102 protein-coding genes, 1 tRNA gene and 4 pseudogenes (2 of these 107 running past the window's edge) are annotated in these 114,138 nt (G+C 60.8%); 55 read left to right on the top strand and 52 right to left on the bottom strand.

What is annotated here, in order from left to right; genetic code table 11:
• A protein-coding gene (locus tag ACUN0G_RS08915; RefSeq protein WP_445573155.1) for a M24 family metallopeptidase crosses the window boundary here: on the top strand, positions 1 to 1,549 show its 3' portion. The gene continues 122 nt to the left of window position 1, outside the view; the window shows 1,549 of its 1,671 coding nt (coding positions 123-1,671); its start codon lies off the left edge, out of view; the stop codon is at positions 1,547 to 1,549.
• 77 nt (positions 1,550 to 1,626) lie between these two features.
• On the opposite strand, the gene ACUN0G_RS08910 is transcribed toward ACUN0G_RS08915, so the two are convergent.
• A complete protein-coding gene (locus tag ACUN0G_RS08910) occupies positions 1,627 to 2,859 on the bottom strand; it encodes an MFS transporter (protein WP_445573154.1) in 1,233 nt (410 codons plus the stop codon).
• A 64-nt stretch (positions 2,860 to 2,923) separates the two neighbouring features.
• Here ACUN0G_RS08910 and ACUN0G_RS08905 point away from each other — a divergent pair, with 64 nt between their 5' ends.
• Positions 2,924 to 3,919 (top strand): cupin domain-containing protein, encoded by a 996-nt coding sequence (locus ACUN0G_RS08905; protein ID WP_445575534.1) that lies wholly within the window; start codon positions 2,924 to 2,926, stop codon positions 3,917 to 3,919.
• 1,632 nt (positions 3,920 to 5,551) lie between these two features.
• Positions 5,552 to 5,920 carry a hypothetical protein gene (locus ACUN0G_RS08900; RefSeq protein ID WP_445573153.1) on the top strand — a complete coding sequence of 123 codons (369 nt, stop codon included), beginning with the start codon at positions 5,552 to 5,554 and terminating at the stop codon, positions 5,918 to 5,920.
• Between the two features lie 9 nt (positions 5,921 to 5,929).
• Here the strand turns inward: ACUN0G_RS08900 and ACUN0G_RS08895 are convergent, their stop codons facing one another.
• Positions 5,930 to 6,802, bottom strand: coding sequence for a DNA/RNA non-specific endonuclease (locus ACUN0G_RS08895; RefSeq protein ID WP_445573152.1), 873 nt, complete (start codon positions 6,800 to 6,802; stop codon positions 5,930 to 5,932).
• Between the two features lie 154 nt (positions 6,803 to 6,956).
• Complete coding sequence (locus ACUN0G_RS08890) at positions 6,957 to 7,676, bottom strand: tRNA (adenine(22)-N(1))-methyltransferase (RefSeq protein ID WP_445573151.1); 720 nt, start codon at positions 7,674 to 7,676, stop codon at positions 6,957 to 6,959.
• Between the two features lie 94 nt (positions 7,677 to 7,770).
• Between ACUN0G_RS08890 and ACUN0G_RS08885 the strand changes: the two genes are divergently transcribed.
• From ACUN0G_RS08885 to ACUN0G_RS08860, 6 genes are all read left to right on the top strand, one after another.
• The gene (locus ACUN0G_RS08885; protein ID WP_258344618.1) at positions 7,771 to 8,277 is read left to right on the top strand and encodes a GNAT family N-acetyltransferase; all 507 of its coding nucleotides are present in this window, start codon (positions 7,771 to 7,773) and stop codon (positions 8,275 to 8,277) included.
• A gap of 86 nt (positions 8,278 to 8,363) precedes the next feature.
• Positions 8,364 to 9,254 carry a bestrophin family protein gene (locus ACUN0G_RS08880; protein WP_445573150.1) on the top strand — a complete coding sequence of 297 codons (891 nt, stop codon included), beginning with the start codon at positions 8,364 to 8,366 and terminating at the stop codon, positions 9,252 to 9,254.
• Between the two features lie 127 nt (positions 9,255 to 9,381).
• Positions 9,382 to 10,884 carry a glycine betaine/L-proline transporter ProP gene (proP, locus tag ACUN0G_RS08875; RefSeq protein ID WP_258344616.1) on the top strand — a complete coding sequence of 501 codons (1,503 nt, stop codon included), beginning with the start codon at positions 9,382 to 9,384 and terminating at the stop codon, positions 10,882 to 10,884.
• A 123-nt stretch (positions 10,885 to 11,007) separates the two neighbouring features.
• On the top strand, positions 11,008 to 11,436 hold the full coding sequence (locus tag ACUN0G_RS08870) for a DUF2231 domain-containing protein (RefSeq protein WP_421523348.1): 429 nt from the start codon (positions 11,008 to 11,010) through the stop codon (positions 11,434 to 11,436).
• Positions 11,433 to 12,725, top strand: a complete 1,293-nt coding sequence (locus ACUN0G_RS08865) for a PQQ-dependent sugar dehydrogenase (protein ID WP_258344614.1) — start codon at positions 11,433 to 11,435, stop codon at positions 12,723 to 12,725. The genes ACUN0G_RS08870 and ACUN0G_RS08865 overlap by 4 nt, the downstream gene beginning before the upstream one ends.
• An 82-nt stretch (positions 12,726 to 12,807) precedes the next feature.
• Positions 12,808 to 13,104: a DUF3144 domain-containing protein gene (locus ACUN0G_RS08860; protein ID WP_421523346.1), complete on the top strand. Its 297-nt coding sequence runs from the start codon at positions 12,808 to 12,810 to the stop codon at positions 13,102 to 13,104.
• 23 nt (positions 13,105 to 13,127) lie between these two features.
• On the opposite strand, the gene ACUN0G_RS08855 is transcribed toward ACUN0G_RS08860, so the two are convergent.
• On the bottom strand, positions 13,128 to 14,351 hold the full coding sequence (locus ACUN0G_RS08855) for an MFS transporter (RefSeq protein WP_445573149.1): 1,224 nt from the start codon (positions 14,349 to 14,351) through the stop codon (positions 13,128 to 13,130).
• A gap of 124 nt (positions 14,352 to 14,475) precedes the next feature.
• On the opposite strand from ACUN0G_RS08855, the gene ACUN0G_RS08850 reads away from it, so the two are divergent.
• On the top strand, positions 14,476 to 15,180 hold the full coding sequence (locus ACUN0G_RS08850) for a TetR/AcrR family transcriptional regulator (protein WP_445573148.1): 705 nt from the start codon (positions 14,476 to 14,478) through the stop codon (positions 15,178 to 15,180).
• Here ACUN0G_RS08850 and ACUN0G_RS08845 read toward each other — a convergent pair.
• Positions 15,083 to 16,006, bottom strand: a complete 924-nt coding sequence (locus ACUN0G_RS08845; protein WP_445573147.1) for a LysR family transcriptional regulator — start codon at positions 16,004 to 16,006, stop codon at positions 15,083 to 15,085. The genes ACUN0G_RS08850 and ACUN0G_RS08845 overlap by 98 nt on opposite strands.
• A gap of 143 nt (positions 16,007 to 16,149) precedes the next feature.
• Here ACUN0G_RS08845 and ACUN0G_RS08840 point away from each other — a divergent pair, with 143 nt between their 5' ends.
• On the top strand, positions 16,150 to 16,503 hold the full coding sequence (locus ACUN0G_RS08840; protein ID WP_375378892.1) for a hypothetical protein: 354 nt from the start codon (positions 16,150 to 16,152) through the stop codon (positions 16,501 to 16,503).
• A gap of 791 nt (positions 16,504 to 17,294) precedes the next feature.
• Here ACUN0G_RS08840 and ACUN0G_RS08835 read toward each other — a convergent pair.
• Entirely contained in the window at positions 17,295 to 18,419 is a 1,125-nt protein-coding gene (locus ACUN0G_RS08835) for an IS481 family transposase (RefSeq protein ID WP_445573146.1), read from the bottom strand.
• A gap of 153 nt (positions 18,420 to 18,572) precedes the next feature.
• A complete protein-coding gene (locus ACUN0G_RS08830) occupies positions 18,573 to 19,469 on the bottom strand; it encodes a LysR family transcriptional regulator (protein ID WP_445573145.1) in 897 nt (298 codons plus the stop codon).
• 117 nt (positions 19,470 to 19,586) lie between these two features.
• Here ACUN0G_RS08830 and ACUN0G_RS08825 point away from each other — a divergent pair, with 117 nt between their 5' ends.
• From ACUN0G_RS08825 to ACUN0G_RS08815, 3 genes are all read left to right on the top strand, one after another.
• Positions 19,587 to 20,252 (top strand): RraA family protein, encoded by a 666-nt coding sequence (locus tag ACUN0G_RS08825; protein WP_445573144.1) that lies wholly within the window; start codon positions 19,587 to 19,589, stop codon positions 20,250 to 20,252.
• Between the two features lie 11 nt (positions 20,253 to 20,263).
• On the top strand, positions 20,264 to 21,472 hold the full coding sequence (locus tag ACUN0G_RS08820; protein WP_445573143.1) for a pyridoxal phosphate-dependent aminotransferase: 1,209 nt from the start codon (positions 20,264 to 20,266) through the stop codon (positions 21,470 to 21,472).
• A 91-nt stretch (positions 21,473 to 21,563) separates the two neighbouring features.
• On the top strand, positions 21,564 to 22,892 hold the full coding sequence (locus tag ACUN0G_RS08815; RefSeq protein ID WP_445573142.1) for a cation:dicarboxylate symporter family transporter: 1,329 nt from the start codon (positions 21,564 to 21,566) through the stop codon (positions 22,890 to 22,892).
• Positions 22,893 to 22,963: 71 nt separating this feature from the next.
• On the opposite strand, the gene yghU is transcribed toward ACUN0G_RS08815, so the two are convergent.
• Positions 22,964 to 23,806 carry a glutathione-dependent disulfide-bond oxidoreductase gene (yghU, locus tag ACUN0G_RS08810; RefSeq protein WP_445573141.1) on the bottom strand — a complete coding sequence of 281 codons (843 nt, stop codon included), beginning with the start codon at positions 23,804 to 23,806 and terminating at the stop codon, positions 22,964 to 22,966.
• Between the two features lie 141 nt (positions 23,807 to 23,947).
• Positions 23,948 to 24,779: pseudogene (locus tag ACUN0G_RS08805) on the bottom strand (efflux transporter outer membrane subunit); the annotation flags it as partial.
• A 41-nt stretch (positions 24,780 to 24,820) separates the two neighbouring features.
• Here ACUN0G_RS08805 and ACUN0G_RS08800 point away from each other — a divergent pair.
• Entirely contained in the window at positions 24,821 to 25,045 is a 225-nt protein-coding gene (locus tag ACUN0G_RS08800) for a hypothetical protein (protein WP_421728407.1), read from the top strand.
• Between the two features lie 365 nt (positions 25,046 to 25,410).
• Here ACUN0G_RS08800 and ACUN0G_RS08795 read toward each other — a convergent pair whose 3' ends face one another.
• A complete protein-coding gene (locus ACUN0G_RS08795) occupies positions 25,411 to 25,791 on the bottom strand; it encodes a hypothetical protein (protein ID WP_421523337.1) in 381 nt (126 codons plus the stop codon).
• A 134-nt stretch (positions 25,792 to 25,925) separates the two neighbouring features.
• Here ACUN0G_RS08795 and mug point away from each other — a divergent pair, with 134 nt between their 5' ends.
• Entirely contained in the window at positions 25,926 to 26,438 is a 513-nt protein-coding gene (gene mug, locus ACUN0G_RS08790) for a G/U mismatch-specific DNA glycosylase (RefSeq protein ID WP_445573140.1), read from the top strand.
• On the opposite strand, the gene ACUN0G_RS08785 is transcribed toward mug, so the two are convergent.
• From ACUN0G_RS08785 to pdxR, 3 genes are all read right to left on the bottom strand, one after another.
• Entirely contained in the window at positions 26,425 to 28,470 is a 2,046-nt protein-coding gene (locus tag ACUN0G_RS08785) for a prolyl oligopeptidase family serine peptidase (protein WP_445573139.1), read from the bottom strand. The genes mug and ACUN0G_RS08785 overlap by 14 nt on opposite strands.
• Positions 28,471 to 28,755: 285 nt before the next feature.
• Positions 28,756 to 30,807, bottom strand: a complete 2,052-nt coding sequence (locus tag ACUN0G_RS08780) for a TonB-dependent siderophore receptor (protein ID WP_445573138.1) — start codon at positions 30,805 to 30,807, stop codon at positions 28,756 to 28,758.
• A 208-nt stretch (positions 30,808 to 31,015) separates the two neighbouring features.
• Entirely contained in the window at positions 31,016 to 32,512 is a 1,497-nt protein-coding gene (gene pdxR, locus ACUN0G_RS08775) for a MocR-like pyridoxine biosynthesis transcription factor PdxR (protein WP_445573137.1), read from the bottom strand.
• A 153-nt stretch (positions 32,513 to 32,665) separates the two neighbouring features.
• Between pdxR and ACUN0G_RS08770 the strand changes: the two genes are divergently transcribed.
• On the top strand, positions 32,666 to 33,916 hold the full coding sequence (locus ACUN0G_RS08770; protein WP_445573136.1) for a benzoate/H(+) symporter BenE family transporter: 1,251 nt from the start codon (positions 32,666 to 32,668) through the stop codon (positions 33,914 to 33,916).
• Positions 33,917 to 33,925: 9 nt separating this feature from the next.
• On the opposite strand, the gene salA is transcribed toward ACUN0G_RS08770, so the two are convergent.
• A complete protein-coding gene (salA, locus tag ACUN0G_RS08765; RefSeq protein WP_445573135.1) occupies positions 33,926 to 35,209 on the bottom strand; it encodes a salicylate 1-monooxygenase in 1,284 nt (427 codons plus the stop codon).
• 139 nt (positions 35,210 to 35,348) lie between these two features.
• Between salA and ACUN0G_RS08760 the strand changes: the two genes are divergently transcribed.
• Positions 35,349 to 36,248 (top strand): LysR family transcriptional regulator, encoded by a 900-nt coding sequence (locus tag ACUN0G_RS08760; RefSeq protein ID WP_258344592.1) that lies wholly within the window; start codon positions 35,349 to 35,351, stop codon positions 36,246 to 36,248.
• Between the two features lie 4 nt (positions 36,249 to 36,252).
• On the opposite strand, the gene ACUN0G_RS08755 is transcribed toward ACUN0G_RS08760, so the two are convergent.
• The gene (locus ACUN0G_RS08755) at positions 36,253 to 37,155 is read right to left on the bottom strand and encodes a LysR family transcriptional regulator (protein ID WP_445573134.1); all 903 of its coding nucleotides are present in this window, start codon (positions 37,153 to 37,155) and stop codon (positions 36,253 to 36,255) included.
• Positions 37,156 to 37,306: 151 nt separating this feature from the next.
• On the opposite strand from ACUN0G_RS08755, the gene ACUN0G_RS08750 reads away from it, so the two are divergent.
• The 7 genes and pseudogenes from ACUN0G_RS08750 to ACUN0G_RS08720 all read left to right on the top strand — a co-directional run bounded on the left by ACUN0G_RS08750 (position 37,307) and on the right by ACUN0G_RS08720 (position 40,543).
• Positions 37,307 to 37,504 carry a tautomerase family protein gene (locus tag ACUN0G_RS08750; RefSeq protein WP_058822715.1) on the top strand — a complete coding sequence of 66 codons (198 nt, stop codon included), beginning with the start codon at positions 37,307 to 37,309 and terminating at the stop codon, positions 37,502 to 37,504.
• 49 nt (positions 37,505 to 37,553) lie between these two features.
• Positions 37,554 to 37,907, top strand: coding sequence for a putative quinol monooxygenase (locus tag ACUN0G_RS08745; RefSeq protein WP_445573133.1), 354 nt, complete (start codon positions 37,554 to 37,556; stop codon positions 37,905 to 37,907).
• 41 nt (positions 37,908 to 37,948) lie between these two features.
• The gene (locus ACUN0G_RS08740) at positions 37,949 to 38,563 is read left to right on the top strand and encodes a nitroreductase family protein (RefSeq protein ID WP_445573132.1); all 615 of its coding nucleotides are present in this window, start codon (positions 37,949 to 37,951) and stop codon (positions 38,561 to 38,563) included.
• 59 nt (positions 38,564 to 38,622) lie between these two features.
• Positions 38,623 to 38,895, top strand: a pseudogene (locus ACUN0G_RS08735) (MFS transporter); the annotation flags it as partial.
• A gap of 173 nt (positions 38,896 to 39,068) precedes the next feature.
• Positions 39,069 to 39,461: pseudogene (locus ACUN0G_RS08730) on the top strand (DODA-type extradiol aromatic ring-opening family dioxygenase); the annotation flags it as partial.
• Positions 39,454 to 40,125 (top strand): alpha/beta hydrolase, encoded by a 672-nt coding sequence (locus ACUN0G_RS08725; protein WP_445573131.1) that lies wholly within the window; start codon positions 39,454 to 39,456, stop codon positions 40,123 to 40,125. The pseudogene ACUN0G_RS08730 and the gene ACUN0G_RS08725, both read left to right, overlap by 8 nt.
• 17 nt (positions 40,126 to 40,142) lie before the next feature.
• A pseudogene (locus tag ACUN0G_RS08720) lies at positions 40,143 to 40,543 on the top strand (DoxX family protein).
• Positions 40,544 to 40,688: 145 nt separating this feature from the next.
• Here ACUN0G_RS08720 and ACUN0G_RS08715 read toward each other — a convergent pair.
• From ACUN0G_RS08715 to ACUN0G_RS08705, 3 genes are all read right to left on the bottom strand, one after another.
• Positions 40,689 to 40,764, bottom strand: a tRNA-Asn gene (locus tag ACUN0G_RS08715).
• A 97-nt stretch (positions 40,765 to 40,861) separates the two neighbouring features.
• The gene (locus ACUN0G_RS08710) at positions 40,862 to 41,182 is read right to left on the bottom strand and encodes an aldo/keto reductase (protein WP_445573130.1); all 321 of its coding nucleotides are present in this window, start codon (positions 41,180 to 41,182) and stop codon (positions 40,862 to 40,864) included.
• A gap of 185 nt (positions 41,183 to 41,367) precedes the next feature.
• Entirely contained in the window at positions 41,368 to 42,108 is a 741-nt protein-coding gene (locus ACUN0G_RS08705; protein WP_330208299.1) for an SDR family oxidoreductase, read from the bottom strand.
• 113 nt (positions 42,109 to 42,221) lie between these two features.
• Between ACUN0G_RS08705 and ACUN0G_RS08700 the strand changes: the two genes are divergently transcribed.
• Positions 42,222 to 43,169, top strand: a complete 948-nt coding sequence (locus ACUN0G_RS08700) for a LysR substrate-binding domain-containing protein (RefSeq protein ID WP_445573129.1) — start codon at positions 42,222 to 42,224, stop codon at positions 43,167 to 43,169.
• On the opposite strand, the gene ACUN0G_RS08695 is transcribed toward ACUN0G_RS08700, so the two are convergent.
• Positions 43,099 to 44,019 carry an AraC family transcriptional regulator gene (locus tag ACUN0G_RS08695; protein ID WP_445573128.1) on the bottom strand — a complete coding sequence of 307 codons (921 nt, stop codon included), beginning with the start codon at positions 44,017 to 44,019 and terminating at the stop codon, positions 43,099 to 43,101. The two genes, ACUN0G_RS08700 and ACUN0G_RS08695, sit on opposite strands and share 71 nt — an antisense overlap.
• Before the next feature lie 167 nt (positions 44,020 to 44,186).
• Here ACUN0G_RS08695 and ACUN0G_RS08690 point away from each other — a divergent pair, with 167 nt between their 5' ends.
• A complete protein-coding gene (locus tag ACUN0G_RS08690; protein WP_445573127.1) occupies positions 44,187 to 45,218 on the top strand; it encodes an aldo/keto reductase in 1,032 nt (343 codons plus the stop codon).
• Positions 45,219 to 45,261: 43 nt separating this feature from the next.
• On the opposite strand, the gene ACUN0G_RS08685 is transcribed toward ACUN0G_RS08690, so the two are convergent.
• The 3 genes from ACUN0G_RS08685 to ACUN0G_RS08675 are packed head-to-tail and all read right to left on the bottom strand — an operon-like array spanning position 45,262 to position 48,838.
• Positions 45,262 to 46,494: a CaiB/BaiF CoA transferase family protein gene (locus tag ACUN0G_RS08685; RefSeq protein ID WP_445573126.1), complete on the bottom strand. Its 1,233-nt coding sequence runs from the start codon at positions 46,492 to 46,494 to the stop codon at positions 45,262 to 45,264.
• Positions 46,495 to 46,520: 26 nt separating this feature from the next.
• Positions 46,521 to 48,050 carry a 3-hydroxyacyl-CoA dehydrogenase gene (locus ACUN0G_RS08680; protein ID WP_445573125.1) on the bottom strand — a complete coding sequence of 510 codons (1,530 nt, stop codon included), beginning with the start codon at positions 48,048 to 48,050 and terminating at the stop codon, positions 46,521 to 46,523.
• 2 nt (positions 48,051 to 48,052) lie between these two features.
• Entirely contained in the window at positions 48,053 to 48,838 is a 786-nt protein-coding gene (locus tag ACUN0G_RS08675) for an enoyl-CoA hydratase (protein ID WP_445573124.1), read from the bottom strand.
• 263 nt (positions 48,839 to 49,101) lie between these two features.
• On the opposite strand from ACUN0G_RS08675, the gene ACUN0G_RS08670 reads away from it, so the two are divergent.
• From ACUN0G_RS08670 to ACUN0G_RS08655, 4 genes are all read left to right on the top strand, one after another.
• The gene (locus ACUN0G_RS08670; RefSeq protein WP_445573123.1) at positions 49,102 to 49,959 is read left to right on the top strand and encodes an IclR family transcriptional regulator; all 858 of its coding nucleotides are present in this window, start codon (positions 49,102 to 49,104) and stop codon (positions 49,957 to 49,959) included.
• A gap of 69 nt (positions 49,960 to 50,028) precedes the next feature.
• Positions 50,029 to 51,183, top strand: coding sequence for an acyl-CoA dehydrogenase family protein (locus ACUN0G_RS08665; RefSeq protein WP_421553379.1), 1,155 nt, complete (start codon positions 50,029 to 50,031; stop codon positions 51,181 to 51,183).
• 182 nt (positions 51,184 to 51,365) lie between these two features.
• On the top strand, positions 51,366 to 52,640 hold the full coding sequence (locus tag ACUN0G_RS08660; RefSeq protein WP_445573122.1) for an MFS transporter: 1,275 nt from the start codon (positions 51,366 to 51,368) through the stop codon (positions 52,638 to 52,640).
• Positions 52,641 to 52,809: 169 nt separating this feature from the next.
• On the top strand, positions 52,810 to 53,736 hold the full coding sequence (locus ACUN0G_RS08655) for a GGDEF domain-containing protein (RefSeq protein ID WP_445573121.1): 927 nt from the start codon (positions 52,810 to 52,812) through the stop codon (positions 53,734 to 53,736).
• 36 nt (positions 53,737 to 53,772) lie between these two features.
• On the opposite strand, the gene ACUN0G_RS08650 is transcribed toward ACUN0G_RS08655, so the two are convergent.
• The 7 genes from ACUN0G_RS08650 to ACUN0G_RS08620 all read right to left on the bottom strand — a co-directional run bounded on the left by ACUN0G_RS08650 (position 53,773) and on the right by ACUN0G_RS08620 (position 61,594).
• A complete protein-coding gene (locus tag ACUN0G_RS08650; protein WP_371916619.1) occupies positions 53,773 to 54,534 on the bottom strand; it encodes a TenA family transcriptional regulator in 762 nt (253 codons plus the stop codon).
• Between the two features lie 79 nt (positions 54,535 to 54,613).
• Entirely contained in the window at positions 54,614 to 57,076 is a 2,463-nt protein-coding gene (locus ACUN0G_RS08645; protein ID WP_445573120.1) for an EAL domain-containing protein, read from the bottom strand.
• A 75-nt stretch (positions 57,077 to 57,151) separates the two neighbouring features.
• Entirely contained in the window at positions 57,152 to 58,972 is a 1,821-nt protein-coding gene (locus ACUN0G_RS08640; protein ID WP_017476197.1) for an ABC transporter ATP-binding protein, read from the bottom strand.
• Positions 58,965 to 59,600, bottom strand: coding sequence for a DsbA family protein (locus ACUN0G_RS08635; protein ID WP_076014457.1), 636 nt, complete (start codon positions 59,598 to 59,600; stop codon positions 58,965 to 58,967). Before ACUN0G_RS08635 ends, ACUN0G_RS08640 begins: the two co-directional genes overlap by 8 nt.
• 3 nt (positions 59,601 to 59,603) lie before the next feature.
• A complete protein-coding gene (gene trhO / locus ACUN0G_RS08630) occupies positions 59,604 to 60,548 on the bottom strand; it encodes an oxygen-dependent tRNA uridine(34) hydroxylase TrhO (RefSeq protein WP_258344579.1) in 945 nt (314 codons plus the stop codon).
• A gap of 227 nt (positions 60,549 to 60,775) precedes the next feature.
• Positions 60,776 to 61,069, bottom strand: a complete 294-nt coding sequence (locus ACUN0G_RS08625; RefSeq protein WP_003216739.1) for a BolA family protein — start codon at positions 61,067 to 61,069, stop codon at positions 60,776 to 60,778.
• 6 nt (positions 61,070 to 61,075) lie between these two features.
• On the bottom strand, positions 61,076 to 61,594 hold the full coding sequence (locus ACUN0G_RS08620) for a DUF2059 domain-containing protein (RefSeq protein ID WP_017476194.1): 519 nt from the start codon (positions 61,592 to 61,594) through the stop codon (positions 61,076 to 61,078).
• 192 nt (positions 61,595 to 61,786) lie between these two features.
• On the opposite strand from ACUN0G_RS08620, the gene ACUN0G_RS08615 reads away from it, so the two are divergent.
• The gene (locus tag ACUN0G_RS08615; RefSeq protein ID WP_445573119.1) at positions 61,787 to 63,175 is read left to right on the top strand and encodes a class II fumarate hydratase; all 1,389 of its coding nucleotides are present in this window, start codon (positions 61,787 to 61,789) and stop codon (positions 63,173 to 63,175) included.
• Here ACUN0G_RS08615 and ACUN0G_RS08610 read toward each other — a convergent pair.
• The 3 genes from ACUN0G_RS08610 to pap form a co-directional block, all read right to left on the bottom strand.
• Positions 63,172 to 64,128, bottom strand: a complete 957-nt coding sequence (locus ACUN0G_RS08610) for a DMT family transporter (RefSeq protein ID WP_445573118.1) — start codon at positions 64,126 to 64,128, stop codon at positions 63,172 to 63,174. The genes ACUN0G_RS08615 and ACUN0G_RS08610 overlap by 4 nt on opposite strands.
• An 875-nt stretch (positions 64,129 to 65,003) precedes the next feature.
• Positions 65,004 to 66,188 carry a thiolase family protein gene (locus ACUN0G_RS08605; RefSeq protein ID WP_063031954.1) on the bottom strand — a complete coding sequence of 395 codons (1,185 nt, stop codon included), beginning with the start codon at positions 66,186 to 66,188 and terminating at the stop codon, positions 65,004 to 65,006.
• Between the two features lie 102 nt (positions 66,189 to 66,290).
• Positions 66,291 to 67,808 carry a polyphosphate:AMP phosphotransferase gene (pap, locus tag ACUN0G_RS08600; RefSeq protein ID WP_421525615.1) on the bottom strand — a complete coding sequence of 506 codons (1,518 nt, stop codon included), beginning with the start codon at positions 67,806 to 67,808 and terminating at the stop codon, positions 66,291 to 66,293.
• Positions 67,809 to 67,962: 154 nt separating this feature from the next.
• Between pap and mnmC the strand changes: the two genes are divergently transcribed.
• A complete protein-coding gene (gene mnmC, locus ACUN0G_RS08595) occupies positions 67,963 to 69,951 on the top strand; it encodes a bifunctional tRNA (5-methylaminomethyl-2-thiouridine)(34)-methyltransferase MnmD/FAD-dependent 5-carboxymethylaminomethyl-2-thiouridine(34) oxidoreductase MnmC (protein WP_445573117.1) in 1,989 nt (662 codons plus the stop codon).
• 153 nt (positions 69,952 to 70,104) lie between these two features.
• Here the strand turns inward: mnmC and ACUN0G_RS08590 are convergent, their stop codons facing one another.
• Positions 70,105 to 71,538, bottom strand: a complete 1,434-nt coding sequence (locus tag ACUN0G_RS08590) for a hypothetical protein (RefSeq protein ID WP_445573116.1) — start codon at positions 71,536 to 71,538, stop codon at positions 70,105 to 70,107.
• Between the two features lie 838 nt (positions 71,539 to 72,376).
• Between ACUN0G_RS08590 and ACUN0G_RS08585 the strand changes: the two genes are divergently transcribed.
• From ACUN0G_RS08585 to ACUN0G_RS08570, 4 genes are all read left to right on the top strand, one after another.
• A complete protein-coding gene (locus ACUN0G_RS08585; RefSeq protein ID WP_258344573.1) occupies positions 72,377 to 74,149 on the top strand; it encodes an N-acetylglutaminylglutamine amidotransferase in 1,773 nt (590 codons plus the stop codon).
• A 3-nt stretch (positions 74,150 to 74,152) separates the two neighbouring features.
• Complete coding sequence (gene ngg, locus ACUN0G_RS08580; RefSeq protein ID WP_421553815.1) at positions 74,153 to 75,898, top strand: N-acetylglutaminylglutamine synthetase; 1,746 nt, start codon at positions 74,153 to 74,155, stop codon at positions 75,896 to 75,898.
• Between the two features lie 133 nt (positions 75,899 to 76,031).
• A complete protein-coding gene (locus ACUN0G_RS08575) occupies positions 76,032 to 77,216 on the top strand; it encodes an osmoprotectant NAGGN system M42 family peptidase (protein ID WP_003216760.1) in 1,185 nt (394 codons plus the stop codon).
• Positions 77,217 to 77,275: 59 nt separating this feature from the next.
• A complete protein-coding gene (locus ACUN0G_RS08570) occupies positions 77,276 to 77,503 on the top strand; it encodes a YheU family protein (protein ID WP_064453367.1) in 228 nt (75 codons plus the stop codon).
• 3 nt (positions 77,504 to 77,506) lie between these two features.
• Here the strand turns inward: ACUN0G_RS08570 and csrA are convergent, their stop codons facing one another.
• Positions 77,507 to 77,716 carry a carbon storage regulator CsrA gene (gene csrA, locus ACUN0G_RS08565; RefSeq protein WP_258344571.1) on the bottom strand — a complete coding sequence of 70 codons (210 nt, stop codon included), beginning with the start codon at positions 77,714 to 77,716 and terminating at the stop codon, positions 77,507 to 77,509.
• 163 nt (positions 77,717 to 77,879) lie between these two features.
• Positions 77,880 to 78,695: an SDR family oxidoreductase gene (locus tag ACUN0G_RS08560; RefSeq protein WP_167662514.1), complete on the bottom strand. Its 816-nt coding sequence runs from the start codon at positions 78,693 to 78,695 to the stop codon at positions 77,880 to 77,882.
• A gap of 329 nt (positions 78,696 to 79,024) precedes the next feature.
• Between ACUN0G_RS08560 and ACUN0G_RS08555 the strand changes: the two genes are divergently transcribed.
• Both ACUN0G_RS08555 and ACUN0G_RS08550 read left to right on the top strand, forming a co-directional pair.
• Positions 79,025 to 79,177 carry a DUF3309 family protein gene (locus ACUN0G_RS08555; RefSeq protein WP_003216767.1) on the top strand — a complete coding sequence of 51 codons (153 nt, stop codon included), beginning with the start codon at positions 79,025 to 79,027 and terminating at the stop codon, positions 79,175 to 79,177.
• 123 nt (positions 79,178 to 79,300) lie between these two features.
• Entirely contained in the window at positions 79,301 to 80,632 is a 1,332-nt protein-coding gene (locus tag ACUN0G_RS08550; RefSeq protein ID WP_445575516.1) for an IS4 family transposase, read from the top strand.
• Positions 80,633 to 80,676: 44 nt separating this feature from the next.
• Here ACUN0G_RS08550 and ACUN0G_RS08545 read toward each other — a convergent pair whose 3' ends face one another.
• Positions 80,677 to 82,764 (bottom strand): LTA synthase family protein, encoded by a 2,088-nt coding sequence (locus ACUN0G_RS08545; protein ID WP_445573115.1) that lies wholly within the window; start codon positions 82,762 to 82,764, stop codon positions 80,677 to 80,679.
• Between the two features lie 322 nt (positions 82,765 to 83,086).
• On the opposite strand from ACUN0G_RS08545, the gene ACUN0G_RS08540 reads away from it, so the two are divergent.
• Positions 83,087 to 83,557 (top strand): methylated-DNA--[protein]-cysteine S-methyltransferase, encoded by a 471-nt coding sequence (locus ACUN0G_RS08540; protein WP_445575533.1) that lies wholly within the window; start codon positions 83,087 to 83,089, stop codon positions 83,555 to 83,557.
• Positions 83,558 to 83,692: 135 nt separating this feature from the next.
• On the opposite strand, the gene ACUN0G_RS08535 is transcribed toward ACUN0G_RS08540, so the two are convergent.
• The 4 genes from ACUN0G_RS08535 to ACUN0G_RS08520 all read right to left on the bottom strand — a co-directional run bounded on the left by ACUN0G_RS08535 (position 83,693) and on the right by ACUN0G_RS08520 (position 86,963).
• Positions 83,693 to 83,884 (bottom strand): PLDc N-terminal domain-containing protein, encoded by a 192-nt coding sequence (locus tag ACUN0G_RS08535; protein WP_003172956.1) that lies wholly within the window; start codon positions 83,882 to 83,884, stop codon positions 83,693 to 83,695.
• Between the two features lie 68 nt (positions 83,885 to 83,952).
• Complete coding sequence (locus tag ACUN0G_RS08530) at positions 83,953 to 84,483, bottom strand: hypothetical protein (protein WP_330565305.1); 531 nt, start codon at positions 84,481 to 84,483, stop codon at positions 83,953 to 83,955.
• A 41-nt stretch (positions 84,484 to 84,524) separates the two neighbouring features.
• A complete protein-coding gene (locus ACUN0G_RS08525; protein WP_010176046.1) occupies positions 84,525 to 85,040 on the bottom strand; it encodes an ankyrin repeat domain-containing protein in 516 nt (171 codons plus the stop codon).
• Positions 85,041 to 85,136: 96 nt separating this feature from the next.
• Positions 85,137 to 86,963, bottom strand: coding sequence for a long-chain-acyl-CoA synthetase (locus tag ACUN0G_RS08520; protein WP_445573114.1), 1,827 nt, complete (start codon positions 86,961 to 86,963; stop codon positions 85,137 to 85,139).
• A gap of 397 nt (positions 86,964 to 87,360) precedes the next feature.
• Here ACUN0G_RS08520 and ACUN0G_RS08515 point away from each other — a divergent pair, with 397 nt between their 5' ends.
• Complete coding sequence (locus tag ACUN0G_RS08515; RefSeq protein ID WP_003216777.1) at positions 87,361 to 87,639, top strand: DUF3509 domain-containing protein; 279 nt, start codon at positions 87,361 to 87,363, stop codon at positions 87,637 to 87,639.
• Positions 87,640 to 87,693: 54 nt separating this feature from the next.
• On the opposite strand, the gene ACUN0G_RS08510 is transcribed toward ACUN0G_RS08515, so the two are convergent.
• The 4 genes from ACUN0G_RS08510 to aroC form a co-directional block, all read right to left on the bottom strand.
• On the bottom strand, positions 87,694 to 87,978 hold the full coding sequence (locus tag ACUN0G_RS08510; protein ID WP_258344566.1) for a response regulator transcription factor: 285 nt from the start codon (positions 87,976 to 87,978) through the stop codon (positions 87,694 to 87,696).
• A gap of 235 nt (positions 87,979 to 88,213) precedes the next feature.
• Positions 88,214 to 88,759: a 1,2-dihydroxy-3-keto-5-methylthiopentene dioxygenase gene (locus tag ACUN0G_RS08505; RefSeq protein ID WP_258344565.1), complete on the bottom strand. Its 546-nt coding sequence runs from the start codon at positions 88,757 to 88,759 to the stop codon at positions 88,214 to 88,216.
• A 28-nt stretch (positions 88,760 to 88,787) separates the two neighbouring features.
• A complete protein-coding gene (locus tag ACUN0G_RS08500; RefSeq protein ID WP_404607752.1) occupies positions 88,788 to 89,939 on the bottom strand; it encodes an MFS transporter in 1,152 nt (383 codons plus the stop codon).
• Between the two features lie 148 nt (positions 89,940 to 90,087).
• The gene (gene aroC / locus ACUN0G_RS08495; protein ID WP_076017399.1) at positions 90,088 to 91,179 is read right to left on the bottom strand and encodes a chorismate synthase; all 1,092 of its coding nucleotides are present in this window, start codon (positions 91,177 to 91,179) and stop codon (positions 90,088 to 90,090) included.
• Between the two features lie 143 nt (positions 91,180 to 91,322).
• On the opposite strand from aroC, the gene ACUN0G_RS08490 reads away from it, so the two are divergent.
• Both ACUN0G_RS08490 and ACUN0G_RS08485 read left to right on the top strand, forming a co-directional pair.
• Positions 91,323 to 92,285, top strand: a complete 963-nt coding sequence (locus ACUN0G_RS08490) for an alpha/beta hydrolase (RefSeq protein ID WP_445573113.1) — start codon at positions 91,323 to 91,325, stop codon at positions 92,283 to 92,285.
• Between the two features lie 100 nt (positions 92,286 to 92,385).
• Complete coding sequence (locus ACUN0G_RS08485) at positions 92,386 to 93,189, top strand: hypothetical protein (RefSeq protein ID WP_258344563.1); 804 nt, start codon at positions 92,386 to 92,388, stop codon at positions 93,187 to 93,189.
• 85 nt (positions 93,190 to 93,274) lie between these two features.
• Here the strand turns inward: ACUN0G_RS08485 and prmB are convergent, their stop codons facing one another.
• Positions 93,275 to 94,183 (bottom strand): 50S ribosomal protein L3 N(5)-glutamine methyltransferase, encoded by a 909-nt coding sequence (prmB, locus tag ACUN0G_RS08480; RefSeq protein ID WP_258344562.1) that lies wholly within the window; start codon positions 94,181 to 94,183, stop codon positions 93,275 to 93,277.
• Positions 94,184 to 94,423: 240 nt separating this feature from the next.
• Between prmB and ACUN0G_RS08475 the strand changes: the two genes are divergently transcribed.
• From ACUN0G_RS08475 to ACUN0G_RS08455, 5 genes are all read left to right on the top strand, one after another.
• Positions 94,424 to 95,014 carry a cysteine hydrolase family protein gene (locus ACUN0G_RS08475; protein ID WP_445573112.1) on the top strand — a complete coding sequence of 197 codons (591 nt, stop codon included), beginning with the start codon at positions 94,424 to 94,426 and terminating at the stop codon, positions 95,012 to 95,014.
• A 130-nt stretch (positions 95,015 to 95,144) separates the two neighbouring features.
• The gene (locus tag ACUN0G_RS08470; RefSeq protein WP_003213133.1) at positions 95,145 to 95,465 is read left to right on the top strand and encodes a hypothetical protein; all 321 of its coding nucleotides are present in this window, start codon (positions 95,145 to 95,147) and stop codon (positions 95,463 to 95,465) included.
• Between the two features lie 75 nt (positions 95,466 to 95,540).
• A complete protein-coding gene (locus ACUN0G_RS08465; RefSeq protein ID WP_226477215.1) occupies positions 95,541 to 96,098 on the top strand; it encodes a Smr/MutS family protein in 558 nt (185 codons plus the stop codon).
• A gap of 79 nt (positions 96,099 to 96,177) precedes the next feature.
• Positions 96,178 to 96,723 carry a GTP cyclohydrolase I FolE gene (gene folE, locus ACUN0G_RS08460; protein ID WP_003204506.1) on the top strand — a complete coding sequence of 182 codons (546 nt, stop codon included), beginning with the start codon at positions 96,178 to 96,180 and terminating at the stop codon, positions 96,721 to 96,723.
• Between the two features lie 103 nt (positions 96,724 to 96,826).
• A complete protein-coding gene (locus ACUN0G_RS08455; RefSeq protein WP_063031984.1) occupies positions 96,827 to 97,198 on the top strand; it encodes a glutathione S-transferase N-terminal domain-containing protein in 372 nt (123 codons plus the stop codon).
• A 112-nt stretch (positions 97,199 to 97,310) separates the two neighbouring features.
• Here ACUN0G_RS08455 and ACUN0G_RS08450 read toward each other — a convergent pair whose 3' ends face one another.
• Genes ACUN0G_RS08450 through ACUN0G_RS08440 form a run of 3 tightly spaced genes read right to left on the bottom strand, consistent with a single transcriptional unit; the run spans position 97,311 to position 100,250 of the window.
• Positions 97,311 to 97,628: an AtuA-related protein gene (locus ACUN0G_RS08450; protein WP_445573111.1), complete on the bottom strand. Its 318-nt coding sequence runs from the start codon at positions 97,626 to 97,628 to the stop codon at positions 97,311 to 97,313.
• Positions 97,625 to 98,956: an acyclic terpene utilization AtuA family protein gene (locus tag ACUN0G_RS08445; RefSeq protein WP_445573110.1), complete on the bottom strand. Its 1,332-nt coding sequence runs from the start codon at positions 98,954 to 98,956 to the stop codon at positions 97,625 to 97,627. Before ACUN0G_RS08445 ends, ACUN0G_RS08450 begins: the two co-directional genes overlap by 4 nt.
• A 1-nt stretch (position 98,957) precedes the next feature.
• Complete coding sequence (locus tag ACUN0G_RS08440) at positions 98,958 to 100,250, bottom strand: CitMHS family transporter (RefSeq protein ID WP_445573109.1); 1,293 nt, start codon at positions 100,248 to 100,250, stop codon at positions 98,958 to 98,960.
• Positions 100,251 to 100,381: 131 nt separating this feature from the next.
• Between ACUN0G_RS08440 and ACUN0G_RS08435 the strand changes: the two genes are divergently transcribed.
• The gene (locus tag ACUN0G_RS08435) at positions 100,382 to 101,275 is read left to right on the top strand and encodes a LysR family transcriptional regulator (RefSeq protein WP_445573108.1); all 894 of its coding nucleotides are present in this window, start codon (positions 100,382 to 100,384) and stop codon (positions 101,273 to 101,275) included.
• A gap of 82 nt (positions 101,276 to 101,357) precedes the next feature.
• On the opposite strand, the gene ACUN0G_RS08430 is transcribed toward ACUN0G_RS08435, so the two are convergent.
• Both ACUN0G_RS08430 and ACUN0G_RS08425 read right to left on the bottom strand, forming a co-directional pair.
• Positions 101,358 to 101,960, bottom strand: a complete 603-nt coding sequence (locus tag ACUN0G_RS08430; protein ID WP_445573107.1) for a glutathione S-transferase family protein — start codon at positions 101,958 to 101,960, stop codon at positions 101,358 to 101,360.
• Positions 101,961 to 101,970: 10 nt separating this feature from the next.
• Entirely contained in the window at positions 101,971 to 103,137 is a 1,167-nt protein-coding gene (locus ACUN0G_RS08425; RefSeq protein WP_445573106.1) for an aminotransferase-like domain-containing protein, read from the bottom strand.
• Between the two features lie 82 nt (positions 103,138 to 103,219).
• On the opposite strand from ACUN0G_RS08425, the gene ACUN0G_RS08420 reads away from it, so the two are divergent.
• The 3 genes from ACUN0G_RS08420 to ACUN0G_RS08410 all read left to right on the top strand — a co-directional run bounded on the left by ACUN0G_RS08420 (position 103,220) and on the right by ACUN0G_RS08410 (position 105,893).
• Positions 103,220 to 103,654 (top strand): MarR family winged helix-turn-helix transcriptional regulator, encoded by a 435-nt coding sequence (locus ACUN0G_RS08420; RefSeq protein ID WP_258344556.1) that lies wholly within the window; start codon positions 103,220 to 103,222, stop codon positions 103,652 to 103,654.
• 217 nt (positions 103,655 to 103,871) lie between these two features.
• Positions 103,872 to 105,203 (top strand): NCS2 family permease, encoded by a 1,332-nt coding sequence (locus ACUN0G_RS08415; protein ID WP_421525938.1) that lies wholly within the window; start codon positions 103,872 to 103,874, stop codon positions 105,201 to 105,203.
• Positions 105,204 to 105,266: 63 nt separating this feature from the next.
• Entirely contained in the window at positions 105,267 to 105,893 is a 627-nt protein-coding gene (locus ACUN0G_RS08410; protein ID WP_445573105.1) for a LysE family translocator, read from the top strand.
• Positions 105,894 to 105,931: 38 nt separating this feature from the next.
• On the opposite strand, the gene ACUN0G_RS08405 is transcribed toward ACUN0G_RS08410, so the two are convergent.
• Positions 105,932 to 111,064, bottom strand: coding sequence for a dermonecrotic toxin domain-containing protein (locus ACUN0G_RS08405; protein ID WP_445573104.1), 5,133 nt, complete (start codon positions 111,062 to 111,064; stop codon positions 105,932 to 105,934).
• A 159-nt stretch (positions 111,065 to 111,223) separates the two neighbouring features.
• Positions 111,224 to 111,577, bottom strand: coding sequence for a hydroxyisourate hydrolase (uraH, locus tag ACUN0G_RS08400; protein ID WP_445573103.1), 354 nt, complete (start codon positions 111,575 to 111,577; stop codon positions 111,224 to 111,226).
• A gap of 459 nt (positions 111,578 to 112,036) precedes the next feature.
• Here uraH and puuE point away from each other — a divergent pair, with 459 nt between their 5' ends.
• From puuE to alc, 3 genes are all read left to right on the top strand, one after another.
• Entirely contained in the window at positions 112,037 to 112,963 is a 927-nt protein-coding gene (gene puuE / locus ACUN0G_RS08395; protein ID WP_445573102.1) for an allantoinase PuuE, read from the top strand.
• Positions 112,960 to 113,475, top strand: coding sequence for a 2-oxo-4-hydroxy-4-carboxy-5-ureidoimidazoline decarboxylase (gene uraD, locus ACUN0G_RS08390; protein ID WP_445573101.1), 516 nt, complete (start codon positions 112,960 to 112,962; stop codon positions 113,473 to 113,475). Before puuE ends, uraD begins: the two co-directional genes overlap by 4 nt.
• Positions 113,476 to 113,555: 80 nt before the next feature.
• Positions 113,556 to 114,138 carry the 5' portion of an allantoicase gene (gene alc / locus ACUN0G_RS08385; protein WP_063032007.1) on the top strand. 413 nt of this gene lie beyond the right edge of the window, so 583 of the gene's 996 nt are visible here — the first part of the coding sequence; its start codon is at positions 113,556 to 113,558; the stop codon falls past the right edge of the window.

Below are 114,138 nucleotides of genomic sequence, written 5' to 3'. Positions count from 1 at the left end.
CGCTTGCGGGTCGTGCAAGGTCAAGGTGGTGTCGGGCGAGTTCCGCGAAAAGGTGCTCACACCCGACACCCCTGCCGCCTCCTATCCACTCGCGGCTGACGAGATGTTGCTGTGCCAGAGCCATGCCTGCAGCGACATGCGCCTGGAAATTCCCGGCTGGTCGCTGGACACGCCAACGCTGGAAGTCAGCGCACAGGTGATCAGCAAGCGCGGGTTGAGCGCCGACATCGTCGAGCTGGTGTTGCTGACCGCCCAGCCACTCGACGTCCGGGCCGGCCAATACCTCAGGTTTCGCCTCGACGATGGCGACAGCCGCTGTTTCTCCGTGGCCAATCTGCCCGCACAGGATCAAGGCCGGTTGGTGTTTCATATTCGCCAGGTCAGCGGCGGCCTGTTTTCCGAACGCATCCTGCCGACCCTGCAAGTGGGCGATGCGATGAAGCTGGAAGGCCCCGTAGGCGCCTGCACCTGGCAACACGACGATGAGCGCCCTGTTGTGCTGTTCGCCACCGGGACCGGTTATGCCGGCATCAAGCCCTTATTGCTGACGGCCCTGGCCCGCCAGGCCGAAGTCACCCTGTATTGGGGGAACTCGTCGCCGGCGGACTTCTACGACGCTGAGTTTCTCGAGCGCGCCAGCGAGGCACATCCACGCTTTCACTGGCATCGAGTGCAGTCGGTAGACGCCCGCGTGCAACAGGTTGCGCTGACACAGCCCCACCACTGGGCGGAGAGCCAAATCTATGCCTGCGGCAACAGCAAGATGATCAGCCAAGTCCGCGAAACCTGCCTGGCAGCGGGCGCCCAGGCTCATCGTTTTGTCGCCGAAGCCTTCGTCCCCAGTGGTGCATTGACGCCAGCGGAGTCGCTCAACACGCGGCACCCAGTGCTGGAAAAAGTCGGCCCGCGCTACTCGCTGGACGGCATGCTCGCTGCCCGCGAGCAGACGGTAAGAGCCCTGGCCGCCATCGCCGACCAATTGAAAGTCGGCATGACCACCGCCCAAGCCCTCGACATGGCCAGTCAAACCTTGCAGGCCATGGGCGCGTCCCACACCTGGCACCCCACCTATATCCGCTTTGGCGACGACACCATCCGCACACCGCGCCAAGGCATCGACCCGCAACGCAAGCTGCGCGCCACCGACATCGCCGTGGTCGACCTTGGCCCGGTGTGGGATGGCTATGAAGGCGATTACGGCGACACCTTCGTCTTTGGCGAGCACCCGTTGCATGCTGCCTGTGTGAAGGCACTGCATGAAGTGTTCGACGAAACCCGCGACGCCTGGCACCGCGGGCTGACCGGACGCGAGCTGTATGACTTCGCCGAGCAAAGTGCCCACGCCAAAGGCTGGCGCCTTGAGCGCAACCTGGCCGGGCACCGCATCGCTGACTTCCCACATGCTTTGTTCGGGCAAGACAAGCTGGCTGAGGTCGAGATCGTACCCAGCGAGATGGTCTGGGTTTTGGAGATTCAGCTGTGCCATCCCACCCAACCAATCGGGGCGTTTTTCGAGGATATCCTGATTGGCGAGGCCAAGGGCGGCTAGTTGGCCCCCCCTACGCGCCGGGTGCCAGAGAAGCCACCGATGCGCTTCACACCAAACTTTGCCAGTACGACGCCTTTTCAAAGATGAAACGCTGGCCCCGCCTCTGCACCTTGTGGAGGCGCTTCAACCTTCACCTTCAACGCAATCAACAACGCCGCCAGCAACATCAAGACGCCCGCCGCCACAAATACACCGTCGATACCACTGAAGCTGAACATCGCACCGCCCGCCGCCGCCCCCGCTGCAATCGCAGACTGCACCGAAGCCACCACCATGCCGCCAGCGCTTTCCGCCTGATCGGGCACTGCCCGGGCTACCCAGTTTGACCAGGCCACCGGTACGCCGCCAAACGCCAGGCCCCAGAGCATCAACAACCACACCTGGCCCGTCACGGTCGCCGGCAACAGCGCCAGGGCGAGTGCTGCCACGCCGACCAGGGCCGGCATCAGCACCAGGGTGCCCCGTGGCAGACGCACCAGCAGCCAACCGGCCAGCAGCGTGCCGGCGAAGTTTGCAACGCCGAAGCCCAGCAACATCAGCGCCAGCCCTTCGGCACCGACGCCGGTGGTGCTTTCCAGGAATGGCCGGATGTAGGTGAACAACGCAAAGTGCCCGGTATGCACCAGCACACATCCCAACATGCCCACGGCAATGCCCGGACGCAGCAGTACTTCCAGCACGGTTCTCAAGCGTGCCGTCCTGCGGGGTGCAAGCGGCGGCAGGGTGAACAGCTGGAAAATCAGGGTTACGCCGCCCACCGCGGCGGCTGCGAGAAACGCGCTGCGCCAGCCGTACAGCCCACCCAAAAAGCTACCCAGCGGTACCGCCACGACAGTGCCCACTGCGATGCCGCTGAAGATGATCGACAAGGCACGCGGCAGCAACGCCGCCGGCACAAGCCGCATCGCCACCGCCGCCGCCATGCTCCAGAAGCCACCCAGGGCGATGCCCAACAGGATACGCATCAGCAGCAACACCGTGAGGCTCGACGAGACCGCCACCAGCAGGTTGGAGCAGATCATCAATGCGCTGAAACACAGCAACACCACACGGCGGTCGATCCCCCGGGTCAGGCCTGGCACCAGCAGCCCGGCGAACAAGGCGACTACCGCCGTGACCGTCACCGCCTGCCCTGCCAAGGCTTCCGAAACCCCCAGCTCGGCTGCCATCGGCGTCAGCAGGCTGGCCGGCAGGTACTCCGCCGTCAGCAATCCGAACACGCCCATCGCCAACGAAAACACCGCCATCCAGGCCGGCGTCGCGGGCGCTGCATCTGCACCGGTTACGGCGTCACACACACAACTGCTCATCACGGTCATCCTTCAAAAGTTATTGCGACCGGCAGTCTAGGTGTGACGATTGGGATGATCTATGATGCAAAATCTCGAATCCTTTACCGAAACCCCGGAAATGATGCCCATCGATCCGTTCGACCAGTCCTCTGACCTTATCAACGAGCTGCTGCGCGGCATGCGCCTGCGGGGTGTCGAGTACCGGCGTATCCAGACTGGGCCGGCGTTTGGCCTGGGCTTCCCGTCCAAGCCCGGGCACGCCTATTTCCACCTTATCGCTGCCGGCTGCGTCACCCTGCGCACCGAGGACGGCACCCTGTATGAACTGACGCCAGGCAATGCGGTGTTCATCTCCCATGGCGGTGCTCATCAGTTGCTCTCCAGCCCGGACGTGCCGGTGCAGGACATCGACCGCTTCAACACGGCAGCCCTCGGTGATGCGGTGTGTGCCGTGGATGCCCGGGCCGATGTGGGCGTGACGCAAAGCGCCCTGCTCTTCAGCGGCTGCATGGAGTTTGAACTGGGGAGTCTGCACGGCCTTGGCCGCCTGATGCCGGACCTGATGCTGATCGACGCCAAGGGCCAGCGTTATCCGGGGCTGATGCCGATCCTGGCGGCCATGGAGCGTGAAGTCAGCAGCGCCCGCATCGGCTTCGCCGGCATTCTGGCGCGCCTCGCAGAGGTGGTGGCGGCCATGGTGGTTCGGGGTTGGGTTGAATGTGCGTGCGGGAATGCGTCCGGCCTGGTGGCGGCGCTGCGTGACCCACGCCTGGCCAAGGCCCTGCTGGCGTTGCACCAGCAGCCCGGGCGCGATTGGACGGTGGAGGAGTTGGCAGCGCAATGTCATACCTCACGCTCGGTGTTCGCCCAGCACTTTCAAACCACCATCGGCACACCACCGCTGCGCTACGCCACCGAACTGCGGATGCGCCTGGCCAGCCAGTGGCTGACGCTGGAGCGGCTGCCGATCGAAACCGTGGCGCAGCGCCTTGGCTATAACTCCCAGGCGGCGTTCAGCCGGGCGTTCAAGCGCGTTACTGGGCAGCCGCCGGGTGCCAGCCGGCGACAGGCGATTTAAGGAAGCAGTGAAGTGGCTGGAGCGCCTCGCCGACTTTTGGCCCTCCCTACCCGTTCGAGGGCATAGCAGGGCCATCACCTCTCGATCGTTCCCACGCTCTGCGTGGGAATGCATCCTGTGACGCTCCGCGTCACCACTGCGCAGAACTTGAGCCTTGCATCGCCAGCTGGACGCAGAGCGTCCGAGGCGGCATTCCCACGCAGAGCGTGGGAACGATCATCTCGAGCCGACAAAATCCTGCGTAGGCGCTGTCGAGCTTTAGCGAGGCTGCGAAGAGGTCCTGTCAGGCAATAAATATGTCGCCTGCCAGTCCGCCATCGCAGCCTCGCTGAAGCTCGACAGCTCCCACAGTTGATCTTCCCAGGCTTGAATATTGTGTTCACTTGAAAGCTCAAGAGATCGCGATCTGACAAGCAACAACAAACCAATGTGGGAGCTGTCGAGCCTCAGCGAGGCTGCGAAGAGGTCCTGTCAGGCAATAAATATGTCGCCTGCCAGTCCGCCATCGCAGCCTCGCTAAAGCTCGACAGCTCCCACAGTTGATCTTCCCAGGCTTAAGTATTGTGCTCACTTGAAAGCTCAAGAGATCGCGATCTGACAGGCAACAACAAACCAATGTGGGAGCTGTCGAGCCTCAGCGAGGCTGCGAAGAGGCCCTTTCAGGCAATAAATATGTCGCCTGCCAGTCCGCCATCGCAGCCTCGCTAAAGCTCGACAGCTCCCACAGTTGATCTTCGCAACCTTGAATATTGTGTTCGCTTGAAAGCTCAAGAGATCGCGATCTGACAGGCAACAACAAACCAATGTGGGAGCTGTCGAGCCTCAGCGAGGCTGCGAAGAGGCCCTGTCAGGCGATAAAGATGCCACCTGCAAGCCCCCCATCGCAGCCTCGCTAAAGCTCGACAGCTCCCACAGTTGATCTTCGCAACCTTGAACATTGTGCTCGCTTGACGGCTCAAGAGATCGCGATCTGACAGGCAACAACAAACCAATGTGGGAGCTGTCGAGCTTTAGCGAGGCTGCGAAGAGGCACGGTCAGGCAATAAAGATCTCGCCTGCCAGTCCGCCATCGCAGCCTCGCTGAAGCTCGACAGCTCCCACAGTTGATCTTCCCAGGCTTGCACATCTGATCGTTCCCACGCTCTGCGTGGGAATGCATCCTGTGACGCTCCGCGTCACCACTGCGCAGAACTTGAACCTTGCATCGCCAGCTGGACGCAGAGCGTCCGAGGCGGCATTCCCACGCAGAGCGTGGGAACGATCATCTCGATCCGACAAAATCCTGCGTAGGAGCTGTCGAGCTTCAGCGAGGCTGCGAAGAGGCCCTTTCAGGCAATAAAGATGTCGCCTGCCAGTCCGCCATCGCAGCCTCGCTAATGCTCGACAGCTCCCACAGTTGATCTTCGCAGGCTTGCACATCTGATCGTTCCCACGCTCTGCGTGGGAACGATCATCTCGAGCCGACAAAATCCTGCGTAGGAGCTGTCGAGCTTCAGCGAGGCTGCGAAGAGGCCCCATCAGGCAATAAATATGTCGCCTGCCAGTCCGCCATCGCAGCCTCGCCAAAGCTCGACAGCTCCCACAGTTGATCTCTCGCGTATCATCACCCTCCTCGCTCATAAGGGACTCCCCATGTCTTCAACCAAACGCGACAGCGCCCGCATCGAACGTCGCCTCGTCGCGACCCTGACCGAAGCCTGTGAAATGGCCAAAGCCGAAATCACCGGCTTCGATTGGCTGACCCACGAAGTCGACTACCAGGCCTTCGCACAAAGCCTGGTGGTCATTTGGGTATTCGATACGCGGGCAAACAGGGAGCTGGCCCTTTCAAGCGGACAGGACCAACGCATGCGCGAGCTGACGGCCATGGCGCTGGAAGATGCCGGCGTGGATCGCCCCTCTTCGGACCGCTACGTGCGCTTCGATTCCGAGGAAGAATGTCACCTCCAGCATGGCGGCAATTGGCGTCTGCGCCTGGCCAAACTGGCCGCTGTGCAATAGCTCAAGCCATCAAGTACGGCCCACCGAACCGCTAACCGGTAAATTCCCCAACAGCTTGAGCCCGGTAGTCTTCACAAACGTTTCGTAGTCCATCGGCTTCTGGATACGGGTTTCAGCGTTGGGCAGTACATACGCCCAGGCACGCTTGGACGACACATCGTAGACCAGCTTGAACAAGCGGGTCGGCACCCAGACCTTGTTGGCGCCAATGGTGCTGTAGCCCGGGTCAAACAACGGACCGGTGAACACGTAAACATTGCCGTCGGCGCGCTTGGCAAACTTGCGCACGTCCGCCTCGACCTTGCTCCAGATCTTGCGGTTGTTGGTGGGGTCCTGGGGCACCATGTTCGACAGTGCGAAGGATTGCGCCATGGCGTTGCTGCTCGGCGCATCGGCGGCCGGGGATTGATGGCCGCGGTCCACTGCCGGGTGTTGGCCACGGTAGTCGCTCAACTCGGCACGCGCGCCCTTGGGAATGCGCGGGTCGGGGTAGAACTGGTTGGTGCGTTCTTCGCCTTTGGCGTCCTGCAACTGGCGGGCATTCAGGCGTTCGACCACTACCAGCGGGGTCTTGCTGGTTTGCGAGTACAGCACCGCAAAATTATCCGAGCACAGCGCCAGGGGTTTCAGGGTGGCCGGCACCGTGGCCGTGTTGATCGGTTGCGCAGACGGGAACAGATCGGCGCAGCCGTCGAAGGAAGCCCGTTGCTGTTTGTTTGAATAGAGATTTAGAGCGGCACTCTGGCTGATGGAACCCGAGCGGGAGGTGTGCTGCTGATGCTCGGCAGGCAGCTTGATGAGGTCCAGCAGACCACGAGCTTCTGCCCCGGTGGAGAGCAAAACAAGGGCCGACAGCCCAACTGCAATTTTGCGTAGGTGCATGGGTTAAATCTTCAAATGGTAGGAAGGAAAAACGTAAGGCGAGGCCCGATTTACGGGATCAGATGGAGGCAGTGGCGATCACTTTGCGGCGAGCATTCTGTCATTGTCCTTGATCAAAAATACTAACGCGGAGCCGGCCGGCTCCGTGCGGGGCTTATTGACCATCACTATTCACATTAGTGCTGAGCAGCTCGGTAATCCACCGCGCCTGCTGGGCCACCTCTTGCACCTTGTCCTCGGGCACCGCCTGCCGCGCCTGGGCAAAGTCGCTGAGGGTCTGCTGCTTGTGGCGCAGGATGCGCTGCCACTTGAGCAGGAATTCCGGGCGGCGCGCCTGCATTTGCAGCGGGCCGAAGTACAGCTCCTCGGCGGTATAGCTCACCGGCTCGGCGCGCTCGGCCACGATGATTTCGTAGAAGAAGCGATTCTCCCGGAGCAGCTCTTCGCACACGATGCGGTAGCCGTTTTCCACCAGCCATTGGCGCAGCGGTTGCTCGCCGCCGTTGGGTTGCAGCACCAGGCGCTCCTGGCCGTTGAGGCGTGCCTTGTCACTGTCGAGGATGTCGCGGATCGTCTCGCCGCCCATGCCGCAGATGCTGATGGCGGTGATCCCGTCTGCCGGCTCGATCGCCGCCAGGCCACTGGCCAGGCGCACGGTAATGTGTTGCTCCAGCTCGTTCTCGCGCACTGTACGCTCGGCTGCGCGGAACGGCGTCAAGGCCACCTCGCCCGCCACCGCCGCCGAGATGGCGCCGCGACGCATCAACGCCACCGGCAGGTAGCCGTGATCAGAGCCGATATCCGCCAGGCGCGCTCCGGCGGGTATATGGGCTGCCACGCGCTCCAGGCGCATGGACAATGTGTGTTCGTTCAACTGCCGTTCCTTTTTGCCACGAATGAGCTGGTCGGTGCAGGATAACTGATGGGGTATGCTTGCTCACCGCACAATTGCCAGGAAGAGGTGAGCAATGACGTCATTTCGCGTTCGCGAGCTGAGCAGTACGGACACTGAAGCATTGCTGGCTTTCGAAACTCGTAACCGTGAGTGGTTCGAGTCGCATATCGAGGCGCGCGACCCTTCGTTTTACTCAACGCAGGGCGTCGCCGAGCATATTGAAGGCTATTTATCTGGTCTCGCCACCGGTGCCTGGCACCCGTTCGTGATCGAAGACGCCAGCGGCGAAATCGTCGGTCGCGCCAATCTGAAAAGCATCGATTCACCGAAGGGCTCTGCCGAAGTCGGTTACCGCGTCGGCGAGCGTTCGTGCGGGCAAGGGCTGGCAACCCTGGCGTTGAAGCATCTGATCCACGAGGCGCAGGCGCGTTGGGCACTCAAGCAACTGGTGGCCTACGTGTACCCGGAGAATGTGGGTTCACAAAAAGTCCTGACCCGCTGCGGTTTCGTGCCTGAACAGTCCGCACCGGACGGCATGCCCCACAGCGAAAACCGCTTCGTTCTGTCGCTTCAAGCCTGAACACGCAGCACCCCGGCGAACCTTTACCCGGTAAACACCGTCCGAGCTAGGGCATTGATGTTTACCGCTCGCCGCGAGGTTTCCGTTTGAAAGCTGCCATCATCAAAAAATACCGCCTGATCATCAAGACCATGGGCTATGTGGGCTGGGCACTGTTCTGGCTGTTGCTCTGGGATATCGCCGTCACCGTGGACTTCATGCTGTTCCTCAACAGCAAGATCAACCTGCCGCTGATGCCACTGACGTTGCTCGGCTCGGCGCTGGTGGTATTGATCAGTTTCCGCAACAGCAGCGCCTATAACCGCTGGTGGGAAGCACGCACCTTGTGGGGCGCGATGGTCAACAATTCCCGCAGCTTTGCGCGGCAAGTACTGACGCTGCTGGATGACCCGAACAATGAGGTCAACCCGATAAAGTCGACCTTGCTGCGCCGTCACGTGGCGTATGTGAACTGCCTGGCGGCACACTTGCGAGGCCAGCCTTGCCCGGAGGAAATCCGCGCGTTTCTGCCGGCCGACGAATTCGCCCGCAGCACCAGCACCAATAACTTTTCCAACGACATCATCAACGGCTCCGCTGCCCTGCTGGCCCAGGAATACAAGGCCGGGCGCCTGGACAGTATTCGCCTGGCGCGGCTGGAATCGACCCTGGTGGACTTGTCCAACAGCCAGGGCGGCATGGAGCGCATCGCCAATACGCCGCTGCCCTACCCTTATGTGTATTTCCCACGGCTGTTCATCTCACTGTTCTGCCTGATCGTGCCGGTGGGCCTGGTGGAATCCCTGGGCTGGTTCACCCCGCTGGCCTCCACGGTGGTGGGCTTTATGCTGCTGGCCATCGAGCGCATCGGCACCGATCTGCAAAGCCCGTTTCGCGACAGCGAGCATCAGATCCAGATGGAAGCCCTCTGCGAAACCATCGAGAAAAACCTGCAGTCGATGCAGCGTGACTCACTGGGGGGTGAGCGGATCCGTTGAGCCTTGCCGGGCCGTTAACAAAAAAATCCAGCCAACGGTGAATTATTCAGTGTCCGCATGTATCTGACCAAAGAGCACGTGCCATTAAAACAATGGCAATGAAATGGACCAGGGCTGAGTAATTCCCATGAAATCACGCAAGAAAACCGTCAATCCCATTGGATTGGATGACATCACCATCGTCGACGACGCCAAGATGCGCAAGGCGATCACCGCCGCTGCGCTGGGCAACGCCATGGAATGGTTCGACTTCGGCGTATACGGCTTTGTCGCCTATGTACTCGGCAAGGTGTTCTTCCCCGAGGCATCCCCCAGCGTACAGATGATCGCCGCCCTGGCGACCTTCTCGGTGCCGTTCCTGATTCGCCCGCTGGGCGGCCTGTTCTTCGGCCGACTGGGGGACAAGTACGGCCGGCAAAAGGTCCTGGCAGCGACCATCGTGATCATGTCCCTGAGCACCTTCGCCATCGGGCTGATTCCCTCCTACGACTCGATCGGCATCTGGGCGCCGATCCTGTTGCTGCTGGCCAAGATGGCCCAGGGCTTCTCGGTAGGCGGTGAATACACCGGCGCGTCGATCTTCGTCGCCGAGTACGCACCCGACCGCAAGCGCGGCTTCCTCGGCAGCTGGCTGGACTTCGGCTCCATCGCCGGCTTCGTCCTCGGCGCCGGGGTGGTGGTGCTGATTTCGGCGGTAATCGGCGAAGAGGCGTTCCAGTCCTGGGGGTGGCGCCTGCCGTTCTTCCTCGCGCTGCCGCTGGGCATGATCGGGCTGTACTTGCGTCACGCCCTGGAAGAGACACCCGCCTTCCAACAGCATGTGGAACAACTCGAACAAGGCGATCGCGAAGGCCTGGCCGGTGGCCCGAAAGTGTCGTTCAAGGAAGTCGCCACCAAGCACTGGCGCAGCCTGATGACCTGCGTCGGCGTGGTGGTGGTGACCAACGTCACGTACTACATGCTGCTCACCTACATGCCGAGCTACCTGTCCCACAACCTGCACTACAGCGAAAACCACGGCGTGTTGATCATCATCGCAATCATGGTCGGCATGTTGTTCGTGCAACCGCTGATTGGTTTCGTCAGCGACAAGATCGGGCGCAAACCCTTCATTCTCGTCGGCAGCATTGCGCTGTTCTTCCTCGCCATTCCGGCGTTCATGCTGATCAACAGCGGCAAGCTCGGGCTGATTTTCTCGGGGCTGCTGATCATTGCGGTGGTGCTCAACTTCTTTATCGGCGTGATGGCGTCCACCCTGCCGGCGATGTTCCCTACCCACATCCGCTACAGCGCGTTGGCCAGTGCCTTTAACATCTCGATCCTGATTGCCGGCCTCACGCCGACCGCCATGGCCTGGCTGGTGGAGACCACCAACAACCTGTACATGCCGGCCTACTACCTCATGGTGTTCGCCGTACTGGGGCTTTTCACCGCCCTGACCATGAAGGAAACCGCCAACAAACCCCTGCGCGGCGCGGCACCGGCGGCGTCGGATATCGAGGAAGCCAAGGAGCTGCTGCAGGAGCACGAAGACAATATCGAGCAGAAGATCGAAGACATCGACGCGCAAATCGCCGAACTGGAAGCCAAGCGCGAAAACCTAGTGCAGCAGCATCCACGCATCAACTGACGCAACATATTTAGAAACGAATAGACGGTGAACTAACGCGCAAGCAGCACGCTCCTTCCTTAAGCGCAGTCAGCGCGGCCCTGATGAGCCTCATCAGGGCCGCTCAACGATAAGGAGCCGCCCGTGACCGTCACCACCGCCCTCACCTACCGCTGCACGCCTGGCCCGCTTCACGCGACCTTGCTTGCCGGTACCGTTCCGCTGTTTCTCGGCGCCCTGCTGAGTGACATTGCCTACTACCAGACCTACCAGACCCAATGGAGCAACTTCGCCGCCTGGCTGATCGCCGGCGGCCTGCTGTTCTGTGGGCTGGCGGGGTTGTTTGCACTGGTCAACCTGCTGCGTGCCGACCGCAAGGCCGGTCGCCCTACGGTGTACTTCCTGCTGTTGCTGGTAACCTGGGCACTGGGCCTGGTGAATGCCTTTGAACATGCGAAAGATGCCTGGGCCGTGATGCCTTCGGGCCTGGTGCTGTCGGCCATCGTGACTCTGCTGGCCTGCGTGACCACCTGGGTAGGGCTGACCAACCTGCGTTCCGGAGGTGCCCAATGAAGCCTTCCAGCACGCTGACCGTTTTAAGCATGGCGATGTTGTTGAGCGCCTGCGGTGGCGAAGCCGACAGCACTCAGGCTCGCGGCCCTGACCCCAAGCTGCCGGAACCCCAACGCGGCCTGTTGCCCAGCATGAAGATCGCCGAACCGGTGGCCTGGGGTGAGCAGAAACCCACCGTGCCCGAGGGTTTCAGCATCACGGCCATCGCCACCGACCTGCGGATCCCGCGCCAGACCCTGGTGCTGCCCAACGGCGACATCCTCGTTGCCGAAGGCCGGGGCGGCAGCGCAGCGAAACTCAAGCCCAAGGATGTGATCGCCAGCGTGATCAAGGCCGAAGGCAACACCAAGGTCAAGGGCGGCAATCGCCTGACCCTGCTGCGGGATGCCGACGGTGACGGCACCTACGAGTTGAAAACCGTGTTCGCCGAAAACCTCAACGCGCCCTACGGCCTGGCCTTTGCCGACGGCAAGCTGTACGTGGCGAACCAGGATGCGCTGGTGCGCTTCGACTACGAAGACGGCCAGACCAAGGCCGGTGGCCCGCCCACCACCGTCACCGAGCTGCCCGCCGCGATCAATCATCACTGGACCAAATCCCTGGCGATCAGCCCCGATGGCCGCTCGCTGTATGTGGGCATTGGGTCCAACAGCAACATCACCGAACGCGGCATGGAGGTCGAGATCGACCGGGCGATGGTCTGGCAGATCGACGCCGCCACCGGTGCCCACAAGCCTTATGCAACCGGCTTGCGCAACCCGACGGCATTGACCATTCAACCGGACTCCGGGCAGGTGTGGGCGGTGGTCAACGAACGGGATGAACTGGGCCCGGACCTGGTGCCGGATTACCTGACCTCGGTGCGCGAAGGCGAGTTCTACGGCTGGCCCTACAGCTATTGGGGCCAGAACGTCGACACCCGCGCCCAACCGCAGAACCCGGCCAAGGTCGCCGCCGCGATCAAGCCGGATTACAGCCTGGGTTCCCACGTCGCCGCGCTGGGCGTCGATTTTTCCATCCCGGCCATGGGCGAGAAATATGCCGACGGCGTCTTCGTCGGCGAGCACGGCAGTTGGAACCGGGATAATCCGGTGGGCTACAAGGTGATCTTTGTGCCGTTCAGCAATGGCCGGCCTGCCGGCGAACCGCTGGACTTCGCCACGGGTTTCCGCGGGGACGATGGCAAGACTCGCGGGCGGCCGGTGGGTGTCACGGTTGATCCGAAGGGTGCGCTGATCATTGCCGATGACCTGGCCAATACCGTGTGGCGGGTGACGCGCAATAAATAAGGCCTGAAGCGGCCAACGTGGTTGCCTTCCCGGGGAGCGCGGCGGTACCTTCGCCGCACTCACGAACAGGAAGGTAACCGCAATGCCAGACACCACCGACAACGGCTTCTACGATCGCGCGGACGCGCACATCGAGCTGTCCAACGAGCAGTTCAGGGCGTTCGCCGACCTGGGCAAAGTCAGCGCCTCGATGATGTTCGGCACCACACGCTTCAATGCCTGGGTCAGCGCACGCAGTTTTAAATCCGGCGAAGAAATGGCCCAGGCCCGTGAGGCGATGCTGAAGTATTTCTGTGATCAGTACCGGATGATGCTTGAAGATAATCTTGATGATCACATCAACAATTTCAGCAAGTACATGCTCGTTAAAGGCAACTGAACAGACCGGTTGCCGCTCCCCGTTCAGTGGACGGCAACCGCTGGCTTGCCGTGGGCCCGATGCCCCGGCTTGAAGCCATGGAGTCGCGCGCACCACACAATCGCAAAACCCACCGCCAGCAACACCAACATTGCCCAGGGGAAAGAAGCCACGCCCCAGGTATCCAGCAACACGCCACCCACCACGCCGCTTCCGGCAATCGCGCTGTTCCAGGCCACCACATTCAGCGACAGCGCCACGTCCGCACCATCCCCGGCTGCGTCCGCCAACGCGGTTTGCAACAGCGTTGCAGCGCCACCAAAACTCAAACCCCAGACCGCCACGCCGAGGTAAATAACGCCCGGCACCTGCGCCAGAAAACCAAACGCCAAACACGTCGCCGCAAAGCCCGCCAGGCTGACCAGCACCGTCTTGCGCAACGCCACATCCACCAACCGGGCGGTTACCCAAATCCCGAGCAGCGCCGCCACACCAAACACCAGCAGCACCAGATCCACCCGATTGACCAAGCCCGCCGGGGCCACAAACGGTGCGATGTACGTGTAGAGAATGTTGTGGGCGAGCATCCACGCAATCACCACCGCCAGCACCGGCCGCACACCCGGCGTGGTCAGCACTTTACGCAGCGGCATACGCTGATGGGCCGCCTGGCCGGGGTAGTCCGGCACTTTCACCAGCACCCAGACAATCAACACCAGGGTCAGCGCCGACATGATCCCGAACGTGGTGCGCCAGCCCACCAGCCCACCCAGCCAGGTGCCCAGCGGCACGCCGAGTGACAGGGCAATCGGCGTTCCTACCATGGCCAGCGCCAACGCCTTGCCCTGTTGATGCGGTTCAACCATGCGCCGCGCATAGCCGGCCAACAAACTCCAGGCCAGCCCAGCTGCCATCCCCGCAAGGAACCGCGCCAGCAGTGTCAGCCCGTAGTGGGACGACAGCGCGGTGATCGAATTGAACAGCAGAAAACCGACGATGGTCAGCAGCAGCACATTGCGTCGCCGCCAGCCGCGGGTGGCGATGGTCAGCGGGATCACCGCCAGCACCGAACCCAGCGCATAGGCGGTAACCATCTGCCCGGCCATGGACTGTGAAATAGCGAGGCCGTCACTGATCAGCGGCAACAGGCCTGCCGGCAGGGTTTCAGTGACGATGCAGATAAAACCGGTCATGGCCAGGGCGAGCAAGGCTCCGATGGGCAAGCGGTCGGGAACGGCGTCTGCCGATAAGGTGGTTGAGGGGGTCACAGGGAAACTCCTTGAACAAGAGGACTTAAATACCGATCGATATAAATGTTGAGCGCGCCACCCGGCGTTGTCAACGACTTATGTATCGACTAGTATTTATCTCATCACCCGAGAGGATTCCCCCATGGCGCAGATGGGCCGCCCCCGCACTTTCGACCGTGACCAGGCCGTGGAACAGGCCATGCACCTGTTCTGGGAGCATGGCTACGACGCGACATCCCTGAGCCAGTTGAAAAGCGGACTGGGTGGCGGCATCTCCGCGCCGAGTTTCTACGCGGCGTTCGGCTCCAAGGACGCGCTGTTCCAGGAGTGCGTGCAGCGTTATCTGGCGACGTTCGCCCAGGTCACCGAATGCCTGTGGGATGACGGCCTGCCACCGCGCCAGGCCATCGAGACCGCGCTGCGCCAATCCGCACGCATGCAGTGTGAAGAGGGGCACCCCAAAGGCTGCATGGTGGCCTTGGGCGTGATGAGCGCGCCCTCCCCCGAGAACGCGCACGTGCCCCATGCGCTGACTCAGTCGCGGGAGCGTACAAGGGCGGGCATCGTGCATTGCGTCGAGCGTGGCATTCGCGCAGGCCAGTTACCCGCCGAGACCAACGCCCGCGCGATGGCTACGGTCTACGACAGTTTCCTGCAAGGCGTGTCAATCCTGGCCCGGGATGGCGTCGACGCTGATGCCATCGACACGGCCATCGGCCAACTGATGCTGACCTGGGATTTATCCGCCGCTACAGCGCCGCCCATTCGGCGCGATGCTCCAGCAGAAAATCCACAAACGCCCGCACCCGATGGGGTACATAGCGGCCGTGGGGATACAGCAAGGTAAACGGCCGTGATCGCCCGCCGTAAGGCTGTAAAACCTCCACCAGGCTGCCGTTGGCCAACTCGTCCTCGACGATGAATTTGTAGGTCTGGAACAACCCCGCGCCATGCTTGGCCAGGGTTACGCCACCGAGCACATCGTCAGAGCAGCTGTAGCCCGCTTCACCGGCAAACTCTTGCTCCTTGCCGTCGACCTGGAACAGCCAGGAAATGCGCCGCCCGTTGCTCGGCAACTCGTACTGGATGCACTCGTGGTTCGGCAAGTCCTCCAGGGTTTGGGGCGTGCCGGCACGCTTCAGGTACGCCGGCGTCGCGACCACCACCAGCTTGGCGTCTTCCAGCAACCGCGCAATCAGCGTCGAGTCCGGCTGGGCGCGCACGCGGATGGCCAGGTCATAGCCTTCGGCGACGAAATCGATGTTGCGGTTGCTGATGTGAATATCCACGGTGACTTGCGGGTACAGCGCACGGAATTTCGGCAGCAGCGGCAGGATCCGGTGATGGCCGTAGGTGGTCGGGATGCTGATGCGCAACAGCCCGGACGGCACCGATTGCGCGCCCATCATTTCCTGCTGGGCTTCCACCAATTGCGTGAGGGCCTGGCGGCATTGCTCAAAAAACGTCCGGCCGCCATCGGTCAGGCGGATGCTGCGGGTGGTGCGTACAAACAACCGGGAACCCAGGCGCTCTTCCAGCCGCGAGATGCTGCGGCTCACCGCCGCCGGCGTCACGCCCGCCACCTGGGCGGCGGCAGTAAAGCTGCTGGCCTCGGCAGCCAGGCAGAACAGCTCGATGCTGCCCAGCTGCAAATCTTCGAAATGGCGCTTCATGATGGATTACACCGGGTATCTGCTTGGGGGCTCACCCGCTCTATTTATCAGCAAGGGCCGCATAAATATAGGGGTCCTACCTGGCCCGTGCTTGCTTTCACTCCACGCACACCGCCCACAACTTCCGTGGCAATGCTCCGTCGTTGCACCTTGCGAACTCCATCAACAACCAGCCGGTCGTGGTCAACCGATCACCGAATACCGACCGTGGTTCGCAGATCGACTCCCTGCAAAAAGGCGTGTATTTCCAGGACCAGATCAAGTTCGACGAGGCCACCACCTCGCGCGCAGGGTTGGTGTACAAGGCTGACAACGGCCTGGCACCGTACCTGAGCTACAGCGAATCGTTCTTCCCGGTAGCGGGTGTGAGCAAGGCCGGGCAAGTGTTTGTGCCCACCGAAGGCAAACAGTACGAGTTCGGTGACTCACCGCTGGTAGGCCAACAACGGCTCACTCAGCGGTTCGGGGCGTCAGGCATATGGCGTTGGGGGCGGTGATTGGGGGCATATCCGTTGGTTTTGTTACGGCTACTATTGGTTCCGCTCTTACAGCGGCTCACTTTTGAAAAGCGCAAAAGTAAGCAAAACGCTCTTGCCCCACCACTCGGCACCTCGCTTGGGCTCGGTGTGCCCTCAGCTCCGGCAGCACGAAGCGGGCCGCCGCGACGGGGCGTCCCTGCCCCGTCGCGGCTAAACCGGCGTCCTGCCGGTTTACCCGCTCCGTACTGCCTACGTTCGGCCAGCGTGGTTTAACGGGGCGCCTAAGATCAAGATCAAAAGCAGATCAAGGGCACAGCGGCCTACAGGCCGGCTTGAGTGTGGTGAAGCAAAGGGCAACAGCAAAATCAGAAGCTAAAGCGGGCACGGTCCAAATGTGGGAGCGGGCTTGCTCGCGAAGGTCGTTAACGATGACGCGGGCATTCTGGATGAACGCGGCGGTCTCAGGTTTTTCGCGAGCAAGCTCGCTCCTACAGAAAGGCAGCTTTGCTTTTGCTTTTCACACTCAAGCCGGCCGGGAGGCCGCTGTGCTTTTGCTTTTGATCTGACTGCCCCATTCAGCCCGAGGCCGAACGCAGGCAGTGCGGAGCGGGTAAACCGGCAGGACGCCGGTTTAGCCGCGCCGGGCCATGGATGGCCCGTCGCGGCGGCCCGCGGAGTGGTGCCGGAGTGAGGGAACACCGAGCCTAGGCGAGGTGCCGACAGGCGGGGCAGAGCGTTTTGGTTACTTTTGCGCTTTTTGTACGGACCGGACACATGGTGGACACATGTGCGGGGACATGGTTGACACATTATGGACCATAGTCTGGCTTGCTCACGTCGATTGTTCGTAGGAAGTGATGGCAAAAGTAGACGTCAAAAAGCCCATCACTTTCAGGATTAGGACGTATGGCGAGATGATGCCCAGCCAGACCCTTAGCGATGCTGAAATAGCGTTTCTGAAAGCGGAATCGGCTGTGATAAGCCTTGGCCAATACGTCGTCCGGTCCGTATTCAAACTCCGATAACTGCTGTGGGTAAGCCCATGGGCTAGCTCGATACCGCTCCATCGGCACCTTGTAGTCCAACGCTTGATGAGGCCGTTGCAAGTTATAAACCTCACGCCATTGATCAAACGCTGTTTGAGCTTCCTTGATCGTGGAAAACTGACGCCCATCAAGCACTTCGGCCTTGAGTGACCGATGGAAACGCTCAATCTTTCCATTGGTTTGGGGGTGGTAAGGGCGGCTGAAGCTGATCCGAATTCCTAAGCGAATCAACCAGATACTCAGCTCAGTGATTTCGCCAGGGTTGCGTGGCGAGCCCCAAGGCGGGCCGTTATCGACGTTGATGCGAGCCGGTAATCCGAAGCGCTGGAACACTTCGATCATTTTCTCTTTCACCGTGGTCCCACGCTCGTTATCACAGGCCTGAATCGCCAGGTTGAATCGCGAGTGGTCGTCCAGCAGGGTCAGGGGATGGCATCGGCCTTGTTGCGTCGGGAAATGCCCTTTGAAGTCCATCTGCCAAAGATCGTTAGGCGCATCGTGTTCAAATCTCAACTTTGCCGCTTGTTCCTTCTGAGCAGGCTGAATTAGCCCGTGTCGGTGCAGAACATTAGTAACGGTGCTGGGAGCGATTTGTTTTTTCAAAATGCTGCTGATCGTGCGCCCACCCCACGCTGGATGCTCTTGCCTGAGCGCTATGACCGCCGTCTCTAGAGTGGTGTTGGTCAGCTTGGGGCTGGTGACAGGTTTGCGGGACTTCTCTTGCAGCCCCGACCGGCCTTGCGTCTCGTAGCGATCGAGCCACTTGTACGCCGTTTGGGGGCTGATACCGAATCGTCGACACAATTCTCGTTTATTACTGCCGGGTTGCCGCGCCAAGGCGACAAACTCTTCTTTCAGGCTCATGGCATCTCTCGTGTCCCAGGGCATGATGGTTTTCCGGCGAAGTTAGCTCGCCGAAAAGTGTCCACCATGTCCCCGCACACCCGTCAACCATGTGTCCGGTCCGTACACGCTTTTCAAAAGTGACCCGCTGTAAGAGCGGAACCCTAAGTAGCCGTTACCTAAATAACGGATATACACTCAAAACAACAACCGCGAAAAATCACAACACTGCACCGCCAACTGCGCCACATTCTGGTTCAAGCCAAACTGCCGATCTCCACGATGCAACGCCACATACCCAACCTTGGGCAGCGCCGGTTCCGTCTCCAATGCGCGTAATTCTCCGCGCTCGATCAAATGCGACAAGCACGCCTTGGGCAAGTAACTCACCCCCACCCCCGACAGTGCGAGCCCGACCTGCACCAGCAAGTTATGGCTGGTCAGCTTACGCGGCATCTGCACAGCATGCGCCGCCAGCCAGCGCTCATAAAGCAGGCCCGTCCCGGAGTGGGAACCCTGGGTCAGCACCGTGTACCCCGCCAACGCCTCAAGCCCTACCGGATCAGGCTCACTGACCAACCACGGGGCGCACATCCAGGCGTTTTCCACACTGCCCAACGGCGTACTCAGAAACCGCGAATCACTGTAGGCATCGGGCACGATCACCAGGTCCAGTTCATCACTCTCCAGCTTGCGAAACAGCTCGCTGCTCAACTCCACCGACGGCTCGATCTGCACTTTGGGATACGCCTCACGCAACGCTTCCACCAGCGCCGGCAACCAGGTGAAGGCCGTCAATTCCGTCACCCCCAGGCGAAACCTGCGCACCAGCACTTCACGGGTACTGACCCGCTCCAGCATGTAGTCACGACGCTCCAGCAGGTCCTTGGCGTAGTCGAGCAACTCGGCGCCTTTTTCGGTCAGCCGGGCATTGCGCTTGCTGCGGTCGAAAATCTCGACATCGAAGGTTTCTTCCAACTCCTGGATGCGCTTGGAAATCGCCGACTGCGACATGTTCAGCTTGTTCGCCGCGGCCTCGAAACTGCCCAGCTCGGCAATCCAGTACAACGCGTCGATTTGCTTGAACGTGATCATCGGCCACCTCCCATGAGAAAAAGCGATCCTATCAGATAATAAAATATCGCTAAAACTGTATGTTCATCACTCCTAAGATCTAGCCACAGACCCATAAGATCAATCGGAGTTACAGCCATGTCCTTGCCCGGTTTCCGCATCCTCCCCAACCCACCGCTGGCTTCTGCCGAAGTGCTTGAAGCCTTCACTCACGTGGTCACCCCGCACATCAGCGACAACCTCGGCCGGCACATCGGCGCCCGCGGGCTGAACCGCTACAACCGAACCGGCAAGCTGGTGGGCACCGCGCTCACGGTGAAAACCCGCCCTGGCGACAACCTGCTGATCTACAAGGCCTTGAGCATGCTGGAGCCCGGCCACGTGCTGGTGGTGGACGCCCAGGGCGACACCAACAACGCGGTGATCGGCGAGTTGGTCAAGCTCTACGCCCAGCAACGCGGCTGCGTGGGGTTTGTGATCGACGGGGCGATCCGGGATGTCGCGAGCTTCGAGGACACGCCCTGCTACGCCCGCAGCGTGGTGCATTGCGGGCCTTACAAGACCGGCCCGGGCGAAGTGAATGTGCCGGTGTCCATCGGCGGCATGCTGATCAACCCGGGGGATGTGCTGGTGGGTGACGAAGACGGCCTGGTCGCCTTCTCCCAGGCCGACGCCGCCGAAGTACTGCGCAAGGCGGCGCAACACGCGGCCCACGAAGAGGAAGTCAAAGCCGAAATCTCCAGCGGTGCGGTGCGCCAGAGCTGGATCGACAAGGTGCTGCAGCAGGCCGGCCTGGCAGGTTGAAGGGGAACATCATGAGCACTGCATTTCTCTCCGATCGGGTGCTGGGCATTGCGCCCTCCCCGAGCATCGCCGCCAACGCACTGGTCAGCGAACTGCGCGCCCAGGGCCGGGACATCGTCAACTTCACCGTGGGCGAACCGGATTTCGATACGCCCGCGCATATCCTCGAAGCAGCCAGCGCCGCGATGCGCAGTGGCGACACCCACTACACCGCCACCAGCGGCACCCTCGCCCTGCGCCAGGCGATCTGCCTCAAGCTCAAGCGTGATAACCAGCTGGACTATGGGCTGGACGAAGTGATTGCCGGGTGCGGTGGCAAGCACATCATCTATCACGCCCTGGCGGCGACCCTGAATCGCGGCGACGAAGTCATCGTGCACACGCCGTATTGGGTGTCGTACCCGGACATCGCACGGCTGAATGACGCGACGCCGGTGATCATTCCCGGCGATGAGTCACTGGGGTTCAAGCTGTCGCCGCAAGCCCTGGAACAGGCGATCACCCCGCGCAGCAAATGGGTGATCCTCAACAGCCCGAACAACCCCAGCGGCGCGGTGTATAACGAAGACGAGCTGTTGGCCCTGGCCGAGGTGCTGCGGCGTCATCCCCATGTGCTGATCATGGCCGACGAGATCTACGAGCACTTTGTCTACGACGCTGCCCGCCACGTGTCTCTGACCCGACTCGCACCGGACCTGAAACCGCGCACGCTGATCGTCAACGGCGCCTCCAAGGGCTATGCCATGACCGGTTGGCGCCTGGGTTTCGGGGCAGGCCCGGCGTGGTTGATCGCGGCCATTGCCAAGCTGCTTTCGCAAACCACCACCTGCCCCAGCTCTCTCAGCCAGGCCGCGGCGGTTGCCGCCTTCGCCGGCGACCAGGCGCCCATCGCCGGCATGCGCGAGGTGTACCAGCAACGCCGCGAACGCATGCTGGGTCTGTTGAAAGACATTCCCGGCGTGAGCTTCACCCCGCCGGATGGCGCGTTCTACGTGTTCGCCAACGTCGCCGGATTGATCGGCAAGACCACCCCGCACGGCGAGCGGATCGACAGCGACACACAACTGGCCGAGTACCTGCTGCGGGAACACGGCCTGGCCACCGTGAGTGGTGCGGCGTACGGCATGTCGCCGTATATCCGGCTGTCGTTCGCCAGCTCGCTTGAAGTGATTGAAGAAGGTTGCCGTCGCCTGAATGAAGCGTGCCATCGATTGCGCTGACGGATACCCGCCTCACCCGGCGGCCAGGGATGGCCGCTCATTGACTGCCTAGAACAACACTCATAATCATTGATATAAATGAGGCATTCCCATGCACAAGCCCCGCATCGCGCTGGTCTGGCAAATCCTGATCGGCCTGCTCGCCGGCATCGCCATCGGTGCCCTGCTGCACCGTTTTCCCGAATCCCGGCCGTGGCTGGTGGACAACCTGCTGCAACCGGCCGGCGATATCTTTATCAAGCTGATGAAGATGATCGTCGTGCCCATCGTGTTTGCCTGCATGGTGGTGGGCATTGCCGGGCACGGTGACGGTAAATCCCTGGGACGCATCGGGGCCAAGTCCCTGGGCTATTTCTTCTGCATCACCACGTTGGCGATCATCGTCGGGCTGGTGATGGGCAACCTGCTCCAGCCGGGTGCCGGCACCGAACTGGCCAGCCTGAAAGCCAGCGCCGTGACCTTGCCCACCAGCAGCACCGGTGGCGGCCACAGCCTGGGGCAGATCATTGTCGGGATCATTCCGGACAACGTGATCAACGCCATGGCCCAGGGCAGCCTGCTGTCGGTGCTGTTCTTCGCGGTGATGTTTGGCCTCGGGGTTTCGCGCTTGCCCGCCGAGCGCAAAGACCCGGTGATTGCCCTGCTGCGCGGGGTGTCGGAAGCGATGTTCAAGGTGACGTCGATGATCATGGCCTACTCGCCTATCGGCGTGTTCGGGATGATCGCGGTCACCGTGGCCAACTTCGGGTTCAGTTCGCTGCTGCCGTTGGCCAAGTTGATCATGGTCAGCTACGTGTCGATTGCGTTCTTCGTGCTGGTGGTGCTCAACCTGGTGGCGCGGCTGTGCGGGATCAACCTGTTTGCGTTGATGCGGCATATCAAGGACGAACTGATCCTGGCGTTCTCCACCGCCAGCTCGGCGGCGGTAATGCCGCAACTGATGAAGAAGCTCGAAACCTACGGCGTGCCGCCTTCGCTGGTGAGCTTTGTGGTGCCGGTGGGGTATTCGTTCAACCTGGACGGTGCGTCGCTGTTCCTTGGGATCGGCACGCTGTTCGTCGCGCAGTTGTATGGCATCGACCTGAGCCTGGGCGACCAGGCCCTGCTGGTGGTGACCATGGTGCTGACGTCCAAGGGCGCCGCCGGGGTGCCGGGCTTCATGTTCGTGATTCTGTCGGCGACCCTGGCGAGTGCGGGCTTGCCGTTGGAGGGCATCGCCTTCATCGCCGGGGTGTATCGCCTGATGGAAATGCCGACCACCGCATTGAATGTGCTGGGCAATGCCCTGGCACCGCTGGTGATCGCCAAGTGGGAACGCCGTGAAGGCACCGCAGAAACCTGTGGCGAGGGGGCTTGTCCCCCGTTGGGCTGCGCAGCAGCCCCAATAAGCTCACCGAATTTTCCTGAAAAAACGCGGTGAATTTTCAGGGCTGCTACGCAGCCCAACGGGGGACAAGCCCCCTCGCCACAAGGTGTGGGTTGCCAGCTCTATCAACGGTGCAGGTCGAGGTCCGACGCCTCATGCCGCTCGCGCAGTTGCTCTGACGGCTCGCCCGACACGCGGTTGACCCGGCGCCCACGCTGCACCGCCGGCCGCGCTTCGATGGCATCGGCCCAGCGCAGCACGTGCGTGTAATCCTGCACCGAGAGAAACTCCCCCGCCTCATACAAGCGGCCTTTCACCAGGCCGCCATACCACGGCCAGATCGCCATGTCGGCGATGGTGTATTCGTCGCCGGCGATGTATTGGTGCTCGGCCAGTTGCTTGTCCAGCACGTCCAGTTGGCGTTTGGTTTCCATGGCGAAACGGTCGATGGCGTATTCGATCTTGGTCGGCGCGTAGGCATAGAAATGCCCGAAACCACCGCCCAGGTACGGCGCGCTGCCCATCTGCCAGAACAACCACGACAGGCACTCGGCGCGGGCCGCCGGTTCGGTGGGCAGGAACGCGCCGAACTTCTCGGCCAGGTACTGCAGGATCGCTCCGGACTCGAACACCCGAATCGGCTTGGGCCCGCTGCGGTCCAGCAGCGCGGGAATCTTCGAGTTCGGATTGACCCCGACGAAGCCGCTGCCGAACTGGTCGCCGTCACCGATCTTGATCAACCACGCATCGTATTCAGCCCCCTGGTGACCCAGGGCCAGCAGCTCTTCCAGCAGGATCGTGACCTTCTGGCCATTGGGCGTTGCCAGGGAATACAGCTGCAACGGATGACGGCCTACCGGCAATTCCTTGTCGTGGGTCGCGCCGGCAATGGGCCGGTTGATACTGGCGAAGGTGCCGCCGTTTTGGGTTTTCCAGGTCCAGACTTTTGGCGGTACGTAATCAGTCATGCCACTACTCCTTGGATTCAATGTTCACAACAACTAACTAACTGACTGTAGGAGCGAGCTTGCTCGCGAAAAACTCGAGAGCGCCGCGTTTAACCTATAAATACGCATAATCGTTAACGACCTTCGCGAGCAAGCTCGCTCCTACAGGTTCTTTTGGGCCAGTTGGGCCATATTCCAGCCGCCACCCAAGGCCTTGATCAGCCCTACGTTGGCGCTTAACTGTTGAGTCTGTAGATCCAGTACAGTTCGCTGTGCCTGCAACGACGCTACCTGCGCCGTCACCACATCCAGGTACGCCGCGCCGCCCTGGCGATAGCGCGCCAGGGACAAGTCCTCGGCGTACTGCGCGGCAGCGGCGGCATCGCGCTGGTCAACCAGGGCGGTGTCGAGCCCGGAGATGATCGCCAGGTTGTTCTCCACCTGCTCGAACGCGGTCAACACTACACCACGATACTTGGCCGCGGCTTCATCCGTTGCCGCCTTGGCACTGTCGACGCCGGCCTGGCGCGCGCCGCCATCAAAAATCGTCCCCACCAGCGACGGGCCAATGGCCCAGAAGATGTTGGGCGCACTCAACAAATGCGCGAACTCATCACTCTGGAAACCGCCTTGGGCACTCAGCGTGAGGGCCGGGAACCAGGCCGCTTTCGCCACACCTATGCGTGCGTTGGCCGAGGCAATTCGGCGCTCGGCAGCGGCAATGTCCGGCCGGCGCTGCAACAGCGTAGACGGTACACCGGTGGGCACGCCGGGCAAGGCGATGTCCGCAACGCTGGGGGCAATCGCGTAGGTCGATGCGGATTCACCCAGCATCGCCGCTATCGAGTGTTCAAGCACTGCACGCTGCACCCGGTTCTGGCTCAATTGCGACTTGACCGTTGACAGTTGTACGCGCCCGCGCCACGTCCAGGCCGGAGACGATACCACCGCCGTGCAAGCCTTCGGTCAGGCTCAGGGCCTTGGCGTAGACGTTCGGCGGTGTGGTCGCCCGCAGTGGCCTCCCGACCGGCTTGAGTGTTAAAAGCAAAATCAAAAGCTAAAGCGGACACGGTCAACTGTGGGAGCTGGCTTGCCTGCGATGGCATCTCCTCGGTGTGTCTGAAAAACCGAGTTGTCTGCATCGCAGGCAAGCCAGCTCCCACAGAAAAGCAGATCTTTTCCGCTCTGGATTTTGCCTTTGCTTTTAACACTCAAGCCGGCCGGGAGGCCGCTGTGCTCTTGCTTTTGATTTTGATCTGACTGCCCCATTCAGCCCGAAGTCGAACGCAGGTATTGCAGAGCGGCGGCCCGCTTCGTACACAGGAATCCCCCCTGCGAAGCCAAGCAATCCCCCCAATCCCAGCTAAGTTCACCCCCAACAAAAACAACACCGAGCGCCCTTCAACAAAGCAAAAAACCTGCCCCTGGAAAGAGGCACCCACAACTTCCTGGGCCTGGAACAATTCAAAGGCAACTACATACTGATCGACTACCCCGCCCAGCGCATTTGCGTGGTGCCACCCGGCCGGTGGACAAGCCGATGATTTACACCCCCACCTCGACACCCCATCCGCTCTTCGATCCATCGCAATTTGACGCGAATGAACGATCTCATCAGCACCGCCTCACTGCGCTGCTTTCTTGAGCCCATACCACTCTTCAAATCTCTTGATCTCGCTTTCCGACAGGGGCACCGCAGGCTTGGTTTCTGCCTTCAAAAACGGGTCGATCAATACCGTCTTCCTGACATGTTTCGGGCGGTCGCGGCGGCTGGTGGGATACAAGCCTTCATCCAGGCATTTATCCCGCATCGCCTGGCTGGACAAGCCCTGGCAACCGCTGCCATTGGACAGGGCCCGGGCTTCGCAAATGGCCTTGCCGTCCGGGTTTTGCAAGTCGACGCAGCCGAGGGAGCCAAAGGCGTGTCCCAGTACCGATGCGGGATCATCGGCGTGAGCGGTGGCTGACAGGAGGATGAGCGTAAAGGTGAACGCCGTGCTTTTCATAGTGAGCCTCAACCGTCCTTGGAAGAAGCCAGCGTATCAGCCATATGTGACAACTTTCGCGACTTAATCTATAGGCCAGACCGCTCCCCTGTGTTATTCCGAAGGTTGTCGGAGACACTTGCCTGAGACTCAGCATGAACGAAACACTCGAAGACATTCTGACCAAAGACCTGGCCGTGATTTTCTGCGGCATAAACCCTGGCCTGAAGGCCGCCGCCACCGGGCATCACTTCATGGGCAGGAGCAACCGGTTCTGGCGCACGCTGCACCTGGCCGGGTTTACGCCCCATGAAGTGCAGGCGGAAAACGACCGCACGATTCTGCAGTACCAATGCGGGCTGACCACGGTGGTGGAGCGGCCTACGGCCCGGGCGGATCAGTTGTCAGCGGATGAATTCAGGGCAGCAGCGGTGAGTTTTGAACGCAAGATCGCACGTTATGCGCCACGGTATGTGGCGTTTCTGGGAAAGGCAGCCTATAGCGCGTTGAGCGGGCAGAAGCAGATTGCCTGGGGGCTTCAACCGCATACCCTGGGGCATGCGGCTGTGTGGGTTCGCAATCCCAGCGGCAGAAACCTTGGGTTTACGCTCGACCAGTTGGTGCAGGCGTACCAACAATTAAGGCGGGCAACACTCAGTCCCGATTAGGACTCAGCTTCTCCCACAAAAAGCTGTAGACCAGCGCACTCATATGCGCAGCCTGCGCATTGTCCGCCGCCCCGCCGTGCCCACCCTCGATATTTTCGTAGTACGTCACGTCCTTGCCGGCGTCGATCATCTTCGCCGCCAGCTTGCGAGCGTGGGCCGGATGCACCCGGTCATCGCGGGTTGAGGTCAGGAAAAACACCGGTGGGTAGGCCTTCGCCGGATCGAACAGGTGGTACGGCGAAAACGTCTGGATATACGCCCACTCTTCAGGCTCGTCCGGATTGCCGTATTCCCCCATCCACGACGCTCCGGCCAACAAGAGGTGGTAGCGCTGCATGTCGAGCAGGGGCACCTGGGAGACGATTGCACCGAACAGTTCCGGGTATTGGGTCAGCATATTGCCGACCAACAGACCACCGTTACTGCCACCCTCCGCGCCCAAGTACTGGGGCGAAGTAATCCCACGGTCGATCAGGTCACGGGCCACTGCGGCAAAATCTTCATAGGCACGCGGACGGTTTTGCTTGAGTGCTGCCTGGTGCCAGCGCGGGCCGTATTCACCGCCACCGCGAATGTTGGCAACCACATACACCCCGCCCTTCGAGAGCCAGGCGCGGCCTGCCTTACCGGAGTAATACGGGGTCAGGGAGTATTCAAAGCCGCCGTAGCCATAGAGCAAGGTAGGCGCCGTACCGTTGCGCGGCAGGTCTTTGCCGAGCACCAGGAAATACGGCACACGAGTGCCATCCCTGGAGACCGCGAAGTGCTGCTCGATCACGTGCTGGCTGGAATCGAAAAAGGCCGGCAGGGTTTTCAGCACCTCGGGCGGATGACCGATCTCGGCCAGCGATAAGGTGGTCGGCGTCAGGTAGTCAGTGGTCACCAGCCAGACGGCATCACTGTCGTCGCTGTCCACTGCGCTGGCATCCACCGTCCCCATGCTCGGCGCCCCGGTGAACGGGCGGTGCTGCCAGCCGCTCGCGCCGGGGGTGAGGACGCTGAGGCGGTTCTTGACGTGATCAAGGATGTTCAGCACCAGGTGATTCAGCGTCCAGAAAAAACCCGCCAGCGAGGTGCTGTCCGTAGGAGTGAACAGCACGTCGAAATCCCGCTGGCCTGCCATGAAGCGATCAAACCGGATCGCCAGCAACGAGCCGGCCACAAACACCTCATCAAGCGCCCAGTCCTCCCGCAGTTCCAGCAGCAGCCAGTCTTTGTACACCGACTTTTCCGCCGAGTTCGGCGCATCGATTTTGCTTAACTGGTTGTCGCTGCCCCGCAGGTACAGCTCGTTGTTGTAGAACGCCAGTGTGCGGCTGACGAAGTCACGCTCATAGCCCGGCGTATCATCGTGCATCGCCGCGATGTACATATCATCCAGCGTGCCTTCGTAGACAATACGGGCGGCACTCATCGGCGTACCACGCTGCCACTGTTTGACGATGCGCGGGTAACCGGAGCGGGTCATCGTCCCTTCACCAAAATCGGTGAAGACATAGACGTTGTCACGGTCGATCCAGCCCAGGCCACCCTTGGACTCGGGCAACTGGAAGCCGTCTTCGACCCAGGTCTTGCTGGCCAGATCAAACTCCCGGGTGACACTCGCATCCGCCCCGCCTCGGGACAACGCCAGCAGGCAGCGCTGGTAGTCCGGGCGCAAATAGTCAGCACCGTGCCACACCCAGTTTTCGCCCTCGGCGGCGTTCAGTGCATCAAGGTCCAGCAACGTTTCCCAGGCGGGCTGAGGCTTACGGAACTCCTCAAGCGTGGTGCGACGCCACAGGCCCCGCGGGTGAGCGGCGTCCATCCAGAAGTTGTAGTAATGGGCACCGACCTTGTCGACGTAGGGGATATTGCTGTCCGAGTCCAGCATCTCCAGCACATCGGCTTTGATTTGCCGGAAGCTGTCGGAGCGGGCGAGTCGGTCTTCGGTCTTGAGGTTCTGGGCTTGCACCCAATGCATCGATTGCTCGCCGTCGACGTCTTCAAGCCATTGGAAAGGATCAGGGGTGATTACGGGAAGTGTGGTCATGCTCGACTCCTGTCGACAAACAGCCATGGATAGCACGTAGGGGGAAAAGTTTGAACGTCTTTTTCAGTTGGGCGAAGCCGGGGCATAAGGTGGAGCGCCATCAAGACTTGAACCGCCCTGCATGACGCAAACGTACTCCAGCCACCCCGACCTGCCCTGGCGGAACGCTCAGGCTGAACCACGATCACCCGGCTGTGCGGGCTATGACCTCGTCGTAGTTGATCTACAGTCGCGGGAGCCTGGGGATTGTGCGAAGGCTCGATCACTCTGAGCCTTCAGGCGGCATCAGTATTTCCAGGTCACGGAGGCCACGACGTTGCGCGGTGCCCCGTAGCTGGCTGTAGACGCACTGTTGTACAGCGATAACAAATATTTGCGGTCGGTCACGTTGTTCAGATTTACGGACGTACTCCAATTGCTGTCAATGTCATAGCTGGCCATGAAGTCGAGCAACGCATAGGCGTTTTGACGGATAGCACTGTTGGTGTCGTTTTCCACCGCGCCCTGCCAACTGACCCGCGTGCCGACTTTGGCCTTGGGCATACCCGGCAGACGATAAGTGAGCATGCCCCGCACGCTGTGGGTCGGCACATATTTGCGCGCCTTCTCTCCGTCGTCATTGTCGATGCGCACGTAGGTATAACCGGCGAGCAGATCCAGGCCAGGCAGCGCTTCGCCGGAGGCTTGCAGCTCGATGCCGTGGCTCTTGTAATCCATCGGGTTGTAGACCTGCCGGCCCTCGACCAAACCGGCGTACTCCGCGACATTCTGCTGCTGGGTCTTGAACGCAGCCGCGGTCACGTTGAGGCGGTTATCCAACAGACGGCCCTTCACACCCGCCTCCATGCTTTTGCCTTCCAGAGGTGCAAGCAATTTCCCGTCGACACCCAGGTTGTACTGCGCGCTGTAGATTTTCGTCCAGCTGCCATACACGCTCCACTGATTGCTCAGGTCGTAGACCAGGCCGGTATAGGGCGTGACCTTGCCGTGCGCACGGGTGTAGTAGTCGGCGCCATAACTGTCGCCGGAAGCATCCAGGCTGATCATTCGTGCGCCAGCGATCCAGTGCAGGTCATCCGCCAGGCTGAACCGCGCACCGGCGTAAACGCTTTTCTGGGTGTCGGTGAAATTCTGAGTGTTGCCGTCACTGGTAAATACGAACGACGGATGCGCCAGGTTCCCCGCCAACACCTGCGAGAACGATGCATCGTAATAACCGGATTCGGCCGCATCGTACTCTCGAGCCTTCTGGTGGGTGCGGCCATAGGCGGCACCGACGGTCAGTTCATGCTCGCGACCAAACAGGCTGAACGGTCCAGAGACCTTGGCCTCGCCCAGCAACTGATGGTCCTCGCTGGTGGTGTGGGCGGCAAACACCGAGGCGTCATCACCTGAAACCCCGGCGACGTACAGCATGTTGGTGTCTTGCTTCTCGACGATCCCCGTCGCCGTGACCGTGGCGTTCCAGCCATTGCCGAAGTCATGCTTGAGCTCAGTAAACGTGCGCTGGGTACGCAGGTTCCAATAGGTCCAGGGCTGGCCGATGCTGGAGCTGCGGCTGCCATAGTGGATGGCGTTGCCGTTGTTATCCACCAGCGGCAGGTTGCCCCAGGTGCTGGCGTTGGAGTTGCTGTCATGCTGGGAAAAACCCACCGTCACCGTGTCGGCATCAGACAGATCGAAGGCCAGCAGGCCAGCGGCGACATTACGCTCGTGGCTGTAGCGATCCATCCAGGAATTGCCCTTGTCGTGGGAATAGATGAAGCGGCCACGGACGTTACCGGAGTCCGTCAATGGGCCGGCAACGTCCACATCTACGCGACGGCCGTCCCAGGAACTGACGCTGGTATCGACTTGCGCCTGGAACGTGTCGGTCGGACGTTTGCGCACGAAATTGACCGTGGCCGACGGGTTACCGGCACCGCTCATCAAGCCGTTGGCGCCATGCAAGATGTCGATTTGTTCGAACTCGGCCAAGTCCTGCTCACCGATCAGTGTGGTGCCCACGAACGGCATGCCCACACCGTCGTATTCAAAGTTGTTGATGTCGAAACCGCGGGAAGTGAACTCCGTGCGATCGGTTTCGGTTTGCTCCACGGTCACCGAGGGCGCGGAGCGCAGCGCGTCCTTGATACCCGTAATCTTGAAGTCGTCGAGTGCTTGCCGAGTGATGGTGGTCACGGCCTGCGGTGTCTCCTTGTCCGTCAGACCCAGGCGGGTCGTGCTGGATGCCGGACTGCCCTGGTAGCCGTCGCTCGGCCCGTCAGCGCGTTCACTGCTTCCATCGATCTGGGTCGCCGGCAGCGTCAAATCTTCTACAGCGTGGGCAAGAGGCATGGCGCTGCATGCACCGGCAAGCAACAGAGTGGCTGGAAAGCGATGTTTCAAAGAAAAATTCCTACGACAAGATGATCAAGGACGATCGTTGCTGATAACGCTAATAGGAATCTAACTCATTAACTGAAATTATTTCAAAATATTTTGTACCCGTTTTGAAATGCTCCCCCCTTATAGGGGCCAAGAGAGCTGGGGCTTTGCAGGCCTATTACTTACTCAGCGCGTTGGCCAGGCGCAGCATCGCTGCTTCGATTTCATAGGCGGTCAAGGACGAATACCCCAATAGCCAACCGTGTTTCTTCTCCTCGCCGGCGTACAGCCGACTGAGGCCGGGAAGTTGCACGCCCGCGCTGGCAGCTTGGCGGAGGGTCTTTTCCTCCGACCAACCATCGTGCAGCAGGCAGGGAATTTGTAGCCCGCCGGGAGGACGCAAAGCGGTAACGATGCCGTCCAGGTGCTTGACGATCGCATCGAGCATGATGGAACGGCGCCCGCCATACAGCTTGCGCATGGCCCGGACATGGGCGTTGTAATGGCCGTCCTCCATAAAGCGCGCCAGGGTCAGTTGCAGGATTTGTGGCGTGTGGCCGTCGATGATGCTGCGCGCGTAGGTGAAGGCTTTGATCAACTCGTGGGGCAGTGCCATGTAGCCCATTCGCAACCCAGGGTAGAGGGTCTTGCTGAAGGTGCCGATGTAGAGCGTACGCTGGTACTTGTCCAGGCCCTGAACGCAGGCAGTGGGCTGACCGTCGTAGTGAAACTCGCTGTCGTAGTCATCTTCGATGACCCACTTGCCCTTCTCCGCTGCCCAGTTGATCAGCTCAAGACGACGCTCCAGCGACAAGGTTGCGCCGGTGGGGTATTGATGAGACGGCGTGACATAGACGCAATTGGCGCCGCTACGGTCGGCGTACAGCAGGTCTGTGCGTATGCCTTGGGCATCGACGTCAATGGGCACGACCTTGGTCTCGGCGGTTTCAAAGGCCTTCCTGGCGCCGTAGTAGCCCGGGTTTTCCAGCAGGATCGGTTTGCCGACATCCACCAACAACTGCGCGCACAGAAAAAGCGCCTGGCGAGTACTGCTCAACACCAGAATCTGATCGGGGGAGTGTGTGGCCCCGCGTTCGAGGTTCAAGTAGGTGGCAATGGCCTTGCGCAGAGGCTCGGCGCCTTGCGGGTCTCCGTGCAGCAGGACATTGCCGCGGTGGTCCTTCATGACCTGGCGTTGCAGGCGTTCCCAGACATCGGTGGGGAAGGTTCGGGTTTCCGGCAGGCCCGTGGCAAAGGCCTTGATCACCTGTTGATCGTTAACTCCACCACTGTCGAAAATCATCCGACCGCGTCGGCTCAAGCCCGGTCCTGGCACCACCTCGCTGCGTGGGGTGTCTTGCAACTTCATGCGCCGACGCGCCGCCCCGCGTAATTCGGTACCAACCGTCTCGGATACATAGCTGCCCGAACCCTCGCGCCGCACGATGAAGCCATCACGCTGCAATTGCACGTAGGCGTTCTCGACCGTGTCGCGGGCAACGCCGAGCGTCTTGGCCAGAACCCGGGTTGCCGGCAGCTTCAGGCCTGCGTCAAGGGCTCCGTCGAGGATCAGTGCACGCAGGGCGCGCTGAATCCGCTGGTGCAGATCCAGCAACTGAAACTCGGGGTCGGTGAGCCGCATCTTCAGCGTTTCGAGCTCGAAGGTTTTTGCCATGCGGTCTGCCCTGGATAAATAAGTTGGCCTGCAAAGAAAAGTGGTCTGGTTGCATACGCAAAAGTGTATGGGCTAAACAGGCCAGTTCAGCGTTATAAATCACTTTCCAGTCGAGGCCAAGTACCTCTCTTTGCAAGGAGCAAAATTAAAGCCATGCCTTCTTCAACAACCAAGTCATCTATTCGCCTCGGCGATCTCATTCATCCGATTGTCGCCGGCCTGATCTCGGTCATCGTCAACTATGGCGGTACGTTCATTCTGGTCTTCCAGGCAGCCAAGGTCGCTGGGCTGAGCCCTGAGTTGACAGCTTCGTGGGTGTGGTCCGTGTCGATTGGCGTGGGCGTTACCGGGCTGGTCCTCAGTTGGGTTTCTCGCGAGCCGATCATCACTGCGTGGTCGACACCCGCAGCGGCATTTCTGGTGGTCGCCCTGGCCACCACGCCCTATGCCGAGGCGGTGGGCGCGTACATGATCTCGGCCGCTGCCTTCGTGCTACTGGGCTTGTCCGGCTACTTCGAAAAAGTCATCCGACTGATCCCGCCGGGTGTGGCCGCAGGGCTGCTGGCCGGCATCCTGCTGCAGTTTGGCATCGGGGCTTTTGGCGGCATGAGCATTGATCCGATGCTGGTCGGGTTGCTGATCGGTGCCTACATCCTGCTCAAACGTTTTACCGCGCGCTACGCGGTGGTGGGCATTCTGGCAGTGGGGTTGGCCTTCCTGCTGATTCAGGGACGCCTGGATTTGTCGGGGCTGGGGCTGCAACTCGCGGCACCGGTGTTCACCCAGCCTGAGTTCTCGCTCAATGCTTTGCTCAGTGTCGCGCTGCCGCTGTTTCTGATCACCCTGACCGGCCAGTACATGCCTGGCATGCTGGTACTGCGCAACGATGGGTTCAGCACCAGTGCCAATCCGATCGTGACCCTCACCGGGTTGGGTTCTTTGCTCATGGCGCCCTTTGGTTCTCACGCGTTCAACATCGCGGCGATCACAGCAGCCATCTGCACCGGCAAGGATGCCCATGAAGAACCCTCCAAACGCTGGATCGCCGGCCTGGCTGCTGGCGTCTTCTACATCCTCGTAGGGATCTTCGGTGTGACCCTCGCGGCGGTGTTCATGGCCTTCCCGGCAGCCTTCATCACGACGCTGGCCGGGCTCGCCCTGCTGGGCACCATCGGCGGCAGCCTGGCCAGTGCCATGGCCGACGCCAAATCCCGCGAAGCCTCGCTGATTACTTTTTTGGCTGCTGCCGCCAACATCACTTTGTTCGGCATCGGAGGGGCATTCTGGGGGCTGCTGATGGGTCTCGCGGCGTACGCCGTACTCAACGGCCGTTTGCCGCGTCACGAGCCGGTCTCCATCAATCCTGCTGCCGAGCCTGTGACCCGTAAAGGCGCTGCCAACTGATATACGCGATCAAGTGGCTTCAACCCACCCAAGCCGGGCGCGTGCATCTGCAAGGTCCGACTGCATGTCGTGGTTCCATAACCAGTCGAATCGACTGGCCAGGGTGGTGGACAGGAGGGCTTCTCGATCCTCGACCTGGAGATCCCGAAACTCATAGAGCTCGCCGGCCTCCCAAGAGGTGCGCTGCACGCGGCAGGCGCGTGGTCGCCGAATCGCGTCATACGCCTGAAGTACGTCTTGGGCGTTACTCTCCAACACTCGTGGGTCTCCCAGCAGGCGGGCGAGCAGCCAGGCATCTTCCAGCCCTTGCCCTGCCCCGGCACCTTGGTGTGGGAGCATGGCGTGAGCAGCGTCACCGATCAGTCCGACCCGGCCATGGGTATAGCCTGCAAGTTCGTCGAGTTCATGAAGGGCCCACAGCGTCGGCTCGGGAATGCATTCGAGCAGAACGCGTACGGCATCGCCCCATTCGGCGAACGCCTCCAGCATCTGGGCCTGGCTGGTGCTTTTCACCCAGGGTGTGCCTGGTGGCCATACCGGGTTCGGGTCGCTGCGGTCAGAAACAAACGCCACCACGTTGATCAGCCGGCCTTGCTTGACGGGGAATGTGAGGATGTGGGCGTCGAGGCCCAGGTACATTTGCGGGACGTTAATCAAATGCTCGTCGATACCAGCAGCGCGATAGGCCGTGCGCAGTTGCTCGCTGTCGATCATGCCGCGGTAGGCGCAGGTGCCGCTGAAACGCGGTGCGACCAAAGGCTGGCCGAGCCCCTGGAGTACATAGTCGCGAAGATTGGACTTGATTCCGTCTGCGGCGATCAGCAGGTCGCACTCATAGTCTGTGCCGTCGGTGAACTGGACGCTGACCCTGTCGCCCGTCTCTTGCGCGCTGACCGCACGCTTATCGAAGCGCGCGATGCCGTCCGGCAGTTGTTTGGCCAAGGCATCAAGAAAATCTGCACGGTGCACGGAGGACTGGCCCACGCCATGGGCGACGCTGGCACCGAGATAGCCGGCGTCTGCACCGCGACGCCATTCAAACCAGATGTCTTGCCACGGTTGCGGGGTTCGGTCAGCGATGCGTTCGTAGGGTTTGCCAATGCCCAGTCCTTCGATGGCGCGAACAGCGTTCGCACCAAACGACACGCCCGCACCCACCTCACCAAAGGCGGGAGCTGCTTCGAACAATGTCACTTGCAGGTGCTTGTGACGGCACAGATCGAGTGCCAGGGCCACGCCAGCGATGCCGCCGCCGACAATGCCCAGCTGCAAGACAGATTGAGGGCTAGTCATGGGTAAACCTTATGTTGTTTTTGGAATAGTCCGATCATGACTATTCACAAACCATTGATAAATGCCTTAACCCCCATACAAACTATCACCATCCTGAATAGGCTTAACCTTTCTAAAGTCCACAGAGCGACAAGCCGAAATGAATCTGCGCGAGCTGGACCTGAACCTTTTGGTGATCTTCAACCAGATACTGCTGGACCGAAGCGTGTCAGCAGCAGCCGAGAGCCTCGGGCTGACTCAACCCGCTGTCAGCAACGCGCTGAAGCGGCTGCGGACCACGTTCAACGATGAACTGTTTGTACGGACGCCCAAGGGCATGCAGCCCACACCCTATGCCGCGCAACTGGCGGAACCCGTCTCCCAGGCAATCGGCCTGTTGCACGGCGCGATCAACCGCCACGATGAATTCGACCCGGCCACCAGCCAGAAAAGGTTCGTGGTGGCGATGACTGACATCGGCGAAATTTACTTTGTGCCGCGCTTGATCGAGGCGCTGCTGAAGCAAGCGCCGGGCGTTTCGGTGAGCACCCTGCGCAGCCATGCCGATCTCTCCGAAAGCCTGGCCAATGGTGAGGTGGATCTGGCAGTCGGGCTCCTGCCGGACCTGCAGGCAGGCTTCTACCAGCGCCGCCTGTTTCATCACCGCTATGTGTGCCTGTGCCGAAAAGACCATCCGCTGACTGAACTGCCGATGACCCGGGAACGATTCTGTGAGTTTGGGCATGTGAGGATCGTGGCCGCCAGCACCGGTCATGGGGAAATTGACACACACATGCAGCGCGCAGGCCTGCAACGTGAGATTCGGTTAGAGGTGCCGCACTTTGTTGCGGTGGGCCATATCCTGCAGAACACTGACCTGATCGCCACCGTCCCCGAGCGTTTCGCCGACAGTTGCGCCGGCCCTTTTGGCCTGACGAGCCTGCCGTTGCCTATGCCCTTGCCCGAGATTGCAATCAACCTGTTCTGGCACGGCAAATACAATCGGGACCCGGCCAATAAATGGTTCCGACAATTGATGTTTGAACTGTTCAGCGATTAGCCCATCACTGCCAATGCGCGCACAGCTTGACCAGTTCATCCACCACGTACCTCACCTTCGGCCGCAGATGCGACACCTTCGGCCAAACGGCATGCACATCCACCGCTTCCGGTTCATAGGTGTGCAGCACCTCTACCAACCGGCCCGCTTCGATATCGTCCTGGAACAGGCTGCGCGGCATCTGGCATAAGCCGGCGCCCGCAATCGCCGCAAGAATCATGGCTTCGCCATCACCAATCTGATGGGTAGAGGGTGGCGCGTAGCGCACCGTCTGCCCTGCCTGCATGACTCGCCACGCCAGCGGCTGGCCGCGTCGATGCCCGACAATGCAGCGGTGATGATTAAGGTCTTCGAGGGTATGTGGCACGCCAAAACGTGTCAGGTAGCCAGGTGCGGCACAAATGGCCCAGCGCTGGCGCATCAACCGCCGCGCGACCAGACCGCTGGTGTCCTGCAATTCGCCGAAACGCACCAACAAGTCGATCCCCTCCTCGAAGGGGTCCACCAGGTGATCGGAAAATGTCAGGCTCAATTGCAGCGCCGGGTACTTGTTGGCGATCTCGAAGAGCAAGGGCGCAACGACGCGACGCCCGAAGGCCACCGGAATATCGACGCGCAATCGCCCTGAAGGCTCACCACCACCGGGCCCCAGGCCACTTTCGGCGGCGCCGATTTCTTCCAGCGCCGTAGAGCACGCTGCGAAATAGGCTTCGCCATCGGCGGTCAGGGAAATCCGTCGTGTAGTGCGATGAAACAGCTGCACCCCCAGGCGCTGCTCCAATCGGGCGATGGCTTTGCCCACAGCAGATTTCGACAGCCCCAACCGCTCGGCAGCCTGGGTGAAGCTGGAAGAGCGAGCAGCAACCACAAAGGTGATGACGCCCTGGAAGGAATCAATAGGGACCATGTTGGGCTCGCTGATTGTAGAGTTTTAATCTACCCAGATTATAGCTGGAGGCCGTTTATCGCCAGCTTGTTCGCCAGTACGATGGATTTCAGTCAGACAACAGTGCACACCACGCACTGCTCCCCGATCCATTTTCCAAGAGGAATACCTGATGCCCGTCGTACGAGTGAGCTGGTTCGAAGGTAAAGAACACGCACAAAAAGCCGCTGTTGCCGCCGATATCACCGAAAGCATCGTCAAGCACACCGGCACTGACGCCAATTACATCTACGTCATTTTCGAAGACGTCGCAGCGTCCGACTGGGCTGGCGCCGGCAAGTTGTTCGGGGATGCCCCAGACAAGTCTTGACCCTCTCCTACTCAACAGGCGCGCCTGGCGCCTCTGACGGAAACTCATCATGCACCCCTACATCTCCTGCCTGTTTACCCTCGCGGTAAAACCCGCGGAATTCGCCGAGTTCAAGACGCTGATCGCCACAATCGTCACGGCCACCCGTGCAGAGACAGGCACGCTGGTTTACGAATACAGCGCCAACGAAGACACCAGCACCATTCATATCCTTGAGCGCTACGACGCGGATGCCGTGGTCAGCCACGTCGACACCACGTTTGCACCGTTCGGCCAGCGGTTCCTGGAACTGTGCACCATCACCGGCCTGGTGGTGTACGGCACGCCGGATGCTGAAATCCGCAAGCGCCTGGACCCGTTCGGCGCGGTGTACATGACCCCGTTCGACGGCTTCAGCCGTTGATGTGAACGAAGACGCTTGCCCCTTAACGTACAGAGAACGCCATGTCCGGTATTGCCGAAGTTATCAAGTCCCGAATTTCCGCCAACAGCTACGACACTGAACGTCAATTGACCGACGATCAGATCGCCGAGCTGGTCAACCTGGCGACACACGCCCCTTCCGCCTTTAACCTGCAAAACTGGCGGTTCGTGGCGGTTCGCAGCAGCCAAGCCAAGGCGCGTCTGCTGCCATTGGCATTTGGCCAACAGAAGGTGATGGACGCAGCCGTGACGTTTATTGTCTGCGGTACCCTCAACCCACACGAAACGTTGCCGGCTGCACTGAAGCCGTCGGTGGATGCCGGCATCATCGACCAGTCGATCTACGACATGTGGGTCGGTGCCGCCCAGGGCATGTACGGGGAGAACCCGCAGTTACAGCGCGACGAAGCCATCCGCTCCGGCTCCCTGGCCGCGATGACGCTGATGCTCGCCGCCAAAGGCCAAGGGCTGATTTCAACCCCGATGATTGGATTCGACCAAACTGCAGTGACTGAGGAGTTTGGCCTGTCGGACGCGGAAATCCCCGTCATGATGGTCACTGTTGGCTACCCAGGCGCGACCAACTGGCCACAAAAACCACGCAAAGCCGTCAACGACGTACTGCAGTTCGTTTAAGTGAATTGCGCCAGTGATAGCCGGGCTATCACTGGCGATCGAGGTAAATCACAGCCGCTATGACCCACCCTTCTTCTTCGTTACGAGCCAACCTGACCGCGGCGTGCCTCGGTTTTCTGGTTGTGCAACTGGACGTCAGTGTTGTGAACGTCGCCCTCGGTGCGCTCAAAGAAGCATTCAATAGCGACCTCACCGGCCTGCAGTGGGTCATCAACAGCTATGCGTTGCCGTTTTCTGCCCTGCTGATCTTGGGCGGTGCATGGGGCGATAAATGGGGGGGGGCAAAATCCGTCTTCGCGATGGGTTTCGCCATCTTCACCCTCGCCTCCGTACATCTACCGGGGCTACGGCGCGGGCCTGGGCACTTCGATCACCCCAGTCTGGCTGAACAAATAATCATTGAACCAAGGAGTCACTCACCATGAACATTTCGTTCCCCCTGCTATTTGTGTCTCATGGTGCTCCGATGTTTGCGATCGAGCCCGGTCAGGCCGGTCCACGCCTGGGCTGGAAGCTGGGCCAGGCGCTCAAGCCGCTGCGGGAGATGAACATCCTGATCGTGGCGTCCGGCAGCCTGACTCACAACCTGTATGAGTTCCGCGGCGCATCCAGCCACGGCGCCGATTACGTCAAGGAATTTGCTGCCTGGACAGCCAAGACACTGCACGCAGGCAACACCGAGTTTCTACTGGACTACAAGCAGCACGCACCGTCAGCTGAACGCGCCCACCCGACGGATGAGCATTTTTTACCGCTGCTTATCGCACTCGGCGCGGCCGGCGAGCACTACGACACCCGCGTGCTGGAAGGCGGCGTGAGTTACGGGGTGCTGTCGATGGACAGCTACCTGTTCTCCGCCCCCTCTCACCCCCAACAAGGCGTTACCGACGATGCGTGACAACCGTTTTACCGAGGTGGCTTGCGAGCCGCAAACCGGCCTGTTCTTCCGCAAGGGCGGCAACACCACGGCACCTAAAAGCCGACTGATTCTGCTGCACGGCGTGGGATCGAATGAAGCCAATCTGGCGCCGTTGGCGGATGCATTGCCGGAGGAACTGGAAGTGATTCTGTTGCGCGGCCCATTGCAAGTCGGCCCGCAGGGTTTCGCCTGGTACCAGGTGAACTTCACCAGCAACGGCCCTTCCTTCAACCAAGAGCAGGCTGAATCCAGCCGACAACTGTTGAGCCGATTTATTGATGCGCTGCCAGCGATGCCGACCGTGATCGCAGGCTTCAGCCAGGGCGGCATCATGAGCGCCAGTGTGGGGCTGACCGAGCCTGGACAGGTGGTCGGTTTTGCCCTGTTGAGCGGACGCATGTTGCGCGAGCTTGATCCACATATAGCGTCCGCAGGGCGACTCAAATCCGTACGCGCGTTTATCGCGCATGGTCATCAGGACAACGTTCTGCCTATCGCCTGGGCGCAAGAGGCGGATGCCTGGCTGGACCGTCTTGGCGTCGTCCATGAAACGCATTTCTACACCATGGGCCACGAGATCGTCGCGCAGGAACTGGCGGATTTTTCTCAATGGCTGACTCAAACCTTGCCGCTTTCTCACTGAACAAAAGGATCTTCACCATGATCGACACACGCACCGCTCCCTACGCCGCCTTCGTTTTGCGCCTGCCCTGGGCATCATGTTCCTTGCCCATGGCCTGACCAAAGTGCTGGTGTTCACCCCTGCGGGCACCGCCGGCTTTTTCGAATCCATCGGCTTTCCGGGCTTTCTGGCTTATCCGGTGATGGCCTTTGAAGTGATCGGCGGCCTGCTGTTGGTGTTGGGCGTCTACTCGCGCTGGATCGCTGCCCTGGCGGTGGTTCAACTGTTCGTTGCGGCGACGGTGCACTTCAGCAACGGCTGGAGCTTTACCAACGCCAACGGCGGCTGGGAATATCCGATCTACCTGTGCGTCACCGCGCTGGTCGTTGCGCTGCTGGGCGATGGTGCGTTTGCGACAAAGTCTTCCGGCAAAGCCTGATCGACGCGACAGGCTGCGCTTGAGCAAAGTGACGAGCGTGGCCCCATGCAGACGGCGTGCAGATCAAGATCCCCCCTCACCAGGTTTCGCCAGGTCAAATCCCAGGCAAAAAAAAGCCTGCATCTCTGCAGGCTTTTTCACTATCTGGCTCCACGACCTGGACTCGAACCAGGGACCCAATGATTAACAGTCATTTGCTCTACCAACTGAGCTATCGCGGAATGCGCCGTATGTTACTGATTGAAAAGGAGAAGTCAAGCACTGAATACTTCCAGCCCAACACCGACCGAATCAATTCATGGGCCAGCCCGCGCAAGACTAAACGTATTCGGGTGCGGCATGGGGCGTGTAAGGCGCAGAGAGTCGTGAGAGCTCCTCGGTTTCAAGCTCAATGCTAAGTGAACCCACCAGCTCATCAAGCTGCTCCAGACGGGTCACGCCAATAATCGGCGATGCTACAGCCGGCTGCCCAAGCAACCAGGCCAGTGCGACCTGAGCATTGGTGACGCCTCGCTCCCTGGCAATTGAGGTAACCACCTCGATGATCCTTGTGTCGCTTTCCACCGCCGATTCATAGAGCCAGGATTGCACCTTGTCCGTCTGCGTCCGCAATGATTGTCGCTGTTGCCCATAAGTCATCCCTTACACATAGTTTTTAGCGAGTAAGCAGCCACTCATATAAGAGTTTCAACTCTATACTGCTACGGCTGACTGCCTGAAAAATGTGCACTTGACGAAACACCGCAACTAAAACTTTATACTTCTGACTCATTGACTGCTTATTGGGCACAACACATCGCGTAAAGAACCCGGTGAGTTCGCTATTAACGCATCGTCAAGCCGCCATCCACCGCGTATTGGCTGCCGGTGACGTAGGAAGAATCATCCGACAGTAAAAACAAGGCGACAGCCGCCGCTTCGGCAGCCGTACCGACGCGCCGCAACGGCAATTGATTGACCAACCCATTTTCGAACTGTCGACGGACGTCATCAGGCATGAAGTTGCGAAAGTTGGTATCAATCGGGCCCGGCACCAGTACGTTAACCCTGATGCCTCGCGGCCCTAACGCCGCAGCACAGCAACGCGCCATAGAAATCATTGCGCCTTTGGTTGCCGCGTAGACGCTGGCCATGGGGGCCGACTCATAGGCTGAGGTCGAAGACGTCAACACAATGGAGGCACCGGGAGAAAGCAGGTCGGTCAGTTGGGCAAGTTGAAGTAGCGGCGCTCGCGCGTTGGCGCTCATCATCCGGTCGAAAAACTGCGCATCTGTGTCTTCGATTGAGCCCACTTGAGCATAACCCGCGTTCAGCCATAAGCCATCGAGCCCCCCCAACTTCCTGACCTCGTCCACCAATTGCGCTACGGCGTCAGGATCCGATACGTCATTTCTGAACACCAACGCATCAGCAGGAAGTGTCGCTGCGGCTTCTTCGAGATGCTCACGACTGAAGCCCGTGACAGCCACTCGGCCGCCTTCGTCAGCAATACGCTTGGCACCTGCCAACCCCATGCCGCTCGTGCCCCCGGTTATCAAAATGCGTTTGCCAGAGAATCTGCCCACAGGTCTACCTCCATTGTTGACGTAAAAAGCTCGAAGCCGGGCTGAGTATTGCGTAATTGGATCCATTTGATAATGCGTTATTATCCGCATGACCCATTAAGGAAGTGGACACAATGCGAGGCAACGAATACGCCCAACTGCAAGCGTTTGCTGCGGTCATTCAACAGGGAAGTTTTGTCCGCGCCGCCGCACACCTGGGAATGTCCGCCTCCGCCCTGAGCCAGACAATCCGCACTATGGAAGAACGCCTGGACGTTCGCCTGGTCAACCGCACGACCCGCAGTGTCTCTCCAACAGAGATCGGCGCCAGGCTCCTCGCGGACCTGCTGCCGGCCCTGACGTCACTGGACACGGCATTAGCCAGATTGAGGGAGTCCAATGATGGCCCGTGCGGGCTCCTGCGCATCAATACCAGTCGACTGGCCGCCATCCATTATCTCGCTCCGTTGATAGGCCCGTTTCTAAAAGCATATCCGGGCATTCAATTCGACATCGTTACCGATGAACGCTTGGTGGATATCGTTGCCGGTGGGTTCGATGCCGGTGTCAGGCTGGGCAAAAAACTGGACAAGGACATGGTGGCCCAAGAGCTGGGCGATCACCTGGAGATGATGGTGGTTGCGTCGGCAGACTACCTGAAGCGCAACGGCACCCCAAAAGCTCCGCAGGAGCTGGCCAATCATCAATGCCTGACTTATCGCTGGCCTACGGATGGCAGCTTGTATCGCTGGGAATTCGAGCGCAATGGCGAGTCGCTGGAAATCGAAGTCAAGGGCCCACTGGTCGTAACGGAACCCGAGATGCTGACCCGCATCGCGCTCGATGGTGTCGGCATCGCGTACCTGTTCAGACACCAGGTGGCTGAACTGATCGAGGCAGGCAAGTTGATCCACATTCTCAAAGAGTGGACACCGACCTTTCCCGGGTTTTACCTGTACTACCCCAGTCAACGTCAGATGGCGCCTGCGCTTCGTGCATTCATCGACTTTGTCATGCAACACCAGCGCCCGGAGGGGGCCGGTCTCGATACTCCCGCGGAGAGCAAGCCATCACGCGTTTGAAGGCATTGCTGAAAGCACTGTCGGAGTCATAGCCCAGTGATTGGCCAATCGAAGAAATACTGCCCTGACGCTTTCGCAGCTCACGACCGGCCAATTGCATTCGCCACTGAACCACATAGGCCAACGGCCCCATACCAACGGCCTGCTTGAAGCGCAGAGCCAATGTCGAACGGGAGGTCCCCACCAGCCGGGCCAGTTCGTGAACCGTCCAGCGGCGCTGAGGCTCGGCGTGTATTGCCTGGATCGTCGCATTGACCTTAGGGTCGGCCAGGCCTTTCAACCAACTCGCCGAATGTGCCTGCCCCGAAGAAAGATAAAGGCGCAGTACATGCACCAGCATCATGTGCCCCAATTGTCGAACGATCAGCGAAGCCCCTGGCAGCGTACTGGGCAGTTCGCATGAAAGCCGTTGCAATGCCCACTGGAGAACACAGGCCTGATCAGACTCACCATTGACGACGATGATCGCAGGCAAGCCGTCAAGCAACAGTCTCGCTTCTTCGCAAAACCCAAAGCGCCCACCGATGAGAAAAAAACCTTTACGGTCCCGGTACCGCGCAACCCCATTCTTCGCATCGCGATAAACCTCCTGGGACTCGACAGCCTCAACCCCCAAATCGCTGGCCAGCATGAAGGGGCGCCTTTGGGATAGGAGAAAGCAGTCGCCCTGGCGCAGTAAAACCGGCGGTTCGCCCTCGACAGCCAACCAGCAGGAGCCTTCGACGATGGCATTGAACTTGATGCCATCGGGGGCTGGGAATCGAATGGCCCACTCCCCTCCCGCTTCCAGGCCTGCAAAAAATGAACTGTGAGCATCCAGTTGCGAAAGCACATCAGACAGGGGATCCATACCAACCTCCGGACGATCTCGACAGAAAATAGGACTTAGCTGCATTCAAACTCTGGCTCACTGTAATCAAAATACCAGCGACTACCAGAGCGGACGTCGATGCGTCATCACAAAGCATCGTTCTGGAGTCCCAGATGACTTGATCGATAAATCGAAAGGATGCAGCCATGCGCTATAGACCGTTGGGCAAGACTGGCCAATTTGTTTCCGAAATCTGTTTAGGCACGATGACGTTCAGTGGGGGCCAGGGCTTCTGGCGCACGGTGGGGACTGTCGACCAGGAAGGCGCAACGGCCCTGGTGGCTCGTGCCCTTGAAGCCGGTGTCAACTTTTTCGACACCGCCAACGTCTATTCGGAAGGGCAATCGGAAGTACTGCTGGGCCGCGCTTTGCGTGATCTTGATGTCCCCCGCGAAAACGTGATCATTGCCACCAAGGTGTTCGGCCGAACAGGCCCCGGTCCCAACTCTGCCGGACTTTCACGCGGGCACATCATGGACCAGGTCGAGGCAAGCCTGAAGCGGCTCGGTGTAGAACATCTCGACCTGTATCAGATTCACGGCTTCGATTCGGTAACACCTGTCGAGGTGACATTGCGAGCACTCGACGACTGTGTGTCTCAGGGCATGATTCGTACCCTGGGCTGCTCCAACCTTGCCGCCTGGCAAATCATGAAGGCGCTGGGCGTCAGCGAGCAGCGCGGCTTTGCCCGTTTCGAAACAGTCCAGGCTTATTACACTCTGGCGAGCCGCGATCTGGAACGCGAAATACTGCCGCTCTGCGATGACCAGGGCCTGGGTGTAATGGTGTGGAGCCCGCTGGCCGGCGGGCTGCTGTCCGGGAAATTCACCCGGTCGACGCAGAGCCCCGAGGGCGCACGCCGCTCAGCATTCGACTTTCCTCCCGTAGACCGGGAGCGGGTTTATGACCTCGTTGACGTGATGACCCCCATTGCCCAGGCACACGGCGTTTCGATTTCAGCGATCGCGCTCGCCTGGTTATTGCACCGCAAAGGCGTGATGAGCGTCATCGTCGGCGCCAAGACGCTGGAGCAATTGGACGACAACCTTCGTGCCAGCCAAGTGCGTTTGACAGACAAGGATATCGCCACGCTGGACGAAGTCAGCCAGCCACACCCCGAGTACCCTGGCTGGATGCTCGAGCGCCAGGCGGATGAGCGTTTACCCACCCGCGATTGATGGCCTCAGCGGGCACCAGCCTTTGGCTGGGCGCCCGCGACCCTCAACTCAACTGCTCGATCACCCCACCCGCCTTGAGCTGCCCCAACTGCTCCGCCGACAACCCCAGGCGCTCGCCGAGTACCTCATCGGTATGCTGCCCCAACATCGGCGCCGGCCTCACATACTCCACCGGCGTGCCCGACATCTTGATCGGGCTGCCGACCATGGCGAACTCCGGATTCTTGGGATGCGGGATCTTCACCATCAACCCACGGGCAATCACCTGCGGTTCTTCCAGCGATTGCGCGATGTTGTTGATCGCCCCTACCGGCACCTTCGACGCGTGAATACTCGCCACCCACTCGTCCGCCGTACGCCCCAGGAAGTGCGCCGACAACAGCTCGACAATCTCCGCCCGATGCGCGACCCGATCGGCATTGCGCCGAAAGCGCGGGTCGTCCGGCAGGTGCGGCAAGCCAATGCTGTGGCACAGCGCAACAAACTGGCTGTCGTTGCCGCAGGCAATAATGAAGTCGCGGTCTGCCGCACGGAACACCTGGTACGGCACGATGTTGGCGTGGGCGTTGCCGTACCGCTCCGGCACCTTGCCCGAGGCCAGGTAGTTCATGCTCTGGTTGGCCAGGGTTGCCACTTGTACGTCCAGCAGGGCCATGTCGATGTGTTGGCCGACGCCGGTGCGTTCGCGGCTGAGCAGTGCGGCCTGGATGGCGACGGTGGAATACAGCCCGGTCATCAGGTCGGAGAACGCTACGCCGACTTTTTGCGGGCCGCCGCCGGGCAAGTCGTCGCGCTCGCCGGTGATGCTCATCAGGCCGCCGATGCCCTGGATGATGAAGTCGTAGCCGGGTTCTTCGGCACGCGGGCCGGTCTGGCCGAAACCGGTGATGGAGCAGTACACCAGCCGTGGATTGACCTCGGCCAGGGTCGCGTAATCCAGGCCATAACGCGCCAGGGAGCCGGCCTTGTAGTTTTCGATCAGTACGTCGGAGCTGGCCGCCAGGGCTCGCACCAGTTCCTGGCCTTCAGGGGTGGCGAGGTCGATGGCCACGGATAATTTGCCGCGGTTGGTGGACTGGTAATAAGACGCTTGCCCGGACGACTCGCCGGTGCCGGTCTTCATCCACGGCGGGCCCCAACCGCGGGTGTCGTCTCCGCTTTGTGGCCGTTCGATCTTGATCACTTCGGCGCCGAGGTCCGCCAACACCTGGCCACACCAGGGCCCGGCCAATACCCGGCTTAAATCCAACACCCGCAAACCTGTCAATGCACCCATTATTCTTGTCCTGTGATGAATCGAAATCAGCCGACTGCCGGCTCTTCATGACGCAGGGAAATCCCCAGCACTGCCCGCCGCCGCAGCCAGGGGCTGGGGCGATAACGTGGGTCGTGGGTGAGCTCGCTCATGCGCTGCAAAATCGTGAGGATGCGCCGTGGCCCAAGGGCATCGCCCCAGGCCAGCGGACCCTGCGGGTAACCCAGACCGAGTTGTACGGCCTGGTCGATGTCGTCGACGCTGGCGATGCGTTGCTGGGCGATATCGCAGGCCAGGTTGACCACCATCGCCAAGGTGCGCTGGGCGACGAAGCCGACGCTGTCGCCGATCACCGTCACGCCCACCCCGTCACTGGCGAGCAGCGCGTGGGCGGCGTCGCGGGAGGTGGTGGAGGTCAGCGGGTTTTGCATCAGCGTGCGATGGCGTGACAGGTCAGTCAGCAGGTCGATGCACAGGGTGCGCGCAGGGTCGGTGTGGAAGCGCTCGCTGGCCGAGGTGGCGTCGAGGCCGTACGGCGCCAGCAGGCACAGCGCCTCAGGCGAAGGCTGCGCCGCGCTTTCAAGGTGCGCGCCCAACTCGATCACCAAGGCGCTCAGGCGCTCGTAGTCGTCAGCGTTTTCGGTGGCGATCCACACTGGCGGCAACTGCTTCACCGAAGGCACCGGCTGCGGCTGCGGGCCATCCACCATCTGGCCATTTTCATAACGGTAGAAGCCCTGCCCGCTCTTGCGTCCCAGTCGTCCGCCCACCAGCATCTGGCGGGTCAGGGGCGACGGTTTGTAGCGCGCTTCTTGATAGAACTGGTTGTAGATCGACTCCATCACCGGGTGGGAAACGTCGAGCCCGGTCAGGTCCAGCAGTTCCAGCGGGCCCATGCGAAAACCTGCGCCCTCACGCAGGATACGGTCGATATCGCCGCGCTCGGCAATGCCTTCATCGAGCATCTTCAACGCTTCGGTACCGTAGGCACGGCCGGCGTGGTTGACGATAAAGCCCGGGGTGTCCTTGGCGCGCACGCCGCGATGGCCGGTGCGGGCCACGAAGGCCAGCAGGTCGTCGCCGACCTTCGGCGCAGTGGCCAGGCCGTCGATCACTTCGACAACGCGCATCAACGGCACCGGGTTGAAGAAGTGCAGACCGGCGACCCGCTCAGGGTGTTGGCAGCCGGTGGCGATGGCCGTGACTGACAACGACGAGGTGTTGGTAGCAAGGATACAGCCCGCGCTGACCACGCCTTCCAGTTGCTGCAACAGGCCGCGCTTGGCGTCGAGGTTTTCGACGATGGCTTCCACCACCAAATCGCAATCGTGCAACGCCTCGATGGTGGCGGCGACTTGCAGGTTCGCAAGCGTTGCGTCCACCGCTGCCTGGGTGATCTTGCCCTTGGCTGCCAGCTTCGAGAGTGTGGCGCCGAGATTATCCCGAGCGGTTTGCGCGGCGCTTTCGCGGGCATCGAACAAGCGCACCAACACGCCGGCCTGGGCAGCAATCTGTGCAATCCCGGCGCCCATCACGCCGGTGCCTGCCAGGCCCATGATCTTGATCGAATCGGTCATGTTCATTCCCCCAGATAGTTCGCGGTGCGTTTTTCGAAGAACGCCGCGGCGCCCTCCTTCTGGTCTGCCGAATCGAACAGCAGTTGAAAGGCCTTGCGCTCCAGCACCAGCGCGCTTTCCAGCGGCAGGTCGGCGCCGGCGAGCATCACTTCCTTGATCTGCTCCACCGCCAGTGGCGGCAAGGCGGCGATCTGCGCAGCCAGTTCCAGGGCGCGGGGGATGGTCTGGTCATCCGCCACCACTTCGCTGAGCATGCCCATGGCCAGGGCTTCCGGCGCCTTGACCATGCAGCCGGTCAACGCGATGCGCATGGCCTGGAACTTACCCACGGCGCGCACCAGGCGCTGGGTGCCACCGGCGCCCGGCATCAGGCCCAGCTTGACCTCGGGCTGGGCAAACCGCGCCGACTCTCCGGCGACGATCAGGTCGCAATGCATGGCCAGCTCACAACCGCCGCCCAGGGCAAAACCATTCACCGCAGCGATCACCGGCTTCGGGCAACGGCTGATGGCTTCCCACAAATACTCGGTGTGCCGGCGGTACATCTCGATCGGCGTGGCGCTGGCGAACTCCTTGATGTCGGCACCGGCGACGAAGAACTGGTCGCCGCCAGTGAGCACGATGGCGCGCACATCACGGCGCTTGGCCAGGGCACGAAAGTGCTCGGCCAGTTCTTCGCGAACCTGGGCGTTCAAGGCGTTTTTCACGTCGGGACGGTGGATGCGTACCACGGCGACGCCATTGTTCTGGACGTCGAGGTGCACTACGGGTGGGTCGAGGCTGGCCACAAGCTCTCCTGCTGCAATGTTCTTGTTAGTTCGGATATCGGATGTTTCGCTATGCGAAACAACATTCCGTATTTAGCGATAATCATAAGGACCGACTCGTCGCGATGTAAACGTAAAAACCTGAACCGCCCATAAATCGGGCTATAACTCGTTGTTTAGACGGGTTTTATTAAACAAAAAGACAATCACCCGCGAAGTTGATTAGTTTCGCTGTGCGGAATACAATTTTGTTTTGTTGATTTTATAAAAAAAGGGGGACTAACATGCGCCGTCGAAACCTGGACCCGAACACACCCGAAACACCGGCCGGCAACCACGCATTCGAGCACTTGCTGATTGATCCGATGAATGCCGACGAGGAAGAAGACAAGGACCGCCAGTTCGTTACCGCCCTGGCACGCGGCCTGGAATTGCTGCGTTGTTTTACCCCCAGCGAAAGCGTGCTGGGTAACCAGGAGCTGGCGCGCAAGACCGGGCTGCCAAAGCCGACGATTACGCGGATGACCCACACGCTGACCCGCTTGGGTTATCTCAAGCACCTGCCGCAGTCGGGCCGGTATCAGCTGGATGTAGGGGTGATGGCGTTCGGTTACGCGATGCTTTCAAACCTGTCGGTGCGGGCCGTGGCCCATCCGCTGATGGAGACGATGGCCAAGTACGCCCAGGCCGCGGTGGCCATGGCGACCCGCGACCGTTTGGACATGGTGTACCTGGACGTGGTCCAGGGCGAAGCCAACATGACCATGCGCCGCCAGGTCGGTACACGGTTGCCGTTGCACTTGAGTTCCGCAGGCCGCGCCTGCCTGGCCGCGATGCCGGAAAACGAGCAGGAATTTATCCTCGACCATATCCGCCAGCGTCATCTGGAGAATTGGCCGGGTATCAGGAAGGGCCTGGAACGTGCCTTCCGGGATTACACCGATTTCGGCTACTGCATGTCGATCGGTGAGTGGCACCGCGATGTAAACGCCATCGCCGTACCGCTGCTGCATGCACAACATGGGCTGCTGACGTTCAACTGTGGCGGACCGAGTTTTCACCTTTCCCGGGAGAAACTCGAGGACGACATCGGGCCCCGTCTCAAGCACATGGTGAACAACATCGAGGCCGCCGCCCGCTAGACAGATCGGTGCAAGGCCTCGGCAGATTGACGACAACAGGCCCGCCGAACGGGCCGCTGAGGAATGCGCATGATCCGAGACCCCGAAACGCTTCATCTGTTGCTGGAAACCCTCCAGCAGTTCGTCAACGAAGCGCTGATCCCACGGGAAAACGAACTGGCCGAGGCCGATGACGTCCCGGCGGATATCGTCAGCCAGTTCCGCGAGTTGGGCCTGTTCGGCCTGACCTTGCCCGAAGCCTACGGCGGCCTCGGGCTGACCATGGAAGAAGAGGTCAACGTGGCCTTTGAACTGGGGCGCACCTCGCCGGCATTCCGCTCCTACTTCGGTACCAACAACGGCATCGGCTCCATCGGCATCCTGCTGGACGGCACCGAGGCGCAGAAACAGCACTACCTGCCGAAACTGGCCAGCGGCGAGCTGCTCAGCTCGTTCTGCCTGACCGAACCCGACTCCGGCTCCGACGCCGCCTCGCTGAAAACCACAGCAGTGCGCGACGGTGACCACTACGTCATCAACGGCACCAAGCGCTTTATCACCAACGCCCCCCACGCCGGGATCTACACCGTGATGGCCCGCACCAACCCGGACATCAAGGGCTCGGGCGGCATCAGTGCGTTTATCGTCGAGCGCAACACACCGGGCCTGTCCCTGGGCAAGCGCGACCACAAGATGGGCCAGAAAGGCGCCCACACCTGCGACGTGATTTTCGACAATGTGCGCGTGCCGGCCGACCAGTTGATCGGCGGCGTCGAAGGCGTCGGGTTCAAGACCGCGATGAAGGTGCTCGACAAGGGCCGCCTGCACATTGCCGCGGTGAGCGTCGGGGCTGCCGAACGCATGCTCAACGATGCCCTGCATTACGCCCTGGAACGCAAACAGTTCGGCCAGCCGATTGCCGAGTTCCAACTGATCCAGGCGATGCTCGCCGACAGCAAGGCCGAGATCTACGCCGCCCGCTGCATGGTGGTGGACGCTGCGCGCAAGCGTGACGAAGGCCTGAACATCGGCACCGAAGCCTCCTGCTCGAAGATGTTCGCCACGGAAATGTGTGGCCGGGTGGCCGACCGTTGCGTGCAGATTCATGGCGGTGCCGGGTATGTAAGCGAGTACGCCATCGAGCGGTTCTATCGCGATGTGCGTCTGTTCCGGCTGTATGAAGGCACCACGCAGATCCAGCAATTGGTGATCGCCCGCAACATGATTCGCGAGGCCAAACACTAAACCCCAGGAACAACACTGGACCAATGTGGGAGCTGGCTTGCCTGCGATGCAGACAACTCGGTCTGTCAGTAACACCGCGGCGATGCCATCGCAGGCAAGCCAGCTCCCACAGCGATCGTGTTCCAACCGCATTACCGCAACACCCATAACTTGTGCCCTAACAACTACAACAAGGTATCGCTATGGAAGTCGCCGCTTCGGCGGGTGCGTTGTCGCCCGCGAAAAACAACCTGTGGATCATCGTATTCATCTTCTGCTTCCTCGGCCTGCTGATCGACGGTGCCGACTTGATGCTGCTGTCCTACAGCCTCAGCAGCCTCAAGGCCGAGTTCGGCCTGACCAGCGTCGAAGCCGGCAGCCTGGGCAGTTTCACCCTGGCCGGGATGGCCATCGGCGGGATTTACGGTGGCTGGGCCTGTGACCGTTTTGGCCGGGTGAAAACCGTGGTCTGGAGCATCGTGCTGTTCTCCGTCGGCACCGCGATCCTGGGCATGACCCACAGCTATTGGCAGTTCGCGAGCACGCGCTTCTTCGCCTCCCTTGGGTTGGGCGCGCTGTATGTCGCGTGCAATACGCTGATGGCCGAATACGTGCCGACCCGCTATCGCACCACCGTGCTCGGCACCCTGCAGGCCGGCTGGTCGGTGGGTTACATCGTCGCCACCTTGCTCGCGGGCTGGATCCTGCCGAACCACGGCTGGCGCTGGCTGTTCTACGTGGCGATCATCCCGGTGATCCTCGCCGTGCTGATGCAACGCCTGGTGCCGGAGCCGCAAGCCTGGCTCAAGGCCCAGGCCGAACGTGCCCGGGAAAAGGCCGAGGGCATCAAGCGCGTGTCGGCGAAGAAACCCGAGGGCATGTTCAAGCTGATCTTCAGCGACCCGAAAGCCAGCCGCATGTTTATCCTCTGGGCGCTGACCGCAGGCTTCCTGCAGTTCGGCTATTACGGCGTCAATAATTGGATGCCGTCGTACCTGGAAGGCGAACTGGGGATGAACTTCAAGTCGATGACCAGCTACATGGTCGGCACCTACGCGGCGATGATTTTCGGCAAGATCCTCGCCGGGCTCGCGGCAGACCGCCTGGGCCGGCGCCTGGTGTTCGCCGTCGGCGCGTTGGGCACGGCGATTTTCCTGCCGGTGATCGTGCTGTTCCAGAGCCCGGACAACATCCTGTGGATGCTGATTGTGTTCGGCTTCCTGTATGGCATTCCCTACGGCGTGAATGCGACCTACATGACCGAAAGCTTCGAAGCGAAATTTCGTGGCTCGGCAGTGGGCGGGGCCTACAACATTGGCCGAATTGGCGCAGCGGTGGCACCGGCCGCCATTGGGTTCCTGGCGTCCCATGGCTCGATCGGCGTTGGATTTTTGGTAATGGGCGGCGCCTACTTTATCTGCGGCGTGATCCCGGCGCTGTTTATCCGCGACAAGCAGTTTGATCCGCAAAAACAATAAGCTCCACACCGGGGCCAGCGGCAACGCGGCCCCGGCTATAAGACGTGCGGCAGTTATACCCTTCGGCAAACCGGGCTAGACTATACGTCAGTCCTACGGAACTGAAGGAACAGTACGACGCTCTCACCCAGCCTGTAAGACAGTTTTGTGCTTAGGGGCTCATACACTTATGAAAACACCGACCCAGACCAACGCAATTGACTTCGACAGCGCCAAATTGCAACGCCTGGGCTTTGGTCAGCCTTCCCTTTTTACACGCCGCCCCACTACCGCTGCGCAACTTCGCCAGCAGTTGGGCATGCAATTGCAAACCAGCCTGGAGCCGGAGCACATCCTTGCGCTGTTCTTCCGCGAGATCCAGCGCCTGGTGCCACTGGACGCCCTGCAATACCGTTACGAAGCCAGCGACCTGCGCCTGGAGTACGGCCACCGCGGCCATCATTCGGTGAGCTATGCCCTCAGCCACGAAGGCGAGCACCTCGGCGAACTGGTGTTTCGGCGCAATCAACACTTCATGGAAGACGAGTTGGCCAACCTGGAATCACTGCTGGCCACCCTGCTCTACCCGATGCGCAACGCCCTGCTCTACCGCGCGGCGACCCGCAGCGCCCTGCGCGACCCGCTGACCGAAACCGGTAACCGCATCGCCATGGACCAGACCCTGCAACGGGAAATCGACATGGCCCGCCGGCACCTGCAGCCGCTGTCCTTGCTGATGCTGGACATCGACCATTTCAAACACATCAACGACACCCACGGCCATGCCACGGGCGACAAAGTGCTCAAGGCGGTTGCCGCCTCGATCAAGAGCCAGTTGCGCAATGTGGACATGGTGTTTCGGTTTGGCGGGGAAGAGTTTCTGATCCTGCTGTCCAACACCGGCCGGGATGCGGCGTCGATGGTCGGTGAGCGCCTGCGCCACGCGGCACAGGCCCAGGATTACTGGGCGGATGAAGAACGTATCGAATTGACCGTGAGCCTGGGTTGCTCGACCTTGCTGGCAGGCGAGTCCGCCGAGAGCGTATTGCGCCGGGCGGACAACGCCTTGTATGTGGCCAAGCGCGAAGGCCGCAACCGCCTGGCAATGGCGGGGTAACCGCTTGACTTCAGAGTAACCCCGCCCTCACGCGACTTATGCTTCGCTGGCAACCAGAGTCGGTTGCTTACGGGTGGCAGTCGCCGATTTTTCCAACTGCATGCAGCGTTCCAAGAACAGGTACATGTAGTCGTAGCTCTTGCACACCGCCTGACGCAGCTCTACCTGCAGTTCCTGGGTCGGGTTCATGCCGGCCAGGGTGCAGATGATTTCCAGCGCTTCCCACGGATGAGCATCGTCGTACTGGGCATGCATCTTCAGCCACTTCATGGCGCGTTTGCGGTCTTCCTCAGGGAAAGCGGCAGCATAGACGCCGGTGGAACACACCACGGCGGACCACTCCCCAGTGGCCCCCTCGATGGCGTAGTTGGTGGCGGCAATCGCGACAATCAGCGAATCGGCCGAGCTGGTGTGCCAGCACCAATGGCTGAGTGCGTGCAGCTCCGGCGGCACTTCCTGTGCCTGCAACTCTTCCAGGCTGACGCCGTGGGCGCGGGCCCAATGCACCCAATAATCGGCATGGTTGAGTTCCACGCGAATATTGCGCATCAGCCAGCGGCGCGCCATATCCTCCCCAGGATGGCGGGCAAATTTGGTCTTGGTGAGGTTCTGTGCCATGTACAACGCAAACTGTTCAACCACTGGCCAGCCACCAATGAGGTAGTGGCGCATGGTTTTGGCACTGAGCTTGTTATCGCGCATGCGCTGGTACAGTTCGTGTTCGACAACGCGACGCTTGCTCTCGCTACAGGCCTGGATCAACTGCTGTGCCCAGGCGGGGTAACTCGAGGCTTCCATAAGCGGGCCGGTTCTGTTGAATGTGTCGATCACTGTCGGGCTCCTTTTGATTTGTGATATGTACAGACCAGCAAATGTTTCATCGGAACGTGCCAGGCGCCTTGAATAACAGAGGCTGCGGTCGCACAGGTCGACACTGCAAACTATCAAAGGTAAACAACTGCGGTCGCTCGATCAGGTATCCCTGAGCGTAGTCAACCCCGATCTCAAGCAAGGCTTGTTCGATCTGGGGTGTCTCGACAAATTCGGCAATTGTGCGCTTACCCATGACATGACCGATGTGATTGATCACTTCGACCATAGCGCGGTTAATCGGGTCGTCCAGCATATCCTTTACGAAACTTCCATCGATCTTCAAGAAGTCTACAGGTAAATGTTTAAGATATGCGAACGAGGACATCCCGGCGCAGAAGTCATCGAGGGAGAAATGGCACCCTAACTCTTTGAGTTCGTTGATAAAACGAATTGCACTACCCAAATTCGCGATAGCGCTGGTTTCTGTAATTTCAAAACAAATCATTTCTGGTGGAATGCCATAGGCGCTGAATTGCTCACGCAAGAAACCCAGAAAGTCCTCGTCGCCGATGGTAATGCCTGACAGATTGATCGCACACATGGCCATGGGCCGGCCCGGGCGCTCGCGCATGCAGCCTGCGACGATCTTGAACACGTTCTCCACCACCCAGCGGTCCAGGGAGGTCATCAAACCGTAACGCTCGGCCGCCGGGATAAAACTGTTCGGCAGGATGATCCGCCCCGCCTCGTCATGCAGCCGCAGCAGGATTTCGATATGCCCATTGCCGTGCTCGGTGTGCCCCAGCGGCGCAATTTCCTGGGCGTACAGGCAAAAGCGGTTCTCTTCCAGGGCCATATGCAGGCGCTGCACCCAAGCCATTTCGCCAAAGCGCAGGGACAATTCCGAGTCATCGGCGTGATACACCTGCACCCGGTTGCGGCCTTTTTCCTTGGCCATGTAGCACGCCATGTCTGCGGCCCGCAGAGACGTTTCCAAGGTGGTCGGGGCTTGGGTGATGTGCACCAGGCCGATACTCACGGTGGTGAGAAACGGCCTGCCCTTCCATACAAAATGCAGGCTCTGCACGGTATGACGCAGGCTTTCGGCGATTTTTTCCGCCACCTGCGCCGGGCAGTTCTCCAACAGGATGCCGAACTCGTCGCCCCCCAGCCGGGCCAGGGTGTCGCCTTCGCGCAGGTCCGACTGCAGCAGCGCGCAGATATGCCGCAACAGCTCATCCCCTGCGGCATGCCCGCAGGTGTCGTTGACCAGCTTGAACTGGTCCAGGTCAAGGAACATCAAGGCATGGCGCCCGCTTTGCTGGCGCCCGACGTTGTGCAGCACCTGCTCCAGGCGGAACTCAAACTCGCGCCGATTGGCCAGGCCGGTCAAGGCGTCGTGAGTCGCCTGCCAGGACAGGTTGGCGATGTACTGCCGCTCCTGAGTCATGTCGTGCAGCACCAGCACCGCGCCGACGACTTTGCCGGCATTGCGGATCGGCGCCCCCACCAGGGTGACGGACACGGTGCTGCCGTCCACGCGCTGAATCAGCTTGGAATGCTCGCTGCCCCCGCCGAGCTGGCCGCCCAATATGCGTTCGATCAAGGTAAAGCCGTCGGCCTGGGCATTTTCATCCAGCAGGTTGAACAGCGCCGCCAGCGGCAACCCCTGGGCCTGGGCGCCTTTCCAGTGGGTCAGGGCTTCGGCGGCCGGGTTCATATACGCAATGGCGCCGTCGACATCGGTGGTGATCACCCCGTCGCCAATCGACTCCAGGGTTATCTGCGCCCGCTCCTTTTCTAACTGCAGCGCGTCGGCAAACGCGTGCCGCTGGGCCAGCAGCTTGTGGGTGCGCAACAGCGCCAGCACGATCAAGCCCAGCGCCGTGGCCAGGTTGGTCACCAGCAGCAGGCGCAGAATCATCCGCGAGCCTTCGCCCAGGGCGTCACTGAAGGCTTTGGCGGCCGGGGTCACGCCGTCGTTGATGGCGAAAATCCGTTCCTTCCAGGCGTGCACATCGGCGCTGCTGACCTGATCGGCCAGGATCGCCCGGTGCATCTCCTGCGCCAGGTCGTCCAGTTGCAATAGATAGCCGTCACCCACCGTCCACAGCTCGATGGCCTTTTCCAGGTAACTGAAATGGCGAAAGTTGAGGTATAGCCAGATCAGGCTGGAAACGTCGTCACGGTGGTTGCCGCCCTTGAGGATGCCCGAGCGCGCAGCGTTCAGGTCCGGGGTCGGGCGGTCGAGGGCCACCCGCAGTTCATGCCCGCCCTGAGGCACGGCAATCGCGTTCTGGTATTTGAGGAAGGTGGCTTCGTTGCGGTTGTCGGCGTACAGCGTCAGGTAGAAGATCGCGTCTTTCTGGCCCTTGGACCACAGGCTTTCGCCTGCCACATAGCCGCGCACCGCCGAGAGTACGTAGAGACTGACGCAGCCTAACAATGCCTGGAACAGCACGACAGCGATAAAAGGCCACACAATGCCCAATAACCGAGGGGTTCCGAGAGTCTGCTTATGCTTCATGAGGTCCCTTGCACATGCACAACTAAAATACGCACGCGAGTGAAAACCGCTCCTGATAGCTCAGCGTAGGCTAAATCACCGCACTTGTTGCAAGTGTCCGTAAAGTTTGGCGTACAGGCCACCGTCAGCAATCAACTGCTGATGGTCGCCATCTTCGGCAATATGCCCGCCATCAAACACCAATACCCGATCCGCCTGTTTCACCGCCGACAGCCTGTGGGCGATGATCAAGGTGGTACGGCCACTGAGAAACCGCGCCAGCGCCTGGTGCAGGTTGTATTCGGTTGCCGCATCCAGGGCCGAGGTGGCTTCGTCGAGTATTACCACTTTTGGCTCCGCCAGCACCATCCGTGCAATGGCCAGGCGCTGACGCTGGCCGCCGGAGAAGCGTACGCCAGAGCGCCCGACCACGCTGTCCAGGCCCAACGGCAGTGCCCTGACAGTCGCATCCAGCTGGGCAATTTCCAGCGCCTGCCAGCAGGCCTGGTCACTGCGTTCGCGGCCCATGGTCAGGTTGGCGCGCACCGTATCGTTGAAGAGCGCCGGGTGTTGCAGCACCACGGAGACATTCTCGCGAATCGTCTCCAGACCGATTTCCTGCTGGGTCAAGCCACCAAAACGAATGCTGCCCGCCTGCGGCGTATACAGCCCGAGCAACAGTTGCACCAGGGTACTCTTGCCGCCGCCGCTGGCGCCGACAATCGCGACTTTTTCACCCGGGGCAATGTTCAGGTTCAACTGGTCGAGCACCAGTTCTTCGCCGTAGCCGAAATTCAGGCCACGCACTTCGATGCCGACGGTCTCACGCCCGGTAAACGGATCGGCACCGCCCGCGTATTGCGGTTCGTCGGCGCGGGCCAGCAGTTCGTTGATCCGCGTCAGCGCCCCGCCCGCCGCGTAGTAGGCGTATTGCAGGTTCAACAGTTGTTCCACCGGGCTGATCATGAACCACAGGTAGCTGAACACCGCGAGCATCTGGCCGATGGACAGGTCGGAAAACAGCACCGTCAGCATCGCCGCCGCGCGGAAGATGTCGATACCGAACTGGAACAGCAAGCCACTGGCGCGGCTGGAGGCGTCGCTTTTCCACTGGGAATTGACGGCAAAGTCCCGCACTTCCTGGGCGCGCTGGCCCAGGCGCCCGAGGAAAAAGCCCTGGCGGTTGCCGGCGCGCACTTCCTGGATCGCATCGAGGGTTTCGGTGAGGGCCTGGGTGAACCGCGAGGTGCTGTCGTTTTCCAGCTTCTTCAGGTGCTTGACCCGTTTGCCCAGTTGCACCGTGGCGTAGATCACCAACGGGTTGAACAGCAGGATCAACAGCGCCAGCTTCCAGTGCATCCACATCAGGATCCCGGAGGTGCCCACCAGCGTGAGCATCGCCACCAGGAATCGGCTGAGGGTCTCGCCGACGAATTTGTCCACCGTATCCAGGTCGGTGACCAGGTGCGTGGTCACCGTGCCGCTACCCAGGCTTTCGTATTCGCTGAGGGAAATGCGCTTGAGGCGCTCGATCAGCCGTACGCGAATGCGATAGACAATGTCCTTGGCCAGCCGCGCAAACAACCGCGCCTGCAACACGTTGAACACCAGGGCGCCGCACCGCAGCAGCAGGGTCACCAGCAGCATCAGGCCGATATAGCCGGCGGCCTTCTGCCAACCCAGGGGCAGCGCGTGGTTCATCACTTTCAGTGCCGCATCGCCGTGGCCCAGCAGTACTTCGTCCACCAGCAACGGCAACAGCAACGGGATCGGCACGCTGCACAGGGTCGCCAGCACGGCGACCCCATTGGCGATCCACAGGGATTTTTTGTGATGCAGGGCCAGGCGGCGGACTTCCGCCCAGGTCAGCCGGTCGACGCGCTTGGGTTGTTCAACGGGATCGGGCTGATCATGCACAGGCAGCTCGCTCCAGCCAGCGACTCAGCAGCGGCGACAACTCGGACAGCGGCTGATAACCGTTGGTCAGCAGCGCCAACTGCCCATTACGCTCAGCCAGCAAAGTCGGGAACCCGGCGATGCCCAAATCCTGAACCCAGGTGAAATCCGCCGCAGTGGCCGCGTGCTGATCGGCCCGGTCGAAGGCTTCGGCGAATTCGATACGCGGCACGCCGGCCGTCTCGGCCAACTCCACCAGCACATCGGCGCGGGTCACGTCGCGCCCTTCGACGTAAAACGCCTGCTGGATCAGGCCCAGCAGTTTCCACGCGCAATCCGGCGCCAGGCTGCGGGCCGTGACCACCGCGCGGCAAGCCGGCTCGGTGTCGTAGACAAATCCGTCAGGCAACGCGCCCTCCCGCTTGAACGGCTGGCCGGTGGCGTCGGTGACCGCCTGCCAGTGCTCAAGAATGTAGCGCCGGGTGGTCGGCTCCAGCGCTGCGCCACTGCCGGTGCGCAGACCGCCCACCACCAGGTGCAGCTCCACGCCTGCGGCCTGGGCCTGCTCAACCAGCGCCTTGGCCACTGGAGCGAACCCCCAGCACCATGAACACATCGGATCCATTACATAGAGCAGGCGTGCAGACATGGCTCAGGCCTCGGAGGATGGGGATTGCTTGTAGTTGTAGCCAATCGGGTGCGGCAGGTTGCGGGCCTTGGCCAGTTCAATCTGCTTCTGCCGGTCGATCGCGCTGCGACGGGTCTTCTCGGAAAGCTTATCCCAGCAATGCGGGCAACTGATGCCGGCCACATAGTGTTCGGATGCACGGTCTTCGACGCTGACGGGTGTGCGGCAGGCATGACATTGATCGTAGTCGCCTTCGCTCAAGTCGTGGCGCACGGTCACGCGATTGTCGAACACAAAGCAGTCGCCCTGCCATTTGGTTTCTTCCTGCGGCACCTCTTCGAGGTACTTCAGGATGCCGCCCTTGAGGTGGTACACCTCGTCAAACCCTTCGCTGAGCATATAGCTCGAGGCTTTTTCGCAACGAATGCCGCCGGTGCAGAACATGGCGACTTTCTTGTGCTTGGCCGGGTCGAAGTTGGCTTTGATGTAGTCGGGAAATTCGCGAAAGCTGGTGGTTTTCGGGTCGATCGCGCCTTCAAAGGTGCCGATGGACACTTCGTAGTCGTTGCGGGTATCGATCAGCAGCACTTCCGGGTCGCTGATCAGCGCATTCCAGTCTTGCGGATTGACGTAGGTGCCGACTTTTTTGTTCGGGTCGACGCCTTCGACGCCCAGGGTCACGATCTCTTTCTTGAGCTTGACCTTGGTGCGGTAGAACGGCTGCTCGTCGCAGTACGACTCTTTGTGGTCGATGTCGTCCATGCGTGGGTCGTTCTTGAGCCAGGCCATCAAGCCATCAATGCCTTCGCGGCTGCCGGAAACGGTGCCGTTGATGCCTTCTTCGGCGATCAGCAAGGTGCCTTTGATGCCGTTGTCGACCATCGCCTGCAGCAGTGGCTCGCGCAGGGCGACGTAGTCTTCGAGGGTGACGAACTTATACAGTGCCGCCACGACAATCGGTTGAGTCATGGGTGTTCTCTCCAGGTGGCTACCCTCGTAAAGGGTGAACCGGATGCAAAAAAAACGCGCCGACTAAGCGGCGCGTTGCGGATTCTATCAGGGATAAACCGTTAACTGTAGGAGCGAGCTTGCTCGCGAAGGACGTCAACGGTGACGCGGAACACCTGAAACCCAACGGCGCTCTCAGGTTTTTCGCGAGCGAGCTCGCTCCTACAGGGGAGTTCAGTCGATACCCATCAATGTCCGCCGGCGCAGGTCGGCGAGGCCGGGGCTGCGTCGATTTTCGCCCATTCTTCAGGCGTGTAGGTATGCAGCGCCAACGCATGGAATTCGCTCATCAGGTCACCCAGGGTGGCATAGACCTTCTGGTGGCGCTTGACGCGGTTGAGCCCCTCGAACTGCTGGCTGACCAGCACGGCCTTGAAGTGGGTCTGCAACCCACGGCTGTGCATATGGCTTTCATCCAGCACGCTCAAGTGTTCCGGGCTCAGGGCGACGAGTGCCGATTCGATACGCTGTTGCATGGTCATTCCTGTTTACTTCTTCTTGGCCGGGGCCGGGGCTTTTGGCGTCAGCTCGTTGGTCATGTCTTCCAGCAGCTTGTTCACCACCGGTACCGCGCTTTCCAGCTTGGCCTGGGTCATCTGGGCCGATTGCTGGGTCAGCTGAGGCATTTTTTCCAGGACTTTCTTACCCAATGGCGACTGGTAGAACGCAACCAGGTCCTTGAGCTCGGATTCGCTGAAGTTACTGGTGTACAGCTTGATCATGTCCGGCTTGAGCTTGTTCCAGCCAATGGCCTGGTCCAGGGCGGTGTTGGCCTTGGCCTGGTAGGTGTCCAGAACGGTTTGCTTGGAAGCAGGCGCCTTGGTCTGCTCGAAACGCTGAGCGAACATTTGCTGCACTTGCATGTACACCGGGGTACCCAGCTTGTCGGCATGGGCCAGGGTAAGGAAGGCTTCGGCACTGGCGTTGTGGCTGGCGGTATCGGCAAAAACCTGGCCGCTGGCACATACCAGAGCAACCGCGGTACAGATGGCACGAAGACGAGTCATCGAGTTTCCTTTTCTAGCAGGCGAGGTAAGACCCCAAGGGCGCCCATTCTGCGCCTAAAAAACGCCGCGGCTCAACCCCACGCCTTATGGGGCCTGGTTTTGCGGTACATAATCCGATGAAAAGTCTTTAATGGAACCCTCAAGGTCCATCACGGCCTAAACTGCGCAAACGAACCTGAAGGAGTGTGCCCGATGAGCCGTATCGAAACCGACAGCCTGGGAGAAGTGCAAGTCCCGGATGACGCTTACTGGGGTGCGCAGACCCAACGCTCGCTGGTGAACTTCGCCATCGGCGACCAGCGCATGCCCCTGGCTGTGTTGCACGCCCTGGCCCTGATCAAGAAGGCTGCGGCCCGGGTCAACGACCGCAATGGCGACCTGCCCGCCGACATCGCCCGGCTGATCGAACAGGCTGCCGACGAAGTGCTCGCTGGCGAACACGACGACCAGTTCCCCCTGGTGGTGTGGCAGACCGGCAGCGGCACCCAGAGCAACATGAACGCCAACGAAGTGATCGCCGGCCGTGCCAACGAGCTGGCGGGCAGGCCCCGTGGCGGCAAGAGCCCGGTTCACCCCAATGACCACGTGAACCGCTCCCAGAGCTCCAACGACTGCTTCCCTACCGCCATGAGCATCGCTGCTGTGCAGGCGGTCACCGAGAAGCTGTTACCGGCCATCCGTGAACTGTCCGGCGGCCTGGCAGAGTTGTCGGCGCGCCACATGAAGCTGGTGAAAACCGGCCGCACCCACATGATGGACGCCACGCCGATTACCTTCGGCCAGGAAGTTTCAGCCTTTATAGCGCAACTGGATTACGCCGAACGCGCGATCCGCAGCGCCCTGCCCGCCGTCTGCGAACTGGCCCAGGGCGGCACCGCCGTCGGCACCGGGCTCAACTCGCCTCACGGTTTTGGCGAAGCGATTGCCGCGGAATTGGCCGCGCTGTCGGGCCTGCCGTTTGTCACCGCGCCGAACAAATTCGCCGCGCTGTCCGGCCATGAGCCGTTGACCACCTTGCACGGCGCCCTGAAAACCCTGGCCGTGGCACTGATGAAAATCGCCAACGACCTGCGCCTGCTGGGCTCCGGCCCGCGTGCCGGGCTGGCGGAAGTCAAGTTGCCGGCGAATGAACCGGGCAGCTCGATCATGCCCGGCAAGGTCAACCCGACCCAATGCGAAGCCCTGTCGATGCTGGCCTGCCAGGTGCTGGGCAACGACGTGACCATCGGTTTCGCCGCCAGCCAGGGCCATTTGCAGCTGAACGTGTACAAGCCGGTGATCATCCACAACCTGCTGGAGTCGATCCGCCTGCTGGCTGACGGTTGCAGCAACTTCCAGGAGCACTGCATCGCCGGCCTCGAACCCGACGCCGAACAAATGGCCGCGCACCTTGAGCGTGGCCTGATGTTGGTGACTGCGCTGAACCCGCACATCGGCTACGACAAGTCCGCCGAGATTGCCAAGAAGGCTTATGCCGAAGGGCTGACCTTACGAGAAGCGGCGCTCGAGCTGGGCTATCTCACGGATGAAGAGTTCGACCAGTGGGTGCGTCCGGAAAACATGCTGGAAGCCGGTCATTAAGACGCCAACCGCGCACGCCGGGCCTTGAGCCCGGCGAACAACGATGGCGCCAGCGCCACCGTTGCGGAACCCAGCACCACCAGCACGGCCCCGCCGTAGCCGAGGGCATTGATGTCTTCGGCGTGCACGTAGTCGGGCCACATCCACGCCGCCACGGCCACCGCGACGAAGGTCACCAATGGCGTCAGCGCCAGGGTGGCGCTGACGCGCGAGGCTTCCCAGTGGGCCAGGGCTTCGGCGAATGCGCCGTAGGCAATCAGCGTATTGAAGCAGCAGGCCAGCAGCAGCCAGCCTTGCAGCGGGCTCAGTTGCAGCGCTTCCATCGGGTGCGCCCATGGCGTCAGCAAGAGCGCACAGCACAGGTAGATCACCATCATCACCTGCAACGAATTCCACACGGTCAACAACTGCTTCTGGCCCAGGGCGTAGAAGGTCCAGATGGTGGTGGCCAGGAGGATCGTCAGTACGCCGGCGGTGTAGCTGCCCAGGGAGGTCAGGAGTTCGGTCAGGCGCTGGTTGAAGAACAGGCCGAAGCCGATGATCAGTACCAGCAGGCCCACGCCCTGGCCGAGGCTGAAGCGTTCCTTGAACACGAAGACGCTGGCGATCATCAGGAAGATCGGGCCCACCTGCACCACCAATTGCGCGGTGCCGGGGCTTAGCAGTTTCAGGCCCACGAGGTAGAGCACGTAGTTGCCCATCAGGCCGCACACGGCGATTGCTACCAGCCAGGCGCCTTTGGGGCCAAGGGAGCGCCAACTGGGCAGGCGTCTGACTGCCGCGAGGTAGACGAACAGGCAACTGCCGGAGACCACCAGGCGAAACCAGGTGACGGTGACGGGGTCCATCACCTGCAAGACCTGTTTGAGTTTGATCGGCAGAATGCCCCAGAGCAGCGCGGTCAGCAGGGCCAGGGATAAACCGTAGACCCAACGGCCTGATGAGATGTGCATGAATGCCCCGAATGCCTGAGGTGGAGGAGGTGCATTCTAGGGGGACGCGGGGGGTGGGTGTATATCCGTTTTTTGGGTGATGGCTTGTATGGGTTCCGCTCTTACAGCGGGTCACTTTTGAAAGGAGCCCAAAAGTAACCAAAAGGCTCTTGCCCCACCACTCGGCACCTCGCCTGGGCTCGGTGTGCCCTCACTCCGGCTTTGGACCGTGGGCCGCCGCGCTGGGCCATCCTTGGCCCAGCGCGGCTAACCTGGCGTCCTGCCAGGTTACCCACGCTCCAAAGCCTGCGTTCGGCCAGCGTGGTTTAACGGGGCGCCTAAGATCAAGATCAAGATCAAAAGCAAGAGCACAGCGGCCTACCGGCCGGCTTGAGTGTTGAAGAGCAAAATCAAAATCTAAAGCGGGCACGGTCCAAATGTGGGAGCGGGCTTGCTCGCGAAGGTCGTTAACGATGACGCGGGCATTCTGGATGAACGCGGCGCTCTCAGGTTTTTCGCGAGCAAGCCCGCTCCCACAGAAAAGCAGCTTTGTTTTCGCTCTGGTTTTTGCTTTTGCTTTTCAACACTCAAGCCGGCCGGTAGGCCGCTGTGCTTTTGCTTTTGATCTTGATCTGACTGCCCCAATAAGCCCGAGGCCGAACGCAGGTATTGCGGAGCGGGTAAACCGGCAGGACGCCGGTTTAGCCGCGCCGGGCCATGGATGGCCCGTCGCGGCGGCCCGCGGAGCAATGCCGGAGTGAGGGAACGCCGAGCCACAGCGAGGTGCCGACAGGCGGGGCAGAGCCCTTTGCTTACTTTGGGGCTTTTCCAAAGTGAGTCGCTGTAAGAGCGAAACCATAAGCCGCCGTTACCTAAATAACGGATATACCCCCAACCTACCGCACCGCCTCAAACAACCCAGTAGCCCCCATCCCACCCCCAACGCACATAGTGACAATGCCGTAACGCAACTGACGCCGCTGCAACTCACGCACCAGATGCCCCACCTGCCGCGACCCCGTCATCCCAAACGGATGCCCGATGGAAATCGACCCACCGTTGACGTTGTACTTGGCGTTATCAATTTCCAGCCGATTACGCGCATACAGACACTGCGAAGCAAACGCCTCATTCAGTTCCCACAAATCAATATCCGCCACCGCCAGCCCGCGAGCCTTAAGCAACTTGGGCACCGAAAACACCGGCCCAATCCCCATCTCATCCGGCTCACACCCCGCCACCGTAAACCCGCGGAAAAACGCCTTAGGCTTCAGCCCCAGTTCCAGCGCTTTCTCCAGGCTCATCACCAGTGTCATGGAAGCCCCATCAGACAACTGCGACGAATTCCCCGCCGTCACCGACCCATCCTCGGCAAACACCGGCTTCAACCCCGCAAGACTGGCCAAGGTGGTATCCGGACGATTGCAGTCATCACGGTCCACCACCCCGTCCAACACCTGCACCGCGCCGGTGTTCTTGTCCTCAACCTTATACTTCACCGCCATCGGCACGATTTCATCATCAAACAACCCGTCAGCCTGGGCCTGAGCCGTACGCTGCTGGCTTTGCAGCGCATACAGATCCTGCTCTTCACGACTCACGTGATACCGCCGCGCAACAATTTCCGCAGTCTGCCCCATAGGGAAATAAATACCCGGCACCTGCTCCTTGAGCAACGGATTGATCAGGTTATCGGTGTTCACACTTTTCATGGTCAAGCTGATGGATTCAACCCCGCCGGCCACGATGATGTCGCTGCAACCGGAAGCAATCTGGTTGGCCGCAATGGCGATTGCCTGCAAGCCCGAGGAACAGAAACGGTTAAGGGTCATGCCCGCCGTGCCGGTGCCCAGTTGCGACAACACCGCCACATTGCGGCCAATGTTGTAGCCCTGGGCACCTTCGTTGGAGCCGGCACCGACGATGCAATCCTCGACCGTGGCCGGGTCGATGCCGTTGCGGGTCAGCAGCGCGTTGACGCAATGGGCAGCCATGTCATCGGGACGGGTCTGGTTGAACTTGCCGCGAAAGGACTTGGCCAGGCCGGTTCGCACGCTGTCGACGATCACTACTTCACGCATGGGCTACCTCTATTGTTGGGGTTGTTGAGAGATGGATCGAGCATAGATCCCGCCCTCTTCAACCGCGACAATCATTCATCCCGCGTATGCAAAAGCATGGCGTTACTTCTTCTTGCCCTTCTTGTCATGCTTGTCTGTCTTGTCGAACGCTTCCTCCAGTGCCCGGTTGATGGTGCGCAACACCTTCACCCGCGCCCAGCGCTTGTCATTCGCCTCGACCAGCGTCCACGGGGCAATCTCGGTGCTGGTGCGGTCCACCATGTCACCCACCGCCGCCCGGTAGTCGTCCCACTTATCGCGATTGCGCCAGTCGTCCTCGGTGATCTTGAAGCGTTTGAACGGGATTTCCTCGCGGGCCTGGAACCGCTCCAGCTGCGTCTGCTTGTCGATCGCCAGCCAGAACTTGACCACGATCACCCCGGCGTCGCGCAGTTGCTCTTCGAAGTCGTTGATCTCGCCATAGGCGCGCATCCAGTCCGTCGGCGTGCAGAAGCCTTCGATGCGCTCCACCAGCACCCGGCCGTACCAGGAGCGGTCGAACACGGTGAACATGCCCCGCGCCGGAATTTTCTGCCAGAAACGCCACAGGTAAGGCTGGGCGCGTTCGTCTTCGCTGGGCGCGGCAATCGGTACAATGTGGTACTGCCGGGGGTCGAGGGCGGCCGCCACGCGGCGGATCGCGCCGCCCTTGCCCGCCGCGTCGTTGCCCTCGAATACCGTCACCAACGCGTGCTTGCGCATGCGCTTGTCACGCATCAGCCCGGAGAACCGCGCTTGTTCGGTGATCAGTTGTTCTTCGTAATCGTCCTTTTCAAGGCTCAGGCTCATGTCCAGGCTGTTCAGCAGGCTCATCTGGTCAACCGCCGACGGCAGCGGCGCCGGGTTCATGCCGCTGGGTTTAGCCTTGGACACTTTCAACGCATTTTGCAGGCCTTCCAGCAGGATCTTGCCAACGGTCAGCCCACGGTAATGCGCATCGACACCTTCGATCACGTACCACGGCGCATAGTCACGGCTGGTGCGGCGCAGGATCCGCTCACCGAAATGCACAAACTTGTCGTAGGTCTTTGACTGCTGCCAGTCCAGCGGGCTGATGCGCCAGCTGTGCAGCGGGTCGTCCTGCAAGGCCTTGAGCCGGGATTTCATTTGCTTCTTGGAGAGGTGAAACCAGAACTTGAAGATCAGCGCGCCTTCGTCACACAGCATCTTTTCCAGGCGCTCGGCACCGGCGATGGCCTGGTCGAGCCGCGCATCCTTGATCTCGCCATGGACGCGGCTCTGCAGCATCTGGCTGTACCAGTTACCAAAAAAGACCCCCATGCGACCTTTCGCCGGCAGCTGGCGCCAGTAGCGCCAGGCCGGAGGGCGGGCCAGTTCTTCGTCGGTCTGCTGGTCGAAAGTGCGTACTTCGATCAGGCGCGGGTCCATCCATTCATTCAGCAGTTTGACGGTTTCACCCTTGCCGGCGCCTTCGATGCCATTGATCAGGATGATCACCGGGAAGCGCTTCTGCTGGTGCAGTTCGTACTGCACTTCCAGCAGCGCTTCGCGCAAGGCCGGCACTTCGGCGTCGTAGGTGTCTTTGTCGATGGCGTGACCGATTTCGGCAGATTCGAACATGGGCGGCTCCGTTCCAGAATGAGGCAAGACTAGCGGATTGGACGGTGCAGCGCCGGAGGAAATTCCACACCCGGTTGTCATGGATCAATGACACCCCTGTTGATCAGCTAGAATGGCCGCCTTGCCTTTGCCTGCCGTATTTTATGAGCCGCCCATGAACCCCGTATCCCACGCCCAGCTCGACTGGGATGACCAAGGTCGCCCGCACTCGCGGGTGTTCGACGACGTGTACTTCTCCGACAAGTCGGGCCTTGAAGAAACCCGCTATGTGTTCCTCGAGCAGAACCGTTTGCAGGAACGTTTTGCTGCGCTGCCGGTGGGTGGGCGGTTGGTGATTGGTGAGACCGGCTTCGGCACCGGCCTGAATTTTTTGTGCGCCTGGCAACTGTTCGAACAGCATGCGGTAACGGGCGCGCGCCTGCATTTTGTCAGCGTGGAAAAGTACCCGCTGAGCCACGCCGACCTGCAACGCGCCCTCGCCCTCTGGCCGGAACTTGCAGCGTTCGCCGAACAACTGCTGGCGCAGTACATCGCGATCCATCAGGGCTTCCAGCGGCTGGTGCTGGATAACGGTCGCGTCACCCTGACGCTGTTGATCGGCGATGCCCTGGAGCAATTGCCCCAGCTGGACGCCCAGGTCGACGCCTGGTTCCTCGACGGATTCGCCCCGGCCAAAAACCCGGACATGTGGACCGCCGAGCTGTTCGCCGAACTGGCGCGCCTGGCGGCGCCGGGCTCGACCATCAGCACCTTTACCAGCACCGGCTGGGTGCGCCGGTTGATCAATGCAGCCGGATTCAAGATGAAGCGCACCCCGGGCATCGGCCACAAGTGGGAAATCCTGCGCGGTGAATTTCTCGGCTGGCCCGCTGAAACGCCCGCGCCTGCCGCGGCGAAACCCTGGTTTGCGCGCCCGCCTGCCGTTTCCGGTGAACGCCACGCGCTCGTCATCGGCGGTGGCCTGGCCGGTTGCGCCACGGCAGCCAGCCTGGCGGCGCGCGGCTGGCGGGTCAGCTTGCTGGAACGCCATGCAGCGCTCGCACAGGAGGCCTCCGGCAACCCGCAAGGGGTGTTGTACCTCAAGCTTTCAGCCCATGGCACGGCTCTTTCGCAGTTGATTCTCAGCGGGTTCGGCCATACGCGGCGCCTGCTGGAGCATCTGCAACGTGGCGTGGACTGGGATGGCTGCGGCGTGCTGCAACTGGCCTTCAATGCCAAGGAAGCCGAGCGCCAGGCACAGCTGGCCAGCGCTTTTGCTCCAGACCTGTTGCACCTGCTGGATAACGAGCAGGCCCAGGCGCGAGCCGGGATAACCCTGGAGCAAGGGGGCTTGTTCTTCCCCGAGGGCGGCTGGGTCCACCCGCTCGCGCTGTGCCAGTGGCAAGCCAGGCATCCGCTGATCGAGGTGCTCCAGCACCACGACGCCCTTGAGCTCAAACAGGTCGACGGTGAGTGGCAGGCGCTGCAGGGCAATAAGGTTCTGGCGCAGGCCAGCGTGGTAGTGCTGGCCGGTGCCGCCGAGATCAAGCGGTTTTCCTTCAGCGCTGACCTGCCCCTCAAACGTATCCGCGGGCAAATCACCCGGTTGCCGCAAACAGCGCAAAGCCAGGCGTTGGCCACGGTGGTGTGCGCCGAGGGTTACGTCGCCCCGACACGCCTGGGCGAGCATACCCTCGGCGCCAGCTTTGACTTCAAGAGCGACGACCTTACGCCTACGGTGGCCGAGCACGTGGGCAACCTCGAGATGCTGCGGGAAATCTCCCTCGACCTGCTGCAACGCCTGGGCGCCGACAGCCTGGCACCCGAACAGCTCGAAGGCCGCGCCGCGTTCCGCTGTACCAGCCCGGACTACTTGCCGATCGTCGGGCCGCTGGCGCAACGCGAGGCGTTTGATCACACCTACGCCGCCCTCAGCAAAGACGCCCGGCATATCCCTGACGCGCCCTGCCCGTGGTTGCACGGCCTCTATATCAACAGTGGCCATGGCTCACGCGGACTGGTCACCGCGCCACTCTGCGCCGAGCTTTTAGCCGCCTGGCTCGACGATGAGCCGCTGCCGCTGCCGCGCAGTGTCAGCGAAGCCTGCCACCCCAATCGCTTCGCGCTGCGGGCCCTGATTCGCGGCAATACAAGCAAATCCTGAGAACCTTGACGGGCCCGCAGCCCGTCAAGGCTCATGAATGAGATCCAGGAGCTGAATGTGCAGCTGCGCAAGATCCAGGCGGACATTTTCAGCTTGGTCGAACGGCTGACGGAAACTCAGACGAAGAAAGACGAGCCTTCTATGTGGTTCGTCTTATTTAGGCGTTACATCAATGCCTTTTTCTTGGAGCTGTCGAGTCAGGTAAATTACGGCGGCTTTCAACTGATACAGTTCCTCTCGATCCGACACCGACATATAGCCATCCGGGTTTACGGAGACCGCATCCGGATTGGTCGACTGAACGTCCTGGGCGAGGTTTCCAGTTTCATTGCTGGCGATCTTCTGGCGCTTCTCGGTTACAACGCCATTGGCATCGGTCTCTTTCCAGACGACATAACGGTCAGATACGTAGACCTTGTTGGCCAGCACTCGCTTCATGCTCTTTGCATAATCCACTTCGCCGTGAACATCCTGTAAGCGACTGTCGGTAGCTGTCATCACGCGCCCAGCCTGGACATCACCAACAAAGTAGCCAGAATAGTTGATCTTGCCGCCTACGGCATTTGCGTAGATGCCGTAGTTCGCATCATTGCGTCCGCCAACCATTGCCCGGTAACCGGCGGCCTGCTTGCCATCAGTGGACATGACGGTTGCGCTAACGCCGCGCACTTCATCCGATCCAGCTACTGCATTACTGACGCTGACTGTCTGTGCGGTTACGGCTTCAGTGCCGGTAGACACTTGGCTAGGTTCAACGCTGGAGGCGGAGGCAACCACGGGACCTGTACGCAGCCCACCACCTGAAACAACAACTGCGGATCCAGTGCCGAACACCCCATTTGCCCGAACAAACGAGTTCGACACCTGCGAGGTATTGGTGGCATCTGTCAGAGAATCGATGGCCCTGGCGGCATTGCGCGCGGAGAAAGCTCTCAGCGCTGAGTCGCGCCCGCGAGAGTCGGCCAGGATTGAATAGCCCCAGTCGCCATCCTTTTTAAGCCCAGCCACTGACGCATTGTCTATGCCGGTGGCCCCCTTGGCATACCCAAGCACACCATACCCTGGGCCAGCATCATTCATGCGCTCGCCGTAAACGCCTGCGCCATCGGTAGACTCGTTCTTCCCGTAGACGCCATGACCGGAGCCGTTCAGGATCTTGTAACCGGTTACCCCGCTCCCAGAACCAGTGCCGCGCATTAGGCCGTAGACGCCTGATCCATTACCTCTTTCCCAGCGAGTTCCGATTACACCATTGCCGGGGCCCGACTCACGACGGTTCCCAACGATGGCGTCGGCATTTGTAGATCGTGTTGTAGCGCCACCAATAGCTCCACCACCGCCGCCGCCATCTCCAAGGTCGAGAGCGTGGAATCCGTATCCCGACGCAAGAGGACCACTTGTGCTGTGGTATGCAAACACCGCGTCAGAGACCGATTTCGTATCCTTCACAACTCTCAAAGAGCTCGCCTGTTGCACTGAGTCATCGGTAATGATGTCTACGTGATGGGCAATGCTCTCTGGAAGAGTATCGGCGAATACAGGGTAGGAGGCGATACCGACCAGCAGCGCAACAGCGATATTTTTCATTGAGACTTTCCGTAAAAACCATGCTCAATCATACCTCAATACCTCTAGTCCTGAGTCTTCAACAAGGTGTCAGCAGTTGGGTTGTCCTCGAGGAAGTTAGCCGCGTAGGTTACGGAGCAGGGTCTCCCGGATCGCTAGCTTGAACTTCAGCAGATCCTGAGACCAGGCACAGGCCTGTGATTCGGCCAGCTGCTCCTCGGGCGAGCGCGGGATGGGGAGTAACCGTGGAAACGCAGGTAACCCGGCCAACTCTATCCCCCCGACACGCGTGACCAAGCGTGAAATCGACCCATTCAGTCGCGAAGGGGCGGACGAATGAGGTTGATACGCGCTAGTGGCGCGCCAAGGTGTGCCGTATCAGGCTGTACGGCAAGATCAGGGAGAGGACCAAAACGAAGGCCTCGCGGGAAGTTTTATTGAACGATCGGACTTTGCAGGCACTCGAACAAGCCAGACTACATACGGCGGCGCGCTCTGATTACGTTTTCGCGCCGGACGGTTCGGGTGACAGATCAGAGCTATACACCCGATCCGAAACTGGAGCTAAGCGTTATTGGTTGTCAGCACTGCGCAAGATCGGAATGCGATATCGCCGGATGTATGACACCAGGCACACTTACGCAACTGATGTGCCTGGTGTCCGGAATGAATCCCGCCTTCATTGCTGCGCAACTTGGACACAGCGTTCAGGTCCTGCTTTCAACTTACGCCAGTGGATCAGTTCCTCGAGTGATTTCGCGGTGCTTGAAAAGCTGGATTTACCCAAGATCGGTACGAAATTGGTGCACGAATCACGGTAGATACGCCTAGGTCGAGCAAATACAAGGCCCTAAGCAATATGTGCGGATTAGCTGGAGAGTTACGTTTCGATCACCAACCTGCCGACTTGGCAGCGGTGGAACGAATCACCCATCACCTGGCGCCACGCGGTCCTGACGCGTGGGGTTTCCATGCCCAAGGGCCGATTGCCCTGGGCCATCGACGCCTGAAAATCATGGACCTGTCGGACGGCTCTGCCCAACCGATGGTCGACGCCCAACTGGGCCTGTCCCTGGCGTTCAACGGCGCGATCTATAACTTCCCGGAATTGCGTGAAGAGCTGGAAGCCCTGGGCTACGCCTTCTATTCCGGTGGCGACACCGAAGTGTTGCTCAAGGGCTACCACGCCTGGGGCGAAGCCTTGTTGCCCAAGCTCAACGGGATGTTCGCCTTCGCCATCTGGGAGCGCGATGCTAAGCGCCTGTTTATCGCCCGTGACCGCCTCGGCGTGAAGCCGCTGTACCTGTCGCGCACCGGCCAGCGCCTGCGTTTTGCTTCGGCCTTGCCGGCGCTGCTCAAGGGCGGCGATATCAACCCGATCCTCGATCCGGTGGCCCTCAATCACTACCTGAATTTCCACGCCGTGGTGCCTGCGCCGCGCACCTTGCTGGCGGGCATCGAAAAACTGCCGCCCGCGTCGTGGATGCGCATCGACGCCGACGGCAAGACTGAACAGAAAACCTGGTGGACCCTGCCCTACGGCCCTCACGCCGATGAAGCCAACCTGACCCTCGAAGACTGGACCGACCGCGTGCTCGACAGCACCCGCGAAGCCGTGGCGATTCGTCAGCGGGCGGCAGTGGACGTAGGCGTGCTGCTTTCCGGCGGTGTCGACTCCAGCATGCTGGTGGGCCTGTTGCGCGAAGTCGGCGTGCAGGACCTGTCGACCTTCTCCATCGGTTTTGAAGACGCCGGTGGCGAACGCGGCGATGAGTTCCAGTATTCGGACTTGATCGCCAAGCATTACGGCACCCGGCACCACCAACTGCGCATCGCCGAAAGCGAAATCATCGAGCAATTGCCGGCGGCGTTCCGCGCCATGAGCGAGCCGATGGTCAGCCATGACTGCATCGCCTTCTACCTGCTGTCCCGGGAAGTCGCCAAGCACTGCAAAGTGGTGCAGAGCGGTCAGGGCGCGGACGAGTTGTTCGCCGGCTACCACTGGTACCCGCAAGTGGACGGCGCCAGCGATCCGTATGCCGCGTACCGCGATGCGTTCTTCGACCGCAGCTACGACGACTACGCCGCCACGGTCGCGCCGAAATGGCTGACCGCCAATGACGCCGCCGGCGACTTCGTGCGCGAGCATTTCGCCCAGCCCGGCGCCGATGCCGCAGTGGACAAAGCCTTGCGCCTGGACAGCACCGTGATGCTGGTGGACGACCCGGTCAAGCGCGTCGACAACATGACCATGGCCTGGGGCCTGGAAGCGCGCACACCGTTTCTCGACTATCGCCTGGTGGAACTGTCGGCCCGCGTGCCCGGCAAATTCAAACTGCCGGACGGCGGCAAGCAAGTGCTCAAGGAAGCCGCGCGCCGGGTGATCCCGAGCGAAGTCATCGACCGCAAAAAAGGCTACTTCCCGGTGCCCGGCCTCAAGCATTTGCAGGGTGACACCTTGAACTGGGTGCGCGACCTGTTGCTGGACCCCAGCCAGGATCGCGGCCTGTTCAACCCGGCGATGCTCGACCGCCTGCTCACCGACCCCCAAGGCCAATTGACCCCGTTGCGCGGCTCCAAGCTGTGGCAACTGGCGGCGCTGAACCTGTGGCTCAGCGAACAAGGAATCTGATTCATGAAACCTCATGCCACGGCTTACAGCCAACGCTTGCTGCGGGGCCAGGCGCCCTCCTACGAGCGCCTGCAAGCCCGCTTAGCCGAAGACGGCAGCGCACTGGACCCCACACCGATTGCCGTGCATTGCGGTTGGGGCCGGCTGCTGATCGGCCACACGTTCCCGGACCCGGCGAGCCTGGCCCTGGAGCTGCTCAACGAGCAACCCGGCGAACGGGATATCGCGTTGTATGTGGCAGCGCCACAGCAGATCCTCGGGATTGATCCACAGCAGTTGTTTCTCGACCCGTCCGACACCTTGCGCCTGTGGTTCACCGACTATCGCCCGGCAACCCGGGTATTTCGCGGCTTTCGGATTCGCCGGGTGCAGAGCGAGACAGACTGGCAAGCGGTGAACCAGCTGTACCAGGGGCGCGGCATGTTGCCGGTGGACCCGGCATTGCTGACACCACGTCATCAAGGCGGCCCGGTGTATTGGCTCGCCGAGGATGAAGACAGCGGCGCTGTGATCGGCAGCGTGATGGGCCTGAACCACCACAAAGCCTTCAACGACCCGGAGAACGGCTGCAGCCTCTGGTGCCTGGCGGTGGACCCGCAATGCACCCGCCCCGGCGTGGGTGAAGTGCTGGTGCGTCACTTGATCGAACACTTCATGAGCCGTGGCCTGAGCTACCTCGACCTGTCGGTGCTGCACGACAACCGCCAGGCGAAAAGTCTATACGCCAAGCTCGGCTTTCGCGCGCTGACCACCTTCGCCATCAAGCGCAAGAACGGCATCAACCAGCCGCTGTTCCTCGGCCCCGGCCCGCAAGCGGAGTTCAATCCCTATGCGCGGATCATCGTCGAGGAAGCTCATCGGCGCGGGATCGACGTGCAGGTGGACGACGCCGAAGCCGGGCTGTTCACCTTGAGCCACGGTGGCCGCCGGGTGCGCTGCCGTGAATCCCTCAGCGACCTGACCAGCGCCATCAGCATGACGCTGTGCCAGGACAAGAGCCTGACCCACAAGGCGCTCAAGGCTGCAGGCTTGAGGCTGCCGGAGCAGCAGTTGGCCGGCAGTGCCGATGACAACCTGGAGTTTCTCGACGAACACCAGCGCATCGTGGTCAAGCCGCTGGATGGTGAACAAGGCCAGGGCGTGGCGGTGGATTTGCAGACCATTGAAGACGTGCAAAAAGCCATTGAAGCGGCCCGCCAGTTCGACTCGCGCGTACTGCTGGAAAGCTTCCACGAAGGCCTCGACCTGCGGATTCTGGTGATCGGTTTCGAAGTGGTCGCCGCCGCGATTCGCCGCCCGGCGGAAGTCACCGGCGATGGTCAGCACTCTATTGGCGCGTTGATCGAGGCCCAGAGTCGTCGGCGCCAGGCCGCCACCGATGGCGAAAGCAAAATCCCCCTGGACGCTGAAACCCAGCGCACCCTGAAGGCCGCCGGCTACGACTACAGCAGCATCCTGCCGCGAGGCGAACGCCTGGCGGTGCGGCGTACCGCCAACCTGCACACCGGTGGGTGCCTGGAAGACGTGACGGCCATCCTCCACCCGACCCTGGTGGACGCCGCCGTGCGCGCCGCCCGGGCCCTGGACATCCCCATGGTGGGCCTGGACCTGATGGTGCCGGCCGCCGACCAACCGGACTACGTCTTTATCGAAGCCAACGAACGGGCCGGGCTGGCCAACCATGAACCGCAGCCGACGGCTGAAAAGTTCGTGGACCTGTTGTTTCCCCATAGCCAACCGACGGCGTGAATGATCGTTCCCACGCTCTGCGTGGGAACGCAGCCCGTGACGCTCCGCGTCACAAGAGCGGACGCAGAGCGTCCCATGAGGCATTCCCACGCAGAGCATGGGAACGATCATCCTCAACTCATCAGGAGTCTTTATGACCCGAACCATCCCCGAACCGGATCTCGCTTACCTGCAAAAAGTGCTGCTGGAAATGCTCGCCATTCCCAGCCCCACCGGGTTTACCGACACCATCGTGCGCTACGTTGCCGAGCGCCTCGAAGAGCTGGGCATTCCGTTTGAAATGACCCGGCGCGGCACCATCCGCGCCACCCTCAAGGGCCAGAAAAACAGCCCTGACCGCGCCGTTTCCGCGCACCTGGACACCATCGGCGCCGCCGTGCGGGCAATCAAGGACAACGGCCGCCTGACCCTGGCGCCAGTGGGCTGCTGGTCCAGCCGCTTTGCCGAGGGCAGCCGTGTCAGCCTGTTTACCGATAACGGCGTGATTCGTGGCAGCGTGTTGCCGTTGATGGCCTCCGGTCACGCGTTCAATACCGCCGTGGATGAAATGCCCATCAGTTGGGACCACATCGAGCTGCGCCTGGACGCCTACTGCGCCACCCGTGCCGATTGCGATTCCCTGGGTATCAGCGTCGGCGATTTCGTCGCCTTCGACCCGCTGCCGGAGTTCACCGAGAGCGGGCATATCAGCGCCCGTCACCTGGACGATAAAGCCGGGGTTGCCGCACTGCTGGCGGCGCTCAAGGCGATTGTCGACAGCGGTCAACCACTGCTGATCGACTGCCATCCGCTGTTCACCATCACCGAAGAAACCGGCAGTGGTGCGGCGGCGGCCTTGCCGTGGGATGTGAGTGAATTCGTCGGAATCGATATCGCACCGGTGGCCCACGAGCAGCACTCCAGCGAACACGCGGTGAGTGTGGCGATGCAGGACTCCGGCGGGCCGTATGACTATCACCTGTCCCGCCACCTGCTGCGCCTGGCGGCGGAGAATGAGTTGCCGGTGCGCCGCGACCTGTTTCGCTACTACTTCAGCGATGCGCATTCGGCGGTAACCGCTGGCCATGACATTCGCACCGCGCTGCTGGCGTTTGGTTGCGATGCCACCCATGGCTATGAGCGCACGCACATCGACAGCCTCGCCGCGCTGAGTCGTCTGCTGGGCGCGTACATCCTAAGCCCGCCAGTGTTCGCCAGCGATGCACAACCGGCCAAAGGCTCCCTCGACCGGTTCAGTCACCAGATCGAACACGACACGCAAATGGAGAGCGATACCCGCGTGCCGTCGGTGGACAGCCTGGTGGGTCAAAAAACCTGAGACTGGCAACTGGGATCCCGGCGCAGTAGCATCGCCGGGATTCCTTAGCCGAGGCCTGTATGCTGATTCCCTACGATGCACTTGAAGTCGATACCCTGACCCGCCTCATCGAAGACTTCGTGACCCGCGACGGCACCGACAATGGTGACGAAACGCCCCTGGAAACCCGGGTGCTGCGGGTACGCCAGGCACTGACCAAAGGCCAGGCGCTGATTGTCTTCGACCCCGAGAGCGAGCAGTGCCAGTTGATGCTCAAACACGACGTGCCCAAGCATCTGTTCGACTGACACTCAAGGATTGGGCACGGGCACCGGATGGGTGTTGGCCTGTTGCCCCTGGCGACGGAGGATCTTCTGGTAGACCTCCGCCCGGTGCACATTGACCCCCACCGGCGCTTCCACACCCAGCTTCACCTGAGTGCCATTCACTTCCAGAATGCGCAAAGTGATCTGGTCACCCACCGAAATTATTTCACCTACCGCGCGGCTTAATACCAGCATGGGGTTCGTCCTTTTTAAGTTACCGAACCCCGACCATGCGCCCCCCGCCCATCACCATCAATGGCCTTCAGGTTAAACAGGAATGCCTTACACGCGCGGGTAATTTGCCTTACAGACAAGCGATGATAAATCGCGAATTGAGCCTCAGAACTAAACTCAATGTTCAGGCTTTGAGGGACTGAGCCTTGGCCCGCATCTTGTCCGCCATCACGGTCATCTCGTCATACAGCAACTGCGGGTTCTTCTGTTTCAGTGCCCAGGCCATGCGCCCCTGTTCGTGGGGCAGGATCATGAATTGCCCTTCGGCCACCTGCTGGTAGATGTAGTCGGCGATTTCTGCGGCGGTGATCGGCGAGCTTTCCAGCAGCTTGCCCACCTGGGCCTTCATCGCCGGCGTCGGCCCGCGGAACGAGTCCAGCAGGTTGGTCTGGAAGAAGGATGGGCACACCACGTGCACTCCGACCTCCTGCTGCTTAAGCTCCACCAGCAGGCTTTCCGAAAGCGCCACCACGCCGGCCTTGGCCACGTTGTAGTTGCTCATGGCCGGGCCCTGCATCAGGGCGGCCATGGAGGCGATGTTGATGATGCGGCCCTTGCTCTGTTCCAGCAGTGGCAGGAAGGCCTTGCAGCCCTTGACCACGCCCATCAGGTTGATTGCGATCTGCCAGTCCCAGTCCTCCAGGGACAGTTCGCTGAAGAACCCGCCCGACGCCACACCGGCGTTATTGACGATCACGTCGATGCCGCCGAGCTTTTCCTCACAGGCCTGTGCGAAGGCGGTGAGCTGGCTGTAATCGCGCACGTCGCAACGCTGGGTGAAACCGTCACCGCCGGCCTGGCGTACAAGCTTGAGGGTTTCTTGCAGGCCTGCTTCGCTGACGTCCGACAAGGCCAACTGCCAACCCTCGCGGGCCCAGCGCAGAGCGATTTCGCGACCCAGGCCAGAACCGGCGCCGGTGATCATCATGCGATTTTGCATAGGAAAGTAGCCTTGTGGTTCACGGAAGAAGTGAGCCGCAGTGTAGCGAAGGTTTTTCCCGCACCCACGCACCATCAGATTGCTGAATGCCCCGGGCAAACCGTGGGCCGGGTCGGATAGCGGGAAACCCGCCAAGTTCCATTTATTTGAACTAAGGACAGTTATTTGCAACGCGGTTAAAGGAAATAAGCTAGTTAGCGAAAAGCTTTAAAAAAACACGGAATTTTCTGCCAAACACAGGGGTCGGAGTTATTAAGGCGTCCGTATCAGCTGTCGGGCCTATCCGTTAAATAACAGGTCTTTTCAGAAGACAATAAGGAAAACAAAACATGAGCCTCATTCTTATCATTATTCTGATCCTCCTGCTGGTCGGCGGTCTTCCAGTGTTCCCTCACTCACGTAACTGGGGTTACGGGCCATCGGGTATTCTCGGTACTGTGTTGGTAGTGCTGTTGATTCTGTTGTTGCTCGGCAAGATATAACGCGTTCCAGCGTGCAAAAAAAAGAGGCCTTAAAAAGGCTAATGCCAGTCAGTTAAGCCTTCTCGCTTGACCTTTGGCCGCAAGAAATCAAAATCCGATGCCGTACTGGCATCGGATTTTTTTATGCGTCTCGCTCGAGCACTGGAACTGACCCACAACATCGCCTCTACCCCCAACGCCATCGAGGGATTGGATGCCTTGCTCGATCCTTCCTTGGTCGAACAGGCGCTTGAACAGGCCGGTGTGGCGACCCTGCGCAAGCGGCGCTTGCCGCTGGAAATGATGCTGTGGTGCGTGATTTCCATGGCGTTCTTCCGGCGTATGTCGGCATGGGATGTGGTTAGTCGCATGAACATCATGCTGCCGGGCCAGCGTCCGCTGGTGGCGCCCAGCGCCGTAGTCCAGGCCCGTCAGAGATTGGGCAGCGAAGCGGTAAGGCAGGTCTTCGATCTGACTCAGAAAAATTGGCATGAGGCGGCCGATCACCCAACGTGGGCGGGTTTGCGTTTGTTGGGCGTCGACGGCGTCGTCTGGCGAACACCCGATACTGCCGAAAACCGCGCGCGTTACGATTCCGCCAGCAATCAGCATGGTGATACGGGCTTTCCTCAGGTGCGTATGGTTTGCCAAATGGAATTGACCAGTCACTTGCTGATCGGCAGTGCTTTTGATGGCTATCGCAGCAACGAAATGAAACTGGCGGAAAAGCTGATTGAAACCACGCCCGATCACTCGCTGACGCTGTTTGATCGCGGTTTTTATTCTTTGGGTTTACTGCATCAGTGGCAGCAGGCGGGCACCGAGCGACATTGGCTGATGCCGCTGCGCAAAGGTGCGCAGTACGAAGTCATTCAGCGTCTGGGGCGTCAAGATGCGGTGGTTTCGCTGAGCACCTCGCCGCAGGCGCGCAAGCAATGGCCGGGACTGCCGGAGCGCCTGACTGCACGGCTGCTGAGCAAAACCGTAAAGGGCAAGATGTGTCAGATCCTGACCTCGATGAGCGATCCGCTGCGCTTCCCGCCCGACGAAATCGTCGATCTGTACAGCCAGCGATGGGAGATCGAACTAGGGTTTCGAGAGATGAAACAGACGCTGCTCAACAGCAGTTATACGCTGCGCAGCAAGACGCCAGAGATGATCGAACAAGAGTTGTGGGGCGTATTGTTGGGCTACAACTTGTTGCGTTATCAGATGGTGGAAATGAGTCGCCACTGTCCTGGCATTTATCCGAGCGAAATGAGCTTCACCGCTTGCACTTGGGCGATTCTGGGGTTTATCAACAGCGTCTGCGCCGACCGTTCCGGGAACATCCCCAAGTATTTGGCCGAGCTTCATGCTTCAGCGCCGCACTATGTGCTGCCGCATCGACGTGAGGAGCGCGTATATCCTCGGGCGATTCGGCTGAAATCACCGAAGTATCCGATCAGAAATAAAAATGCCAGTCAGCTTAACTGACTGGCATTAGCCTTAAAAAGGCCTCTTTTTTTATGCGCGGGTGTTTAGTCCGGCTTGCCGTCCACTACACCGGCGGTGTTGTCCAGCAGGCTCTTGGTAGCGGTCTGCAGGAACGACTCGAGCTTCTGCTTCAGCACAGCCTCGTCCGGCGATTCTGGAATCACCTTCCCGGTCGGGTTGGCGCCCAGTTCGTATTCCCACAACTTAGGTGGCATTTCCTTGGGCAGTACCAATACGCGGTCACCGGTGAGCAAGGCGACGGTCTGGTCGCTGCCCGACGGCTTGATCACGCCAAAGCCCTTGTCGCCTTCCGGCAGGTTGAGCAGGTCACGGCCCCAGCACTGGTGCAGGGTGTCACCGCCCAGGCGGCCCATGATGGTCGGCACGATGTCGATCTGAGTGCCCAGGGTGTGGTCACGCTCGCCGAACTTTTCCTGCATGCCCGGTGCAATCATCAACATCGGCACGTTGAAACGGCCCAGGTCCATTTCGGTGATCTGCTGCTCGTTGCCGAAGCCATGGTCGCCCACGATCACGAACAGGGTTTCCTTGAAGTACGGCTCCTTGCGGGCCTTTTCAAAGAACTGGCCCAGGGCCCAGTCGGAGTAGCGCATGGCCGTCAGATGCTCGTTGAGGCTGCCACGGTCGGTGACCTTCTCAACCGGCAATGGCGTCGGCAATGCGTACGGCGTGTGGTTGGACAGGGTTTGCAGCAGCGCATAGAACGGCTTGCCGCCTTCACGGGCCTTCAACTCTTCCAGGCCACGGTTGAACATGTCCTGGTCGGACACGCCCCAGGTCGGGTCCGAGAACACCGGGTTGACGAAATCATTACGCCCGATGAAGTTGGTCATGCCCTGGTTACTGAAGAAGCCCGACTGGTTATCCCAGGCGAAGTCACCGTTGTAGACGTACACGTCGTCGAAATCACGATGGCTGAGCAACTGCGGCAGGCCCGACAGCTTGTGGCTGCCTTCCGGGGTCTGCATCAGGTATTCGAAGCCCGGCAGGTTCGGGAAGCACGCCATGGTGGCAAACATACCCTGGTGGGTGTGGGTGCCGTTGGAGAAGAAGCGGTCGAACAGCAGGCCTTCCTTGGACAGTTTGTCGAAGTACGGCGTGATGTTGCCCGGGCGGCCCAGGGCGCCCACCGAGTGACCGGCGAAGCTTTCCATCAGGATCACTACGACGTTCTTGATCGGCAGGGTTTTCTCGGCCGGCGGCGTGAAGTCACGGCGCACGGCAGCGGTGTCGGGGTCTACCAGTTTTTCACTTGGCAACACCAGCATGTCGCGCACGGTCTGGGTGGCCAACGGCTGCTCCAGCGTGGCTTTCCAGATGTTCGAGCGTTCTTCGGAGAAGCGCGACTTCGCCGCCGCAATCAGCGACAAGGTACCGTTAAGGCCCAGCTGGTTGGCGAAGTTCGAGTCGGTGGTGTACACGTCCCCCCAACGCAGCGGCGGGCCCTGGCGCAGGGTGCCACGGATGGCGACCACGGCGACCAGCAGGCAAACCACGAACACCGCGATGCGGGTGTACCACGGCGCCACTTGGCGGGTGCCAATGGTGCCGCCGCTGAACGGGCCACGTGGGCGCGTTGCACGGTCGGCACCTTTAAAGGCGATGCTCAGGATCAGCGTACCCACGGCCCAGGCCAGCAGGTAGCGCACCACCGGGAAACCGTACCAGAGCATGCTCATCACGGTTTTCGGGTCTTCCTTCACATACTGGAAGACCAGGCCGTTGAGGCGCTGGTGGAATTCGCGGTAGAAGTCCATTTCCATCAGGCCCAGGAACAGGGCGATGCTGGACGCGACCGTCAGCCACAAGCGGAAAAACCCGCGCGCCGCCATGGCCCGCACGCTGAACAAGGCCAGCAGCAGCGGCACCAGCAGGTACATCACCAGGCGGATATCCAGGCGCAGGCCATTGCCGAACGCTTCAAGGAAGGTCGAGGCCGGCGTGTCGAGGATCATCTCGCGGTTGTAGACCAGCAGCGCCAGGCGCAGCAGGGAGAACATCACCATCATGATCAAGGCACAAAGCAGCGTGTACGCCAGATGGGATTTGACGGTCGGTTGCAGCAAGCGATTAGAAGCTCGCTGCTGATTCAGGGCGTCCGGGTTTGCCATGTCGTTTTAGGACCCATTGGAAGTTTAAGTTGCGAATGAATACAGCGGCGCCCCGCCCTCGCCCAGGCAAGCTGGGGCAGGCAGTTAACGCAATGGCGCAAATGGTGCCCGATCAACGCCGGCAACGCCATTGATTACTCATACCGGCCAGGGTTTGAGACTCGTCTTAGAGCATCCTGGCAGGGAAAATAGCCGGCGAATTGTCTTGGATGGAATGTGAAAATTTTGTACAGCGAATATCTCGACACACAAAAAACAGCCGGGATTGTAGCGAGCAACTTGGGGCCGTATCTTGGCCCTCTGCCCTTTTGGATTGCCCATGATGTTTTATTGCTACCACCCAAGCCCCCTCGGGCCGCTGTTACTCGCGGCCGATGAACACGGTCTACGCCTGTTATATATGGAGGTGCATCAATGCCCGGTGCAGGCAGATTGGGCACTGGCAACTAACGAGTTGGATACAGCAAGACGGCAACTGGATGAGTATTTTGCACGCAAGCGCGAAGTGTTTGATCTGACACTGGCGCCGGTGGGCACGCCCTTTCAGCAGCAAGTGTGGCAGGCGTTGTTGCGAATTCCCTATGGGCACACCTGGACTTATGGCGAACAGGCCCAGTACCTGAAAAATCCCAAGGCGATTCGCGCGGTGGGCACGGCCAATGGCGCCAACCCGATTTCCATCGTCATCCCCTGCCACCGTGTGGTGGGCAGCGATGGAACACTGGTGGGATTTGGCGGCGGGATTGAAAACAAGGTGAAGTTGCTGGAGCTGGAAGGCAGCTGGTTGATCTAGTAACCGTAGCAGCTGTCGAGCCCGAGCGAGGCTGCGTTCGCGGTGTGCCTGACACACCGCAGACGCAGCCTCGCTCGGGCTCGACAGCTGCTACGTCTACGTCTACGTCTACGTCTACGTCTACGTTGCAGATCTTCAGATGCGCACGTTACCGCGCGGCCCGGCGATCGCCCAGATGATCAAACCCAACACCGGCAGCAGCAGGATCAGCAGGATCCACAGCACTTTGGCGCCGGTACTCGCGCCGCTTTTGAACACATTGATGATCGCCCAGATATCCAGCGCGAGGATGATCAACCCGATCAGACCATTAAAAGTGGAACCCATGGTGTCGCTCCTAAGTGAGGGCTTGCCTGCTTAGGATAGTCAGCCGTGGCCAGGGGTTCCGTTTTATTTCAGACGTGTACCGCAACCCGCAGGGCTTCCAGGGACGGTTCGCCCTTGATCCCGACTTCGGCACACAACTCCAGCACCCGTGGCACGTCATTGCCGTAGACCAGCACCGCCTGGATCTCGTCGTCCAGCAACTGGCTAAAGTTGACCAGCACGTAGCCGCCGTTTTCCGGATTAAGCGCGCTCATCTGGATCTGGATGCGGTTCAGCGCGGTCAGGGCTTCGGTTTTGGCCAGTTGCTTGGGCTTGAGGTTGAACGCCACGCCCGGGCCGAACGAGGCGACGATCTGGGCGAACAGATCCAGGTAGGTGTCGGCCTGGAACAGAACGGTCTCGGGCAGGCTGCCGACAACGATCCACTCGCCCAGGGGAATCGGGAAAGTGTCGTCGTAGTTGATGTCGGGATTGGCGGCCAGGAAAGCTTCAGGATCGGCGTAGGCCTGGGCCGCTTCGTCCGCCACCTTGGCGATCTCGGGTTCGCTCATGCAGCCGGAGCTGATTTTGCTGATGAGTTCGACGAGTGCGGTTTTCATGGGGTGGTCCTGTGGCGGGGCTGATTTTGAGGGCGCAAAGCCTACACCAGTTTTTGCAACTGCGCCGCCGTATCCACTGCGCCCATGGTCTGCGCGGCGGCCAGCGCGGTCACGCCCTGGGCGTCGGTGGCCTTGGGGTTGGCGCCCTGGCTGATCAGGTAATCCACCATCTCGGTACGGTTGAACATCGCCGCCATCATCAACGCGGTACGACCATCAGAAGAGGCACCTTCGACCAACGCACCGCCTTCGATCAACGCCTTGACCACCGGCAGGTTGCCCTTGAACGCCGCGCCGGCAATCGGCAGCTGGTTCTTGTCATTGGCAATCTGGGGGTCGGCCTTGAATTCCAGCAGCACTTTCACCGCGTCTACATGGCCGTGGTAGGCAGACAGCATCAACAGCGTATCGCCGTTGTGGTTACGCAGGTTTGGCGGCAAGCCCTTGGCCAGCAGCGCAGCCAGCATCGCGGCATCGCCCTTGCGCGCTACGTCGAACACTTGCTCGGCAAATTCGGCGGCTTCGTCTTCGGTCATTTGTTTGGCTTGGTCTGACATGTGGGGCTCCTTGTCTGGTGTTTCATAAGGCGCCCAGTCTCGCGATGGAGTTCCCCACTGTCATGCCTTTTTTCCCAAAAGCGGCGATAGGCAGAATCAATAACGGAACTTGCCCGCCCGGATTTCCGCCAGCAGTTGGCCCGTGACCGGCACGTAGCTGTCGGATCCCGGCAGCCAGGCGAAGATCGGGTCATCGCCGGCCTTTTCCGGGTCGAACGCCTCCTCCTTGAGTTTCACCTTCTGGTATTTGAAGGTGCCGGTGGTTTCCATCTTCACTTTGATCCGCAGGAACAACGGCACTGCATACGTGGGCAGTTGCCCATGGGCAAACGTCAGCAGCTCGCGCATGTCCAGGGAGGCCAGGGATTCGGCGGGTGTGATGGCGGCCATGCCGGCGCGGCCATTGGTGTTTTCAATCTCAACCCCGTAGGCCACCACCTCGGAGATCTGCGGGTGCTGCAGGAAGATGTTTTCGACTTCAGTGGTGGAGACGTTTTCACCTTTCCAGCGATAGGTGTCTCCCAGCCGGTCAACAAATTGGGCATGACCGAAGCCGATGTTGCGCAACAGGTCGCCGGTGTTGAAATAGCGGTCGCCCTTCTCGAACACATCGCTGAGCACCACCTTGCGATTTTTCTCGGGGTCGGTGTAGCCGTCGAACGGTGCCTTGTCATCAATCCGGGCCAATAGCAGGCCCTGACCGCCCTTCGGCACTTCGCGCATGAAACCGTCGGCGCCGCGAATCGGCTCACAGCTGTCATGGGCGTAGTCCACCAGTGCCCAGTGCATCAGGGAAAAGCCGATGGTGTTGTCGAAATTCAGCACGTTGGTGAAGCCGATATTGCCGTCACTGGCGGCGTACAGCTCGCAGATGTGATCGACGCCAAAGCGCTGCTTGAATTCAGCCCAGACGCCAGGGCGCAAGCCGTTGCCGATCATCTTCGTCACCCGGTGCTCCCGGTCCTGCTCGCTGACGGGCTGGTCGATCAGGTAGCGGCACAGTTCGCCGACGTAACCGAGGGTGGTCGCGTTGAACCGGCGCGCATCGTCCCAGAACTGGCTGGCGCTGAACTTGCGGCGAATCGCAAACCCCGACGCCCCGGCAATTGCCGAACCCCAGCACACGCACAACCCGGTGGCGTGATACAGCGGCAAGGTGCAATAGACGACATCTTCAGGGCCCATATCCAGGGCGATGGTGCCGAAACTGGCCGAGGTCCTCATCCAGCGGCCGTGCTTGAAAATACCGGCCTTGGGCAAGCCGGTGGTGCCGGAGGTGTAGATATAGAAGCAAGGGTCGTTGAAGTAGATTTGCTGGGTGCTGGTGGGGTTTTCCACCGGGCAATCGGCGCTGGCGGCCATCATGTCTATGTAATTCGGCGGCATATGGGTGTGCTGCTGATCGGCGATAAACCAGCTTCTATCGGCCGCAATTGTCACCTGGCTGCGCACGGCCTCGTAGGCCCCTGCCAACTCGGCCCCCACGACAATCGCCACCGGCGTCACCAGGTTCAGGCTGTGTACCAGCGCGGACTGGGTTTGGGAGGTATTGAGCATCGCGCAAATGCCGCCCACCTTGGCCACGGCCAGCACGCTGAGCAACAACTCGGGGCGGTTCTCGATAAACAAGGCCACCACGTCGCCCTTGCCGATGCCCTGCTGTTGCAGGTAATGGGCCATGCGGTTGGCTTGCTGGTTGGCCTGGCGGTAACTGAGCACACTGTCGCCATACAGCAGCGCGGCGCCATCGGGGTTGCGTTGAGTGGCTTGTTCGAACGTCCAGCCCAGGCCGCACGGTTGCGCAGGGTCTGTGACGTTGGCGGCGCGCATGCCGCGGACCAGGCGCGGCAGGGCACGCACAATGGTGGGCACCTTACGCAGCATCTTGCCCCAGGTGATCATGTCACTCGGCGGGTGGCTCATGGCGGGAACGTCCTTTTTCTTATTGTTCGTATGACCCTCAGGCACCCCTCGCACCGTAAGACCGGCGCCGAATGCCTTGCAGGAAAATACGCCAGCCATTCTTCGGCTGTACACGCAGGATTTGAAAAGTTTTGTATCCCAAAAGGAAAAGGAATTTACCGGCCGGTAATGCGGTCACTATGGAAGACCTGCCTCGCCCACTCGCGGCGAAACACTTGGCAAAACCCCGCAAAATGCAGGATGCACGATGGCCATTCATGCAAATTGCACGAAACTGAAAATCTAAAAAATTTATAAACTACTGATTTATAACGTTTTTTTAAGACGATCAATACTGGCACAATCACTGCACCTATCACTCCACGCTGCAAAACATGAGCAAACGGAGCTGATAGATATGAGCCTGATCCAAGATAAATTTTCTTCTGTGTTCTCCAATTTCGACGTCACCACCCAGGCCCGTCCTGATGGCGGCATCCTGCTGACCTTGCGTAACAGCGAAGGCAAGCAGATCAAACGTTCGATCTCTTATCAGCAACTGCACACGGCCGACCAACTCACGTGGGTCATCAGCGCCATTCGCCGCGACCTGGCTGAACAAGCCAGCGACCTGCCACAGATTTCGATGCTGCAGAGCCAGAACCGCTTTGCCCTGCCGACTTACCATTCGGCTTGATTGACATGCAGGACTTGAACAGGTCGTGGTGCCGTTGCGCACCACGGCCTTTTTTTATTTGCACAATCCCTGCTTCACCGCCTCATTGACCGCCTGGACGCGGTTAGTCACCTGCAACTTGCCGTAGATGTTGCGCAGGTGAAACTTCACCGTGGCCTGTGAGATTGAGCGAATCCTGCTGATTTCCCACACCGTCTTGCCCTCGACCGCCCAATGCAGGATTTCCCGTTCCTTTGGGGTCAGGGGCTTACCCGACAACATCGCACGCGTCTTGCGGCTGGCAACCGGCGCGTTATCAGTGTGCGTGGACGGTTGCTCCTGTGGCTCTGTACCGCTCATGCAGGCCTCTCTCTTCATATAGGTCGTGTAACGCCCGAAGTCGGATTCCTCCTATTGACAGGCGAGTAAATATTTCGACTAGGGAGAGTTACACAAAGAGAGGAAATATTAAGTAAGGCCAGGGATAAACAGCTGTTGCCCACAAACTTTAAAGTTTGTTCCTACAGTGATTTCCAAGCTGCAGGAATTGAACTTAAAAAAATGCCCCCTATTCAGGAGGCATTGGCGGGCGCACTTAGTCCTCAAGCCGGGGAAAGCCCTCGGCGATCGCGTCGCCGGTCAGGTTGACCGCCAGCCCTTCAGGATCACTGAACAGGCGTATCGCTACAAAGTGTGGGGTCTCGCCCATGTCAAACCAGTGTTTGATGCCGGCAGGCACCGAGATCAGGTCGTTTTTCTCGCAGAACACCGCGTACACATAGTCTTCGATGTGCAAGGTAAACAGCCCACGGCCCGCGACGAAGAAGCGTACGTGGTCTTGGGCCATGCGGTGCTCGTCCAGCCGCTCGGCGCGCAATTCGGCTTTTTGCGGGTGATCGTTGCTGACGCGGATCACATCTACGGTGGTGTAGCCGCGCTCGGTCATCAGCGTGTCGATGGGCGCTTGATAGGCCGCGATGATCTCAACCTCGCTGGCGTCCGCCTCAAGCCGGGTAGCGGCCTGCCAGCGGTCAAACCCCACGCCCAGCTCGGCCAGGGTCGAGGCAATATCGTCCTGGTGAGTCAGGACCTTGTTCGGGGTGTCGGGGGTGGAGACGTGGTAAACCGCGAGATAGCTCATCAAACTCTTCCTCTGTCACGGGAGCCGCTCATGGCCGCTCCTCTTGCAATCGAATGCCAATGATTAAGGCGGCGGCCAGGGCCGCGACGCTGGCAATGCTGAAGGTCAGGGTCGGCCCCAGCAGGTTCCAGCTGTAACCTGAATAGAGTGCGCCCAGCGCACCGCCGGTACCGGCCAGTGCCGCATACAGTGCCTGGCCCTGCCCTTGCTGGCGAGCACCAAAGCTGCGTTGCACGAACTGGATGGCCGCCGCGTGAAAACTGCCAAAGGTCGCCGCGTGCATCACCTGCGCCAACAACAGCACCCAGAAGAATTCGGCGAACGAGCCCAGCAGCAACCAGCGCAGCGCCGCCAGCAGGAAACTCGCCATCAGCACCCGGCGTACCGAAAAGCGCGTGAGAATCCGGCTCATGGCCAGGAACATCAAGACTTCCGCCACCACGCCCAGCGCCCACAACATGCCGATCACGCCACGGCTGTAACCGAGGTGTTCAAGGTGCAGGGTGAGGAAGGTGTAGTACGGGCCGTGGCTCATTTGCATCAGCGCCACGCAGGCATAAAACGCGAGGACGCCGGGGCTGCGCAGTTGCCGCAAAAAGCCGTCACCGGCCAGGCGGTTGCCCTGTGCCGGCGGCTGCGCATTCGGCACCCAGAGACTCGCGCCGATGATGCCGGCCATGATCACCACGATCACCACCGGGTAGATGTCCAGGCTCAGCCAGTCGAACAGGCGGCCCATGATCACCACGGTGAGGATAAAACCGATGGACCCCCACAACCGTACCTGGCTGTAGCGCGAGGTCTGGCCTTGCAGGTGCGCGAGGGTGATGACTTCAAACTGCGGCAGCACCGCATGCCAGAAGAACGCGTGCAAGGCCATGACCAGCGCCAGCCAGGCGTAGGTCTTGCTGACAAAGATCAGCGAGAAACTCACCAGGGTGCACACCGCGCCAAAGCGCACGATGGCCAGGCGCCGGCCGGTGTAATCCCCCAGCCAGCCCCACAGGTTGGGGGCCACGCAGCGCATCAACATGGGGATGGCCACCAGCTCGCCAATGCGCGCGCTGGAGAACCCCAGGTGATCGAAGTACAGCGCGAGGAACGGCGCCGTCGCCCCCAGCAGGGCGAAATAGAACAGGTAGAAGCTGGAGAGTCGCCAGTATGGAAGGCCTTGCGTCAGCATAAGTGACTTGTGGCGAGCGAGCTTTCTCGCGCTGGGGCGCGAAGCGCCCCCACTAGAAGCGCCGCAGTTCTCCAGGTACTACCGGGTTGCAGGCTTTGGGGCCGCTGCGCAGCCCAGCGCGAGCAAGCTCGCTCGCCACACACGGTCACAGCTGGCCCAATACCGGAGTACTGACTTTTACGTCGGCGTTTTGCCCACGATGACGCAGCAGGTGGTCCATCAACACAATCGCCATCATCGCTTCGGCAATCGGCGTGGCACGGATGCCGACGCACGGGTCGTGACGACCCTTGGTGATCACGTCCACCGGGTTGCCGTGCACATCAATCGAGCGGCCCGGCGTGGTGATGCTGGACGTCGGCTTGAGGGCCAGGTGCGCAACAATCGGCTGGCCGGAGGAGATGCCGCCGAGAATGCCGCCGGCGTTGTTGCTGAGGAAACCTTCCGGGGTCATCTCGTCACGGTGCTCGGTGCCACGCTGGGCCACACAGTCGAAACCGGCGCCGATTTCCACGCCCTTGACCGCGTTGATGCTCATCAGCGCATGGGCCAGCTCGGCGTCGAGGCGGTCGAAAATCGGCTCGCCCAGGCCCGGCATCACGCCTTCGGCGACCACGGTGATCTTGGCGCCGACGGAATCCTGGTCACGGCGCAACTGGTCCATATAGGCTTCCAGCTCCGGCACTTTGTCCGGGTCTGGGCAGAAGAAAGCGTTGTCTTCGACGCTGTCCCAAGTCTTGAACGGGATTTGGATCGGGCCCAGCTGGCTCATGTAGCCGCGGATCACGATGCCCTGGGTCGCCAGGAATTTCTTCGCGATCGCCCCGGCCGCCACGCGCATCGCGGTTTCCCGCGCCGAACTGCGGCCACCGCCACGGTAGTCACGCTCGCCGTATTTGTGGTGGTAGGTGTAGTCGGCGTGGGCCGGGCGGAACAGGTCTTTGATCGCCGAGTAGTCCTTGGACTTCTGGTCGGTGTTGCGGATCAGCAGGCCGATGGCACAGCCGGTGGTGCGGCCTTCGAACACGCCGGAGAGGATTTCGACTTCGTCGGCTTCCTGGCGCTGGGTGGTATGGCGGCTGGTACCGGGCTTGCGGCGGTCGAGGTCACGCTGCAGGTCTTCCAGGGACAACTCGAGGCCCGGCGGGCAGCCGTCGACAATGGCGACCAACGCCGGGCCATGGCTTTCGCCCGCGGTGGTAACAGTGAACAGCTTGCCGTAGGTATTGCCGGACATGCAGGGCGCTCCGTGAAATCAGTTGAATCAAGTCAACCGTAATAACTTAAGGCGGCCAGTATACGCAGGCTAACCGACTAGTTCATCCTCGAAACCTTACCGGTAGACATTGGTCCAACCGGCACCTTCCTCATGATGGCGCGATGATGCTGCGAGTTCTGCTTTTGACCCTCACCCTGTTTTCCAGCCTTGGCTTCGCCGCCTCCCCTGTCGTGCTGCAACGGCCTATCAGCCTGGACACCGGCAGTGGCGAGCTCTTTGGCTCGTTGTTGTTACCCAAATCCGACAAGCCAGTGCCGGTGGTGCTGATCATCGCCGGCTCCGGGCCCACCGACCGCAACGGCAACAGCGCCGACGGCGCACGCAACGACAGCCTCAAGCGCCTGGCCTGGGTGCTGGCCAGGCACAACATCGCCAGCGTGCGCTACGACAAGCGCGGTGTAGCCGCCAGCCTTGCCGCCACCCCCGATGAACGCAACCTGACTCTTGACGCCTACGTGTCCGACGCCGTGGCCTGGGGCAAGTTGCTCAAGGCCGACCCGCGCATGGGTCCGTTGATTGTGCTGGGCCACAGTGAAGGCGCGCTGGTAGCCGCCCTCGCCGCCCCGCAGTTGAATCCGGCCGGGGTGATTTCCCTGTCGGGCAGTGCACGCCCGGTGGACCAGGTTATCCGCCAGCAACTGGCCGACCACATGCCTCCCGCGCTATTACTGCGCAGCAACCAGATTCTCGATCACCTCAAGGCCGGCCAGGTGGATGCCGATGTGCCTGCACCGCTTGAGGGCATCTTCCGACCCAGCGTGCAGCCTTATCTGATCAGCCTGTTCCGCGCCGATCCTTCGGCAGCATTTGCCAAACTGAAGATGCCGGCCCTGATCGTCCAGGGCACCAATGACCTGCAGGTCGGCGTGGCCGATGCGCAACAATTGCAGAAGGCCAAGCCCGACGCCGAGCTGACGGTGATCGAGGGCATGAACCACGTGATGCGGATCGTGCCCAATGACGTTAAGCAGCAATTGGAGTCCTACAACGACCCACAGTTGCCGCTGGCTGCAGAACTGGGCACACGCCTGGTTCGCTTTATCGACGGACTTCGCGCCAGTTAAGCGAGTATTCCCCCTCCAGTCCTGAGTAAAACGGCCGATAAGCCCTGGGTCGACAGCAAAAAGCCTGTCGGCCCGCAGAGCTTGGACAGGATCGCGCCGAATGACGAACACCGAAGCAACACCCGAACCTACCGCCGACGCCGCAGCTGACACCGAGGCCGCCGCATCGGCCGCGTTACCGTGGGCGGAGGTACAGGCCGAACATTTCAAGATGCTGCGCCTGGCCCCTTTGGCCACCGACCGCGCCACCGGCGTGCGGCCCCTGCGCTTTGTGCAGTTCGGCTGGGCCGAACGCAACAACAAGGATCACAGCCTGCTGCGCATGGTCATCCAATTGCCTGGCCAGCGGGTGCGTCGGGAACAGAATCACCTGGATATCTGGGTTGATCACGCTACCCATCGGGTGCATTTCGGTCCGGGCAACAGCCTGGAGATCGAACCGGCGAACCGCGGCATCGGCCGCTTCCTGGTGGCCCAGGGCGCCGCCTGGGCGAAAAAGAAGTGGTCCCACTACCGCGTTGATGGCGTCGACCTGGCTAACAAGGACGCACTGAACGAAGCCACGCGCCTGCGTCGGGATCACTTCCTGCGAATCCAGGGCTTTGATGTGGCGTATGCCGATGTCCAGCATTTGAAGGGCAACGTGCAACCGGGCAAGGTCAGCAATGTGCTGGACAGCTGGAACACGGAGAAGCTGCAGTTCGTGGAGATTCTGGAAGCGGCGCAGATGCTGCAACAGGCCGAGCAGAACCTGGCGGAACAGGAAGTGAAGCTGCGCAAGGAAGAGGAAAAGGTCACCAAGTTCAAGCGCGAAGACAGCGGGTTGCGCTTTACGATTACGTGTCTGGTGGCGTTTACCGTGTTTCAGGCGGGGTTGTTGATCTGGATTGCGACGCATCGGTAATCCGGTTTATCAATTGAAACCGGATCAAAATGTGGGAGCGGGCTTGCTCGCTCCCACACTGACCGCGTTACCCACTTGGAAGGGTTTAGACCCTCGCGGCAAACACCGCCTGATGCGCCCGGCACTGCTCAGCCGTCAACATGAACACGCCATGCCCACCGCGCTGGAACTCCAGCCAGGCAAAGTCCACTTCCGGGTACAGCGCCTCGACGTGAACCTGGCTATTGCCCACCTCGACAATCAGCAAGCCTTTCTCGGTCAAGTGATCTGCCGCCTCGGCCAGCATCCGCCGAACCAGGTTCAAACCGTCATCCCCGCAAGCCAGGCCCAATTCCGGCTCATGCTGGTATTCATCCGGCATGTCGGCAAAGTCTTCGGCATCGACATACGGCGGGTTGGACACGATCAGGTCAAAACGCTGCCCCGGCAAACCATCAAAGCCATCGCCCTGAACGGTGTAGACGCGCTCGTCGACGCCATGGCGCTCGATGTTCTGGTTGGCCACTTCCAAGGCTTCAAAGGACAGGTCACCCAGCACTACTTCGGCGTCCTGAAACTCGTAGGCGCAGGCAATACCGATGCAACCGGAACCGGTACACAGGTCCAGAATGCGTGCTGGCGGCGCGCCAAGCCACGGTTCGAAGCGGTTTTCGATCAGTTCGCCAATCGGTGAACGTGGAATCAGCACACGCTCATCAACGATAAACGACATGCCGCAGAACCAGGCTTCCTTCAACAGGTACGCAGTAGGCACGCGCTCGTGGATACGGCGGTGCAGCAGGCGTTGCACGTGGGAGATTTCCTCTTCTTCCAGGTTGCAATCGAGGTAGCTGTCGGCAATTTCCCACGGCAGATGCAGGGCGCCGAGCACCAGTTGCCGGGCTTCGTCCCAGGCGTTGTCGGTGCCATGGCCAAAAAACAGGTCTTCTCCATGGAAACGGCTGACGGCCCATCGGATGTGGTCGCGCAAGGTGCGCAGGCGAGAAGTGATCACGGGGGCAAGCTCCTGGAAAAAACGACCGGCGATTCTAACAGCCTTAAGCTGTACCGACGATGTACGAAAAAACCCTTTGCCGCACGTCGGATTTCATCTTAAACGCGGTTTTTGCCTAAACGTAGTGACCTATTGACATTGCTGCACGCCAACAACGGCGTACCTTACGATGGTAGCGATTCACAGAAGCGCTCAGCCGGAGGACAATGTCACAAAAGCCCCACTCACAGGAGCCCCAGAATGTCCGTTCCAAAGACGATGTTTCAACTCAGCGGTCGTGGTTACGCAGCGGCGAACCTGAACCATGCGACCCTCGTGATCATCGACGCCCAGAAGGAATACCTCAGCGGTCCCCTCGCCCTCTCGGGCATGGACGCGGCGGTGGAAAATATCAAGCAACTGGCCGCTGCCGCGCGCAACGCCGGACGCCCCATCGTGCATGTGCGCCACCTGGGCACAGTCGGCGGGCTGTTTGATCCCCAGGGCGAGCGCGGTGAATTCATTCCAGGCCTCGAGCCCCAGGCCGACGAGACCATCATCGGCAAGCTGCTGCCCAGCGCGTTCCACGGCACCGGCCTGGAGAAGCACCTGCAAGACCTCGGTTCCCTGGACCTGATCGTCTGCGGCTTCATGAGCCACTCCAGCGTCAGCACCACCGTGCGCGCGGCCAAGAACCTGGGCTTTCGCTGCACCCTGGTAGAAGACGCCTGCGCCACCCGCGACCTGCCGTACAAGGGCGGTATCCTCAGCGCCGACCATGTGCAGCAGACCGAAATGGCCATCATGGCCGACAACTTCGCCACCCTCGCCTTGACCATAGATCTGATCTGATCGACCTCAGATGAGCGGGTAGCCGCCCGCTCATCCGCAAATACCTGTCATTTGCTGCAATTGCCTCTGTACCCGGAACAACCTGTGTATCTTCCGGTCGAAGGGCCGATACCCTGGAGGAAAGGTCGGAATGAAGATATCCGATGGTTTTGATGCACGTCGCTTGCGCCCCAAGGGCCCGAGCAACTGGCGTCTGCGCATCGGCGCCGGCTTTGCCGCGCTGTTGGCGATAGGTGGCGTACTACTGGCAATTGCCGGCGGCGCTGGTTTGGTTGGACATTCACCGGCCTTGGGCGAACTGAACGCCAGCCCTGGCGGTTCTGCAATACTGTTGGTCATCGGCCTGTTGGTGCTGTGGTTCGGCGTCTGGCTGTGGCGCCGTTGCCGTCGGCGCATGCGCCAGCCCCTGTCACTGAACATCGCCTCACACCTGATGAAAAAGCACGACTGATGGCATGCCGATAGCGTTTGTTGCGCATCAAGCCGCCGCGATTAGGTAAACTGCCCGCCCTTCGCGGAGGCTGACATGCAAGACGACGATTTTTCCCTATTCAAGAACGAGCTGCGCGGCGTCAAGCCGATCAAGCATGATCGCGCCGACACCGGCAAACCCAAGACCGACCGCGCCCAGATCGCCAAGCTGCGCCAGGCGGCGACCGTGCGCACGGACGCCACCACGGTGGACGGTCTGTCGGATCAGTTCGTTATCGACGTAGGCCCCGAAGACGAGCTGATGTGGGCCCGCGACGGCGTGCAGGAAAGCCAGATGCGCAAGCTCAAGGTCGGCCAGATCCCGTTCGAAGGCAGCCTCGACCTGCACGGCATGACTGTCGAAAAAGCCCGCGAGACCCTCTGGGCGTTCCTCGCCGAAGCCACCCAATTCGAAATCCGCTGCGTGCGCGTCACCCACGGCAAGGCCGTGCGCCTGGACGGCAAGCGGCCGATGATCAAAAGCCACGTCAACACCTGGTTGCGCCAGCACTCCCAGGTGCTGGGTTTTACCTCATGTCAGCCACGTCACGGCGGCGCTGGCGCGGTGTATGTGATGCTCAAGCGCACCATGATGGAAGGCCGCGACGAGTAACAAGTGCCATCGTCAGGCTTGCAGCGATGTGTTGGCCGCCGTACCCTTGCCCTTTGCGAAAATCCCACTAGGTAGTTTCATGTCCCTGGAACAGAATTACACCGCGATTCTCGGCCAACTCGGCGAGGACGTTTCCCGCGAGGGCCTGCTCGACACGCCAAAACGTGCCGCCAAGGCCATGCAGTATCTCTGCCGCGGTTATGAACAGACCCTCGAAGAAGTCACCAACGGTGCCTTGTTCAGCTCTGACAACAGCGAAATGGTGCTGGTCAAGGACATCGAGTTGTACTCGCTGTGCGAACACCACCTGCTGCCGTTTATCGGCAAGGCTCACGTCGCGTATATCCCGAGCGGCAAAGTGCTGGGCCTGTCGAAGGTCGCGCGTATCGTCGATATGTATGCCCGCCGCCTGCAGATCCAGGAAAACCTCAGCCGCCAGATCGCCGATGCGGTCCAGCAGGTCACCGGCGCCCTCGGCGTTGCAGTGGTGATCGAGGCCAAGCACATGTGCATGATGATGCGCGGTGTGGAGAAGCAGAATTCGTCGATGATCACGTCGGTGATGCTGGGTGAGTTCCGCGAAAACGCGGCGACCCGCAGCGAGTTTCTCAGCCTGATCAAGTAATACGCAGCACCTGGAAAAACCGGCGTTTATCGCCGGTTTTTTTTCGCCTGTGAAAAATCAGGTAAGCTGCGGCCCCTTAAGTCTAGGGCAAGAGGTTTCAGCCATGTTCGTCAAAGCACTTCGAGTGGGCCTCGGCCACGTCATCATCGCCGGCGACTTCCTGACCCGTCCGCGCAAAAAGCAGCGCCCTGCCGAACAACAGGCGCAGGTGAACGCAGCGGCCAAGGACCTGACCCTGTATCAATTTCACGCCTGCCCGTTCTGCGTGAAGACCCGCCGCACCCTGCACCGCCTGAACGTGCCGGTGGCCTTGAAGGACGCGAAGAACAACGAACAGGATCGCCAGACCCTGCTGGAACAAGGCGGCAAGATCAAGGTGCCATGCCTGCGCATTGAAGAGAACGGCCAGACCACCTGGATGTACGACTCCAAGGTGATCATCGATTACCTGGACAAGCGATTTGCGGCGGTCTGACAACCGTCCACATCCCCTGTAGGAGCGAGCTTGCTCGCGAAGGTCGCAAACGATAACGCGGGAAGCCTGGCACCCAGCGGGGTTCTCAGGTTTTTCGCGAGCAAGCTCGCTCCTACAGGGGGCGTAAATCAAGATCCAGTAATGCTGAGCCCAGGCACTTGCCATGGGCATCCAGCGCCAGCGACCGCGTCACTCCACCTCGTAAGATGCCCGGCAACACGAAGTTCAGTGCCTGCACATTGGGCAACTCATAACGCCGCACCGGTGCAGCGCCCGCTTCCAGCAACGGCGCAAAAAATGCCGCCACCACCTCAGCCGTCAATTGCTCGCAGAGCAGCGGATAGTCCTCGGCCCGATACGCAATGATCGAGATGTTCGAGGTGTCGCCCTTATCGCCGGTACGGGAGTGGGCCAGGGTGTGCAGTTTCATGACTCGATCCTCGGGTTGACCGCGTTACGGGGCAACAGCAACGACGCCACCGCCACCACCTGGCGTAGGCTCTTGCTGGCACCACCGCCGCCGGACGGGCCATTGGTGTAGAGGGTTTCCACTTCATTGCCGACGCGCACCGCTTCGCTGCGTTCTTCGCAGCGGGCGGCAATGCGCAGGCGCACTTCCCACGGTTCAACCGTGCTGCGCGGGCCGTGCAACGAGTCGATGCCGATCAGTTCGGCACGCACGTCCTGCATGCGCACGCCGGTCAATTCCAAGCGTTTCAGGACTACATCGCGAGCCAGTTGCGCACGAGCGACCGCGCCCGGGCCGCCGTAGGAAATCTGCCCCTCACCTATCCAGCCGTCCAGATAACCGACGCTGACTTTCAACGCTTCGGGACGTGGCCGTCCGCTCGCGCCGTGGGCACGCACTCGGTCCACGGCTTCTTCGGTAAACGCTACTTGGGAAAAATCCGCGCACACGTCCGGTGTGAGGTAGGCCGCCGGGTCGTGCACTTCGTAGATCAATTGTTCGGTGCACGTGGCACGGCTGACCCGCCCGCCGGAGCCGGCGACCTTGGTGATCAAGGCCTCGCCGTCTGCGTCAATCTCGGCCAGTGGAAAGCCCAGGCGTGCCAGATCGTCCACGTCCTTGAAACCCGGATCGGCAAAATAGCCACCGCTGACCTGCCCCGCACACTCCAGCAAATGCCCCACCAACGTGCCGCGTCCAAGCCGTTGCCAATCATCCGCAGCCCAGCCAAATTCGAACATCTGCGGCGCCAGGAACAACGAAGGGTCTGCCACCCGGCCGGTGATCACCACGTCGGCATCGGCGCGCAACGCGTCGATAATGCCCTCGGCACCCAGGTAGGCGTTCGCGGAAATCAGCCGGTCGCCCAATGAGCCAAGGGTCTGGCCGTTGTCGAGCAATTGCTCCGGCTGGCCCCGCAACGTATCAAGCACGTCATCGCCAATCACCGCCAGCACCTTGAGGTTCAGCCCCAGTTCAGTGGCAATCCGGCGCACTTCCACCGCCGCCGCCACCGGGTTGGCCGCGCCCATATTGGTGATCACCCGCAAGCGCCGGCGCCCGTCGGGCCGGCCGACAAAGGGCAGCACGCGGCGCATGCGCTCACTCAACAGCGGGTCGTAACCGCCTTGTGGATCGCTGATCCGCGCCTGTTGCGCCAGGGCGATGGTGCGTTCAGCCAGGCATTCGAACACCAGGTAATCCAGGTCACCCTGTTCAGCCAGTTCCACCGCAGGTTCGATACGGTCGCCGGAGTAGCCGGCGCCGGAACCGATGCGCAAGGTTTTCATGTCAAATCACTCCCAGGAGCAAAGCCGTCAGGGTCATCAACACCGACGCGGCAAACAGAAAGGGGATGGTGAAGCGCTGGTGATCGGCCAGTTCGATCTTGCACAGGCCCACCAACAGGAAGGTCGCGGGCGTCAGCGGGCTGACCGGGAAGCCGGTGGTGTGCACGCCCAGCAATGAGGCCTGGGCCACTTGCAGCGGGTCGACGCCCAGGGCTTTGCCAACTTCGGCGATCACCGGCATCACGCCGAAATAGTAGGAGTCAGGGTCAAACAGCATGCTCAACGGCATCGATAGGAAACCCACCACCGCCGGGATCAACTTGCCATGGCCCGCCGGAATCTGCGCCACCGCCACTTCGGCGATGGCCTTGAGCATGCCAGTGCCTTGCATGATGCCGGTGAACACACCGGCGGCGAGCAGGATGCTGGCCATGGTCAGGGCGGTTTTTGCGTGGGCATCGATCCGCGCGCGCTGGGCGTCGACGTTCGGGTAGTTGATGCACAGCGCCACCACGGTGCCGAGCATGAACATCACCACCGGGTCGACCCAACCGGCGATCATCACCACCATCACCAGTACCGTCAGGATCAGGTTGACCCAGAACAAGCGCGGGCGACGCAGGGCGATGTCATCCTCGCTGAGCACCCGTTGCGGCACAGCGTCCACGCTGGAACCGGCGCCCAGCCCCAGGCGTTTTTCTTCACGGCGGCCCAGCCACCAGGCACAGGCGAATACAAAGACCAGGCCGACGATCTGCACCGGGATCAGCGGCTGGAACAAGTCCGCCACCGGCACATGCAGCGCCGCCGAGGAACGCAGTACCGGACCGGTCCACGGCAGGAAGTTGACCCCGGCCGCCATCGCCGCCACACACGCGAGGATGCGTTTATCAATCCCCAGCCGCGTGTACAGCGGCAGCATCGCCGGCACCGTCACCAGAAAGGTCACCGCGCCGGAGCCGTCCAGGTGCACCAGCAGGGCCAGCGTCGCGGTACCGACGACAATCCTTGTAGGACGCGTCCCTACCGTGCGCAAGATGCGATCAATGATTGGATCCAGCATGCCGGCATCGGTCATGATCCCAAAAAACAGGATCGCGAACACAAACATGCCCACCACGGGGGCGACGTTCTTGATGCCGGTGATGATGAAGGCGCTGGTTTGCAGGCCGAAACCGCCGAGCAGCGCGGCGATGATCGGCAAGGCGATCAGGGCCACCAGTGGCGACAGGCGTTTGCTCATGACGGCAGTGAGCAGGCACAGGATGGTGATGACACCCAGGGTAGCGAGCATGGGGTAGCTCCAGAACGGCGTTTTCGGCCGGTTATTGTTTTCCCTGGAGTATTGGAATCGCGTTAGGCTTTGTAAATTGGAATATTCGGCACTGCACATTCGAAAAAACAAAACGCTCGAGCAAAATAAAAATGAAAAATTCGATCCAGCATATCCAGGCGTTTCTCGCCGTTGCCCGTACGGGCAGCTTTACCAAGGCGGCCAATGAGCTGCACTTGTCGCCCTCGGCGCTGACCGTGCAGGTGCAGCAACTGGAAGAGTGGCTAGGGGTTGCCCTGCTCGACCGCAGCCCGCGCCACGTCAGCATCACCGCCGCCGGCCTGGATGCACGCGGGCCGATGGAGAAGCTGTTGCTGGACCTGGACAACATCGTCACCGGCTCCCGTGACCTCGCAGCCTTGCGCCGAGGCGTGGTGACCATCGCCGCCCTGCCCTCCGTGTGCGCCGGCGCATTGCCGCCTGCCCTGCGATTGTTTCGCGAACGTTTTGCCGGGATCGAGGTGCGCTTGCATGACCTGGTTGCTCACCGCATTCATGCGCAAGTGCGTTCGGGCGAGGTGGATTTCGGTATTGGTGTGCGGGCGAGGCTGAGCCATGGGTTGGCGTTTGTGCCGGTGCTGAATGACCGGTTGTGTGCGTTTGTGCCGCTGGATCATCCGCTGACGCGCTATGCCCAGCTAAGCCTGGAGCAACTGGCCGAGCAGCCGATCATCCTTACCGGCCGCGACAGCAGCGTGCGGGAACAGGTGGACGCGTTGTTCGACGAGACGCGCCTGACGATGGTCGCGGGGATGGAGGCCAACTACATGTCGACCGTGCTGGCGTTGGTGAGGCAAGGCTTGGGGATCAGTGTGTTGCCGGAATCGGCGGCGGACAGCCTGGAAGGGTTGAAGCGGATTACGATTGATCATGCGGGGGTAAACCGGGAGATCGGGTTGATCAGTCGCAGTGGACAGCCGTTGAGCCCGGCGGCAGAACGGTGCTTCGAACTCTGTAGGAGCGAGCTTGCTCGCGAAGAACGTTAACGATAACGCGGGGCACCTGATACCCCGCGGTGTTCTTGCGTTTTTCGCGAGCAAGCTCGCTCCTACAGTGGAAGACCGGTGATCAGCCCAGCATCGGCACATGCTTTGGATGGCTGGCCACGCGCTTCAACCAGGCTTGCACACCTGGATAGGCGCCAAGGTCAAAACCACCCTCATCCGCCACATGGGTGTAGGCATACAGCGCCACATCGGCAATCGAGAACTGGTCGCCCACCAGATACGGCGTCAACTGCAACTGACGCTCCATCACCTTCAGGGCTTTATAACCGCCCTTGTGCAGCTTCTTGTATTCCTCCAGCCGATCTTCCGGCAGCCCCAGGTAAAACTGGATAAACCGCGCCACCGCAATGTAAGGCTCATGGCTGTACTGCTCGAAAAACTGCCACTGCAGCACTTGGGTGCGCAGGCGCGGTTCGCTGGGCAGGAACTCACTGCCGTCGGCGAGGAAGTTGAGGATCGCGTTGGATTCCCACAGGCAGGTGCCGTCTTCGAGTTCCAGCACCGGGATCTTGCCGTTGGGGTTCTTGGCCAGGAACTCGGCGGTCTGGGTGTCGCCCTTCAGGATGTCGACATCGATCCACTCGTAGTCGATGCCCAACAGGCTGAGCATGAGTTTGACCTTGTAGCAGTTGCCCGATTTGTAATCGCCGTAAACCTTGTACATGGAGGCTCCCCTATGCCGCTTGCGCGTGCTGTGCTTGACGGACCACCGCAGCGAGACGCTTGAGACCTTCGTCCAAACGCGCCGGGTCGATATGGCTGAAATTGAGCCGCAGGTGACCGTGATGGTTATCCGGCTCGGAAAAGAACGGCTCACCGGGCATGAACGCGATGTCCTGGTCGAGCGCAGGTGCCAACAAGGTGCGGGTATCGAGCGGCTGTTTCAAGGTCAGCCAGAAGAATAATCCGCCCTGGGGTATTTGCCAGTCGGCCAGGCCGCTGAAATACCGCTGCAGTGCAGCCTGGAATGCATCGCGGCGGCCTAGATAGAAACCGCGCAGCTCCACCAGGTGGTGCTGGTATTGCTCGGTGCCGATCCACTGCATCGCCTGCCACTGGCCAACGCGGTTGGTGTGCAGGTCCGCCGACTGCTTGAGCTTGAGCAGGTGCGGGAACAGATCGGGACTGGCGATCAAGTAGCCGACCCGCAGGCCGGGCAACAGGGTCTTGGATACGGTGCCGGTGTAGATCCAGCTGGCCTTTTTCAGCCGGCTGACGATGGGTTGCGCGCTGCCGCCGTCGAAGCTCAGTTCGCGGTAGGGCTCGTCTTCGATCAGGGTCACGCCGAACTCGTCCAGCAGCGCGGCGACGGCCTCGCGCTTGGCCTCGCTGTAGCGCACCGCCGACGGGTTCTGGAACGTCGGGATCAAGTAGACGAAGGACGGACGCTGCTGCTCAAGGCTGCTGCGCAGCGCCTTCAGGTCCGGACCGTCCGCTTCAAGCTGCACGGTCAGGCACTCGGCGCCAAACAGCTGGAATATCTGCAACGCCGCGAGATAGGTCGGGCCTTCCAGCAGGATTTTGGTGCCCTTGTCGATGTACAGCTTGGCCGCCAGATCCAGGGTTTGCTGTGAACCACTGACCACCATGACCTGGCTGGCCTGGCACGGAATACCCAGCCCCCGCGCCTCGGCCGCCAGCAACTCACGCAACTGCGGCTCGCCTTCGCTCATGCCGTACTGGCCGATGTTCAGCGGCATGTCGGTCCAATCCAGCTTGGGCAGCATCACTTCGGCCGGCAGGCCACCGGCGAAGGACATCACCTGCGGTTTTTGCGCCGCCGCGAGGATTTCACGGATCAAGGAGCTTTTAAGGCGCGAAACACGTTCTGAAAAGGCCATAAGGGTCACCGGTAGCGAAGCCTGAGGGAAATACGTCAAACTGGTTGACCGAAATTACGACGACTTGGGCAGATACGTCAATATGCTTGACCTTAAAAACCAGACCAGCCAACAAACCGCCATGGAAGCCTTCTTCTTCGGCTATCAGGCGTTCACCGCCAAGGCCGATGAAATGCTCGAGCGTCGCGGCCTGAGCCGAGTGCATCAGCGCATCGTGTTTTTTATCGCGCGCTACCCGGCCTTGAGCGTCAAGGAATTGCTGGAATTGCTCGGCGTGAGCAAACAGGCGTTGAACATGCCGCTGCGCCAATTGCAGGAAATGCACTTGGTAAACAGCGTGGCGTCCGAGACCGACAAGCGTAAGCGCCTGCTGGAGTTGACCGACGAAGGTCAGCGTTTCGAACAATCCCTGCGGCGCGAGCAAGTGAAGCTGCTGCAACGGGCGTTTGCCGAGGCTGGCGAGACGGCAGTCGAGGGCTGGCTGGCAGTGAACAAGGCACTCGGTGGCCAATCCTGAATTGCCTTTCATCCTTTTCGCACACAAAACAGAAAACATTATTTGCTTTATTTGTATACAAAAGCATAATTCGTTTCGTGCGAGTTCCTGACCTACTGGTCAACAAAACCCGCTGGTACCTCAAAGCGCTGCTGCCCACTCATGTGTCCGGCGCTGGAAATAACAATAAAACTCTTGAGGAGTACTTGCTGTGGAAAGCCGCAAATCCGAAGCCCCGCTGGACCTATCGCCACCCCAGCTCTCGCCCGCGAAGCATGGCTGGCTGGAACGCCTGTTCAAACTCCGCTTGCATGGCACCACAGTGAAGACCGAGCTGATCGCTGGCCTCACGACTTTTATCACCATGGCCTACATCATCTTCGTCAACCCCAACATCATGGCCGACGCCGGCATCGATCACGGCGCGGCGTTTGTCGCCACCTGCATCGCCGCCGCGCTGGGTTGCCTGTTGATGGGCCTGTACGCCAACTGGCCAGTAGGCCTGGCGCCGGGCATGGGCCTGAACGCGTTTTTCACCTACACCGTGGTCGGGACCATGGGCTACAACTGGGAGACGGCACTGGGTGCGGTGTTTATCTCCGGTGTGTTGTTCATGATCCTGACGCTCTCACGCATTCGCGAGTGGCTGCTCAACAGCATTCCGGTGAGCCTGCGCCATGCAATGGGCGCCGGCGTCGGATTGTTTCTCGGGGTGATCGGCCTGAAAACCGCCGGCATCATCGTGCAAAGCCCGGCCACCCTGATCAAGCTCGGTTCCCTGCATGAACCCGCCCCATTGCTGGCGGCCATCTGCTTCCTGTTGATTGCGATCCTCAGCTACCACCGGGTATTCGGCGCGATCCTGATCAGCATCATCGCCGTGACCCTCGCCGGTTGGGGCCTGGGCCTGGTGGAGTACCACGGCATCCTGGCCACCCCGCCAAGCCTGGCGCCGACCTGGATGGCCATGGACGTGATGGGCGTGTTCAACGTCAGCATGATCAGCGTGGTGTTCGCCTTCCTGTTTGTGCACATGTTCGACACCGCCGGCACCTTGATGGGCGTGGCCCAGCGTGCAGGCCTGGTGAATGCCGACGGCAAGATCGAAAACCTTTCCCGCGCCCTGAAAGCCGACAGTGCTTCCAGCGTGTTCGGCGCCATGGTCGGCGTGCCGCCAGTGACCAGTTACGTGGAAAGCGCCGCCGGGGTTGCCGCTGGTGGCCGCACCGGGCTGACGGCGGTTACGGTTGGCGTGTTGTTTATCGCCGCGATGTTTTTTGCTCCGCTGGCTGGCATGATTCCGGCCTATGCCACCGCAGGCGCGTTGATTTATGTGGCGATGCTGATGATGAGCGGCATGGCCCATATCAATTGGGACGACGCCACCGACAGCATTCCGGCGATCGTCACAGCGATCATGATGCCGCTGACCTTTTCCGTCGCCGACGGCATCGCCCTGGGTTTTATCACCTACGTGGCGCTGAAGGCCGGCACCGGTAAGCACAAGGAAATTTCCATCAGCCTGTGGGTGCTTTGCGCGATCTTCATCGCCAAGTTCGCGTTCCTGTAGGCCGACCCGCTTGACCCTGCCTCACCCCGTCGGGTGGGGCTTTTGTACGAATGGAGGAATGCAATGAGTCTGGAAACCTGGCTGCTGTTCAGCGGCGCTGCGCTGGTGGTGATCCTGATCCCCGGCCCCCTGTCCTTGCTGATGATCAGCAACAGCCTGAACTACGGCCTGCGCCGTTCGTACCCGGCCTTTCTCGGCGGGGTGATTGCTTCGATCTGCCTGCTGAGCGCCTCGGCGCTGGGTTTGGGTGCGTTGTTGTTGGCCTCGGAACAGCTGTTCAGCGCCCTGAAGATCGTCGGCGCGCTGTACCTGTTCTACCTCGCCTGGCAGAGCTGGCAGCAATCGCGGCAACCGGCCCACGCCGCCGACGTACCGCAAGTGGCCGCCACCCCGCGTTTTCGTGCGCTGTTTGGCCGGGCCTTTGTGCTGGGCGCCAGCAACCCGAAAGACATCCTGTTTTTCGCCGCCTTCCTGCCGCAATTCCTCAGTGCCCAGCAGGCCTTTTTGCCGCAGTTGCTGATCATGATCGCCACCTGGACCGTGCTCGACCTGCTGTGCAAACTGGCCTACGGCCTCGGCGCCCATGGTGCCGCGCGCTACCTGCGCAGCGGCAAGGGCCAGAGCTGGTTCAACCGGATCAGCGCCGGGTTGTTCAGTGGCGCGGGGGCGGCCTCTTTATTGAGTCGCTGACCCGCCTGGCCCGGTGGCACCGACGCTACCGGGCCCGCCTAGAAACGCTCCATTTTGACAAAGAACACCGTCACCGGATTACCTTGCCCAATCTGTTGAATCCCCGCAATTATCCGGACCAGACGCCCCTCCTCCAGTGCCCGTATGATCGGCGTGTAAATCTGCGGTTGCTGCTGGGCGCCATGGCGCAACCAAGCGTCAGACAGTTGCACCATGCGGTCTGAGTTCAGGCGAACGTTCGACGCGTCGCTCCAGCGCGTCAATACGTAATACAGATTGCGGGACTTCGGATGCGTGCACGATAAGTTGTACAGTCCTGCGGTGCCGCTTTTGTGTATTTTTTTAATGGCAAAGCCCTGACGCTCCAGCACCTGTAACACCGCATGCTGGGCAATGATCGGCCGAGCGTGACCGGAGCCCTCGGCAGGTTTGATGAGTACGTCGGAGGCGATCGGCGTCAACGGCACGAAATCGACCCGCTCAAGCCCCGGTGCTGTCCCCTCCCGGCCAATATTGACGCTCAATTTTTGCCGTCGCGTGAGTGGCCTGAGCATGCGAAACAGGTCGTCGGTCTGGCCCGGCGCCTCGGGAAAAGGTGGCAGCCACTCATCCAGGGTTGCGCGAATGTTCAGCATGCGGGTGGCAGTCATCGAACGGCCGGTGTCGGCTATTTCCAGAAGGCGTGTGGTGACGAAATAGCGGCTGGCCGGCGTCAGGTCGGGAAAGGCGTCGCCAACGTAATCCGCAATGGGCCGGGTGAAGAGCGGCGCGCGTGGGGTCCATAACTGATCGGCGCCAAAGGTGGCCGGGATCGGCTGCTCGCGCGGGCCAGGCAGCATCCAACGCGTTAACTCATCCCTGATCGCTACAGGAAGCAACTCGGGCTGCTTTAAAAATATGATGCCCGCTGGAGCCGTCGAACCATTGGGCAACAATTCATAATATTTATCCCCAAACCTGACCGCGTCGTAGGGCCTCTCTCCCTGAATACGATACAACCTCCGTGACGGCGATATTTCCTGGATTCCAGGCCCCTCCAACCCTTGGCCCCAGGCTTGCCAATGACTGGAAGCCAACGGCGGTTGCCGGGCCAGGCGCTCGGTATGTGGCACAACCGGGGCAACCCATTCACTCCCTACCCGCGGCGCTTCCCACGGCCGATAGATCCCGGAACTGGGCCCGGGGCGGGGTTCGGGCGCATCGGCTCCCAGCAATCGCTCGCCGGATTGCTCCACGTACAGCAGCAGCTCGTCCTGGCCTTCGTTGTGGTTATTTTTCAGCCGCAGGGTTTGTTCAGAATTACGACGGTACACCGGGTACGCGGAATCCCCATCGAGGATAAATTGCTCGCCGCCCTTGACGTAGCTGCCCTTGTTGACCGGTCCATGCAATGTCACGGCCTCCTCGACCACCGGTGGCTTCTTGAACGCGTCCAACCCTTTGAGGTTTCTGACCGGGGATGGCAGACGCAGGTTACCAACACCACCGTCCAGCAGCCATTGGCGGTGTCTGACCCGGGTTAGCAGCGCCCCCAACCTGGGGCTGGCTTTGCCCTGAGGCGCCAAAGACAGGGCCACATCAGCCACCAGCACCAATGCCGCAAAACCGGCGGCCACCGCATCCGCCGGGTCGCCACTGTGGTGAGCACGGCGGGCGGCGAGCAACAGCTCATACAGATTGACCCCGATACTCACGCCCGGAACAAACGATAACAAGCCCCGCGCACGCGCCGCCGACTGTTCGTCGAGGCGCAGCTGACGGTAGTCTTGCAGCGCACGGCGTGAATTGGCCATGGCTCGCACCTCCCGGTGCAGGCCCAGCAATTGGCCATGGGCAAGGATTCGCACCATGTCGCTGCCCGTGGTGCGGGTGATACCCAGCCACTGCCGGGGATCCTGTTCGAGCTGCTCGCCAATCTCCCGTTCAATTTCCGCCAGCGTCGTGGCCGGTTGCTGGCGGCGCAGCGCGAACCAGCGCTTGACCCCCTTGTAGGCCCACATCAGGCTGGCAATCAATGGCTGCGCAAAAGGCACATTGACGTGCTGGGCCGCCGAGCGCCAGTCAAGCGTCCACGGCAAGGGACTGACCGGCACCGGGTAACTTGCCAGCGCTTCCTCTTCCCACCCCGGCGCAATCTGCAGCGCCAGCGCCGCTCGGTTTTCCGGACGCGCCGCCACCGCCATCAACACCTGCAGCGCCGCGGTGAGGCTGGCATGCTCGGTCAATGGCGCATGGCCCTTGACTCGGGGCCAGTAGAGTAGCGTCGCAGCCGAGGTGAGGTCATGGATCAGCAGCATGCCCATGACATGCCGAGGCTGTTTCAGCGTCAGGGCCGCCAGGTGCACGCAACACAGTTGCAGCGCGTGACCGTCCTTGTGCAGGTCCTGCGGTGCGCGCGCGGCCAGCGCGCTGGCAAACAGGCGTTGGCCCGCCGCACTCAGGCCTTGTTGAGTGGCACTGAACAAGGCCAGGCGTGCCTGTTGGCTCAAGGGCCGTTCGGCCAGCCCCGGCGGTAACGCAGGCGCCTGGTCCTTCGCGGGGTAAAAGGCCCGGGTCACCAATTGCTCGTACTGCCCTGCCACATCCAGGCTGGAAACCAGTTCGATCAACGCCTTGGCCGGCAAGCGCCTGGCCCACTGCTCACTCAGGTAGCGGCTGTAGTGCAGGCGCAGCCCGGTCCAGGGCGCCTCTGCATCAAGATTCTGTAATGCCAGTTGCAACAGGCTGTAGGTGCTGCGTTGCGGGCTGACCACCACCCGCACCCCGGAATCTCCCGCCGGCCGTTGAGGGTGAGACTGCCAATGGCTACTGACATCGTCGGGCATGTCGAGGAAGGGTTGGTCGATATCCAGCTGCGGGTAAAGCCCGTCCCGGCGCAGCCGCTCAATCAAGGTGCTGCGCGCAAAGGCTTCCAGGCTGGGCAACGCCAACGCCAACTGATGCTCAAGCACCGCGCTGCTGTCGAGGTGCTGGAGCCATTGGCGCTGATAACGTTTGCGCAATGACTGCCCAGCGCTCGCGAGCCACGCCGGCAGGGTTTTCGCCTCGGCCGCTGCCAGCCGCAGCAGGCTGATATTGGCCAGTGCCAGTGCCCGGGCGGCACTGTCCGGCACGTGTAGCTGATGCGCCAGCTCCAGGGACAACAACGTACGCGCCAACCCGACATCGCTGACCTCGCTGAACGGCCGCCCGCCGGCGTCCACCCAACGCAGGTCCTGCTGCGCACGCCGGATGCATGCCTGAAAACTCTCGGACAGGAGGTTGCCCTCTATCACCTGAAAGTAGACCAGCACCGGTGTAGCAATGCCCAGGCCGCGTACCAGCGCCCGCGCCGATTGCCGCTGGTCGCGGCCTACACAACGCCATAATGCAGAGCCATCAGGGCTTTTGAGACTGGCATCGAGGCTGGCAGAGAGATCGTCCAGGGAAGTAAACGTCTGCAATCCGCCCTCCTTGCCCGGCACCTGCAACAGCACGGGCTCCGGCAGTGCCGGCTGACTCAGGCCCTGCGGCGTGGTGACGACAAACACTCCATGCAACGGGAAAAGCGGTTGCCCGGACTGGCCAAAGGACAGGCTTAACACACGGCAACTGCGGGGCGCGTCGCCTTTGTTCAGGGCCTCATTCAGCGCCGCCAGATTGGCCTCGGTGATCAGCCCCAACCGTCGCTGCAAGTGCGCCTCGTGGAGCATGGCGTTGCGCTGCCCGCTCAACAATTGCGCAACCCGGTTATGCGCGCTTCCGGCTGGCGTCTGTAGCCAGAACTCACGCACGGCCAGTTGCGCCTCCTGGCCATCCAGCAGTGTAGAAACCACTGACACCTGCTTCTGCCATTGGGTTTGCAAGGCGATGAAGGCGTCATACGGCGGGCAGTCCCTGAGCAAATCCTTCGTGTCCAGCAACGCCAGCACACCCCGCTCATGGCGCTGCACCAGCGCCTCACGGGTTCGTACCGCCATGCCGGGATGAAGCAGCCCACAGCTGATTTCCCTGGCGCGACGCTTGTGGTCCCACACCAGCAACTGCTCGATGGCCTGGTTCAACAAAAGCGAGCCGGTGACGGGCCGCCGTGCGCGCTCCACTTGGTGCAGGCGCTGCTGCAAACTCAAGCCGGGTGATGTTCCGCCTGCACGCCGGAGATCGAGGCAGTCCCACTCGTTGTCGCCCTGGATCTGGATCTGGACCGACGCACTGTGCCGCAGGGCATCGACCGTCAGTTCAGCCCCACGGGTTACGCTGAAAGGCTGTGTTGCCCATTCATCCTGGCGGCGCAGCGGCAAGCTCGCGCGCCCGAGATCGAGGATCAGCGCCGGCAGGTCACGCTGCATGGCCGACCAACTGGCAAATTCATAAAACCCCTGGACCGCGCCGGGCAGGTAGACCACTTGCCGAAGGTCCTGGCCCGCGCCACGCCGGCACAGGTGCAGGGCGCCGCCCAGCGGCACTGCTCCCCACTGTAATTCACTGGCGTGCAACTGTTCCCAGGCGCCGCCCGCGCGCTGCCGCGCTTGCGGTGTGGGAGCATCGATCAGGCCCATGACCATGGCGAGGCCGTCGTCCGACAGCTGGCACAGGGCATGGGCCAGCAGGGCCTTATCCACCCAAAAACGGCGCTGTAACTGCACCCAGTGCTCGGTGCGCGACAACGCGCTGCCAGGCGACAAGCCCTGCCAATAGTCCACCCTTGCCGCGCTGATGCGCGCCGGCAGGTCCAAGGCATTGACCCGGTTCAGGATTTCCCGCGGGGTCAACCGTACGCTGGTGGCAGGTTCGCCCTGGACGCTCAAGCGGGTGAATTGATTGATATTGAGAGGAAACACCCGCACATGCAGCAAGGCCATGGCCCGCTCCGTCAGGCTGTCCACCCGTGCGGGCTGGCCGGGCAGCGCTGCGACGGTGAACAACAGGGTGTCGGGGTCCAGGCTGAAATGCTCACGCAGCACTCCACGGACCAGCCGCTGGATTCGCGGTGCGTGTTGCATGATCCGGCGCAGTTGCCGACCCGACTCGGTGCAGCGCCCATGGGCGGCGTGCAGGTCGTTGATAAAGCGACTGGGTGCAGGGCTGGCGTTGAGCCGGCGCATCAGGTTATGGCGGATGCGCGCCAGGTCCATCGCAGGCAGGTCCTGCCCTTCGTCCGCAGGCTCAGGTTGATCGGGTTCCGTGGTCATGTTGCCAACCGCTCCAGATGAAAACTGCGAGGGTAGGCAGTGGGTTCACCCGGAGGGCCTTACATAGATAGGGCCTGATCACCTGGCGAAAAAAAGCCCGCAGTGTGAGCGGGCGAAAAACCAACGAAGAGCTTTGGGGGTATGAAGCGAGGTGACGACTCAGCTACCGCGATAGGTGGAGTAGCTGTAAGGCGAAATCAGCAAAGGCACGTGGTAGTGATCCTGTTCGGCACTGATGCCGAAGCGCAGCACTACCACATCGAGAAACGCGGGTTCGGGCAGCTGCACACCGCGGGCGCGGTAGTAATCACCGGCGCTGAACTGCAACTGATAGACACCGCTGCGGTAGTCATCGCCCTGCAGCAGAGGTGCATCGCAGCGGCCGTCGTTGTTGGTCAGGGTGCTGACCACCAGCTCAAGCTGTGTGCCCTCGACACGGTACAACTCAACCTTGATCGCGCTTCCTGGGCAGCCATGCGCGGCGTCCAATACGTGTGTGGTCAAACGTCCCATAGCGTCTGCGCGCCTCCCGAAGTCAGTAAGTGAAAGACCGCACCTTTTCAGGTCACTGAAAAAGCCGGCGATGGCTGATTAAGACACTTTTCAAAAAAATTGTACACAATAAATTCAACAAACCCGCTTTCCGTTGCTGACGCCGATACTGTAGGAGCGAGCTTGCTCGCGAAGATCGTTAACGATAACGCAGCGCTTCAGGGTTAACGAGGCGCTCTCAGGTTTTTCGCGAGCAAGCTCGCTCCTACAGTGAAGGAGGTTTTTTTCAATTTAGCTGACCAGTCAGGCAGGTTTCTTGCAGTGCTATTCTGCAAAGACCCTGCGGAAAAAATGCAGAAATACAGGCTTACAAAGTGCACACTAAGTTGTATACAATCAGTCATCGTTGTGACGCCACCCAGTCTTTCCGCTGCCCGGCCGCCACACACACCGCTACCACGAACAAGAAGGAAGACTGCAGTGAGCGCTGACTACCCACGCGACCTGATCGGTTACGGCAGTAACCCTCCTCACCCACACTGGCCAGGCAAGGCCCGTATCGCCCTGTCGTTCGTACTCAACTACGAAGAAGGTGGTGAGCGCAACATCTTGCACGGCGACAAAGAGTCGGAAGCCTTCCTGTCCGAAATGGTCTCGGCGCAACCGCTGCAAGGCGAGCGCAACATGAGCATGGAATCGCTGTACGAATACGGCAGCCGGGCCGGTGTGTGGCGCATCCTCAAGTTGTTCAAGGAATTCGATATCCCGCTGACCATCTTCGCCGTGGCCATGGCCGCCCAGCGCCACCCGGACGTGATCCGCGCGATGGTCGCCGCCGGCCACGAGATCTGCAGCCACGGCTACCGCTGGATCGACTACCAATACATGGACGAGGCCCAGGAGCGCGAGCACATGCTCGAAGCGATCCGCATCCTCACCGAACTCACCGGTGAACGCCCACTGGGCTGGTACACCGGGCGCACCGGTCCCAACACCCGGCGGCTGGTGATGGAGGAAGGCGGTTTCCTCTACGACTGTGACACCTACGACGATGACCTGCCCTACTGGGAACCCAACAACCCGACCGGCAAGCCGCACCTGGTGATCCCCTACACCCTGGACACCAACGACATGCGCTTCACCCAGGTCCAGGGTTTCAACAAGGGCGACGACTTTTTCGAATACCTGAAAGACGCGTTCGATGTGCTGTATGCCGAAGGCGCGGAAGCACCGAAGATGCTCTCCATCGGCTTGCACTGCCGCCTGATTGGCCGCCCGGCACGCCTGGCCGCCCTCAAGCGTTTTATCGAATACGCCAAGGGCCATAACCAGGTGTGGTTCACCCGCCGCGTCGACATCGCCCGTCACTGGCATGACGTACACCCTTTCCAGGGAGCCGCCAAATGACAGCGTTCCAGACCTTGAAACCCTCGACCCTGAGCCGCGACGAATTCGTCGCAGCCTTCGCCGACATCTACGAACATTCGCCATGGGTGGCCGAAAAGGCCTTCGACCTGGGCCAGGACGCTTCGATCGACGAGATCGAAACCCTGCACCAGCGCATGAGCGACATCCTATTGAGCGCCGATCACGCAAGCCAACTGGCCCTGATCAACGCTCACCCGGACCTGGCGGGCAAAGCGGCCGTCCAGGGCCAGTTGACCGAAGCCAGCACTAATGAACAGGCTGGCGCCGGTATTCACCAATGCACGGCCGAAGAGTTTTCTCGCTTCACCGAGCTGAACGACGCCTACAAGGCCAAGTTCAAGTTTCCCTTCATCATGGCGGTAAAAGGCAGCAACCGGCATCAGATCATCAAAGCGTTTGAAACGCGCATTCACCACTCGGTGGAAGCCGAGTTCAAATGCGCGCTGGCCGAGATCAATAAAATCGCGTTGTTCCGATTACTGACCCTTTAGCAGACCTGGCCCGAGCGGTTCATGAACGCCCAGGGCCTGGCGAGCATCCCAAGCCACTTACTTTAAGGCAGACAAGAAGAATGAAAGCTTACGCCGTACCTTTCGAGAAGTTCGTCAACCTGGCCGACGCCCGCCTGGGCACCAAGATCATCTCTGTCACCGATGACTGGTTCGCCGACGCCAACCGCCTGTTCCAGCCGACCCCGGCCGTGTGGAAGGAGGGCGTTTTCGATGACAACGGCAAGTGGATGGACGGCTGGGAGTCGCGCCGCAAGCGCTTCGAAGGTTACGACAGCGCGGTGATCCGCCTGGGCGTACCGGGTTCGATCAAAGGCGTGGACATCGACACTTCATTCTTCACCGGCAACTTCCCGCCATCGGCGTCCCTGGAAGCCTGCTTCCTGGCGTCCGGCGAGCCGGATGACAACACCCAATGGGTTGAAGTGCTGTCGGCTGTGGAGCTGCAAGGCAACAGCCATCACTTCCACGAGATCAACAACGACCAGGCCTTCAGCCACCTGCGCTTCAACATCTACCCGGACGGTGGCGTGGCCCGTCTGCGTGTGTACGGCATTCCGTTCCGCGACTGGTCGGCGGTGGGCGACAACGAACAGGTGGACCTGGCTGCTGCATTGAACGGCGGCCGCGCACTGGCCTGCTCCG

The sequence above is a fragment of the Pseudomonas sp. 32A genome (genome assembly GCF_052682255.1).
The sequence above is the reverse complement of the archived record's forward strand: the minus strand, read 5'-3'. Positions and strand labels throughout refer to the sequence as shown.

Coding starts and splice junctions, on each gene's coding strand:
- ACUN0G_RS08910 (WP_445573154.1), bottom strand. CDS start 2,859: ATGAGCAGTTGTGTGTGTGACGCCGTAACCGGTGCAGATGCAGCGCCC.
- ACUN0G_RS08905 (WP_445575534.1), top strand. CDS start 2,924: ATGCAAAATCTCGAATCCTTTACCGAAACCCCGGAAATGATGCCCATC.
- ACUN0G_RS08900 (WP_445573153.1), top strand. CDS start 5,552: ATGTCTTCAACCAAACGCGACAGCGCCCGCATCGAACGTCGCCTCGTC.
- ACUN0G_RS08895 (WP_445573152.1), bottom strand. CDS start 6,802: ATGCACCTACGCAAAATTGCAGTTGGGCTGTCGGCCCTTGTTTTGCTC.
- ACUN0G_RS08885 (WP_258344618.1), top strand. CDS start 7,771: ATGACGTCATTTCGCGTTCGCGAGCTGAGCAGTACGGACACTGAAGCA.
- proP (WP_258344616.1), top strand. CDS start 9,382: ATGAAATCACGCAAGAAAACCGTCAATCCCATTGGATTGGATGACATC.
- ACUN0G_RS08865 (WP_258344614.1), top strand. CDS start 11,433: ATGAAGCCTTCCAGCACGCTGACCGTTTTAAGCATGGCGATGTTGTTG.
- ACUN0G_RS08860 (WP_421523346.1), top strand. CDS start 12,808: ATGCCAGACACCACCGACAACGGCTTCTACGATCGCGCGGACGCGCAC.
- ACUN0G_RS08850 (WP_445573148.1), top strand. CDS start 14,476: ATGGCGCAGATGGGCCGCCCCCGCACTTTCGACCGTGACCAGGCCGTG.
- ACUN0G_RS08845 (WP_445573147.1), bottom strand. CDS start 16,006: ATGAAGCGCCATTTCGAAGATTTGCAGCTGGGCAGCATCGAGCTGTTC.
- ACUN0G_RS08835 (WP_445573146.1), bottom strand. CDS start 18,419: ATGCCCTGGGACACGAGAGATGCCATGAGCCTGAAAGAAGAGTTTGTC.
- ACUN0G_RS08830 (WP_445573145.1), bottom strand. CDS start 19,469: ATGATCACGTTCAAGCAAATCGACGCGTTGTACTGGATTGCCGAGCTG.
- ACUN0G_RS08825 (WP_445573144.1), top strand. CDS start 19,587: ATGTCCTTGCCCGGTTTCCGCATCCTCCCCAACCCACCGCTGGCTTCT.
- ACUN0G_RS08820 (WP_445573143.1), top strand. CDS start 20,264: ATGAGCACTGCATTTCTCTCCGATCGGGTGCTGGGCATTGCGCCCTCC.
- ACUN0G_RS08815 (WP_445573142.1), top strand. CDS start 21,564: ATGCACAAGCCCCGCATCGCGCTGGTCTGGCAAATCCTGATCGGCCTG.
- yghU (WP_445573141.1), bottom strand. CDS start 23,806: ATGACTGATTACGTACCGCCAAAAGTCTGGACCTGGAAAACCCAAAAC.
- ACUN0G_RS08795 (WP_421523337.1), bottom strand. CDS start 25,791: ATGAAAAGCACGGCGTTCACCTTTACGCTCATCCTCCTGTCAGCCACC.
- mug (WP_445573140.1), top strand. CDS start 25,926: ATGAACGAAACACTCGAAGACATTCTGACCAAAGACCTGGCCGTGATT.
- ACUN0G_RS08785 (WP_445573139.1), bottom strand. CDS start 28,470: ATGACCACACTTCCCGTAATCACCCCTGATCCTTTCCAATGGCTTGAA.
- ACUN0G_RS08780 (WP_445573138.1), bottom strand. CDS start 30,807: ATGCCTCTTGCCCACGCTGTAGAAGATTTGACGCTGCCGGCGACCCAG.
- pdxR (WP_445573137.1), bottom strand. CDS start 32,512: ATGGCAAAAACCTTCGAGCTCGAAACGCTGAAGATGCGGCTCACCGAC.
- ACUN0G_RS08770 (WP_445573136.1), top strand. CDS start 32,666: ATGCCTTCTTCAACAACCAAGTCATCTATTCGCCTCGGCGATCTCATT.
- salA (WP_445573135.1), bottom strand. CDS start 35,209: ATGACTAGCCCTCAATCTGTCTTGCAGCTGGGCATTGTCGGCGGCGGC.
- ACUN0G_RS08760 (WP_258344592.1), top strand. CDS start 35,349: ATGAATCTGCGCGAGCTGGACCTGAACCTTTTGGTGATCTTCAACCAG.
- ACUN0G_RS08755 (WP_445573134.1), bottom strand. CDS start 37,155: ATGGTCCCTATTGATTCCTTCCAGGGCGTCATCACCTTTGTGGTTGCT.
- ACUN0G_RS08750 (WP_058822715.1), top strand. CDS start 37,307: ATGCCCGTCGTACGAGTGAGCTGGTTCGAAGGTAAAGAACACGCACAA.
- ACUN0G_RS08745 (WP_445573133.1), top strand. CDS start 37,554: ATGCACCCCTACATCTCCTGCCTGTTTACCCTCGCGGTAAAACCCGCG.
- ACUN0G_RS08740 (WP_445573132.1), top strand. CDS start 37,949: ATGTCCGGTATTGCCGAAGTTATCAAGTCCCGAATTTCCGCCAACAGC.
- ACUN0G_RS08725 (WP_445573131.1), top strand. CDS start 39,454: ATGCGTGACAACCGTTTTACCGAGGTGGCTTGCGAGCCGCAAACCGGC.
- ACUN0G_RS08710 (WP_445573130.1), bottom strand. CDS start 41,182: ATGACTTATGGGCAACAGCGACAATCATTGCGGACGCAGACGGACAAG.
- ACUN0G_RS08700 (WP_445573129.1), top strand. CDS start 42,222: ATGCGAGGCAACGAATACGCCCAACTGCAAGCGTTTGCTGCGGTCATT.
- ACUN0G_RS08695 (WP_445573128.1), bottom strand. CDS start 44,019: ATGGATCCCCTGTCTGATGTGCTTTCGCAACTGGATGCTCACAGTTCA.
- ACUN0G_RS08690 (WP_445573127.1), top strand. CDS start 44,187: ATGCGCTATAGACCGTTGGGCAAGACTGGCCAATTTGTTTCCGAAATC.
- ACUN0G_RS08685 (WP_445573126.1), bottom strand. CDS start 46,494: ATGGGTGCATTGACAGGTTTGCGGGTGTTGGATTTAAGCCGGGTATTG.
- ACUN0G_RS08680 (WP_445573125.1), bottom strand. CDS start 48,050: ATGACCGATTCGATCAAGATCATGGGCCTGGCAGGCACCGGCGTGATG.
- ACUN0G_RS08670 (WP_445573123.1), top strand. CDS start 49,102: ATGCGCCGTCGAAACCTGGACCCGAACACACCCGAAACACCGGCCGGC.
- ACUN0G_RS08665 (WP_421553379.1), top strand. CDS start 50,029: ATGATCCGAGACCCCGAAACGCTTCATCTGTTGCTGGAAACCCTCCAG.
- ACUN0G_RS08660 (WP_445573122.1), top strand. CDS start 51,366: ATGGAAGTCGCCGCTTCGGCGGGTGCGTTGTCGCCCGCGAAAAACAAC.
- ACUN0G_RS08655 (WP_445573121.1), top strand. CDS start 52,810: ATGAAAACACCGACCCAGACCAACGCAATTGACTTCGACAGCGCCAAA.
- ACUN0G_RS08650 (WP_371916619.1), bottom strand. CDS start 54,534: ATGGAAGCCTCGAGTTACCCCGCCTGGGCACAGCAGTTGATCCAGGCC.
- ACUN0G_RS08645 (WP_445573120.1), bottom strand. CDS start 57,076: ATGAAGCATAAGCAGACTCTCGGAACCCCTCGGTTATTGGGCATTGTG.
- ACUN0G_RS08635 (WP_076014457.1), bottom strand. CDS start 59,600: ATGTCTGCACGCCTGCTCTATGTAATGGATCCGATGTGTTCATGGTGC.
- trhO (WP_258344579.1), bottom strand. CDS start 60,548: ATGACTCAACCGATTGTCGTGGCGGCACTGTATAAGTTCGTCACCCTC.
- ACUN0G_RS08625 (WP_003216739.1), bottom strand. CDS start 61,069: ATGACCATGCAACAGCGTATCGAATCGGCACTCGTCGCCCTGAGCCCG.
- ACUN0G_RS08620 (WP_017476194.1), bottom strand. CDS start 61,594: ATGACTCGTCTTCGTGCCATCTGTACCGCGGTTGCTCTGGTATGTGCC.
- ACUN0G_RS08615 (WP_445573119.1), top strand. CDS start 61,787: ATGAGCCGTATCGAAACCGACAGCCTGGGAGAAGTGCAAGTCCCGGAT.
- ACUN0G_RS08610 (WP_445573118.1), bottom strand. CDS start 64,128: ATGCACATCTCATCAGGCCGTTGGGTCTACGGTTTATCCCTGGCCCTG.
- ACUN0G_RS08605 (WP_063031954.1), bottom strand. CDS start 66,188: ATGCGTGAAGTAGTGATCGTCGACAGCGTGCGAACCGGCCTGGCCAAG.
- pap (WP_421525615.1), bottom strand. CDS start 67,808: ATGTTCGAATCTGCCGAAATCGGTCACGCCATCGACAAAGACACCTAC.
- mnmC (WP_445573117.1), top strand. CDS start 67,963: ATGAACCCCGTATCCCACGCCCAGCTCGACTGGGATGACCAAGGTCGC.
- ACUN0G_RS08590 (WP_445573116.1), bottom strand. CDS start 71,538: ATGAAAAATATCGCTGTTGCGCTGCTGGTCGGTATCGCCTCCTACCCT.
- ACUN0G_RS08585 (WP_258344573.1), top strand. CDS start 72,377: ATGTGCGGATTAGCTGGAGAGTTACGTTTCGATCACCAACCTGCCGAC.
- ngg (WP_421553815.1), top strand. CDS start 74,153: ATGAAACCTCATGCCACGGCTTACAGCCAACGCTTGCTGCGGGGCCAG.
- ACUN0G_RS08575 (WP_003216760.1), top strand. CDS start 76,032: ATGACCCGAACCATCCCCGAACCGGATCTCGCTTACCTGCAAAAAGTG.
- ACUN0G_RS08570 (WP_064453367.1), top strand. CDS start 77,276: ATGCTGATTCCCTACGATGCACTTGAAGTCGATACCCTGACCCGCCTC.
- csrA (WP_258344571.1), bottom strand. CDS start 77,716: ATGCTGGTATTAAGCCGCGCGGTAGGTGAAATAATTTCGGTGGGTGAC.
- ACUN0G_RS08560 (WP_167662514.1), bottom strand. CDS start 78,695: ATGCAAAATCGCATGATGATCACCGGCGCCGGTTCTGGCCTGGGTCGC.
- ACUN0G_RS08555 (WP_003216767.1), top strand. CDS start 79,025: ATGAGCCTCATTCTTATCATTATTCTGATCCTCCTGCTGGTCGGCGGT.
- ACUN0G_RS08550 (WP_445575516.1), top strand. CDS start 79,301: ATGCGTCTCGCTCGAGCACTGGAACTGACCCACAACATCGCCTCTACC.
- ACUN0G_RS08545 (WP_445573115.1), bottom strand. CDS start 82,764: ATGGCAAACCCGGACGCCCTGAATCAGCAGCGAGCTTCTAATCGCTTG.
- ACUN0G_RS08540 (WP_445575533.1), top strand. CDS start 83,087: ATGTTTTATTGCTACCACCCAAGCCCCCTCGGGCCGCTGTTACTCGCG.
- ACUN0G_RS08535 (WP_003172956.1), bottom strand. CDS start 83,884: ATGGGTTCCACTTTTAATGGTCTGATCGGGTTGATCATCCTCGCGCTG.
- ACUN0G_RS08530 (WP_330565305.1), bottom strand. CDS start 84,483: ATGAAAACCGCACTCGTCGAACTCATCAGCAAAATCAGCTCCGGCTGC.
- ACUN0G_RS08525 (WP_010176046.1), bottom strand. CDS start 85,040: ATGTCAGACCAAGCCAAACAAATGACCGAAGACGAAGCCGCCGAATTT.
- ACUN0G_RS08520 (WP_445573114.1), bottom strand. CDS start 86,963: ATGAGCCACCCGCCGAGTGACATGATCACCTGGGGCAAGATGCTGCGT.
- ACUN0G_RS08515 (WP_003216777.1), top strand. CDS start 87,361: ATGAGCCTGATCCAAGATAAATTTTCTTCTGTGTTCTCCAATTTCGAC.
- ACUN0G_RS08510 (WP_258344566.1), bottom strand. CDS start 87,978: ATGAGCGGTACAGAGCCACAGGAGCAACCGTCCACGCACACTGATAAC.
- ACUN0G_RS08505 (WP_258344565.1), bottom strand. CDS start 88,759: ATGAGCTATCTCGCGGTTTACCACGTCTCCACCCCCGACACCCCGAAC.
- aroC (WP_076017399.1), bottom strand. CDS start 91,179: ATGTCCGGCAATACCTACGGCAAGCTGTTCACTGTTACCACCGCGGGC.
- ACUN0G_RS08490 (WP_445573113.1), top strand. CDS start 91,323: ATGATGCTGCGAGTTCTGCTTTTGACCCTCACCCTGTTTTCCAGCCTT.
- ACUN0G_RS08485 (WP_258344563.1), top strand. CDS start 92,386: ATGACGAACACCGAAGCAACACCCGAACCTACCGCCGACGCCGCAGCT.
- ACUN0G_RS08475 (WP_445573112.1), top strand. CDS start 94,424: ATGTCCGTTCCAAAGACGATGTTTCAACTCAGCGGTCGTGGTTACGCA.
- ACUN0G_RS08470 (WP_003213133.1), top strand. CDS start 95,145: ATGAAGATATCCGATGGTTTTGATGCACGTCGCTTGCGCCCCAAGGGC.
- ACUN0G_RS08465 (WP_226477215.1), top strand. CDS start 95,541: ATGCAAGACGACGATTTTTCCCTATTCAAGAACGAGCTGCGCGGCGTC.
- folE (WP_003204506.1), top strand. CDS start 96,178: ATGTCCCTGGAACAGAATTACACCGCGATTCTCGGCCAACTCGGCGAG.
- ACUN0G_RS08455 (WP_063031984.1), top strand. CDS start 96,827: ATGTTCGTCAAAGCACTTCGAGTGGGCCTCGGCCACGTCATCATCGCC.
- ACUN0G_RS08450 (WP_445573111.1), bottom strand. CDS start 97,628: ATGAAACTGCACACCCTGGCCCACTCCCGTACCGGCGATAAGGGCGAC.
- ACUN0G_RS08445 (WP_445573110.1), bottom strand. CDS start 98,956: ATGAAAACCTTGCGCATCGGTTCCGGCGCCGGCTACTCCGGCGACCGT.
- ACUN0G_RS08440 (WP_445573109.1), bottom strand. CDS start 100,250: ATGCTCGCTACCCTGGGTGTCATCACCATCCTGTGCCTGCTCACTGCC.
- ACUN0G_RS08435 (WP_445573108.1), top strand. CDS start 100,382: ATGAAAAATTCGATCCAGCATATCCAGGCGTTTCTCGCCGTTGCCCGT.
- ACUN0G_RS08430 (WP_445573107.1), bottom strand. CDS start 101,960: ATGTACAAGGTTTACGGCGATTACAAATCGGGCAACTGCTACAAGGTC.
- ACUN0G_RS08425 (WP_445573106.1), bottom strand. CDS start 103,137: ATGGCCTTTTCAGAACGTGTTTCGCGCCTTAAAAGCTCCTTGATCCGT.
- ACUN0G_RS08420 (WP_258344556.1), top strand. CDS start 103,220: ATGCTTGACCTTAAAAACCAGACCAGCCAACAAACCGCCATGGAAGCC.
- ACUN0G_RS08410 (WP_445573105.1), top strand. CDS start 105,267: ATGAGTCTGGAAACCTGGCTGCTGTTCAGCGGCGCTGCGCTGGTGGTG.
- ACUN0G_RS08405 (WP_445573104.1), bottom strand. CDS start 111,064: ATGACCACGGAACCCGATCAACCTGAGCCTGCGGACGAAGGGCAGGAC.
- uraH (WP_445573103.1), bottom strand. CDS start 111,577: ATGGGACGTTTGACCACACACGTATTGGACGCCGCGCATGGCTGCCCA.
- uraD (WP_445573101.1), top strand. CDS start 112,960: ATGACAGCGTTCCAGACCTTGAAACCCTCGACCCTGAGCCGCGACGAA.